General features: G+C 72.8%; 93 protein-coding genes. 67 read left to right on the forward strand and 26 right to left on the reverse strand.

What is annotated here, in order from left to right; all coding sequences use genetic code 11:
- The first annotated feature begins 608 nt into the window (after window positions 1-608).
- Window positions 609-4,241: an ABC transporter ATP-binding protein gene (locus tag AB0K10_RS29470; protein WP_363688871.1), complete on the forward strand. Its 3,633-nt coding sequence runs from the start codon at window positions 609-611 to the stop codon at window positions 4,239-4,241.
- 45 nt (window positions 4,242-4,286) lie between these two features.
- Here AB0K10_RS29470 and AB0K10_RS29475 read toward each other — a convergent pair whose 3' ends face one another.
- The 4 genes from AB0K10_RS29475 to AB0K10_RS29490 all read right to left on the reverse strand — a co-directional run bounded on the left by AB0K10_RS29475 (window position 4,287) and on the right by AB0K10_RS29490 (window position 8,538).
- Window positions 4,287-5,354 (reverse strand): NADH:flavin oxidoreductase/NADH oxidase, encoded by a 1,068-nt coding sequence (locus AB0K10_RS29475; protein WP_363688873.1) that lies wholly within the window; start codon window positions 5,352-5,354, stop codon window positions 4,287-4,289.
- Window positions 5,355-5,421: 67 nt separating this feature from the next.
- Complete coding sequence (locus tag AB0K10_RS29480) at window positions 5,422-6,714, reverse strand: dicarboxylate/amino acid:cation symporter (protein ID WP_363689039.1); 1,293 nt, start codon at window positions 6,712-6,714, stop codon at window positions 5,422-5,424.
- A gap of 197 nt (window positions 6,715-6,911) precedes the next feature.
- Complete coding sequence (locus tag AB0K10_RS29485; RefSeq protein ID WP_363688875.1) at window positions 6,912-7,580, reverse strand: DUF998 domain-containing protein; 669 nt, start codon at window positions 7,578-7,580, stop codon at window positions 6,912-6,914.
- Window positions 7,573-8,538, reverse strand: a complete 966-nt coding sequence (locus AB0K10_RS29490; protein WP_363688877.1) for a glutathione S-transferase C-terminal domain-containing protein — start codon at window positions 8,536-8,538, stop codon at window positions 7,573-7,575. The genes AB0K10_RS29485 and AB0K10_RS29490 overlap by 8 nt, the downstream gene beginning before the upstream one ends.
- Before the next feature lie 107 nt (window positions 8,539-8,645).
- On the opposite strand from AB0K10_RS29490, the gene pcaF reads away from it, so the two are divergent.
- From pcaF to AB0K10_RS29545, 11 genes are all read left to right on the forward strand, one after another.
- Window positions 8,646-9,851 carry a 3-oxoadipyl-CoA thiolase gene (gene pcaF, locus AB0K10_RS29495; RefSeq protein WP_363688879.1) on the forward strand — a complete coding sequence of 402 codons (1,206 nt, stop codon included), beginning with the start codon at window positions 8,646-8,648 and terminating at the stop codon, window positions 9,849-9,851.
- Window positions 9,852-10,006: 155 nt separating this feature from the next.
- Window positions 10,007-10,819, forward strand: a complete 813-nt coding sequence (locus tag AB0K10_RS29500; protein WP_363688881.1) for an SAM-dependent methyltransferase — start codon at window positions 10,007-10,009, stop codon at window positions 10,817-10,819.
- 5 nt (window positions 10,820-10,824) lie between these two features.
- The gene (locus tag AB0K10_RS29505) at window positions 10,825-12,987 is read left to right on the forward strand and encodes an EAL domain-containing protein (protein WP_363688883.1); all 2,163 of its coding nucleotides are present in this window, start codon (window positions 10,825-10,827) and stop codon (window positions 12,985-12,987) included.
- 96 nt (window positions 12,988-13,083) lie between these two features.
- Window positions 13,084-13,584: a DUF456 domain-containing protein gene (locus tag AB0K10_RS29510; RefSeq protein ID WP_363688885.1), complete on the forward strand. Its 501-nt coding sequence runs from the start codon at window positions 13,084-13,086 to the stop codon at window positions 13,582-13,584.
- Window positions 13,585-13,864: 280 nt separating this feature from the next.
- Complete coding sequence (locus tag AB0K10_RS29515) at window positions 13,865-15,451, forward strand: amino acid permease (RefSeq protein WP_363688887.1); 1,587 nt, start codon at window positions 13,865-13,867, stop codon at window positions 15,449-15,451.
- A 115-nt stretch (window positions 15,452-15,566) separates the two neighbouring features.
- The gene (locus tag AB0K10_RS29520) at window positions 15,567-16,931 is read left to right on the forward strand and encodes a glutamine synthetase family protein (RefSeq protein ID WP_363688889.1); all 1,365 of its coding nucleotides are present in this window, start codon (window positions 15,567-15,569) and stop codon (window positions 16,929-16,931) included.
- 18 nt (window positions 16,932-16,949) lie between these two features.
- Window positions 16,950-18,305: an aldehyde dehydrogenase family protein gene (locus AB0K10_RS29525; RefSeq protein WP_363688891.1), complete on the forward strand. Its 1,356-nt coding sequence runs from the start codon at window positions 16,950-16,952 to the stop codon at window positions 18,303-18,305.
- Window positions 18,306-18,310: 5 nt separating this feature from the next.
- Window positions 18,311-19,078: a 3-oxoacyl-ACP reductase gene (locus AB0K10_RS29530; protein ID WP_363688893.1), complete on the forward strand. Its 768-nt coding sequence runs from the start codon at window positions 18,311-18,313 to the stop codon at window positions 19,076-19,078.
- On the forward strand, window positions 19,075-19,830 hold the full coding sequence (locus tag AB0K10_RS29535; protein ID WP_363688895.1) for a gamma-glutamyl-gamma-aminobutyrate hydrolase family protein: 756 nt from the start codon (window positions 19,075-19,077) through the stop codon (window positions 19,828-19,830). Before AB0K10_RS29530 ends, AB0K10_RS29535 begins: the two co-directional genes overlap by 4 nt.
- 47 nt (window positions 19,831-19,877) lie before the next feature.
- On the forward strand, window positions 19,878-20,429 hold the full coding sequence (locus AB0K10_RS29540) for a pyridoxamine 5'-phosphate oxidase family protein (protein WP_363688897.1): 552 nt from the start codon (window positions 19,878-19,880) through the stop codon (window positions 20,427-20,429).
- 194 nt (window positions 20,430-20,623) lie between these two features.
- Window positions 20,624-24,283: a SpoIIE family protein phosphatase gene (locus AB0K10_RS29545; RefSeq protein ID WP_363688899.1), complete on the forward strand. Its 3,660-nt coding sequence runs from the start codon at window positions 20,624-20,626 to the stop codon at window positions 24,281-24,283.
- 46 nt (window positions 24,284-24,329) lie between these two features.
- Here the strand turns inward: AB0K10_RS29545 and AB0K10_RS29550 are convergent, their stop codons facing one another.
- Complete coding sequence (locus AB0K10_RS29550; protein WP_363688901.1) at window positions 24,330-24,644, reverse strand: STAS domain-containing protein; 315 nt, start codon at window positions 24,642-24,644, stop codon at window positions 24,330-24,332.
- 95 nt (window positions 24,645-24,739) lie between these two features.
- Between AB0K10_RS29550 and map the strand changes: the two genes are divergently transcribed.
- Complete coding sequence (gene map / locus AB0K10_RS29555; protein WP_363688903.1) at window positions 24,740-25,597, forward strand: type I methionyl aminopeptidase; 858 nt, start codon at window positions 24,740-24,742, stop codon at window positions 25,595-25,597.
- Window positions 25,594-26,307, forward strand: a complete 714-nt coding sequence (locus tag AB0K10_RS29560; protein ID WP_363688905.1) for a VIT1/CCC1 transporter family protein — start codon at window positions 25,594-25,596, stop codon at window positions 26,305-26,307. Before map ends, AB0K10_RS29560 begins: the two co-directional genes overlap by 4 nt.
- Before the next feature lie 49 nt (window positions 26,308-26,356).
- Here AB0K10_RS29560 and AB0K10_RS29565 read toward each other — a convergent pair whose 3' ends face one another.
- The 6 genes from AB0K10_RS29565 to AB0K10_RS29590 form a co-directional block, all read right to left on the reverse strand.
- Window positions 26,357-26,821 carry a nitroreductase/quinone reductase family protein gene (locus AB0K10_RS29565; protein ID WP_363688907.1) on the reverse strand — a complete coding sequence of 155 codons (465 nt, stop codon included), beginning with the start codon at window positions 26,819-26,821 and terminating at the stop codon, window positions 26,357-26,359.
- A gap of 131 nt (window positions 26,822-26,952) precedes the next feature.
- Window positions 26,953-29,691: an FtsX-like permease family protein gene (locus AB0K10_RS29570; RefSeq protein ID WP_363688909.1), complete on the reverse strand. Its 2,739-nt coding sequence runs from the start codon at window positions 29,689-29,691 to the stop codon at window positions 26,953-26,955.
- A gap of 44 nt (window positions 29,692-29,735) precedes the next feature.
- The gene (locus tag AB0K10_RS29575) at window positions 29,736-30,470 is read right to left on the reverse strand and encodes an ABC transporter ATP-binding protein (RefSeq protein WP_363688911.1); all 735 of its coding nucleotides are present in this window, start codon (window positions 30,468-30,470) and stop codon (window positions 29,736-29,738) included.
- Window positions 30,467-31,069, reverse strand: coding sequence for a PadR family transcriptional regulator (locus AB0K10_RS29580; RefSeq protein WP_363688913.1), 603 nt, complete (start codon window positions 31,067-31,069; stop codon window positions 30,467-30,469). The genes AB0K10_RS29575 and AB0K10_RS29580 overlap by 4 nt, the downstream gene beginning before the upstream one ends.
- Before the next feature lie 52 nt (window positions 31,070-31,121).
- Window positions 31,122-31,559, reverse strand: coding sequence for a ferritin-like domain-containing protein (locus AB0K10_RS29585; RefSeq protein WP_363688915.1), 438 nt, complete (start codon window positions 31,557-31,559; stop codon window positions 31,122-31,124).
- Window positions 31,556-32,083: a hypothetical protein gene (locus tag AB0K10_RS29590; RefSeq protein ID WP_363689041.1), complete on the reverse strand. Its 528-nt coding sequence runs from the start codon at window positions 32,081-32,083 to the stop codon at window positions 31,556-31,558. Before AB0K10_RS29590 ends, AB0K10_RS29585 begins: the two co-directional genes overlap by 4 nt.
- 154 nt (window positions 32,084-32,237) lie before the next feature.
- On the opposite strand from AB0K10_RS29590, the gene rimP reads away from it, so the two are divergent.
- From rimP to AB0K10_RS29675, 17 genes are all read left to right on the forward strand, one after another.
- Entirely contained in the window at window positions 32,238-32,957 is a 720-nt protein-coding gene (gene rimP, locus AB0K10_RS29595) for a ribosome maturation factor RimP (RefSeq protein WP_363688917.1), read from the forward strand.
- A complete protein-coding gene (nusA, locus tag AB0K10_RS29600; protein ID WP_363688921.1) occupies window positions 32,954-33,997 on the forward strand; it encodes a transcription termination factor NusA in 1,044 nt (347 codons plus the stop codon). Before rimP ends, nusA begins: the two co-directional genes overlap by 4 nt.
- Window positions 33,998-34,013: 16 nt before the next feature.
- A complete protein-coding gene (locus tag AB0K10_RS29605; RefSeq protein ID WP_363688923.1) occupies window positions 34,014-34,346 on the forward strand; it encodes a YlxR family protein in 333 nt (110 codons plus the stop codon).
- Window positions 34,347-34,439: 93 nt separating this feature from the next.
- Window positions 34,440-37,454 carry a translation initiation factor IF-2 gene (infB, locus tag AB0K10_RS29610; protein ID WP_363688925.1) on the forward strand — a complete coding sequence of 1,005 codons (3,015 nt, stop codon included), beginning with the start codon at window positions 34,440-34,442 and terminating at the stop codon, window positions 37,452-37,454.
- Window positions 37,455-37,544: 90 nt separating this feature from the next.
- Window positions 37,545-37,841, forward strand: a complete 297-nt coding sequence (locus AB0K10_RS29615; protein ID WP_363688927.1) for a DUF503 domain-containing protein — start codon at window positions 37,545-37,547, stop codon at window positions 37,839-37,841.
- Window positions 37,842-37,968: 127 nt separating this feature from the next.
- Window positions 37,969-38,469 carry a 30S ribosome-binding factor RbfA gene (gene rbfA / locus AB0K10_RS29620; RefSeq protein WP_363688929.1) on the forward strand — a complete coding sequence of 167 codons (501 nt, stop codon included), beginning with the start codon at window positions 37,969-37,971 and terminating at the stop codon, window positions 38,467-38,469.
- A complete protein-coding gene (locus tag AB0K10_RS29625) occupies window positions 38,466-39,524 on the forward strand; it encodes a bifunctional oligoribonuclease/PAP phosphatase NrnA (RefSeq protein WP_363688931.1) in 1,059 nt (352 codons plus the stop codon). The genes rbfA and AB0K10_RS29625 overlap by 4 nt, the downstream gene beginning before the upstream one ends.
- A gap of 111 nt (window positions 39,525-39,635) precedes the next feature.
- On the forward strand, window positions 39,636-40,043 hold the full coding sequence (locus AB0K10_RS29630) for a hypothetical protein (RefSeq protein WP_363688933.1): 408 nt from the start codon (window positions 39,636-39,638) through the stop codon (window positions 40,041-40,043).
- The gene (locus AB0K10_RS29635) at window positions 40,043-40,252 is read left to right on the forward strand and encodes a DUF6186 family protein (protein WP_363689043.1); all 210 of its coding nucleotides are present in this window, start codon (window positions 40,043-40,045) and stop codon (window positions 40,250-40,252) included. The genes AB0K10_RS29630 and AB0K10_RS29635 overlap by 1 nt, the downstream gene beginning before the upstream one ends.
- Before the next feature lie 465 nt (window positions 40,253-40,717).
- Window positions 40,718-42,043: an MATE family efflux transporter gene (locus AB0K10_RS29640; RefSeq protein WP_363688935.1), complete on the forward strand. Its 1,326-nt coding sequence runs from the start codon at window positions 40,718-40,720 to the stop codon at window positions 42,041-42,043.
- Between the two features lie 31 nt (window positions 42,044-42,074).
- The gene (truB, locus tag AB0K10_RS29645; protein WP_363688937.1) at window positions 42,075-42,959 is read left to right on the forward strand and encodes a tRNA pseudouridine(55) synthase TruB; all 885 of its coding nucleotides are present in this window, start codon (window positions 42,075-42,077) and stop codon (window positions 42,957-42,959) included.
- A 78-nt stretch (window positions 42,960-43,037) separates the two neighbouring features.
- The gene (locus AB0K10_RS29650) at window positions 43,038-43,967 is read left to right on the forward strand and encodes a bifunctional riboflavin kinase/FAD synthetase (protein ID WP_363688939.1); all 930 of its coding nucleotides are present in this window, start codon (window positions 43,038-43,040) and stop codon (window positions 43,965-43,967) included.
- A 190-nt stretch (window positions 43,968-44,157) separates the two neighbouring features.
- Window positions 44,158-44,427: a 30S ribosomal protein S15 gene (gene rpsO, locus AB0K10_RS29655; protein ID WP_007456699.1), complete on the forward strand. Its 270-nt coding sequence runs from the start codon at window positions 44,158-44,160 to the stop codon at window positions 44,425-44,427.
- Between the two features lie 226 nt (window positions 44,428-44,653).
- Window positions 44,654-47,050, forward strand: coding sequence for a polyribonucleotide nucleotidyltransferase (locus AB0K10_RS29660; RefSeq protein WP_363688941.1), 2,397 nt, complete (start codon window positions 44,654-44,656; stop codon window positions 47,048-47,050).
- A 47-nt stretch (window positions 47,051-47,097) separates the two neighbouring features.
- Window positions 47,098-48,495, forward strand: coding sequence for a pitrilysin family protein (locus AB0K10_RS29665; protein WP_363688943.1), 1,398 nt, complete (start codon window positions 47,098-47,100; stop codon window positions 48,493-48,495).
- Window positions 48,496-48,592: 97 nt separating this feature from the next.
- Complete coding sequence (gene dapB, locus AB0K10_RS29670) at window positions 48,593-49,345, forward strand: 4-hydroxy-tetrahydrodipicolinate reductase (RefSeq protein WP_363688945.1); 753 nt, start codon at window positions 48,593-48,595, stop codon at window positions 49,343-49,345.
- 124 nt (window positions 49,346-49,469) lie between these two features.
- A complete protein-coding gene (locus AB0K10_RS29675) occupies window positions 49,470-49,940 on the forward strand; it encodes a GNAT family N-acetyltransferase (RefSeq protein ID WP_363688947.1) in 471 nt (156 codons plus the stop codon).
- Between the two features lie 94 nt (window positions 49,941-50,034).
- Here AB0K10_RS29675 and AB0K10_RS29680 read toward each other — a convergent pair whose 3' ends face one another.
- Window positions 50,035-52,140 (reverse strand): glycogen debranching N-terminal domain-containing protein, encoded by a 2,106-nt coding sequence (locus AB0K10_RS29680; protein ID WP_363688949.1) that lies wholly within the window; start codon window positions 52,138-52,140, stop codon window positions 50,035-50,037.
- A gap of 144 nt (window positions 52,141-52,284) precedes the next feature.
- Between AB0K10_RS29680 and AB0K10_RS29685 the strand changes: the two genes are divergently transcribed.
- The 4 genes from AB0K10_RS29685 to AB0K10_RS29700 all read left to right on the forward strand — a co-directional run bounded on the left by AB0K10_RS29685 (window position 52,285) and on the right by AB0K10_RS29700 (window position 56,633).
- The gene (locus tag AB0K10_RS29685) at window positions 52,285-53,274 is read left to right on the forward strand and encodes a LacI family DNA-binding transcriptional regulator (RefSeq protein ID WP_363688951.1); all 990 of its coding nucleotides are present in this window, start codon (window positions 52,285-52,287) and stop codon (window positions 53,272-53,274) included.
- A 24-nt stretch (window positions 53,275-53,298) separates the two neighbouring features.
- Window positions 53,299-54,549 (forward strand): extracellular solute-binding protein, encoded by a 1,251-nt coding sequence (locus AB0K10_RS29690; protein WP_363688953.1) that lies wholly within the window; start codon window positions 53,299-53,301, stop codon window positions 54,547-54,549.
- Window positions 54,550-54,622: 73 nt separating this feature from the next.
- Window positions 54,623-55,744 carry a sugar ABC transporter permease gene (locus tag AB0K10_RS29695; RefSeq protein ID WP_363688955.1) on the forward strand — a complete coding sequence of 374 codons (1,122 nt, stop codon included), beginning with the start codon at window positions 54,623-54,625 and terminating at the stop codon, window positions 55,742-55,744.
- Between the two features lies 1 nt (window position 55,745).
- Window positions 55,746-56,633 (forward strand): carbohydrate ABC transporter permease, encoded by an 888-nt coding sequence (locus tag AB0K10_RS29700; RefSeq protein WP_363688957.1) that lies wholly within the window; start codon window positions 55,746-55,748, stop codon window positions 56,631-56,633.
- Window positions 56,634-56,679: 46 nt separating this feature from the next.
- Here the strand turns inward: AB0K10_RS29700 and AB0K10_RS29705 are convergent, their stop codons facing one another.
- Window positions 56,680-57,261 carry a GNAT family N-acetyltransferase gene (locus tag AB0K10_RS29705; protein WP_363688959.1) on the reverse strand — a complete coding sequence of 194 codons (582 nt, stop codon included), beginning with the start codon at window positions 57,259-57,261 and terminating at the stop codon, window positions 56,680-56,682.
- Between the two features lie 35 nt (window positions 57,262-57,296).
- Here AB0K10_RS29705 and AB0K10_RS29710 point away from each other — a divergent pair, with 35 nt between their 5' ends.
- Entirely contained in the window at window positions 57,297-58,571 is a 1,275-nt protein-coding gene (locus AB0K10_RS29710; protein WP_363688961.1) for a glycosyltransferase 87 family protein, read from the forward strand.
- Here the strand turns inward: AB0K10_RS29710 and AB0K10_RS29715 are convergent.
- On the reverse strand, window positions 58,470-59,021 hold the full coding sequence (locus AB0K10_RS29715; RefSeq protein ID WP_363688963.1) for a GNAT family N-acetyltransferase: 552 nt from the start codon (window positions 59,019-59,021) through the stop codon (window positions 58,470-58,472). The two genes, AB0K10_RS29710 and AB0K10_RS29715, sit on opposite strands and share 102 nt — an antisense overlap.
- Before the next feature lie 80 nt (window positions 59,022-59,101).
- Between AB0K10_RS29715 and AB0K10_RS29720 the strand changes: the two genes are divergently transcribed.
- The 5 genes from AB0K10_RS29720 (at window position 59,102) to AB0K10_RS29740 (ending at window position 64,633) form a co-directional block, all read left to right on the forward strand.
- Entirely contained in the window at window positions 59,102-60,331 is a 1,230-nt protein-coding gene (locus tag AB0K10_RS29720; RefSeq protein ID WP_363688965.1) for a crosslink repair DNA glycosylase YcaQ family protein, read from the forward strand.
- A 4-nt stretch (window positions 60,332-60,335) separates the two neighbouring features.
- Entirely contained in the window at window positions 60,336-60,941 is a 606-nt protein-coding gene (locus AB0K10_RS29725; protein ID WP_363688967.1) for a DUF2752 domain-containing protein, read from the forward strand.
- A gap of 236 nt (window positions 60,942-61,177) precedes the next feature.
- Window positions 61,178-61,918 carry an FAD-dependent thymidylate synthase gene (gene thyX, locus AB0K10_RS29730; protein ID WP_363689045.1) on the forward strand — a complete coding sequence of 247 codons (741 nt, stop codon included), beginning with the start codon at window positions 61,178-61,180 and terminating at the stop codon, window positions 61,916-61,918.
- Between the two features lie 47 nt (window positions 61,919-61,965).
- Window positions 61,966-62,892, forward strand: a complete 927-nt coding sequence (gene dapA, locus AB0K10_RS29735; protein WP_363688969.1) for a 4-hydroxy-tetrahydrodipicolinate synthase — start codon at window positions 61,966-61,968, stop codon at window positions 62,890-62,892.
- A gap of 52 nt (window positions 62,893-62,944) precedes the next feature.
- Window positions 62,945-64,633 carry a ribonuclease J gene (locus tag AB0K10_RS29740; RefSeq protein WP_363688971.1) on the forward strand — a complete coding sequence of 563 codons (1,689 nt, stop codon included), beginning with the start codon at window positions 62,945-62,947 and terminating at the stop codon, window positions 64,631-64,633.
- A gap of 67 nt (window positions 64,634-64,700) precedes the next feature.
- Here the strand turns inward: AB0K10_RS29740 and AB0K10_RS29745 are convergent, their stop codons facing one another.
- Both AB0K10_RS29745 and AB0K10_RS29750 read right to left on the reverse strand, forming a co-directional pair.
- Window positions 64,701-66,308, reverse strand: coding sequence for a YbjN domain-containing protein (locus AB0K10_RS29745; RefSeq protein WP_363689047.1), 1,608 nt, complete (start codon window positions 66,306-66,308; stop codon window positions 64,701-64,703).
- Window positions 66,309-66,397: 89 nt separating this feature from the next.
- Window positions 66,398-66,868, reverse strand: a complete 471-nt coding sequence (locus AB0K10_RS29750) for a YbjN domain-containing protein (protein ID WP_363688973.1) — start codon at window positions 66,866-66,868, stop codon at window positions 66,398-66,400.
- Window positions 66,869-66,981: 113 nt separating this feature from the next.
- On the opposite strand from AB0K10_RS29750, the gene AB0K10_RS29755 reads away from it, so the two are divergent.
- On the forward strand, window positions 66,982-69,444 hold the full coding sequence (locus AB0K10_RS29755; RefSeq protein ID WP_363688975.1) for a DNA translocase FtsK: 2,463 nt from the start codon (window positions 66,982-66,984) through the stop codon (window positions 69,442-69,444).
- Window positions 69,445-69,518: 74 nt separating this feature from the next.
- Here AB0K10_RS29755 and AB0K10_RS29760 read toward each other — a convergent pair whose 3' ends face one another.
- Both AB0K10_RS29760 and AB0K10_RS29765 read right to left on the reverse strand, forming a co-directional pair.
- Window positions 69,519-69,764 carry a hypothetical protein gene (locus tag AB0K10_RS29760; protein WP_363688977.1) on the reverse strand — a complete coding sequence of 82 codons (246 nt, stop codon included), beginning with the start codon at window positions 69,762-69,764 and terminating at the stop codon, window positions 69,519-69,521.
- A 75-nt stretch (window positions 69,765-69,839) separates the two neighbouring features.
- Entirely contained in the window at window positions 69,840-70,154 is a 315-nt protein-coding gene (locus AB0K10_RS29765) for an SMR family transporter (RefSeq protein ID WP_363688979.1), read from the reverse strand.
- A 93-nt stretch (window positions 70,155-70,247) separates the two neighbouring features.
- Here AB0K10_RS29765 and AB0K10_RS29770 point away from each other — a divergent pair, with 93 nt between their 5' ends.
- From AB0K10_RS29770 to AB0K10_RS29800, 7 genes are all read left to right on the forward strand, one after another.
- Window positions 70,248-71,171 carry an ornithine cyclodeaminase family protein gene (locus AB0K10_RS29770; protein ID WP_363689049.1) on the forward strand — a complete coding sequence of 308 codons (924 nt, stop codon included), beginning with the start codon at window positions 70,248-70,250 and terminating at the stop codon, window positions 71,169-71,171.
- 57 nt (window positions 71,172-71,228) lie between these two features.
- Complete coding sequence (gene rimO / locus AB0K10_RS29775; protein WP_363688981.1) at window positions 71,229-72,737, forward strand: 30S ribosomal protein S12 methylthiotransferase RimO; 1,509 nt, start codon at window positions 71,229-71,231, stop codon at window positions 72,735-72,737.
- A 77-nt stretch (window positions 72,738-72,814) separates the two neighbouring features.
- On the forward strand, window positions 72,815-73,411 hold the full coding sequence (gene pgsA / locus AB0K10_RS29780; RefSeq protein WP_363688983.1) for a CDP-diacylglycerol--glycerol-3-phosphate 3-phosphatidyltransferase: 597 nt from the start codon (window positions 72,815-72,817) through the stop codon (window positions 73,409-73,411).
- A gap of 124 nt (window positions 73,412-73,535) precedes the next feature.
- A complete protein-coding gene (locus tag AB0K10_RS29785; RefSeq protein WP_363688985.1) occupies window positions 73,536-74,087 on the forward strand; it encodes a CinA family protein in 552 nt (183 codons plus the stop codon).
- Window positions 74,088-74,239: 152 nt separating this feature from the next.
- Complete coding sequence (locus AB0K10_RS29790; RefSeq protein ID WP_363688987.1) at window positions 74,240-74,701, forward strand: helix-turn-helix transcriptional regulator; 462 nt, start codon at window positions 74,240-74,242, stop codon at window positions 74,699-74,701.
- A gap of 200 nt (window positions 74,702-74,901) precedes the next feature.
- Window positions 74,902-75,774: a PspA/IM30 family protein gene (locus AB0K10_RS29795; protein WP_363688989.1), complete on the forward strand. Its 873-nt coding sequence runs from the start codon at window positions 74,902-74,904 to the stop codon at window positions 75,772-75,774.
- A gap of 23 nt (window positions 75,775-75,797) precedes the next feature.
- A complete protein-coding gene (locus tag AB0K10_RS29800) occupies window positions 75,798-76,583 on the forward strand; it encodes a hypothetical protein (RefSeq protein WP_363688991.1) in 786 nt (261 codons plus the stop codon).
- A gap of 11 nt (window positions 76,584-76,594) precedes the next feature.
- Here AB0K10_RS29800 and AB0K10_RS29805 read toward each other — a convergent pair whose 3' ends face one another.
- Together AB0K10_RS29805 and AB0K10_RS29810 are read right to left on the reverse strand one after the other, a co-directional pair.
- Entirely contained in the window at window positions 76,595-80,269 is a 3,675-nt protein-coding gene (locus tag AB0K10_RS29805) for a hypothetical protein (RefSeq protein ID WP_363688993.1), read from the reverse strand.
- Window positions 80,270-80,434: 165 nt separating this feature from the next.
- Entirely contained in the window at window positions 80,435-81,244 is an 810-nt protein-coding gene (locus AB0K10_RS29810) for a DNA-formamidopyrimidine glycosylase family protein (RefSeq protein WP_363688995.1), read from the reverse strand.
- A 110-nt stretch (window positions 81,245-81,354) separates the two neighbouring features.
- On the opposite strand from AB0K10_RS29810, the gene AB0K10_RS29815 reads away from it, so the two are divergent.
- Complete coding sequence (locus AB0K10_RS29815; protein WP_363688997.1) at window positions 81,355-82,623, forward strand: hypothetical protein; 1,269 nt, start codon at window positions 81,355-81,357, stop codon at window positions 82,621-82,623.
- 24 nt (window positions 82,624-82,647) lie between these two features.
- Here the strand turns inward: AB0K10_RS29815 and AB0K10_RS29820 are convergent, their stop codons facing one another.
- Window positions 82,648-82,890, reverse strand: a complete 243-nt coding sequence (locus AB0K10_RS29820; RefSeq protein WP_354859225.1) for a CPCC family cysteine-rich protein — start codon at window positions 82,888-82,890, stop codon at window positions 82,648-82,650.
- 25 nt (window positions 82,891-82,915) lie between these two features.
- Window positions 82,916-83,716 (reverse strand): SAM-dependent chlorinase/fluorinase, encoded by an 801-nt coding sequence (locus AB0K10_RS29825; protein ID WP_363688999.1) that lies wholly within the window; start codon window positions 83,714-83,716, stop codon window positions 82,916-82,918.
- A gap of 126 nt (window positions 83,717-83,842) precedes the next feature.
- On the opposite strand from AB0K10_RS29825, the gene AB0K10_RS29830 reads away from it, so the two are divergent.
- Window positions 83,843-84,430: a hypothetical protein gene (locus tag AB0K10_RS29830; protein ID WP_363689001.1), complete on the forward strand. Its 588-nt coding sequence runs from the start codon at window positions 83,843-83,845 to the stop codon at window positions 84,428-84,430.
- A gap of 277 nt (window positions 84,431-84,707) precedes the next feature.
- On the opposite strand, the gene AB0K10_RS29835 is transcribed toward AB0K10_RS29830, so the two are convergent.
- Window positions 84,708-89,426 carry a DEAD/DEAH box helicase gene (locus tag AB0K10_RS29835; protein WP_363689003.1) on the reverse strand — a complete coding sequence of 1,573 codons (4,719 nt, stop codon included), beginning with the start codon at window positions 89,424-89,426 and terminating at the stop codon, window positions 84,708-84,710.
- Between the two features lie 178 nt (window positions 89,427-89,604).
- Here AB0K10_RS29835 and AB0K10_RS29840 point away from each other — a divergent pair, with 178 nt between their 5' ends.
- The 11 genes from AB0K10_RS29840 to AB0K10_RS29890 all read left to right on the forward strand — a co-directional run bounded on the left by AB0K10_RS29840 (window position 89,605) and on the right by AB0K10_RS29890 (window position 105,104).
- Entirely contained in the window at window positions 89,605-89,991 is a 387-nt protein-coding gene (locus AB0K10_RS29840) for a hypothetical protein (protein WP_363689005.1), read from the forward strand.
- 191 nt (window positions 89,992-90,182) lie between these two features.
- On the forward strand, window positions 90,183-93,017 hold the full coding sequence (locus AB0K10_RS29845) for a Na+/H+ antiporter subunit A (protein ID WP_363689007.1): 2,835 nt from the start codon (window positions 90,183-90,185) through the stop codon (window positions 93,015-93,017).
- A gap of 25 nt (window positions 93,018-93,042) precedes the next feature.
- A complete protein-coding gene (locus tag AB0K10_RS29850; RefSeq protein WP_363689009.1) occupies window positions 93,043-93,531 on the forward strand; it encodes a Na(+)/H(+) antiporter subunit C in 489 nt (162 codons plus the stop codon).
- Window positions 93,532-93,553: 22 nt separating this feature from the next.
- Window positions 93,554-95,059, forward strand: coding sequence for a Na+/H+ antiporter subunit D (locus AB0K10_RS29855; protein WP_363689011.1), 1,506 nt, complete (start codon window positions 93,554-93,556; stop codon window positions 95,057-95,059).
- Complete coding sequence (locus AB0K10_RS29860) at window positions 95,056-95,655, forward strand: Na+/H+ antiporter subunit E (RefSeq protein WP_363689013.1); 600 nt, start codon at window positions 95,056-95,058, stop codon at window positions 95,653-95,655. Before AB0K10_RS29855 ends, AB0K10_RS29860 begins: the two co-directional genes overlap by 4 nt.
- The gene (locus tag AB0K10_RS29865; protein WP_363689015.1) at window positions 95,652-95,915 is read left to right on the forward strand and encodes a monovalent cation/H+ antiporter complex subunit F; all 264 of its coding nucleotides are present in this window, start codon (window positions 95,652-95,654) and stop codon (window positions 95,913-95,915) included. The genes AB0K10_RS29860 and AB0K10_RS29865 overlap by 4 nt, the downstream gene beginning before the upstream one ends.
- Window positions 95,915-96,244, forward strand: a complete 330-nt coding sequence (mnhG, locus tag AB0K10_RS29870) for a monovalent cation/H(+) antiporter subunit G (protein WP_363689051.1) — start codon at window positions 95,915-95,917, stop codon at window positions 96,242-96,244. Before AB0K10_RS29865 ends, mnhG begins: the two co-directional genes overlap by 1 nt.
- Window positions 96,245-96,425: 181 nt before the next feature.
- Window positions 96,426-101,441 (forward strand): fibronectin type III domain-containing protein, encoded by a 5,016-nt coding sequence (locus AB0K10_RS29875; RefSeq protein WP_363689017.1) that lies wholly within the window; start codon window positions 96,426-96,428, stop codon window positions 101,439-101,441.
- Between the two features lie 199 nt (window positions 101,442-101,640).
- Window positions 101,641-102,996 (forward strand): hemolysin family protein, encoded by a 1,356-nt coding sequence (locus AB0K10_RS29880; RefSeq protein ID WP_363689019.1) that lies wholly within the window; start codon window positions 101,641-101,643, stop codon window positions 102,994-102,996.
- Window positions 102,993-104,057: a hemolysin family protein gene (locus AB0K10_RS29885; RefSeq protein ID WP_363689021.1), complete on the forward strand. Its 1,065-nt coding sequence runs from the start codon at window positions 102,993-102,995 to the stop codon at window positions 104,055-104,057. Before AB0K10_RS29880 ends, AB0K10_RS29885 begins: the two co-directional genes overlap by 4 nt.
- Window positions 104,058-104,171: 114 nt before the next feature.
- Window positions 104,172-105,104 carry a sporulation protein gene (locus tag AB0K10_RS29890; protein WP_363689023.1) on the forward strand — a complete coding sequence of 311 codons (933 nt, stop codon included), beginning with the start codon at window positions 104,172-104,174 and terminating at the stop codon, window positions 105,102-105,104.
- 6 nt (window positions 105,105-105,110) lie between these two features.
- On the opposite strand, the gene leuE is transcribed toward AB0K10_RS29890, so the two are convergent.
- The gene (leuE, locus tag AB0K10_RS29895) at window positions 105,111-105,782 is read right to left on the reverse strand and encodes a leucine efflux protein LeuE (RefSeq protein ID WP_363689025.1); all 672 of its coding nucleotides are present in this window, start codon (window positions 105,780-105,782) and stop codon (window positions 105,111-105,113) included.
- Window positions 105,782-107,023: a bifunctional pyridoxamine 5'-phosphate oxidase family protein/GNAT family N-acetyltransferase gene (locus tag AB0K10_RS29900; RefSeq protein WP_363689027.1), complete on the reverse strand. Its 1,242-nt coding sequence runs from the start codon at window positions 107,021-107,023 to the stop codon at window positions 105,782-105,784. Before AB0K10_RS29900 ends, leuE begins: the two co-directional genes overlap by 1 nt.
- Window positions 107,024-107,057: 34 nt before the next feature.
- Between AB0K10_RS29900 and AB0K10_RS29905 the strand changes: the two genes are divergently transcribed.
- The 3 genes from AB0K10_RS29905 to AB0K10_RS29915 all read left to right on the forward strand — a co-directional run bounded on the left by AB0K10_RS29905 (window position 107,058) and on the right by AB0K10_RS29915 (window position 109,489).
- Window positions 107,058-108,398 (forward strand): aminotransferase class I/II-fold pyridoxal phosphate-dependent enzyme, encoded by a 1,341-nt coding sequence (locus AB0K10_RS29905; protein ID WP_363689029.1) that lies wholly within the window; start codon window positions 107,058-107,060, stop codon window positions 108,396-108,398.
- A gap of 90 nt (window positions 108,399-108,488) precedes the next feature.
- Window positions 108,489-108,611, forward strand: coding sequence for a hypothetical protein (locus tag AB0K10_RS29910; protein ID WP_363689031.1), 123 nt, complete (start codon window positions 108,489-108,491; stop codon window positions 108,609-108,611).
- 173 nt (window positions 108,612-108,784) lie between these two features.
- Complete coding sequence (locus AB0K10_RS29915; RefSeq protein WP_363689033.1) at window positions 108,785-109,489, forward strand: UdgX family uracil-DNA binding protein; 705 nt, start codon at window positions 108,785-108,787, stop codon at window positions 109,487-109,489.
- Between the two features lie 21 nt (window positions 109,490-109,510).
- Here the strand turns inward: AB0K10_RS29915 and AB0K10_RS29920 are convergent, their stop codons facing one another.
- Window positions 109,511-109,741: a hypothetical protein gene (locus AB0K10_RS29920; protein WP_358154954.1), complete on the reverse strand. Its 231-nt coding sequence runs from the start codon at window positions 109,739-109,741 to the stop codon at window positions 109,511-109,513.
- A gap of 87 nt (window positions 109,742-109,828) precedes the next feature.
- Here AB0K10_RS29920 and AB0K10_RS29925 point away from each other — a divergent pair, with 87 nt between their 5' ends.
- Complete coding sequence (locus AB0K10_RS29925; protein ID WP_363689035.1) at window positions 109,829-110,542, forward strand: TetR/AcrR family transcriptional regulator C-terminal domain-containing protein; 714 nt, start codon at window positions 109,829-109,831, stop codon at window positions 110,540-110,542.
- Between the two features lie 143 nt (window positions 110,543-110,685).
- Window positions 110,686-112,290 (forward strand): FAD-dependent oxidoreductase, encoded by a 1,605-nt coding sequence (locus tag AB0K10_RS29930; protein WP_363689037.1) that lies wholly within the window; start codon window positions 110,686-110,688, stop codon window positions 112,288-112,290.
- The last annotated feature ends 134 nt before the right edge of the window (window positions 112,291-112,424 follow it).

Genomic DNA, 112,424 nt, shown 5'->3' on the forward strand with positions numbered 1-112,424 from the left:
GGGGCTTGCGGCACCGGGGGTGGCGGCCTGCGAGCGGGGGCTCGTGGCGCCGGGACCGTGTGTAACGACCGTCGGGCCGGGGTGATTCCCGGGGCGGCCCTGTCGAGGCGGGCTCACCGTCGTTCGGGGATCTGCAACCATCCGACCGGGCTGGCCATTCCCACCCTCACGACGGGGGCGGCGGTGGCCGTGGTCCTGCGATCGTCAGGATGTGTAACGACCCCCGGCCCGCCACGATTCCAGCCCACGGATGCACCCGGTCACACCCGGACGAGACGCGGAACCGGACATTGCGCCCAGACTGACCTTCCGTGCCCACCGAAGCGGGCAGGCGGGCGGTGATCGACACGAGTTCCCTGATATGGGGGTGTCCGGGGCCCCGGGACCCCCCGACATCACCGATCTCGTGTCGATCAAGCTGGCATAGGTCTGGCCCTCGTGGACTCGGCCTTGGCGGTCGCCCAACAGACCGCGCGCCTGCTCGGCAACGGGCGCCGGGTCGCCAACACCTGACCGTAGGCCCTGCTCAGGGAGGGTAAATCGGTTGAGTCGGCGGGGTCGTTGCCGGCACGCTGGGTGTTCCGCCACCCACGTCCGGAGGAACTCCGATGCGCCTGCTCCGTGACCTGTGGGACACCTCGCCGCGTCGTCTGACCTTCGTGGCCGTCCTGATCGTGCTCGGTGCCGCCGGTCAGGCCGGCGCCTCGGCGCTCGCCGGCGCGGTCCTGGTACACCGGTCGACAGGCTCCTTCGCGGTCCTGGCCGCCGCGCTGGCCGCCGTGGTGCTCACCGACCTCGTGGTGAGCCTCTTGATGGCCGGGCTGACCGCCGACTGGTCCGCGGACGTGCGTCGGCGGCTCTGCCGGGTCGCGCTCGGGCAGGATCTGCCGAGCCTGGAGACCACTCCGGTGGGCGAGCTGCTCGACCGCATCGACGGGGACGTCTACCAGGTGGCGTCGGCGGTTCGCAACCAGGGCTCGCGCCTCGCCCAGGGGCTCTGCGTCGGCCTGCTGTCGATGGTGGTGGCGCTGGCCGTGTGGTGGCCGGCCGGGATGGCGATGCTGTTGCTCACTGTGCTGCTCGGGGTGGGGCTGCGCCGGCCCACGGCGCGGATCGGCCCCGCCCGGATGGCCGAGGAGGAGGCCTGGTCGGACCTGGCCGCCGTGATGGAGGAGGCGGTGCACGGCCAGGACGACGTGCGGACGAGCCTGGCCCAGCCGTACGTGCTGCGGCTGTACGCACGGCGGGCCGCCGCCGTGCTGTCCCGCGGCCACCTGGTCTGGGTGCTGTCCGCCCGAGTGGCGACGATCGCCACCGCGACGATCCGGGCCGGCGTCGGCGCCGTGGTGCTCGGCGGGGCCTGGGCACTGGCCAACGACCGGGTCGACGCCGCGCGGCTCACGGCGATCTGGCTGCTCGCCCTGGCCTTCGGGGCCACCGCCGAACACGTCAGCCGGATGGTGCCCGAGCTGCAGGAGGCCCTCGGCGCGTGGGCGCGGGTGCAGTTGCTCCAGAAGTCCCGGCAGGAGCCGGTCGGCGGGGTCAGTCCCGCCGAGGGCGACCTGCGCATCCGGGACCTGACGTTCGGGTACGAGGTGAGCGGCCCGGAGAGCGGGCGGGGGGTGGCCCTGCGCGGAGTCAGCCTGACCTTCGCGCGCGGCCGGTCGTACGCCCTGATCGGGCGGACCGGGTCGGGCAAGTCGACCCTGGCGAAGGTGCTCACGAGGGCCGTGGACGTGCCGCCGGGCGCCGTGTTCCTCGGCGGCACCGACCTGTGTGACCTCGACGTCGAAGAGCTGCGCCGCTGGGTGGCGCTGGTGCCGCAGCGCACCGAGATCCTGGCCGGCACGCTCGCCGAGAACGTCGCGCTCTACGACCCGGAGCTGCTCGACGCCGCCGCCCGGGCGCTCGACGAACTGGGTCTGGCCGGCTGGATCGCCGAGCTGCCCGACGGGTTGGCGACCCGGCTGGGGGAGGGCGGGCACATGCTCTCGGCCGGCCAGGAGCAGTTGGTGGCGTTCGCCCGGATCCTGGTGCGCGACCCGCACGTGGTGATCCTGGACGAGGCCACCGCCCGGCTGGACCCGGTGACCGAGGCGCGGGTGCAGCGGGCCACCGAACGGCTGCTGCGCGACCGGATCGGCATCGTCATCGCCCACCGGCTCTCCTCGGTACGCCGCTGCGACGAGGTGGTGGTGTTGGCCGACGGCGCGGTGGTGGAGGCCGGCCCGCTGGAGACGTCGACACGTTTCGCCGAGCTGCTGGCGACCAGTCACGCCGCCGTGTACGCAGGTGGGACGCCGTCGTTCCGATCCGGCGGCGGCACCGACCTGCTGACCGGCCCGGACACCGCCGGCACCGACCTGTTGACCGACAGCGCCGGCGCCAGCCTGCTGACCGACGTCGCCGGCACCAGCCTGTTGACCGACACCGCCGGCACAAGCCTGTTGACCGACAGCCCCGGCACCGGCCCGGACGTCGCCGGCACTGGCCGGGACGTCGCCGGCACCGGGCCGAGCGCCGGCCCGGCGGTGCGGGCCGATCCGCCGCCGTTGCCACCGAACCCGCCGGCCCGCACGTTCCGGGAGATCATCCGGCTCTGCACCAACGATCCCCGGTACGGGGCGGCGGCGATCGCCCTGTTCCTCGGGCTCAGCCTGCTCGGGCTGGACGGCCCGCTGCTGCCGTGGCTCTGGGCCGACCTGGTGGACGGGACCGGCAGCCCGTACCTGCCGGCGCTGGGCATCGTGGCGGGGCTGCTGGTCACCCTGCCGCTGCCGTTCTACACCCACGTCTGGTTCCCCCACTGGTGGGTGCGGCAGATGCTGCGGATCGGCCTGCGTCTGGTGCACGGCCAGACCGGCCCGCGTCGGGTCAGCTCGCACACCCCGGCCGAGGTCGTGGCGCAGGGCGGTGACACCGAGCGCGTGGTGCAACTCGCCGACAACGTGCTCGACCAGTCGGTCGCGCTGGTCCTGGTGGTCGCCATGACGGCGGTCACCGGCAGCGTCGTACCGGGGCTGTTCTTCCTCGGCACGATGGTCGTCTCCGGGTTGGCCGCGACGCTGTTCGGCCCGAAGCTGGAGCGTGCGGCACGGGCGACCGTGACGGCGCGGGCGGCGTTCGCCACCGCCCTGGTCTCCGCGCTCTCCGCGGCGCGCACGGTGAAGCTCGCCGGCGCGACGGCGGCGGTGTTGCGTCACCTGGCTGACCTGGACGCGCTGCGCAGCGAGCGGCAGCGACGGGAGATCTCGGTGCAGGTGTGGTCCCGGTCGACCCCGTCGGTGGCCAGTGGCCTGCTGCCGATCGGCGCGTGGGCGCTCTACCTGGGCGGCGAGCTGTCGGCCGGTGCGGTGCTGGTGGCCGTCTCCACGCTGGGCGCGGCCCGGTGGTTCGCCTGGACCACCGCGTCGTTGATCTCCCAGCTGCCGTCGGCACGGGTGTGGACCCGCCGGACCGTGGCGATGACGGGCGTGGGCGCGTACACGGCGGCGGTGCCGGCGGTCGACCTGGGCGCCGGCACGGCGCCCGCGCCGACGCCGCCACCCCGGCACCCGCTGCGCCGGTTGGACTTACGCGGCTTCTCGGTGGTGCACTCCGACGGCACGGTCGCCGTCCGGAACGTGGACCTGACGGTGCGACGCGGGCAGTTGGTGCTTGTCGTCGGGCCGGTCGGGTCGGGCAAGTCCTCGCTGCTGCGGGCACTGGCCGGCATCGTGCACCACACCGGTGAGCTGTCCTGGAACGGCGATCCGGTCACCGAGCCCGAGCTGTTCCTGCGCCCCAACCAGGTCGGCTACGTCGGCCAGTTGCCCCGGGTGCTGTCCGGCACGGTGGCCGACAACATCGCGCTCGGCCACCAGGTGGACGCGGCAGGCGCGGTCAGCACCGCCCAGCTCGACCACGACCTGGCCGCCGCCGGCGGGGGACTGGGTCTGCTCATCGGGCACAAGGGCACCCGGCTCTCCGGCGGCCAGCTGCAGCGGCTGGCGCTGGCCCGGGCGCTGGCACCGCGTACCGAACTGCTTGTCGCCGACGATGTGTCGTCGGCGCTGGACGTCACCACCGAGCTGGCGCTGTGGCGGGCGCTGCGGGCGCACGGGGTGACAGTGGTCGGGTCGACCGCGAAGCGTGCCGCGCTGGTCCGCGCCGACCACGTGGTGGTGTTGCACGCCGGGACGGTGGCGGCGCAGGGCACCTGGCGGGAGCTGGAGGGCGACTGGTCGCACCTGGCCGGCTGACGGTCGGGCGGCTGCCGGTGACGGCAGCCGCCCGACCGGCGTAGGTCACCAGGCGCGGGCGTACTGGGCGGGTCCGGTGTACGCGACGCCGAGCTTCGCGGCGGCGCGACGCGGCCAGTACGGGTCGCGCAGCAGCTCCCGGCCGAGCAGCACCAGGTCGGCCTCGCCGCTGGCGACGATCTGCTCGGCGTGCTCCGGCTCGACGATCAGGCCGACCGCGCCGGTCGGCACGCCCGCCTCGCGGCGGATCTGGGCGGCCAGCGGCACCTGGTAGCCGGGGCCGAGCGGGATGCGCTGGTCGGTGCTGACACCGCCGGAGGAGGCGTCGACCAGGTCGACGCCGACGCCGGCCAGCTCGCCGGCGAGCACGACGCTGTCCTCGACCGTCCAGCCGCCCTCGGCCCAGTCGGTCGCGGAGATCCGGGTGAGCACGGGCACGCTCTCGCCGACCGCGGCGCGCACCGCGCGGGCGACCTCCAGGGTGAGCCGCATCCGGGCGGCCCGGTCGCCGCCGTAGGCGTCGGTGCGGTGGTTGGTGAGCGGCGACAGGAACTCGTTGAGCAGGTAGCCGTGCGCGGCGTGGATCTCCACGGCGGCGAAGCCGGCGGCGAGGGCCCGCTCGGCGGCGGTGGCGAACGCGTCGACCACGCCGGCGATGCCCGCCGCGTCGAGGGCGGTAGGCGTCCGGTAGCCGGGGGTGAACGGCTCCGACCCGGGGGCGACAGGCGTCCAGCCGCCCTCGGCGTCCGGCACTCCGCCGCGCGCCGAGGCCCACGGCCGGTAGGTGGAGGCCTTGAAACCGGCGTGCGCGAGCTGGACGGCCGGTACGGCGCCGTGGGCGGCGACGAACGCGGTAACCGGTCGCCAGGCGTCCACGTGCGCGTCGGACCACAGCCCGGTGTCCTGCGGTGAGATCCGGCCCTCGGGGAGTACTGCCGTCGCCTCGGTCAGCACCAACCCGGCCCCGCCGACCGCGCGGGTGCCGAGGTGGGTGAGGTGCCAGTCGGTGGGCAGGCCGTCGGGGCCGGCCGAGTACTGGCACATCGGCGCCATGGCGATCCGGTTGGGCAGGGTGACCCCGCGCAGGGCCAGGGGTGTGAACAGGGAGCTCATGGCGTCATCCTCTCCGAAACGGCGACGGACCCCCGGAGAGGGGTCCGTCGCCGTGCGGGTGAACTGGTCAGGCGGGGACGGGGCTCAGCTCGGGCCGGGTCTCGGCGACCGGCTCCGGCTCGGTCAGGTCCCGCCGGCCTGCGGACTCGTACGCGGCCCTGTCGAGGGTGCCCTCCCGGGCGGCCACCACGGTCGGCACGAGGGCCTGCCCGGCCACGTTGGTGGCGGTGCGGATCATGTCCAGGATCGGGTCGATGGCGAGCAGCAGACCGGCGCCGGCCAGCGGCAGACCCAGCGTGCTGAGGGTCAGGGTGAGCATGACGATCGCGCCGGTCAGACCGGCGGTGGCCGCCGAGCCGACCACCGAGACGAAGGCGATCAGCAGGTAGTCGCCGACGCCCAGGTGCACGCCGAACACCTGCGCCACGAAGATCGCGGCGAGGGCCGGGTAGATCGCGGCGCAGCCGTCCATCTTCGTGGTGGCGCCGAAGGGCACCGCGAACGAGGCGTACTCGCGGGGGACGCCGAGCCGCTCGACGGAGCGCTGGGTCACCGGCATGGTGCCCACCGAGGATCGGGACACGAAGCCCAGCTCGATCGCCGGCCAGGCGCCGGCGAAGAAGCGCAGCGGGTTGAGCCGGCCGGCGAGGATCAGCACCAGCGGGTAGACCACGAACAGCACGATCGCGCAGCCGACGTACACGGCGGTGGTGAACTTCGCGAGAGGGGCCAGCAGGTCCCAGCCGTACGAGGCGACGGCGTTGCCGATGAGGCCGAGGGTGCCGATCGGGGCGAGCCGGATGACCCACCACAGGGCCTTCTGCACGATTTCCAGCAGCGAGCGGTTGAGCGCCACGAACGGTTCGGCGGCCTCGCCGACCAGCAGGGCGGCGGCCCCGATGACCACGGCGAGGAAGACGATCTGCAGGACGTTGCCCTCGACGAACGCGCCGACCGGGTTGGTGGGCACGATGCCGGTGAGGAAGTCGGTCCAGGAGCCGGTCTTCTTGGGCGCCGCAGCGCCGCCCAGGTCGAGGGTCACGCCCTTGCCCGGGTCGACGAGCAGGCCGAGGCCGATGCCGATGCTCACGGCGATCAGCGCGGTGATGCCGAACCACATGAGGGTCTTCAGGGCGAGCCGGGCGGCGTTGGCCACGCCGCGCAGGCTGACCACGCTGACCACGATGGCGGTGAAGACCAGCGGCGGCACGGCCAGCTTGAGCAGCTGGACGAAGAGGGAGCCGATGGTGTGCAGGGTGCTGGTCAGCCAGCTCACGTCGTTGCTGCGGGCAACGAAACCGAGCGCGACGCCGAGCACGAGGCCGAGGAGGATCTGCACGGAGAACGGAATTTTGCGCAGGCCGAAGGGCATGAGATGTCCAATTGTCGGGTTCGGTCGGGGTAGGCGTGTGGAGGACGGCTACGCCGGACAGATGCCGCTGGCCTGCAGTCGGAGATCGACATACAGGCGGACGGTGAGGCCCCAGACATTGGTCATCGCCAGTCGACGATACGCCGATCGGCGTGATCTGCAAGGCACGCGAATCGTGATGCCCCTTACAAGCCCCGGTGGCGGCGGGCCAGGGCCAGTGCCGTTCCGGTGGCCACGCCCCACAGCACCGCGAGCCCGAGAACCAGCCGCTCCACGACGCCGACCAGGGCGCCCCGGCCGACCACGAGCATGGCCACCCCGACCGTCGCGCACAGCGGCAGGGCGAGCGTGGCCGTGCCGGCCGCCAACCGGCGGACCATCGCCCCGGCCGGCCCGGACACGGCCAGCGCGACCATGGCGAGGACCACCGCCGCCGTCGCCGCGATGCTCGCGCCCCCGTGCACGAGGTCGGCCACCGTGGTCCGCTCGAACGGCGGCAGTGGGCAACCGGCGGAGCAGGTCACCGCACCGGACACCGCGGTGAGCACCGCGCCGGTGGCGAGCAGCGCCGGCGCGACCCGCACGCCGGGGGGCAGCGCCGCGGCGATCAGCAGCAACGCGCCGGCCAGGGCGAGAACCCCGATGCGGTACGCCACGGCGTGCGCGCTGCCGGCGATGCCCGCCTCGCTCACGTACCCGGTGAGACCCGGACCGGGACCGGCGACGACCGCGACCGTCACCGCGACCGCGCCGGCCACCGCGCAGCCGGCGGCGGCGGACCCGGCGACCCGGCGGGCGACGTCCCCGCGGGCCGCGGGTGCCGTCGCGGTGCCCGCCCGCCCCCGGTCAGCCACGCCCGTGCGGCGTCGTCCAACCGGACTCGTCGGGCCCCAGCGGCACGATGCCTGTCGGGTTGATCTGCCGGTGGGTGCCGTAGTAGTGCCGCTTGATGTGGTCGAAGTCCACCGTCTCGCCGAAGCCCGGGGTCTGGAACAGGTCCCGGGCGTACGCCCAGAGCACCGGCATCTCGGTCAGCTTGCTGCGGTTGCACTTGAAGTGCCCGTGGTACGCGGCGTCGAAGCGCACAAGCGTGGTGAACAGCCGCACGTCGGCCTCGGTGATCGCGTCGCCCAGCAGGTACCGCTGCCCGGCCAGCCGTTCGGACAGCGCGTCCAGTCGGGCGAAGAGCGCCCGGAACGCCTCGTCGTACGCCTCCTGGGAGGTGGCGAATCCGCACTGGTAGACGCCGTTGTTGACGTCGCGGTGGATCTCGGCCATCAACGCGTCCATCTCCGGGCGCAGCGCGACCGGGTACAGGTCCGGTGCGCCGGGCGCGTGCAGGGACCGCCACTGCGTGGAGAAGTCGAGGGTGAGCTGCGGGTAGTCGTTGGTGACCACCCGGCCGGTGAGCGAGTCGACGAGCGCCGGCACGGTCACCCGGCCGGTGTAGTCCTCATCGGTGGCCAGGTACGCCTCGGAGAGGAAGCTGACACCGAGGACCGGGTCGAAGCCGTCCGGGTCGAGGGCGAACGCCCAGCCCCGCTCGTCCCGGATCGGGTCGACGGTGCCCAGCGAGATCGCGTCGTCCAGCCCGAGCAGGCCACGCACGATCCTCGCCCGGTGCGCCCACGGGCAGGCGCGGCACCAGATCAGCCGGTACCGGCCGGCCTCCAGCGGCCAGCGGCCCTGCTCGTCCGGGCCGCCACCCGGCGGGGAGGTCGAATCGGCGGTGACCCGACCGGTGAACCGGTTGGGCTGGCGGACGAACGCGCCACCACGGCTGGTCTCTGCGCTGAACTGGGCCCGGGACATGCCGCCAACCTATCCGCTGCGCGCGCGGATATCCTGGCCGCCGGGGAGTCCTCCGCGACCCGGTGGACGCCCCCACCCCCGCCCTTCCCACCCCCGAAGGACTCGCGATGACCGTGGCATACCTGGTGGCCGGTGTCCGTACCCCCATCGGCCGGTACGCCGGCGCGTTGGCCGGCGTCCGTCCCGACGACCTGGCCGCGCACGTGATCCGCGAGCTGGTCGCCCGGCACCCGTCGGTGGACTGGGCCCGCGTCGACGACGTCGTGCTCGGCTGCGCCAACCAGGCCGGCGAGGACAACCGCAACGTGGCCCGGATGGCGGCGCTGCTCGCCGGCCTGCCCGAGGAGGTGCCGGGCAGCACCGTCAACAGGCTCTGCGGCTCCGGCCTGGACGCCCTCGCCACCGCCGCCCGCTCCATCGTGGCCGGCGAGGCGGACCTGGTGGTCGCCGGTGGGGTGGAGAGCATGAGCCGGGCGCCGTTCGTCGTGCCGAAGGCGACCTCGGCATACTCCCGCGCTGCCGAGATGTACGACACGACCCTCGGCTGGCGGCTGGTCAACCCGCTCATGCGCGACGGGTGGGGGGTCGACTCGATGCCGGAGACGGCGGAGAACGTGGCCGCCGAGTACGGCGTCGACCGGGCCGAGCAGGACGCCTTCGCGTACCGCTCGCAGCAGCGCGCCGCCAAGGCGCAGGCCGACGGCCGGTTCGCCGAGGAGATCGTGGCCGTGTCCGTGCCGGCCGGTCGGCGGGAGACCCGACTGGTCGAGGTCGACGAGCACCCTCGGGAGACGTCGCTTGCGAAGCTGGCCGCGCTGCCCACCCCGTTTCGCGACGGCGGCACGGTGACCGCCGGCAACTCCTCGGGCGTCAACGACGGCGCGGTCGCGTTGCTGGTGGCCAGCGAGGCGGCGGTGCAGCGGTACGGCCTCACCCCGCTGGCCCGCGTCCGTGGCGCGGCGACGGCAGGCGTACCGCCGCGGATCATGGGCATCGGCCCGGTGCCGGCCACCCGCAAGCTGCTCGACCGGGTCGGCGTCGAGCTGGGCGCTGTGGACGTGATCGAGCTGAACGAGGCGTTCGCCGCGCAGTCCGTGGCGGTGCTGCGCGAGCTGGGGATGCCTGTCGACGCCGAACACGTCAACCCGAACGGTGGCGCGATCGCGCTCGGGCACCCGCTGGGCGCCAGCGGCGCGCGGCTGGCGCTGACCGCCGCCCTCGAGTTGCGCCGCCGCGGCGGTCGTCGGGCTCTCGCCACCATGTGCATCGGCGTCGGGCAGGGCATCTCGCTGCTGCTGGAGTCGGCCGCCTGAGCGCGGAAAGTTGCATGAAGGAATCTCCCGTCCGTGGGAGTCGGCGGCCTAGAGTGGTCCACACCACACGACCCGCGGGGTCGGCCGGCGGTCGTGCGCGCCCGTCGACGCCGGTGCCGCCTCGCGCGACGGCGACGAACTGGGGGAGCACACCGATGCCGGACGCATTGCCGACCGAGATTGATCTGACCAGGCCGAGCGCGGCCCGGGTGTACGACTACTTCCTGGGCGGGGCGCACAACTTCGAGGTCGACAGGCAGTTGGCCGAGCAGATCGCCAGCATGACCCCGAATCTCGCCGCCACCATGCGCTCCGGCCGGGAGTTCCTGCGCCGGGCCGTCCGGGTGCTGCTCGACGCCGGCATCGACCAGTTCCTCGACATCGGCTCCGGCATCCCGACAGTGGGCAACGTGCACGAGGTGGCCCAGGCGGCGAACCCGAAGGCGCGGGTGGTCTACGTCGACATCGACCCGGTGGCCGTCGCGCACAGCCGGGAACTGCTCGCCGGCAACGACCTGACCGGGGTGATCCACGCAGACCTGCGCGAACCGGAGCGGATCCTGCGGGAGACCCGGCGGCTCGGGCTGATCGACTTCGGTCGGCCGATGGGCATCCTGCTGGCCGGGGTCGTGCACTTCATCCCGGACGCCGACGGTCCCGAGGAGATCCTGTCCACCCTGCGGGCCGCCGCCGCGCCGGGCAGCTTCCTGGTCATCTCGCACTCGACCTTCGAGGACCAGCCGCAGGAGATGCTGGACGCCCAGCGCCTCTCCGCCCGGACCGCCACCGAGATCACCCTGCGCTCCCGCGCGCAGGTCACCGGCTTCTTCGGTGACTGGACCGTTCTCGAACCGGGCGTGGTGCACATGCCGCTGTGGCGTCCCGACTCGCGTGCCGACGTGGATGAGCACCCCGAGCGGTTCGGCGCCTTTGGGGGCGTGGCCCGGTACGACCAGCCCGCCGGCTGATCGCGGTGGCCGCCGTCCCGGACCCCACCGGGGTCGACGTCCGCCGGGGCGGCGCCCAGGTCTACGCCGCCGACTGGGCCCGCGCCGTACGCCGCATCGGGTTCGTGCCGCTCAGCGCGGCCGAGACGGAGCGGCTGTTGCTGCTGCACACCGTCCGGCTGGCCCAGGCGGTACGAGCCGAGCCGTTCAGCGCCCGTCCCGCCGAGGAGGTCGGACGGGCGCTGGTGGAGGCGCACCTGACCGACCCTCGGGCGCTGGAGTGGTCGCTGCGCGCGCTCGGCGACGAGTTCCCCGCTCGGGTCCTGGCGACCGGCGACCGGCCGGCCGACGTGGCCGAGCGGATCGCCGCGGTGCAGGGCGGGTTGGCCGCCGGGTTCGCCCGTGCGCTGCGCGACCGCACCTTCAGCCAGCAGGAGCGCATCGCCCGCTCGGCCTGGCAGGCGCGCGACGAGGTCGAGCAGGCGCTGCGCGACAGTGAGGCGCGGTTCCGGGCGGTCTTCACGGGCGCGGCGATCGGGATCGGCATCGCCGGGGTGGACGGTCAGATCATCGACGTCAACGCGGCGTTCGCCGACATGCTCGGCTACTCGATCGAGGAGCTGTGCGAGATGAACGTGGCGGCGCTGTTCCACGTCGATGACGCCGCCGGCATGTGGGAGCTGTACCAGGAGCTGATTGAGGGCAAGCAGGACTCGACCCGGGTGGAGAAGCGCTACCACCGCAAGGACGGCAGCGTCGTCTGGACGGACCTGGCCGTCTCGTTGATCCGGTACGACGACGGACGACCCCGGTTCACCGTCGCCATGATCGAGGACATCACCGAGCGGTACGAACTCCAGCAGCGGCTGCGCTTCCAGGCTCTGCACGACCCGCTGACCGGGCTGCCCAACCGGACGTTGTTCTTCGAGACGCTGGGCCGGCTCTTCGACACCGCAGGGCCCGGTCAGCGGGTGGGGGTGTGCTTCCTCGACCTGGACGGCTTCAAGGCGATCAACGACAGCCTCGGCCACGACCTCGGCGACCGGCTGTTGGTGGCGATCGGCCGGCGGCTCGCCGAGTGCGTGGCCGACCACGGCCACCTGGTCGCCCGGATGGGCGGCGACGAGTTCGTCATCCTCGTCGACGGCGGCGACGACGTCGACGACGCGGTGGCCGTGGCGGAGGCCGCGCTGGCCGCCGTCGCCGCGCCGGTGCACCTCGGCGACCAGCAGTTGGCGGTGTCCGCCAGCGTGGGCATCGTGGACTGTCCGGCCGCGGAGACCACCGCGTCGGAGCTGATGAAGGCCGCCGACACGACGCTCTACTGGGCAAAGGCGGCGGGCCGTGGCCGATGGGCGGTGTACGACCCGGAGCGCAGCGCCCGCGACATCGCCCGGTCGGCGCTGGTCGCCGGGCTGCCGGCCGCTCTGGACCGGGGCGAGTTCGTGCTGCACTACCAGCCGATCGTGTCGCTGCTGGAGGGCACGATGCTCGCGGTGGAGGCGCTGGTCCGCTGGGAGCACCCGGAGCTGGGTCTGATCGGCCCGGACCGGTTCATCGGCCTCGCCGAGGAGACCGGCCTGATCGTCCGGCTCGGCGAGTGGGTGTTGCGGCGGGCCTGCCACGACGCCGAACGCTGGCGGCGGGAGTTCCCCGAGGCCCGCCTGGTGGTGAGCGTCAACATGGCCGCCCGGCAGGCCGACGACCCGGCGATCGTCGCGACGGTGGCCGACGCGCTGGCCACCAGCGGCCTGCCGGCGGAGCTGTTGCAACTGGAGCTGACCGAGAGCGCCGTGATGGGCAGCGCGGGGGAGCCGCTGCGTAGTCTGCACCGGCTCGCGGCGCTGGGCGTCCGGCTGGCGGTCGACGACTTCGGCACCGGGTACTCCAACCTCGCGTACCTGCGGCGGCTGCCGATCCACTGCCTGAAGCTGGCCGGCCCGTTCGTCGAGGGCATCCGCGCCGACGGGACGGACTCGGTGGCGGACCACCGCGACGAGCGGATCGTCGACGCGTTGGTCCGGTTGGCGCACGCGCTGGAGCTGTGGGTCACCGCCGAGGCGGTGGAGACCCCGGTGCAGGCCGAGCGGCTGCGGGCGCTGCGCTGCGACACCGGGCAGGGGCGGTACTTCGGCGCACCCGCGCCGGTCGAGGAGATCACCGCCCGGCTGCGGCGGACGACGGCCTGATGCGCGCACAGGTGGCTGCCGCTCGGTGGCGCGGCGGGGTGGTGGCGTGAGCGGTGGATCGAACCGGTCCGAGTGGTGGCGACGGAGGGCGGCGGCGTGAGCGTGGACGACTCGCAGACGGTGGTGACCGTGGTGGCCGCGCTGGCCATCCTGGCCGGGTTGGCCGGCGTGGTCGTACCCGGCCTGCCGGCGCTGCCGCTGTGCTGGGGCGGCGTACTGGTCTGGGCGATCTTCGGCGGCGCCGGCCCGGGCGGCTGGGCGGTGTTCGCCGCCGCCACGCTGGTCGCGGTCGGAGGCATCGTCGTGAAGTACCTCTGGCCGGGGAGGAACCTCAAGCGCACAGGTGTGCCGACGTCGTCGCTGCTGGCCGGGGGCGCGCTCGGCCTGGTCGGGTTCTTCGTGATCCCCGTGATCGGTCTGCTGCTGGGCTTCGTCGCGGGAGTGTGGGCGGCGGAGCGGCTGCGGCTGGGCAGCAACCGGCTCGCCTGGCCGTCCACCGTGCAGGCGCTGAAGGCGGCCGGCCTGTCCATGCTTGTGGAGTTCCTGGCCGGCCTGACCATCGGCGCCCTCTGGGTAGGCGGCCTCCTTCTCACCTGACGCGGAGGGCGTGAGTGGGCGGCGCGGGGCTTTGTGGGGTACGGCGGGGCACGCCGTACGTGAGAGAGAGGTTGCCCCGCGCCGCCGCGGTGCCGGGCGGTCCGAGTGCCCGGCGTCGGCCCGTCGCGATCGGGCCTGGCCACGGGATACAGCATGCGTTCGCAGGGCGTGGTGCGGCAATGGGATTTGCGCCCCGGAGCCTCGGACGTATTGACCGCCCTGATCGACCGGGACGACACTTTGCGCACTCGCCAGCGGAACCACCTCAGGGAGGTGTGCAGTGGCCACGACGCCCGTGCCGACCGCAGAGCAACCGATCGACGACGACGCCCGACGACTCGCCGAACTCGGCTACAAGCAGGAGCTGCGCCGCAAGTGGAGCGGCTTCTCCAACTTCGCCATCTCGTTCTCCATCATCTCGATCCTGGCCGGCTGCTTCACCACCTTCGGCCAGGCGTGGAACAACGGCGGGCCGGTCGCCATCTCCTGGGGCTGGCCGCTGATCTCACTGTTCATCCTGATCATCGGGTTCTGCATGGCCGAACTGGTGTCGGCGTACCCCACGGCGGGTGGGATCTACTGGTGGGCGGCGACGATGGGCCGCCCGGTGCACGGCTGGTTCACCGGCTGGTTGAACCTGATCGGCCTGGTCGCGGTCACCGCCTCGGTCGACTACGGCTGCGCGACATTCCTCAACCTCACCCTGTCGGCGCTCTTCGACGGCTGGGCCGGGACGCTCCGTCAGGCGTTCGTGCTCTTCGTGATCATTCTGGCGCTGCACGGGCTCATCAACATCTTCGGGCACCGGATCATCGACGTACTCCAGAACGTCTCGGTCTGGTGGCACGTGGCCGGCGCGGCCGTCGTGGTGGCCATCCTGGTGTTCGTGCCGGACGACCACCAGAGCTTCCAGTTCGTGTTCACCGAGCGGTTCAACAACTCGGGCTTCGGCGACGGGGACACCGGCGGGCTGACGTTCTGGTTCTACGTGCTGCCGCTGGGTTTCCTGCTCACCCAGTACACGATCACCGGCTTCGACGCCTGCGCGCACGTCTCCGAGGAGACCCGGGGCGCCTCGCAGGCCGCCGCGCGCGGGCTCTGGCAGTCGATCTTCTACTCGGCGATCGGCGGTTGGATCCTGCTGCTGGCGTTCCTGTTCGCGGCCACCGACGTCGAGGCGGTCAACGCCGCCGGCGGCTTCTCCGGCGCCATCTTCGAGTCCGCGCTGACCCCGGTCTTCTTCAAGGTCGTCATCATCATCTCCACGATCGGGCAGTTCTTCTGCGGGATGAGCTGCATCACCTCGATGAGCCGAATGGCGTACGCCTTCAGCCGGGATCGCGCCGTGCCGGGCTGGCGGCTCTGGTCGAGGGTGAACCGCAACGGCACCCCGGTCAATGCGATCATCGGCACCACGATCGCCGGGCTGGTGCTGACCCTGCCGGCGCTCTACGAGAGTTCGGCGGGCATCCCGGTCGCCTTCTACGCGGTGGTCTCCGTCGCGGTCATCGGCCTCTACCTGTCCTTCCTCATCCCGATCGCGCTGCGGCTGCGCCTCGGCGACCGGTTCGTGCCCGGCCCGTGGACGCTGGGCCGGAAGTACAGGCTGCTCGGCTGGATCGCGGTCATCGAGATCGCGGTCATCACGGTGTACTTCGTCCTGCCGATCGTGCCGGCCGGGGTGCCCGGCAACGACGACTTCACCTGGTCGGCGGTGAACTACGCGCCGCTCGCCGTGGGCGGGGTGCTGCTGGTGGTCGCCGTCTGGTGGTACGCCTCGGCACGGAAGTGGTTCGCCGGCCCCGTCCGTACCGTCGAGGAACCCGCGCCTGCGGCCGACCCGGCACCTGTCGACGGTCCGGCCTGACGCCGACCCGGTGGGGCGGGCGCCGCGCCCGTCCCGCCGGGTTTGCCACCGTCTCCATCGGGGGCATTGACGGTGATCCGGTTTGCCAGTAGACCTTGGTGATGGAGGCCCGCGAATGACGAAAGCTCCGCTCACGCTGGAACAACTGCGGGTCGCCATCAACGACGGCGAGATCGACACCGTCGTGCTGGCCCTTGTCGACATGCAGGGCCGCCTGCAGGGCAAACGGTTCCACGCACCGTTCTTCCTCGACCAGGTGGTGGCCAACGGCAGCGAGGGTTGCAACTACCTGCTGGCCGTGGACGTCGACATGAACACCGTCGACGGGTATGCGATGTCGAGCTGGGAGCGCGGCTACGGCGACTTCGCGATGGTCCCGGACTTCGCCACGCTGCGCCGGGTGCCCTGGCAGCCCGGCTCGGCGCTGCTGCTGGCCGACCTGACCTGGCTGGACGGCTCCGGCGACGTGGTCGCCTCACCCCGGCAGATCCTGCGCCGGCAACTGGACCGGCTGGCCGAACACGGGCTGACCGCGTACGCGGGCACCGAGCTGGAGTTCGTGCTGTTCCGCGACTCGTACGAGGATGCCTGGCGGCGCGGCTACCGCGACCTCACTCCGGCAAATCAGTACAACGTGGACTACTCGCTGCTCGGCACCGCCCGGGTGGAGCCGCTGCTGCGCCGGATCCGCACCGAGATGGCCGGCGCGGGGCTCACGCCGGAGAGCGCCAAGGGTGAGTGCAACCTCGGCCAGCACGAGATCGCCTTCCGCTACGACGAGGCCGTCGCCTGCGCCGACCACCACGTGATCTACAAGAACGGGGCCAAGGAGATCGCCGCCCAGGAGGGCATGGCGATCACCTTCATGGCCAAGCCGAACGAGCGGGAGGGCAACTCCTGCCACATCCACTTCTCGCTGCGGGGCCCCGACGGTCGCTCGGCGATGCTGGGCGACGGGCCGGCGCACCTGTCGGAGACCGGGCAGCGGGTGCTCGCCGGGCTGCTCGCCACCATGCGTGAGTTCAGTCTGCTCTTCGCGCCGAACATCAACTCGTACAAGCGCTACCAGCCGGGCTCGTTCGCGCCGACGGCGCTGCGCTGGGGGGTGGACAACCGCACCTGCGCCCTGCGGGTGGTGGGCCACGGGCAGGGCATGCGGGTGGAGAACCGGGTGCCCGGGGCCGACGTCAACCCGTACCTGGCGATCGCCGGGCTGGTCGCGGGCGCGCTGCACGGCATCGACAAGGGCTTGGAGTTGGGCGGCGAGTGCACAGGCAACGCGTACGACGACCCGGAGGCCGAGCGCGTACCCGGCACGCTGCGGGACGCCCTGGCCCTCTGGGAGGGCTCCACGGTGGCCCGCGAGGCGTTCGGCGACGAGGTGGTGGCCCACTACGCCAACCAGGCGAGGGTGGAGTTGGCGGCCTTCGACGCCGCGGTGACGGACTGGGAGCTGACCCGTGGCTTCGAACGCCTCTGACGGGCTGGGGTGGTGGGCGTGACTCTCGTCGTGGACCCGGCGTCCGGGGAGGGGTTCCGGGACGTGCCGGGTGCCTCGGTGGCCGATGTCGACGCGGCGGTCTCCCGGGCCGCCTCCGCCAACGAGTCGTGGCGGGCCCTGGCGCCGGGGGACCGGGGCCGGCTGCTGCGGCGGTTCGCCGCCGTCGTCGACGCGCACCTCGACGAGTTGGCAGCGCTGGAGGTGCGCAACTCCGGGCACACCATCGGCAACGCCCGCTGGGAGGCCGGCAACGTCCGTGACGTCCTGGACTACTACGCCGGAGCGCCGGAGCGGTTGACCGGGCGGCAGATCCCCGTGCCCGGCGGCCTGGATGTCACCTTCCACGAGCCGCTCGGCGTGGTAGGCGTGATCGTGCCGTGGAACTTCCCGATGCCGATCGCCGCCTGGGGTTTCGCCCCGGCCCTCGCCGCCGGCAACACAGTGGTGCTCAAGCCCGCCGAGCTGACCCCGCTCACCGCGCTGCGCCTGGCCGAGCTGGCCCGCGAGGCCGGTCTGCCCGACGGCGTGTTCACAGTGCTTCCGGGCGAGGGCGCGGTGGTGGGGGAGCGGTTCGTCAGCCACCCGGCGGTCCGCAAGATCTGCTTCACCGGCTCCACCGAGGTCGGCACGCGCATCGCCGCCGGCTGCGCCGCCCAGGTGAAGCGCCTCACCCTGGAGCTGGGCGGCAAGAGCGCCAACATCGTGTTCGCCGACGCCGACCTGGAACGCGCCGCCGCGACCGCGCCCGGCGCGGTCTTCGACAACGCCGGCCAGGACTGCTGCGCACGGTCGCGGATCCTGGTCCAACGCCAGGTGTACGACAGGTTCCTGGAACTGCTCGAACCGGCCGTTCGCGCGGTACGTGTGGAGGACCCCTCCCGGGACACCGCGGAGATGGGTCCGCTGATCTCGGCGGCCCAGCGGGAGCGGGTCGCCGGCTACCTGGCCGGGGCGACGGTCGCGTTCACCGGCTCGTGCCCCGACGGCCCCGGCTTCTGGCACGCCCCGACCGTGCTGCTGGCCGACTCGCCGGCGGACCGGCACTGGCGGGAGGAGATCTTCGGCCCGGTCGTGTCGGTGCTGCCGTTCGACGACGAGGCCGACGCGGTGCGTCTCGCCAACGACACCGAGTACGGCCTCTCCGGCTCGATCTGGACCCGCGACGTCGGCCGCGCGCTGCGGATGGCCCGCGCCGTCGACGCGGGCAACCTCAGCGTCAACTCGCACTCCTCGGTGCGCTACTGGACCCCGTTCGGTGGGATGAAGCGCTCCGGGCTCGGCCGCGAGCTGGGCCCGGACGCGCTGCACTCCTTCACCGACGTCAAGAACGTGTTCATCGCGACAGAGGAGTGACGCCAGTGCAGGGTCGGTTGCAGGACCGGGTGGCGGTGGTCACCGGAGCGGGCAGCGGGATCGGATTGGCAACGGTCCGGCGGTTCGCCGCCGAGGGGGCCCGGGTGGTCTGCGTGGACATCGACGCGCAGGCCGGCACGAAGGCGGCCGAGGAGTGCGGCGGCGAGTTCGTGGCCACCGACGTGGCCGACGAGTCGGCGGTCCGCGACCTGTTCGACGGGGTGGCCGAGCGGCACGGCCGGGTCGACATCGCGTTCAACAACGCGGGCATCTCCCCGCCGGACGACGACTCCATCCTGGACACCGGCCTGGACGCCTGGGAGCGGGTGCTGCGGGTCAACACCACGAGCGTCTACCTGTGCTGCAAGTACGCGATTCCGCACATGCGCCGCCAGGGCAAGGGGTCGATCATCAACACCGCCTCGTTCGTGGCGCTGATGGGCGCGGCGACGTCGCAGATCGCGTACACGGCGAGCAAGGGCGGCGTGCTGGCGATGACCCGGGAGCTGGGCGTGCAGTTCGCCCGCGAGGGCATCCGGGTCAACGCGCTGTGTCCCGGCCCGGTGGCCACCCCGCTGCTGCTGGAGCTGTTCGCCGCCGACCCGGAGCGGGCCGCCCGCCGGCTCGTGCACGTGCCGATGGGCCGATTCGGGCAGCCCGAGGAGATCGCCGCCGCGGTGGCGTTCCTGGCCAGCGACGACGCCTCGTTCATGACCGCCGCGCAGTTCGTGGTCGACGGGGGCATCACCGGCGCGTACGTCACCCCTCTATGAGTCGGCCGCTGATCGGGATCAGCGCGTACGTCGAGCCCGCCGACTGGGCCGTCTGGCGCGGCGTGCGGGCGGTGCTGGTGCCCGAGGCGTACGTGCGGGCGGTCACCGCCGCCGGTGGCCGGGCGGTCGTGCTGCCCCCGGACGACTCCGACGGCGACGTGCTCGCGGTCCTCGACGGGCTTCTGCTGGCCGGGGGCGCCGACGTCGGTCCGGGCCGGTACGGCCAGCGGCCGCACCCGCGGACCGAGGACCGGCCGGACCGGGACGCCGGTGAGCTGACCCTGCTGACGGCGGCGCTCGCCGTCGACCTGCCGGTGCTGGGTGTCTGTCGGGGAATGCAGCTGCTCGCCGTGGCCTGTGGAGGCACCCTGCACCAGCACCTGCCCGACGTGATCGGAACGGATGCGCACCGTCCGGCCCCGGGGGTCTACGGCACCCATCAGGTGCGGTTCGCGCCGGGGAGCCTGGCGGCGCGGACGCTGGCCGGGGTGGATCGGGTCAACTCGTACCACCATCAGGCGGTCGCCACCCCGGGGCGGCTCGCGGTCACCGGCTGGGCGGCGGACGGCGTGATCGAGGCGATCGAGGACCCGGGCCGGTCGTTCGTGCTCGGGGTGCAGTGGCATCCGGAGAACGAGCCGGATCCGCGCCCGATCGCGGCGCTGGTCGCGGCCGCCCGCCGGCGAGCGTCCGGCCCGCCGGTCGATGCCGGCCGCGAGGGCGTACGTGTGGCGGGGCCGCCGGCTGTGTGACGCAGGTCGCTCCCGTCGGGCGCCGGGTGCGGTGGGAGAATCGCCGCATGGGCAAGGTCTATCCGGAGATCGACGGTCGCCTACGGGAGTTCATCGCCGCCCAGCCGGTCTTCTTCGTGGCCACCGCGCCGTCCGGTTCCGAGGGGCACGTCAATGTCTCGCCGAAGGGTATGACCGGCACCTTCGTGATCCTCGGCCCGCATCGGGTGGCCTATCTGGATTACCACGGCAGCGGCGCGGAGACCATCGCCCACCTGCGCGACAACGGCCGCATCACGCTGATGTTCTGCGCGTTCGACGGGCCGCCGAAGATCGTGCGCCTGCACGGCCGGGGCAGCAGCGTCGCGGTGACCGAGGCGGCCTTCGCCGACCGGCTCGCCGAGTTCCCCGCGCCGCCGGACGTGCACGCCGTACGGGCCGTGATCACCGTCGAGGTCGAGCGGGTCAGCGACTCCTGCGGTTATGCGGTGCCGCTGATGGACTACCGCGCGGAGCGTGACCTGTTGGTTACCTCACACTCCCGTCGTACGGCCGATGATCTGGTGACCTACCGGGCCACCAGGAACGCCGCGAGCATCGACGGACTGCCGGTCTTCTGACAGGTCAGAGCGCCCCTCGGCGGCTGCCCGGGCCGGCGTCCACCCCCGCGCCGTCGGGTCCGCGACGAGTGCGGCACAGGTAACCAGCGTCCACGGGTCGTCATGCGTTACGTTGCTGGTCCGCCGGGGTACAAGTCGGAGCACGGCGCGCGAAGATCAACGGCTGCGGGGTACAGCCGAAGCGGGGAGGCTGCATGAGCTCGGCCCAGGGGGGTGCGGACGCGGGGTATCCCAACGCGTACGTCCACGAGATCCCCCCACACCTGGCCGCCGCCTTCGCCGGCGGCGGTGAGCTGGGCGAGCGGCTCCGCGCCTTCGACTGGTCCACCGCACCGCTGGGCGGGCCGTCCGGCTGGCCGGTGGCGCTCTCCAGCGCGATCGCCATGATGCTCTCCTCCAGCTCGCAGATCGTCATGTTCTGGGGCGACGACCAGCTCGCCTTCTACAACGACGCCTACCGGCCGACCATCGGCAGCAAGCACCCGCAGGTGCTCGGCCAGCCGGCCCGACACCACTGGGCCGAGACCTGGGACGTCCTCGGCCCGCTGCTCGACGGGGTCCGGCGCACCGGGCTCTCCTACCGTGGCGAGAACCACCCCTTCCTGCTGGACCGTTCCGGTTTCGTCGAGCAGACCTACTTCGACGTCTCCTACGACCCCATCCGGGGTGCCGACGGCTCGGTCAGCGGCGTCTACTGCATCGTCAACGAGACCACCGGGCGGGTGGTCGGTGAACGCCGGCTGCGGGCGTTGTCGGAACTGGGCGCCGAGCTGGCCGACATGAGCACCGCGGGCGAGCTGGGTCGCACCGCCGCCGACGTGCTCGCCCGGCACTCCGCCGACGTGCCGTTCGCGCTGATCTACCTGGCCGACTCCGCCGGGCGGCTCGCCCTGACCGGCGCCAGCGGCGTCGACCCGACGGCTGTCGGAGTCTCGCCCGACACGTTCGCCGAGCTGGTCGCCGAGGGCTCACCCGCCACCATCGAGGTGAGCCGACTGCTCGCCCAGCGCCCGGCCGACGCCGCCGACGTGGCGCTCGTGCTGCCCGTCAAGGCCGCCAACGACACGGTCGGCGCGCTCGTCGTCGGCGTGGCCCGCCTGCTGCCGCTCGGCGACGAGTACCGCGACTTCCTCGACCTGGTGGCCGCGCAGATCTCCCGCGCGGTGGGCACCCAGCGGGCGTACGAGCAGGAGCGCGCCCGGGCCGCCGAGTTGGCCGCGCTGGACCGGGCGAAGACCAACTTCTTCGCCAACGTCAGCCACGAGTTCCGAACCCCGTTGACCCTGGTGCTCGGCCCTCTGGAGGACATGCTGGCCGACCCGGAGCTGCCCCCCTCCTACACCGACCGGCTCGTCGTGATGCACCGCAACGCGTTGCGCCTGCTCAAGCTGGTCAACACCGTGCTCGACTTCTCCCGGCTGGAATCCGGCCGGCTGGCCGCCCGCTACCAGCCCACCGACCTGGCCGGCTACACCGCCCGGCTGGCCAGTACCTTCCGCTCCGCCACCGAGCGTGCCGGGTTGCGGCTGGTGGTGGACTGCCCGCCGCTGCCGGCGCCGGTAGTCGTCGACCGGGACATGTGGGAGAAGATCGTCCTCAACCTGGTGTCGAACGCGGTGAAGTTCACCTTCGACGGTGAGATCCGCGTGCGGATCCGGGCCGGCGACGGCGTCGCCCGACTGGAGGTCATCGACACCGGCGTGGGCATCGTGCCGACGGAGTTGCCGCACGTCTTCGAACGGTTCCACCGGGTGCCCGGTGGGCGCGCCCGTACGCACGAGGGCACCGGGATCGGGCTCGCGCTGGTCCGGGAACTGGTCGAGATGCACGGCGGCGACGTCGGTGTGACAAGCCAGATCGACGAGGGCAGCACCTTCACGGTGACCGTTCCGTTCGGCTCGGCGCATTTGCCCGCCGACCAGGTCGCCGCGTTCGCCCCCCTGCCCACTGGCGAACCCGAGCAGGCCCGGCTCTTCGTCGCCGAGACCGCCCTGTGGGGCGACGAGGACATGCCCGCGCAGGCCGACCGCCGGCCGACCGACGGGCCCCCCGCGGGCCGGATCCTTGTCGTCGACGACAACGTCGACCTGCGTGAGCACGTCACCCGGTTGCTCTCCCCGACCTGGGAGGTGGTCACCGCGAGCGACGGCCTGGCGGCCCTGACGCTGGCCCGCGAGGGCGGCTTCGACCTCGTGCTCACCGACGTGATGATGCCCCGGTTGGACGGGTTCGGCCTGGTCGGCGCGCTGCGCACGGACCCCCGCACCCGCGACGTGCCTATCGTCCTGCTCTCTGCCCGCGCCGGTTCCGCGGAGGCGGTCGCCGGCCTCTCCGTCGGCGCCGACGACTACCTGACCAAGCCGTTCTCCGGGCAGGAGCTGATCGCCCGGGTCCGGGCCAACGTCGAGCTGGGCCAGCTGCGCGGCCAGATCATCCGTCGGCTCCGGGCGCTGGCCGACGCGGCGGTGGCGGTCAACACCGCCCGTTCCACAGCCGACGTGCTGCAGGTCGCCGCCCGGCACGCGCTCAGTCTCGCCGAGGCGGCCCGGGTCGTGGTCACCGCGGCCGGTGCCCGCTCCGAGGCCGACGGCGGTGGCGTCACCGCCACCGACCCGTCCTTCGTGGCCGCGTTGACCGGCACCACCCGCGAGCAGCTCGGCGAGCTGCAGGTCTGGCGGGCCGACGGCGACGACGCGCAGGCCGACGAGGCCGCGCTCACCCAGCTCGCCCGCCTGGTCGGGGTCCGGCTGGAGAACGCCCAGCTCTACGAGGCCGAACACCGCATCGCCACCACGTTGCAGCACAGCCTGCTGCCGAGAACGCTGCCCCAGCTGCCGGGCGCGGTCGTGGCGAGCCGCTACCTGCCGGGCAGCGCCGACGTCGAGGTCGGTGGCGACTGGTACGACGCGCTCGCGCTCGAAGGCGACGACCTGGTGCTGGTGATCGGCGACGTCGTCGGTAAGGGCGTTCAGGCCGCCGCGGCGATGGGGCAACTGCGCAACGCGCTGCGGGCGTACCTGCTGGAGGGTTTCGACCCGGGTGAGTCGCTGAGCCGGCTCAACCGGCTGGTCGGGTCCACCGAGGGGCGCTCGTTCGCGACCGTGGTCTGCCTGCTGTTCAGCCCCCGTACCGGTCGGCTGCGCTACGCCAGCGCCGGCCACCCGTCCCCCCTGCTGATTCGAGGAGACGACGTGGCGTTCCTGCACGACCGCGCGCTCGGCCCGCCGGTCGGCGCCATCCCCGACACGACGTACCGGACGGTCGAGGGGGAGCTGCCCGCGGGCAGCCGGCTGCTGCTCTACACCGACGGGCTGATCGAGGACCGTCAGCTCGGCATCGACGCCGCGCTGGCGCAGTTGCGCGCCGACGCGGCGACCCCCGGCGAGCACGTGGCGGATCTGATCGACACGGTGGTCGAGCGGGTGACCGGCCGACCCCGCCGCGACGACGTGGCGGTGCTCGCCCTGGAGGCGGCCGAGCTGAACCGCTTCGCGCTGCGGCTGCCGGCGGACCCGACCCGGTTGAGCGTGCTGCGCAAGCGCCTGGAGGACTTCCTCGTGGCGCACGACGTCGGCGAGACCGACCTGTTCGACCTGACCGTGGCGGTCTCGGAGGCCGCCGCGAACGCCATCGAGCACCCCGTCCAACCCGCCGAGGCGGTGATCAGCGTCGAGGTGGCCATCGAGGACCGGACGGTGATCGCCACCGTCCGCGACACGGGGCAGTGGCGGGAGTCGAGCGGCTCCGGGTTCCGGGGGCGTGGCCTGTCACTGATCAAGGCGCTGGGTGATCTGATGGTGCGGCGTACCGACGAGGGCACCGAGGTGACGCTGCGCCGGGAGTTGCGGGGCTGAGCCCGCGCCGAGCCGCAATCGGCAGAGGTGTCGGCGGCCGGCCGTCTCAGACCGGGTCGAGCCAGCTCTGGTCGCCCAGGCCGGAGATCTCCAGCACCCGACGGACCTGTCGGGACGGCAGCACGGTGAGCGTGCCGGAGAACCCCTGGGCGAGCCGGACCAGAGCGTGAATGGCCGCCGAGTCGAAGAAGGTCACCGCCCGCAGGTCGAGCGTGATCTGACGGGCGGGCTCGCGCAGGGCGGTCTGCAGCATCGTGTCGGCGGTCGCCATGTCGACCTCGCCGGTCACCACCACGTGGAGGTGCTCGCCGTCGATCTCCGCGCTGGCGGAGAAGACAGGTGGTGCTCCCCCTTGATCCACGCTGACACCATGGCACAGCCGACCTGGCAGGGCAACAACCGGCCCCGACCGGCCGTGGCACGAGTCACCACCGCCTCCGGCGATAGGCTTGCGGCATGACCGTCCGCCCGCCGCTGACCCCAGGCACGCTCTCCCCGACGCGACAGGTGCCCGCCCACATTCCCCGCCCGGAGTACGTGGGTAAGAAGAGCCCGCAGCAGTGGCGCGGCTCGCACGTGCAGACACCGGAGACCATCGAGAAGATGCGGATCGCCAGCCGGCTCGCCGCTCAGGCGACCCAGCTCGCCGGTGAGCACTGCAAGCCCGGCGTGACCACCGACGAGATCGACCGGTTGGTGCACGAGTTCCTGTGTGACCACGACGCGTACCCGTCGACGCTCGGCTACCGGGGCTACCCCAAGTCCTGCTGCACGAGCGTCAACGAGGTCATCTGCCACGGCATCCCGGACTCCACGGTCCTGACCGACGGCGACATCATCAACGTCGACGTGACCGCGTACATCGGCGGTGTGCACGGTGACACCGACGCCACCTTCTGCGTCGGCGAGGTCAGCGAGGAGGCCCGGCTGCTCGTCGAACGCACCCACGAGGCGATGATGCGCGGCATCCGCGCGGTCGCCCCGGGCCGCCAGATCAACGTCGTGGGCAGGGTCATCGAGTCGTACGCCAAGCGGTTCGGCTACGGCGTGGTCCGCGACTTCACCGGCCACGGCATCGGCGAGACCTTCCACAGCGGCCTCTACGTGCCGCACTACGACAGCCCCCGGCCCACCGACATCATGGAGCCGGGGATGACGTTCACCATCGAGCCGATGATCACCCTCGGCACCTACCAGTACGACATGTGGGACGACGGGTGGACGGTGGTCACCAAGGACCGCAAGTGGACCGCCCAGTTCGAGCACACGATCGTCGTCACCGACGACGGCCACGAGATCCTGACCCTCCCGTGACCGACACTCCCGCGGCTCTGCGTGAGGCACACCACGCGGACGTCTCCGGCGGCTGGCTGCGCCCGGCCGTCTTCGGCGCGATGGACGGGCTGGTCACCAACATCGCCCTCATCGCCGGTGTCGGCGGCGGTGGCGTGTCACCGCGCAGCATCGTGCTGACCGGGTCCGCCGGCCTGGTGGCCGGTGCGATCTCGATGGGGCTCGGCGAGTACACGAGCGTGCGCTCGGCCAACGAGCAGGTCGCCGCCGAGGTGGCCAAGGAGCGGCGCGAGCTGGAACGGCACCCCGAGGCGGAGGCCCGCGAGTTGGCCGACGCCTGGGTGGCCCGCGGCCTGCCCCGCGACCTCGCCACCCAGGTCGCCGAGGCCGTACGGCGGGACCCGGAGGAGGCGCTGCGGGTGCACGTCCGCGAGGAGTTGGGCGTCGACCCCGACGACCAGCCGAGCCCCTGGGCGGCGGCGATCTCCTCGTTCCTGTTCTTCTCGCTGGGCGCGTTGTTTCCGCTGCTGCCGTACCTGCTGGGCGCCACCGCGCTCTGGCTGGCGCTCGCCGTCGGCGGGCTCGGCCTGTTCGCCGCCGGCGCCGTGGTGGCCCGGTTCACCAACCGCCCCTGGTGGACCAGCGGTCTGCGCCAGCTTCTGTTGGGCGCGGCCGCGGCCGGCGCCACCTATCTGATCGGTTCGCTGATCGGAGTGCAGGGCGGGCTGTGACGCCGGCGTCGGCCCAGCCGCCCGGCCGAGGGTCGGCCGGCTGTCCGCTTCAGGCCGGCACCAGCCGGAAGATGCGAATCTCCCGGCCGCCGGCCCGCTCGACGTACGTGCGGTACGCCGGCCACGCGGCCACGAGAAGCTCCCACAGCCGGTCCCGTTCGGCGCCGGTGGCCGGTTCGGCGCGCACCGGGAACCGGCGACCCTTCACGTCCACCTCGGCGGCCGGGTCGGCGAGGAGGTTCATCGCCCAACCGGGCTGGTGGGTCTGCCCCCAGTTGGAACCGATCACGACGTACGCGTCGCCGTCGGGCACGTAGAGCAGGGGATTGCTGCGCGGCTTGCCGGAGCGGCGGCCGGTCGTGGTGATCACGAGGGACGGGAGCACACCGAGCGCGACCACCCGGCCCCGGGTGAGCCGGCCGACGATCCGGTCGGCGGGGACCAGCAGGCGGGCGGCGGCTCCGAACCAGCGGTGGTGGCCGAGCCGACGGGTGAGGGTTGCGATCGCTGACACGCCGATCAGTCTGCCGGCCGTCGTGCCCCGGCGGCACCCCCGGGCGGCGTCGACTCGTGATCGCGCGACGATCGGTGGCCGCTCAGCGGCGCGGTGTGCGGCGGCTCGACCGCCCTTGTGAAACAGGTGCCCTAGTCCAGGCGACGTTCGATCGGCAGCCGGGCCCGCGTGAACAGGCCCGCGCCGAGCATCGCCACCACCGGCACCAGCACCAGGACGCCGAGCGCCGGCCACGGCACCAGGTACGGAAAGGGCTCCTGCACCGGCCAGGCCGTGGCGTACTCCCGGTTGGCCGAGAACAGCACGATCGCCGCGGTACCGAGCCCGGCCACGATGCCGAGCACCGAACCGAGACCGGCGATCACCCCGGCCTGACAGATCGCCAGCAGTCGGCGTACGGCAGGGGCCGCGCCGACCGCCGCGAGGGTGGACAGTTCGGCGCGGCCCTCGGCGGCGGCGAGCGCCGTGGCGATCCCGGCCGCGCCCACCGTGATCACGCCGGCCGCCGCGGCGAGCAGCAGCAACAGCGGTGAGTCGTCGCGCGGGGCGGTGCCCTGGGCCACGTTGAGGGAGAACGTGCCGAAGGCCCGCAGGTCGGCGGTGAACCGCTCCTGCTGGCGCAGGCCGGGCGGGGCCGGGGTGGCGACCACCCAACCGATCTCGACAGGTTTCAGGGCGAGACGTCGAGTGGCGGACGGGGACAGCAGCAGGCGCGGCGAGCCGACCGCCGCAGGCAGCGCGTACCCGGGCAGTTCGATCGTGCTGGTGGTCGGCTCGTCGGACCCGCCCACCGCCTCGTACACCTGCACAGTCACGTGGCCGTCGTGCAGGTAGCGCGGGTCGGTGACCACCACGCCCCCGGAGCGCAGCACCGTCGCGGCATCGGCCGTGACGGTCGGGTCCGCGCCGGTGAGCAGCGGCAGCGCGCTGCCGTCGTCCACAAGCGCCTCCACGTAGTTCCCGTAGTAGTCCACGTCGCGGCCCTGGCAGCGCGGATCGGCCCGGGCCTGCCGGCGCTGCGCCGCCGACAGGTCGTCGCCGGGCTGCCAGGGGCAGACCCGGTCGGGCGGCAACTCGGGCGCCACGTAGCAGTAGCCGCTCGGCCCCACGGCCGACGCGCAGTCGACCGTCCGTACCGGGGCGACGGCGGTGGCACCGAGGTGTGCCCGCGCGGCGGCGTCGACCTGGGCCAGCCTGGGGCCGGGCTGCCGGGTCGACCGGTCCGGGGCGACCAGGACGTGGCCGGGAGGCAGCCCCGGCCGGTAGGAGCGGGCGTCGCGGGCCCCGTCGCTGGCCACGAATCCGCCGAGCGCGACGCTGCTGGCCACCGCCGCCATGACGGCGCAGATGGCGGGCGCCGCGGCGGCCCGGTTGCGGCTGGCGTCGCGCAGCGCGATCCGGGGCGCCAGCGGCAGGATCCGGCCGAGCCGGGCGAGCGCGCCGATCAACGTGGGCGTGCAAGAGACCAGGCCCAGCTCACCGAGGATCAGGCCGGTCAGGATCACCGCCGGCGACGTCCGGGTGGCTCCGAACGCCGCGATCGCCGCCCCACCGACCACAAGCGTCAACCCGAGGGTGAGGGCGCGGGCCCGGGGCGGGGGCGGGGTCCGTCGCCCGGCGAGCCCGGCGAGGACGTCCTGGCGGGCGGCCGTCCAGGCCGGCGCCAGCGCGGCCAGCACCCCGGCCAGCACCGCGACCCCGCCGAGCACGACCAGGGCCAAGGGCCAGCAGCGGTACCCGCCGAAGCGCGCGCCGAAGACGTACTGCTCCACGAGTGGACGACCGGCGAACGCCGCGCCGACACCGACCAGCAGGCCGACGGCGGCCCCCAGCACGCCCAGCACGACACCGTCGGCGAGCACGACCCGACGCAGTTGGGCGGGGTCCCCGCCGGCCACCGCGACAAGCGCCAGGTCCCGGCGTCGACGGTGGACCCCCACCGCGAACGCCGGCCCGACGAGCAGCACGACCTCCAGCAACCCGAGGCCGGCGATCAGCACCCCGGTGCTCAGGTCGCTGGTGTCGGCGTGGCCGAGTCGGGTCGGGGACGGCGCTGACGCGGGCAGCTGGCGGGGCGCGACCAGCACCCCGTGGTCGTTGAGCCGCGACATCATCGCCGCGTCGACGACGCCGGGCACGTCGACCAGCCAGCGGCTGTCCGCCTGCGGATCGGCCCGCCCGACGGCCGCCGGGTGCAGTGCCACCACCGGGCCGAGGTCGTCGGGGAACTCGACCACCCCGACCACCGTGTACGCCCTCGTCCCGTCTGCGGTGGCCACGGCCTCGCCCAGGCGTACGTCCAGGCGGCGCAGCGCTGCCGGGCTCACCGCGACCTCGCCGGGTTGCCGCGGCGCCCGCCCCGACCGGAACCGCACCAGGCTCCGGGCCAGCGGGTCGCTGAGGTCGAGAGCCCGCCCCTGGAGGGTCTCGTCTCCTCCCGGCCCCCGCAGCGTCACCGGGCTTGCGGCGCGGATCTCGGTCGCCCGGCTGCCGGGGCCGAGCAGGGTGCTCACCTCGTCGGCGGTGGCCGGCCGGCCGGCCACCGACTGGCTGCCGTCCCGGGAATACCAGCTGTCGCCCCACTCGTCCTGGACGATCGGGGTCTCGGCGATCCACCGCAGCTCCGCGTCGGCGACGCCGAGGCGGCGGTCGACACGCTCCTGCGGGGTCAGCTCGGCCATGTCGTAGCTCGCGGCCAGGAAGGCCAGCACCAGCACCGGCAGGGCGATCATCGCGAGCACCAGCGCCGTACGCCTCGGCGCCCGGCGCGACTCCCGTCGGGCGATTCGCAGCGCCGCCCGCCAGGAACCGGCCAGTTCGGCGAACCGGCGCCGGCCGGGCGGGGTGGGCGGCGCATTCGGACGCTCCACCGGGGCGCCCTGGCGTCCGCGTGCCCGCAACGTCCGAAGGAGGGTCAACGGTCGCTTCCGGACAGCAGCTGCTCGACGCTGCCCAGCGGAGCCGTCGTGTCGACCAGCACTCCGTCGCGAAGGAACACCACCCGGTCGGCCCAGCCCGCGTACCGCGCCTCGTGGGTGACGAGAATGCCGGCGGCCCCCGCGTCGACCCGCCGGCGCAGCAGGTGCAGCACGGCCTCGCCGGTCTGCGAGTCCAGCGCACCGGTGGGTTCGTCGGCGAGCACCAGCCGCCGCTCGCCGACAAGCGCGCGGGCGATCGCCACCCGCTGCTGCTGACCACCGGAGAGCTGGTCCGGGAAGCGGTCGCCCAGCGCCGGCAGACCCACCTCGGTCAGCGCGGCCAGTGCCGCCGCACGGGCCCGCCGGCCACCGACACCGTCGAGCTCCAGCGGGAGCGCCACGTTCTCCACCGCGCTCAGGCTGCCCAGCAGGTTGAGCTGCTGGAAGATGTAACCGATGCGGCGGCGGCGCAGTTGGGCAAGCCCGCGGCGATCCAACGCCCCGAGCGGTTGGCCCTCGACCCGGACGTCACCGCGGGTGGGGCGGTCCAGCCCGCCGGCGAGGGCCAGCAGGGTCGACTTGCCCGAGCCGGACGGGCCCATCACGGCGACCAGCTCGCCAGGCCGGACGACCAGGCTGACACCGCGCAGCGCGTGCACCACCGCCGGACCGGCCCCGTGGGTGCGGTGGACGGCGCGCAGCTCCAGCACCGCGTCGTCCGGTCCGCTCACCGTCGCGCCTCCTCATCGGCCCACCGCGCGACGTCGGAGGCCCCACCGGTGGGCGGCCGGGGCGGGGTCGGCATCGGCCCGTTGGGCTGATGCCGGACCAGACTGCTCTCGCAGTGGTCGAGCCACCGCACCTCGGCCTCGGCCTGGAACACCATCGAGTCCAGCACCAGCCGCCACGGCAGGTCCTCCGGGCGATCGCTGCCGTACTTCAACCGGGTCAACTCCTGCAACGTACGCATGGTCGCGCTGCGCTGCGCCTGCACCACCGAGCGGACGTCCACGCCGGGGGTGGTGAGCGCCAGGGCCAGTTTGATCGCCAGCTCGTCGCGGGGCCGGTCGGCTCGGCTGATCGGGGTGGCGAACCACAGCGCGAGGTCCGCCCGGCCGGCGTCGGTGATCTCGTACGGGCGCTGCCCGGCCTCGCTCTCCGGCAGCGGGCGCACCAGACCGTCCCGTTCCAGACGGGACAGCGTGGTGTAGACCTGCCCGATGTTCAGCGGCCAGGTCGAGCCGGTCGACTCCTCGAATGCGGCGCGCAGCTGGTAGCCGTACATCTGGCCGCGTTCGAGGAGGGCGAGCAGCCCGTGACGGATGGACATGGCAACGGAGTATGCATACCTGGTATGCGCTCCGCAACCGCTGCGGAGCGGTTCAGCTCGGGCGGCCGGGAAATGCGACAGTCGGCGGTGTCACCCCGGCGGTCTTGCGCCACCGGGTGGCCCGCACGGCGTACTCGACAAGGGCGGCCAGCGCCTGGTCGCGATCGGGGCCGGTGGTGGATGCCAGCGCGGCCCGCCAGTGCGCCGCGGTGCGCTCCTCCACCTCGACGGCCAGCCGCAACGCGCTCGCCCGGTCGGTGACGGGAAACGGCAGCGCGTACCCGGCCCGGCCCGGCGGAACGGTGCCTCCCGTGGTGCTGAGCTGCACCACCAACGCGTCGCGCCGACGTCGGTGCGCGGCCTCCGCCTGGTGTGCGGATTCGCGCGCCGCCCCGGTGAGTCGGACGCCGATGCGCCCGTAGGCGTAGATGGCCGCGTACTCGGCGGAGAGGACGGCGGCGAGCGCCTCCCCGGCGGTCGGCTGCCTCACTTGAGTGCCTCCTGATGGGTGGCCCGCGCGGCGGCGATCGACCCGAGCAGCGCCGCCCGCTCGGCGGGCGCGGCGGCGCAGGCGGCGGTGGCGGACCGCTGTGCGGTTTTTTCCCGCGCGCGCAGGGCGGCCAGCGCGCCGGCCGGCTCGGTCGCCGCGGTGGCGCTCGGGTCGGCGGCGGGTGCGGACGGGAGAGCGACGCCGATGACCCGGGCGAGTTCGGTGGCGTGCGCGGTGTGTGTCTCGGCGATGGGCCCGAGGCGTTCGGCCAGCTCCGGGTGGGCGGTGGCGTTCGTCCGGTACGCGGCTGCCAGGCCCAGCGCCTCGTCGAGCATCGGGCGCAGCGGGTCCGGCGGTGGTGCCGGCTCGACGTCGCGGTCGAAAAGATCACAGCCGGTCAGCGGCGCCGCCGCACCGCCGAGCGCCAGCAGCGCTCCGGTGCGGAGGAGCTTTCGCCGGTTATGCCCGGATACTTGGTCACGCGGTGTCGTTCTGCCGATCCCCACCGGGCAAGTGAACACCATCCGCGCCGGTCCGGGGGCCACCGCCGTCGGTGCGCCGCCCGGTCCGCCGACGGGCAGGCGCGTTACGCTCTGCGCAGCCACCGGCGCGTCCGCTCCGGTGGCGTGCCGGCATGGCGGGACGATCGTCCCGGTCGACCAGGGAAAGGGTGCGCAGATGACGCAGCGTGGCCGTGCCACCAGGTCGACGGGTCGACCCCGCGACGGCGCGAGTTCCCGCGCTCCGCGCGACGGCGCCGGTCCGCGTGGCGGCGGTGGTGATCTCGCGGCACGGCGTACCCGCCTACGGGGCGTGATCGAGCCGGTGGTCAACGGCGTGGGCTACGACCTGGAGGACCTGTCGGTCTCCCGTGCCGGCCGCCGGCACGTGGTGCGGGTGATCGTGGACCGCGACGGCGGGATCGACCTGGACGCCGTCGCCGACGTCTCCCGCGCGGTCTCCAACGCCCTGGACGCCGCCGAGGAGACCGACGGCGACATTCTCGCCGGGGAATACCAGCTCGAAGTCAGCTCACCGGGTGTGGACCGGCCGCTCACCCTGCCCCGGCACTGGCGGCGCAACGTGGGCCGGATGGTCAAGGTCACCGCCCGGGGCGCGGCCGCGCTGCCGGGCCAGCGCGGCGAGCAGCCCTCCGGGGACCGCCAGCTGACCGGCCGGGTGGTCGGGGCCGACGACGAGGGCGTCCGGCTGGAGACCGACGACGGTCAGACCCTGTGGACGTACGACCAGCTGGGCCCGGGCCGGGTGCAGGTCGAGTTCACCCGCCTCGCCGAGCTGGGTGAGCCGGACGAGTTCGACGACGCGGACGACAGCGACGAGCACGACGATTCAGACGACATCGACGACGAAGATGATGTGGAGGACGAGGAGAGGTGAACATCGACCTCGCGGCGCTGCGCGCACTCGAGCGCGAGCGGGAGATCCCGTTCGACACGATTCTCGCGGCGATCGAGACCGCGTTGCTGACCGCCTACCGGCACACCGACGGCGCCGAGCCGCACGCCCGGGTGGAGATCGACCGCAAGTCCGGCGCGGCCCTGGTGTACGCGCAGGAGATGGACGACGACGGTTCCCTGGTGCGCGAGTGGGACGACACGCCGCACGACTTCGGCCGGATCGCCGCCATGACCGCCAAGCAGGTGATCCTCCAGCGTCTGCGGGAGGCCACCGACGAGGTGCACTTCGGCGAGTACGTGGGCCGGGAGGGTGACCTGGTCACCGGCGTGGTGCAGGCGCACGAGACCCGTACCGAGAAGGGCATCGTCAGCGTCGACCTCGGCAAGCTGGAGGGCGTGCTGCCGCAGTCCGAGCAGGTGCCCGGCGAGCGGTACGCGCACGGCGAGCGGATCCGCTGCGTGGTGGTGCACGTGGCCAAGGGCATGCGCGGGCCGCAGATCACCCTGTCCCGGTCGCATCCGGCGCTGGTCAAGAAGCTGTTCGCGCTGGAGGTCCCGGAGATCGCCGACGGCACGGTGGAGATCGGCGCGATCGCCCGTGAGGCAGGTCACCGTACGAAGATCGCCGTCCGCTCCACCACTCCCGGCGTGAACGCCAAGGGCGCCTGCATCGGCCCGATGGGTCAGCGGGTACGGGCAGTGATGAGCGAACTGCACGGTGAAAAGATCGACATCATCGACTGGTCGGACGACCCGGGCACCTTCGTCGGCAACGCGTTGTCGCCGGCCAAGGCGCTGCGCGTCGAGGTGGTCGACCTGGCCGGTCGGGCCGCCCGGGTGACCGTCCCGGATTTCCAGCTCTCGCTCGCCATCGGCCGCGAGGGGCAGAATGCCCGGCTGGCTGCCCGGTTGACCGGTTGGCGGATCGACATCCGGTCCGACGCGGAGCAGACCGCACCGGCCGCGCGCGGCGCGGCAGAGTCTGTGCGGGAGCCGGGCGGAGCGATCTCGGGCAGCTAGGGGTAGACTTCCTCCAGTGGTACGACGCGCAACGCCGGAACGCACCTGTGTGGGTTGCCGGCAACGTGCGCCGGCCAGCGAATTGCTGCGGATCATCGCGGTTCCGGCCGAGGCTGGTCACAGCCTCCGGCCTGATCCACGCCGCAGGCTGCCGGGTCGGGGAGCGAACATGCACCCGGATCCGGCCTGCTTCGCGCTGGCGGTGCGACGCCGAGCCTTCGGGCGAGCGTTGCGCATCACCGAGGTCCTCGACCACGGTGTGCTGGCAGAGCACGTCGATGCGCCAACCACTACGTCCGGTCAGCCCGACCGGGCGAGGGTCGCTAGCAGGGTAGGACGACCGACATGAGCACACGATGAAGTCCCTGAAATGACCAGGCTTCAAGTGCACGAGTGAGGTCGCTGCGGGTGCTGCCCGCACGACCTCGGAGTGAGGAGTGCAGTGGCAGGCAAGGCCCGCGTACACGAGCTTGCAAAAGAGCTCGGGGTCGAGAGTAAGACCGTTCTCGCCAAGCTGAAGGAAATGGGCGAGTTCGTCAAGTCCGCGTCCAGCACGGTCGAGGCGCCCGTCGCCCGACGGCTGCGGAACGCATTCGTCGCGTCCTCCGGTGCTCCGGCGCCGGCCGCCCCGTCGGCGCCCGCGCCGACGGCGGCTTCGACGCCGACCCCGACACCAACCCCGACCCCGGGCGCCCCCCGGGTCTCGGCGAAGCCAATGCCGCCTCGGCGGCCGGCCGCGCCGGCACCCGGTCCGAAGCCCAAGGGTCCGGTGCCCGGTGCGCCGCAGTCGGCGGCCCCGGTCGCCAAGCCGGCGAGTGCCCACGACATCGAGGTGGCGGCCGCGGAGGCGCGTGCCGCCGCGTTGAAGGCTGAGCAGGAGGCCGCGGTCAAGGCCGCGCAGGCCGCCCGCCAGCAGCAGCGCGACAACCCCGTTCGCCGGGAGCCTCCGGCCGACGGCAACCGCCCCGGTCCTCGGCCGGGTCCGGCAGCGATGCCGCCCCGTCCCGGTTCGCCGGCCGCTCGGCCGAGCACGCCGGCGCCGGGTCCCGGTGCCCGACCGGGCGGTCGTCCGCCGGCGCGCGGCGCCGGTAACAACCCGTTCGGTATCCAGGGTGGCCAGCAGCAGCGGCCGCCGGCCGCGGGTGCGGGTGGCCCCCGGCCCAACAGCCCGGCGGGCATGCCGCCGCGGCCGAGCCCGAACTCCATGCCGCCGCGGCCCAGCCCGGCGTCCATGCCGAGTCAGCGTCCGGCTGCCGGTCGTCCCGGCCCGGGTGGCGCAGGTCGTCCCGGTGGCGGCGCAGGTCGTCCCGGTGGCGGTGGCGGCGGCTTCCGTGGTGGTCCCGGCGGCGGCGCCGGTGGTGGCGGCGGTTACCGCGGCGGCCCCGGTGGCGGCGCGGGTGCCGGTGGTGGCGGTGGCTACCGTGGCGGTCCCGGCGGCGGTGGCGGTGCTCCCGGTGGCGGTTTCCGTCCGGGTGCTCCCTCCGGTGGCGGCGGTCGTCCGGGTGCCGGTGGTCGTGGCCGTGGCGGTGGCGCCGCGGGTGCCTTCGGGCGTCCGGGTGGCCGGCCGACGCGTGGCCGCAAGTCCAAGAAGCAGCGCAGACAGGAGTTCGACAACCTGTCGGCTCCGACCATGAGCTCGGGTGCTCCCCGGGGTCAGGGTCAGGTCGTCCGGCTCTCCCGTGGCGCCTCGCTGTCGGACTTCGCCGACAAGATCAACGCCAACCCGGGTTCGCTGGTCCAGGAGATGTTCAACCTGGGCGAGATGGTCACCGCGACCCAGTCCTGCTCTGACGACACCCTGCAGCTGCTGGGTGAGCACCTCGGCTTCGAGGTGCAGATCGTCAGCCCGGAGGACGAGGACCGCGAGCTGCTCGCGCAGTTCAACATCGACCTCGACGCGGAGGTGGCCGAGGAGCGTCTGGTCAGTCGTGCGCCGGTCGTGACCGTCATGGGTCACGTCGACCACGGTAAGACCAAGCTGCTCGACGCCATCCGTAAGGCGAACGTCGTGGCCGGTGAGGCGGGTGGCATCACCCAGCACATCGGTGCCTACCAGGTGCACGTCCCGCATGAGGGCGAGGACCGCGCGGTCACGTTCATCGACACCCCGGGTCACGAGGCGTTCACCGCCATGCGTGCTCGTGGTGCCCAGGTGACGGACGTCGTGATCCTGGTCGTCGCGGCCGACGACGGCGTGATGCCGCAGACCATCGAGGCGTTGAACCACGCCAAGGCGGCCGACGTGCCGATCGTGGTCGCGGTCAACAAGGTCGACAAGCCGGAGGCCAACCCGGACAAGGTCCGCCAGCAGCTGACCGAGTACGGCCTGGTCGCCGAGGAGTACGGCGGCGACACCATGTTCGTCAACGTGGCCGCGAAGCCGGGCATCGGCATCGAGGAACTGCTCGAGGCTGTCCTGCTGACCGCCGACGCGTCGCTGGAGCTGACCGCTCCGATCGACGGGCCGGCGCAGGGTGTGGCCATCGAGGCGCACCTGGACAAGGGTCGCGGTGCGGTGGCGACGGTGCTGGTGCAGAAGGGCACCCTGCGGGCGGGCGACTCGATCGTCGCCGGTGGGGCGCACGGCCGGGTCCGGGCCATGCTCGACGAGAACGGCAACCAGCTCACCGAGGCTGGTCCGGCGCGTCCGGTCATGGTGCTGGGTCTGACCGCGCCGCCCGGCGCGGGCGACACGTTCCTCGCCGCGGCGGACGACCGCACGGTGCGGCAGATCGCCGAGCAGCGGCAGGCACGGCGGCGGGCGGCGTCCTTCGCCAACTCCCGCGGTCGGGCCACCCTCGAGACGCTCATGGAGCAGCTCAAGGAGGGCGAGAAGACCTCGCTCAACCTCATCCTCAAGGGCGATGTCTCCGGTTCGGTGGAGGCTCTGGAGGACGCGCTGTTCAACCTCGACATCCCCGAGGAGGTCCAGCTCAAGGTCCTCGACCGGGGTGTCGGCGCGATCACCGAGAGCAACGTCATGCTCGCGAGTGCGTCGTCGGAGCCGGTCACGATCATCGGCTTCAACGTGCGGGCCTCGAACAAGGTCCGCGAGATGGCCGACCGCGAGGGCGTGGAGATTCGGTACTACACGATCATCTACCAGGCCATCGAGGAGATCGAGGCAGCGCTCAAGGGCCTGCTCAAGCCGGAGTACGAGGAGGTCGAGCTGGGCAGCGCGGAGATCCGCGACGTCTTCCGCTCGTCCAAGATCGGCAACATCTCCGGTTGTATCGTCCGGTCGGGCATCATCCGACGCAACGCGAAGGCTCGACTGCTGCGGGACGGGGCGGTGGTGGCGGACAACCTCACGATCACCTCGCTCAAGCGGTTCAAGGACGACGCCACCGAGGTCCGCGAGGGCTTCGAGTGTGGTCTGACCCTGGGTGGTTACAACAACGTCCAGGTCGGCGACGTCATCGAGACCTTCGAGATGCGGGAGAAGGCTCGCGCCTGATCCGGCGGTGACACGCTGATCAAGGGGTTTACGCCGGTTGGCGTAAACCCCTTGATCATGCGAGGTGGGTTGGCGGTATCGTCCGGGGCGATGTTTACCGGAACCGCGGTCTTCGACCTGCTGCTGCCGGGTGATTCCCGGTCGCTCAAAGCCAAGAGATCATATGTACGGCCGATCGTGGCGGCGCTGCGCCGCTTCGAGGTTTCGGCCGCCGAGGTGGGTGCGCTCGACCTGCATGGTCGAGCGGAGCTGGCGGTGGCCGTGGTGGCCGCCGAAGCGGCGCACGTCCGTGAGGTGCTCGACTCCTGCGAGCACCTGGTGGCCGCGCGCCCCGAGGTCGAGTTGTTGTCGGTCCGGCGCCGGCTGTACGGCGGGGACGACGACTGACCCAGGGTGCCGGCGGTGCCGGGCGACCGGTGCCGCCGCGCAGGTAGTGTTCGAGATGTTGGCCGGTCGGCCGGCGGCCCCTGGGCCGCCGGGTCGGCCGGGAGCGGGACGCCGTGGAGGTGGCGAGATGTCTGATCCGGCCAAGGTACGCCGGCACGCGGAACGGGTGCGTGAGCTGGTCGCGTCGGTGGTGCGGAGCCAGATCAAGGACCCGCGGCTCGGGATGATCACCATCACCGACGCTCGGATCACCGCCGATCTGCGGGAAGCGACGGTCTTCTACACAGTGCTCGGCGACGCGGTGGCCCAGGCGGACACCGCGGCGGCCCTGGAGAGCGCCAAGGGCCTGCTGCGCAGCACTGTCGGCAAGGCCCTTGGGCTGCGGCACTCGCCGACGCTCGCCTTCGTCCTGGACGACGTTCAGGACCAGGTCAAGCACATCGACGATCTGCTCGCCGCCGCCCGTAACGCCGACGCCGAGGTGCAGCGGCTCGCCGCCCGAGCGGAGTACGCGGGCGAGCCGCAGCCGTACCGCGTCGACGAGGACGAGACCGACGACGACGAGACCGACGAGGCCGATGTGGCCGCCGACGTCACGGAGAACCCCCGGGGTGGGGCAGCGCGGTGACCGCCGCCGCCGGTGCCCAACTCGCCGCCGCGGTCGACGCCGGTCCGGCCGAGGCGGACTGGGCCGCGGCGGAGGCGCTGATCCGCGCACTCCCGTCGACCAGCCGGGTGCTGTTGATCTGTCACGTCAACCCGGACGGCGACGCGCTGGGCAGCATGCTCGGCTTCGCTCTGGGCCTGCGCCAGTTCGGCCTACACCGTCTGCAGGCGACCTTCCCGGGGCCACCGGAGGTGCCCGACCCGTTCCGCGGGCTGCCCGGCCTGGAGCTGCTGGTCCCGGCGAGCGCGGCCGACCCGGCTCCGGATCTGGTGATCTGCTTCGACGCGGCCAGCGAGTCGCGCCTCGGTGAGCTGGCCGGTCGGTTGTCGACGGCGCCTGCCGCCCTGGTGCTCGACCACCACGCCTCGAACCCGGGTTTCGGCACCGTCAACCTGGTCGACCCGCGGGCCGCCGCCACGTCGGTGGTGGCCGAGCAGCTGTTGGCGCGACTGGGCGTACCACTGGATCGGGCCATCGCCGAGTGCCTGTACGTGGCCCTGACCACGGACACCGGCTCGTTCCGGTTCGAGGCCACCACTCCGGCGGTGCACCAGCTGGCGGCCCGACTGCTGGCCACCGGCATCTCGCCCGGCGACATCTCCCGGCGGGTTTTCGACACCCGACCCTTCGGCGCGGTCCGCCTCTTCGGGGAGGTGCTCGGCCGTGCCCGGCTGGAGCCGGCCGCCGCCGACGGCCGAGGGCTGGTGTGGACCTTCGCCACCCTCGACGACCTGGCCCGCCACGACCAGCGCCCGTACGTGCTGGAGGCGCTTATCGACTCGGTACGCTGCACCGCCGAGGCGGACGTGAGCTGCGTGTTGAAGCAGACCGCCTCCGACGAGTGGGCGGTGTCGATGCGGAGCAAGGGCGCGGTGAACGTCAGCCTCGTGGCCGTGGCGCTGGGCGGGGGCGGCCACACGTTCGCGGCCGGGTTCACCGGTCGGGGGACGGCCGAGCAGGTCGTCGAGGCCATCCGTGGCGAGCTGACCGGGGCGCTGCTCACCGGCGACGCCTGACCGCCTGCGGGCCGCCCGGCGTACCTGCGGCGCCGACCGGCGCGAAGTTCAGGGTCAGCTCCGGGGAGTGTCGGTCTTCCCGCGTTCGGTGAGAACGGGAAGAATTGCGGGATGGAGCAGCCGCACGATCTCACCGTGGAGGCCCCCCGAGCCTGGGACCGGCCCGCCGTCTCCGTTCCGGTTCTCCTCTGCCTGTCCCTCGTCGGTGGCCGGTTCGCGTCCTTCTCCACCGAGGCGAATCTCTACACGCTGGGCACCGGCGGCGTGTTGATCTGGCTCGGTCTGAGCAACCGGGTGCCTCGACGCCCCGCGCCGCGCCGACTGGGCGCGGGAGCCGCCTGGTGGGCGCTGCCGGTGGTGGTCTTCGGGGTCTTCGAGGGTGCGACCTTCGTGCTGGCGGTGGGCGATGACTTCCCCACCTTCTCCCGGCTGGCCGACCCCCTGCTGGAGGACCATCTGACCCGGTCGGCGGCCTGGTTCGCCTGGCTGGCCGCGTTCTGGGGGTTGGTACGGCGATGATGCGGGCACTCGCGATCGGCGGTTTCCTCACCGCGCTGGTCCTGTTCGTCGGGGTCGAGTGGCTGGCCCGGCGGGAGGGTTCCCGCATCCCGACGCTGGGCGAGGTCTGCGCGTACGTGATGCGCTACGAGGTGGGTTGGGTGCCCGTGGGCAGGATCGGTCTGTTCGGGTTCTGGTGGTGGCTCGGCTGGCACTTCCTGGCCCGTTGAGGCGGGTGCCGGACCGTCCAAATGGCGGGAACCGGGAGCAGCATGTGGACCTGAACGATAACTTGGGAAGCGACCCGCGCCACGTTGTGGTGCAGGTCGTGGGCGGTGGTGCCACACCTCGCGCTGCCTCCCTCCAGGGTCGGACCGACCCGGGCTCACGCTGCCCAGCCGGCTGCTCCGGTAACCCCGGACCGCCGTGGGGCGCTCAGCACGACCGCCCGTGAGGGCCGCCGCGTGCCGGTGGCTCGCACCCTGGAAGGAGCGCCACCATGCCGAACAAGCCCAAGCCCGAGACCGCCACCGACGACGCCCGCGAGCAGGCCCGCCGCGCGCTGCAGACGTCGATGGACACCCGTCAGTGAGCCGACCCGCAGTGAGCCGAGCCGCCCAGCGGTGACGCCACCGGTGGAGTAAGTCCTCGACGGGATTGCGATCCTTACCGTCGCCGTGCCAGGATCGGCGGCGATGAGCCAGACCGCCACCACCAGCCACCGATCCGCCTCGCCTCGGCGGATCGCCGGCCTCGCCCTACCGGCCCTCGTCGTCCTCGCCGCCGAACCGCTCTACGTGCTTGTCGACACGGCGGTGGTCGGCCACCTCGGTCGGGTGCCGCTCGCCGCGCTCGCCGTCGGCGGCACGGTGCTGACGCTCACCGCCTGGGTCGGCACCGTGGTCGCGTACGGCACCACCGGGCGCGCGGCCCGTCGCTTCGGCGCGGGTGAGCGAGCAGCCGCGGTGGCCGAGGGAGTCCAGTCGTCCTGGCTCGCGCTCGGCGTCGGGCTGCTGATCGCGGTCGGCATGCAGTTCGGCGGCGGCGCGCTCGCGCGTACCCTCGCCGGGGGTGGCGGCGACGTGGCCGACGCCGCCGCGCACTGGCTGCGCATCGCGGCCCTCGGCGCCCCCGGCCTGCTGCTCGCTGCCGCCGGCAACGGCTGGCTACGCGGTGTGCAGGACACTCGCCGACCGTTGTTCTTCGTGCTCGGCCCCAACCTGCTCTCCGCGCTGCTCTGCCCGCTGCTGGTCTATCCCGGCGGGCTCGGCCTGGTCGGCTCGGCGGTGGCGAACGTCGTCGCGCAGACGCTCTGCGGGGTGCTCTTCGCCGCGGCGCTGGTCGCCGAACGGGTGTCGCTGCGGCCCCGACCCCGGGTGATCCGCCAGCAACTCGTGCTCAGCCGGGACCTGCTGATCCGGGGCGTGGCGTTCCAGGCCAGCTTCCTCTCCGCGACGGCCGTCGCGGCCCGCTTCGGCGCCGCCGCCGTCGGCGCACACCAGATCGCCCTGCAACTCTGGTTCTTCACGGCGCTGGTGCTCGATGCCCTCGCCATCGCCGCGCAGTCCCTGGTCGGTGCGGCGCTCGGGGCCGGCGACGCGGCGGACGCCCGCGCGCTGGCCCGCCGGATCGGTCTGCTCGGCGGCGTCTGCGGTGTCGCCTTCGCGCTGCTCATCGCCGCCGGCGCCGGTGTCGTGCCGTCCTGGTTCAGCTCCGATGAGCAGGTACGCGAGCAGGCCATGATCGCCTGGCCGTGGTTCGTCGCCATGCAGCCACTGGCCGGGGTGGTGTTCGCGCTCGACGGCGTGCTGATCGGCGCCGGCGACGTGCGTTACCTGCGCAACCTCACCATCGTGGCGGCGCTCGGCGGTTTCCTGCCGGCCATCTGGCTGGCGTACGGGCTCGACCTGGGGTTGGGCGGCATCTGGGCCGGGCTCACCCTCTTCGTGGCGATCCGCCTCGTGGCGCTGCTACTGCGGCTGCGCAACGGCGGCTGGGCGGTGGTCGGGGCCGTCCGCTGACCGGCACCCGCGTCTGGCAGGCTTGGGCGACGTGAGCACCGATGGTCTGATCGTGGTCGACAAGCCCGGCGGCATGACGTCGCACGACGTGGTGGCGCGGATCCGCCGACTGGCCAAGACCCGACGGGTCGGGCACGGCGGCACCCTCGACCCGATGGCCACCGGTGTGCTGGTGATCGGTGTGGGGCGGGCCACCCGACTGCTGACCTACGTGATCGGCGCGGGCAAGAGCTACACCGGCACCATCCGGCTCGGCCAGGCGACCGTCACCGACGACGCCGAGGGCGACGTGATCGCCAGCACCCCGGCCGGTCAGGTCACCGACGACGCGATCCGGTCGGCGTTGAGCGCGTTGAGCGGCGAGGTGGACCAGGTGCCGAGCGCGGTCAGCGCCATCAAGATCGACGGGCAGCGCGCGTACAAGCGGGTGCGCGACGGCGAGAGCGTCGAGCTTCCGGCCCGGCGGGTCACCATCTCCCGGCTGGAGGTGCTGGCGATCCGCCGCACCGCGCCGGACGTGGTGGACGTGGACGTGGACGTCACCTGCTCCTCGGGGACGTACATCCGGGCCATCGCCCGGGACGCGGGCCTGGCGCTCGGGGTCGGTGGGCACCTCACCGCGCTGCGCCGCACCGCGGTGGGTGGCTTCACCCTCGCCGAGGCGGCCACGCTCGACGAGCTCGAGGAGCGCGCCCCGGCCGTGGTCAACCTGCCGCTGGACGCGGCGGCCGACCGGTTCTTTCCGCGCCGGGAGGCGACACCCGACGAGGCGAAGGTGCTCGGCCACGGCGGTCCGCTGGACCCGGCCGGCATCGCCGGGCCGTACGCCGTCTTCGGACCGGCCGGCGGCCTGATCGCTATCGTCAGCGAGCGGGACGGGCGGGCCCGTGCAGAGATCGTGCTCGCCCCCGCCTGACGGCGGGACGCAGGTCCGCCGGCTTCGCTGCCGGCGGTGTCGAGCCGCCGACGGGCGGGACAGCAGGAGAGGAACGGCATGCAGCGGTGGCGGGGGTACGACGCGGCGCCCGGTGGGTGGGGGCGCTCGGTCGTCACCATCGGCGTCTTCGACGGCGTGCACAAGGGGCACCAGGCGACCATCGGGCACGCCGTGGCCCGGGCGCGGGAGTTGGGCGTGCAGTCGGTGGTGGTCACGTTCGACCCGCACCCGGCCGAGGTGGTCCGTCCCGGTTCGCACCCGGCCGTGCTCACCGAACCGGCCCGCAAGGCAGAACTGATCGAGGCGCTCGGCGTGGACGTGCTCTGCGTGGTGCCCTTCACCCCGGAGTTCTCCCGGCTGTCGCCCGAGCAGTTCGTGCACGACATCCTGGTCGAGCACCTGCACGCGGCGCTTGTGGTGGTCGGCGGCAACTTCCGCTTCGGGCACCGGGCGGCGGGCGACGTGGCGCTGCTGGAGCGGCTCGGCAAGACCTTCGGCTTCGGGGTGGAGGGCGCCCCGCTGGTCGCCGGGGGCGGCACCGTCTTCTCCTCCACGTACATCCGCTCCTGCGTCGACGCGGGCGACGTGGGCGCCGCGGCGGCCGCGCTGGGCCGCCCGCACCGGGTGGAGGGCGTGGTGGTCCGCGGTGACCAGCGTGGCCGCGTGCTGGGGTTCCCCACCGCGAACCTGCTCTGCCACCGGTACGCGGCGGTGCCCGCCGACGGGGTGTACGCCGCCCGGCTGATCCGCCGTGGCCAGCCCGAGCCGCTGATGTCCGCGGTGTCGGTGGGCACCAACCCCACCTTCTCCGGCCGGGAGCGGCGGGTGGAGGCGTACGCGCTGGACTTCGACGGCGACCTCTACGGTGAGCGGCTGGCCCTGGACTTCGTGGCGCACCTGCGCGGCCAGGTCCGCTACGACTCGATCGAGCCGCTGATCGCCCAGATCGAACAGGACGTCGCACGCACCCGGAGCGCCCTGAGCTGATCATCCACCGGGCCGCGCAGGCCCTTGGCCGGGTGTTACCCGTGGGTGCTGGTAGTCTTGCGGGGACGTCGGGTGACCGGCGTGGGGCCTCGCGTGCCTGCTCGACGCCGCGGGTGCGAGGTACCGGTCCGTTCCCGGTCCATCGGGACGACGGACACCTACTTGATCAACCCATCGAAACAGGGAGAACATGGCGCTCGACCAGGAAGCCAAGGCCAGCATCCGCGCGGAGTACGCGACCGCCGAGGGCGACACCGGTTCGCCGGAGGTCCAGGTCGCGGTCCTCACCAAGCGGATCGCCGAGCTGACCGAGCACCTGAAGGTGCACAAGCACGACCACCACAGCCGCCGTGGGCTGCTGCTGCTGGTCGGCCGTCGCCGTCGGCTGCTCAACTACGTCCAGAAGAAGGACATTGCCCGCTACCGGACGCTCATCGAGCGGCTCGGCCTGCGCCGGTGACGTGACGGGGGAGCGGCCGTACGGCTGCTCCCCCGATCGGCGTCCCACCTGAAGAACACGGGCCGCGCGACCAACCCGAGAGGGAGCCGGTCAGCGTACCGGTCTCCGGTAGTGGCCCCCGGGAACCCGGCAGCACGCCGGCCACCCGGGCGCTTCGATCGAAGACCGGCCGGCTGAGCAGCTCCCCGACGTCGCGGGCCCACGACGCGAAGGAGCACGACAGCACATGACCGAGACCAAACTCGGCACCGAATCCCGCACCGCCGTGATCGACAACGGGTCCTTCGGCACCCGCGAGATCACCTTCTCCACCGGTCGGCTGGCTCGCCAGGCCGCCGGTTCCGTCATCGCCCAGCTGGGCGAGACGGTGGTTCTCTCCGCCACGACCGCCGGTAAGCACCCGAAGGAGCAGTTCGACTTCTTCCCGCTGACCGTCGACGTCGAGGAGCGGATGTACGCCGCGGGCCGCATCCCCGGCTCGTTCTTCCGCCGTGAGGGTCGGCCCAGCGAGGACGCGATCCTCACCTGCCGGTTGATCGACCGGCCGCTGCGCCCGTCCTTCGTCAAGGGCCTGCGCAACGAGGTCCAGGTCGTCGAGACGATCCTCGCGCTCGACCCGCAGCACCCGTACGACGTGGTGGCCATCAACGCCGCCTCGATGTCGACCAAGCTGTCCGGTCTGCCGTTCTCCGGCCCGATCGGCGCGACCCGGGTCGCCCACATCGACGGCCAGTGGGTCGCGTTCCCGACCCTGGAGGAGCTGGCTCGCGCCACCTTCGACATGGTCGTGGCCGGCCGCACCCTCGACGACGGCGATGTCGCGATCATGATGGTCGAGGCCGAGGCCACCCCGAACGCCGTCGCTCTCATCTCGGCCGGTGCCACCGCCCCGACCGAGGAGATCGTCGCCAGCGGCCTGGAGGCCGCCAAGCCGGCGATCCGTGAGCTGTGCCGCGCGCAGAGCGAGCTGGCCGAGGTCGCCGCCAAGCCGGTCACCGAGTTCCCGGTCTTCCTGGACTACCAGGACGACGTCTACGACGCCGTCTCCGAGCTGGCCCGCACCGAGGTGGCCGAAGCGATCACCATCGCCGGCAAGGCCGACCGCGAGGAGGCCCTGGACCGGGTCAAGGCCCGGGTCGCCGAGGAGTTGGGCGCTCGGTTCGAGGGTCGCGAGAAGGAGCTCAGCGCAGCCTTCCGGTCGCTCACCAAGTCCGAGGTGCGCAACCGCGTGCTGCGCGAGCAGGTCCGCATGGACGGCCGTGGCCCGCGTGACATCCGGCCGCTGACCGCCGAGGTCGGCGTCCTGCCCCGGGTGCACGGTTCGGCGCTGTTCGAGCGCGGCGAGACCCAGATCCTGGGTGTCACCACGCTGAACATGCTCCGGATGGAGCAGATGGTGGACACGCTGTCCCCGGAGAACCGCAAGCGCTACATGCACAACTACAACTTCCCGCCGTACTCGACTGGTGAGACCGGCCGGGTCGGCTCGCCGAAGCGGCGCGAGATCGGCCACGGCGCGCTCGCCGAGCGGGCGCTGATTCCGGTGCTGCCGTCGCGCGAGGAGTTCCCGTACGCCATCCGGCAGGTCTCCGAGGCGCTCGGCTCCAACGGCTCCACCTCGATGGGCTCGGTCTGCGCCTCGACGCTGGGCCTGCTCTCCGCGGGTGTGCCGCTGAAGGCGCCGGTCGCCGGCATCGCCATGGGGCTCATCTCCGACGAGGTGGACGGCAAGACCCAGTACGTAACGCTCACCGACATCCTCGGCGCCGAGGACGCGTTCGGTGACATGGACTTCAAGGTCGCCGGCACGCCGGAGTTCGTCACCGCGCTGCAGCTCGACACCAAGCTCAACGGCATCCCGTCGGACGTGCTGGCTGCCGCACTGCAGCAGGCCAACGAGGCCCGGCAGGTCATCCTCGGGGTCATGAAGGCGGCGATCGAGGCTCCGGCCGAGATGTCCGACTACGCGCCGCGGGTCACCACGGTCAAGATCCCGGTGGACAAGATCGGCATGGTGATCGGCCCGAAGGGCCAGACCATCAACGCGATCCAGGACGAGACCGGCGCCGAGATCTCCATCGAGGACGACGGCACGATCTACGTCGGCGCCACCAACGGCCCGTCGGCCCAGGCGGCCGTCGACCGGATCAACGGGATCGCCAACCCGACGCTGCCCAAGCAGGGCGAGCGCTTCCTGGGCACGGTGGTCAAGACCGCCGCGTTCGGCGCGTTCATCTCGCTGCTGCCGGGCCGCGACGGTCTGCTGCACATCTCCAAGGTGGGCGACGGCAAGCGGGTCGAGCGCGTTGAGGACTTCCTCAACGTCGGTGACCGGGTCGAGGTCGAGATCGCGGACATCGACGCCCGCGGCAAGATCTACCTGGACAAGGTCCGTCCGGAGGGCGCCGAGGCGCCGGCCGCCGGTGAGGCCGCCGGCGGCGACCGTCCGTCCGGCCGGGACCGGGGCGACCGGGGTCCGCGTGACCGGGGCGACCGCGAGCGTGGCGGCGACCGGGGCGGGCGTGGTCCGGAGCGCGGCACCGGTGGCGAGGGCGGCAACGGCGGCGGCGAGGGTGGTGGCGAGGGCGGCGAGCGTCCGCGCCGCCGGACCCGGCACAGCTGACCACCAGCATCTGCTACACCCACCCCTCGTCGAACCGGGAGCAACACGTGAGTCGGGCCTTCAGTGCGCCGTTTCCACCGGATCGACGGGGGGTGGCTCCGTCTCGGGACACCGGGGCGGGCCGCTCCGGCGGCGCCGCCCGCGCGGTGACCCGGACGCTCAGCGACGACCCGCTGGGCGGCACGGTACGACGTACCGTGCTGCCCAGCGGCCTGCGCGTGCTCACCGAGGCGATCCCGGCGATGCGCAGCGTGTCCTTCGGTGTCTGGGTGGCGGTGGGCTCGCGGGACGAGACCCGTCCGCAGGCAGGCGCCGCGCACTTCCTGGAGCACCTGCTCTTCAAGGGCACCCACAAGCGCACCGCGCTGGAGATCTCCTCCCAGATCGAGGCGGTGGGCGGCGAGACCAACGCCTTCACCACGAAGGAATACACCTGCTACTACGCCCGCGTGCTGGACGAGGACCTGCCGCTGGCGATCGACGTGATGTGCGACCTGGTCGCCGACTCGCTGCTGGAGCCGGCCGACGTGGAGACCGAGCGTGGCGTGATCCTGGAGGAGATCGCCATGCACGACGACGAACCCGGTGACGAGGTGCACGACCTCTTCGCCCGGGCCGTCTACGGCGACCACCCGTTGGGTCGACTGATCTCCGGCACCGAGGAGACCGTCACGCCGATGACCCGCAGGCAGATCCAGACGTTCTACCGGAACCGCTACATCGCGCCGCAGATCGTCATCGCCGCCGCCGGTAACCTCGACCACGCCGCGGTGGTCAAGCTGGTCCGGCAGGCCGTGCGCGGCACGCCGCTGGACAGCGACCCGGCCGCGCCGGCCGCACACCGCGCGGCCGCCCCGGCGGTACGCACCAAGCCGGCCGCCACCCTTGTCGAGCCGAAGGAGACCGAGCAGGCGCACGTCCTGCTGGGCTGCCCGGGCATCGATCGCACCGACGACAGGCGCTTCGCCCTCGGGGTGCTCAACAACGTCCTCGGCGGCGGCATGTCCAGCCGCCTGTTCCAGGAGATCCGCGAGCAGCGCGGCCTGGCGTACTCGGTCTACTCCTATGCCAGCCAGTACGCCGACAGCGGCCTGTTCGCCGTCTACGCCGGCTGCGCGCCCGGCAAGGTGGACGAGGTGCTGGCCCTGACCCGTGCCGAGCTGGCCCGGGTGGCCGCCGACGGGTTGACCGAGGCCGAGGTGGCCCGGGGCAAGGGGATGAGCAAGGGCTCGTTCGTGCTCGGCCTGGAGGACACCGGTTCCCGGATGAGCAGGCTGGCAAAGGGTGAGCTGCTCTACGGCGACCTGATGCCGGTCGACGAGCTGCTCCGCCGGGTCGACGAGGTGAGCGTCGCGGACGTGAACACTCTCGCCGCCGAGCTGCTCGGCCGGCCAATGTCGTTGGCTGTCGTCGGCCCGTTCGGCGAGGGCGACTTCTCCGCCTGAGTGCCAGTGGTCCGCGCGGGCTGGGGCGTGTCCCGGCCGGTGGAGCGGACCGGATCCGGCGAGGAGGGCGCGTCCCGATTGGGATAGGTTGTGCCCCGTGACTGACGAGCAGGGGAAGACCCGGGTTGGCGTGTTCGGTGCCCGGGGTCGGATGGGCATCGAGGTCTGCAAGGCGGTCGACGCCGCCGACGACCTTGAGCTGGTGGCGTCGATCGACCAGGGCGACAGCCGTTCCGCCGTCACCGGCGCCCAGGTCGTCGTGGACTTCACCACGCCGGACGTGGTCATGGACAACCTGCGGTGGGCCGTCGAGCAGGGCATCAGCGCGGTAGTCGGCACCACCGGCTTCACCGAGCAGCGGCTGGAGCAGGTGCGCGGCTGGCTGGCCGACAAGCCCGAGGTGGGCGTCGTGATCGCCCCGAACTTCGGTATCGGCGCGGTGCTGATGATGCAGTTCGCCGCGCGGGCCGCCCGGCACTTCGAGTCCGTCGAGATCATCGAGCAGCACCACCCGCGCAAGCTGGACGCCCCGAGCGGCACCGCCACGCACACCGCCCGGCAGATCGCCCGCGCCCGCGCCGAGGCAGGTCTCGGCCCGGTGCCGGACGCCACGAAGGACGAGGTGCCGGGCGCGCGGGGCGCCGAGATCGACGGGGTACGCGTCCACGCGGTGCGCGCCACCGGTCTGGTCGCCCATCAGGAGGTGCTGTTCGGCGGCACCGGGGAGACGTTGACCATCCGGCACGACTCGTACGACCGGGTGTCGTTCATGCCCGGCGTGCTGCTTGCCGTCCGCGCGGTACGCACCCGCCCCGGCCTCACGATCGGCCTGGACGCCCTCCTCGATTGAGTGGTCCGGCCCTCCCGCCGGCCAGGCCCACAACGCCGCACAGCGTAGATCTTGGACAGTTTCCGTTCTGCGCTGACGGAAAGTGTCCAAGATCTACGGGCGCGGGCCGGGTAGCATCCGGCGGATGATCAATGGGGGACACCTGGACCGGCTCGGAAGGCAAGTCACGCTCCGGCAGGTCGACGACGACAACTGGCGTGCGGTGGCTGATGTCGCCCCAACTGACGACCAGCGTCGGTTCGTGGCCGCGTTGGGCGCGCGATATCTGCTGCTGAGCACCCGCTCCGAGGTGTGGACCTCACTCGCCGTGTACGCCGACGAGGCCGTCGTCGGCCACGTCATGTGGGGCGTGGACGACGACGGCTCGCACTGGATCGGCGGAATGCTTATCGACGCCGCCGAACAGGGCCGAGGTGTCGGCCGGGCGACGGTGCAGACCCTGGCCCCCTGGCTGGCGGCCCGGGACGGCAAGCCCTCAGTCCGCCTGTCGTACCACCCCGACAACACCCCGGCCGCGACCCTCTACGAGTCCCTTGGCTTCCACCCCACGGGTGCGGTGGACGACGACGAGTTGATCGCCGAACGAATGCCCTGAGCCCTGCGATCTTGCATTTTCTGTCGCGACAGAAGGTGCATCTCCCGCATCTCGACAACCCAAACTGCAAGATCGCCGGGGTGGCCGGCCCGGCCTAGCGGGGGAGGGACGGGGTCGTGGGGCGGCGTTGGGTGGGGAGGGTCGGGGTCAGTGGGGTGGGGAGGCCGGTGACTGTGGCTTCGCCGGTGCGGTCGACAGTGACGTGCACGGGGGTGTCGGCCACGCGAAGGCCGTCGACCGCCACGGCACCGAGTTCCGCTCCCGCCAGGGGTGCCAGTCGGATGGTGCCGCCCGGCACGTCCGGGTAGAGGCCTGCCGCGGCCTGGAGCAGCAGCACCGCGCCCGCCGCGGCCCACGCCTGGGGTCGGCACGCCGCCGGGTACGGCACCGGTCGGTCGAGCAACGCCCGGTCGTCACCGCCGTACAGCTCCGGCATGCGGTAGTCGAACGCTTCGGCGGCGGCGAGCAGCCCCTCGGCCAGGCCGAGCGCGGCGTCGCGGTGCCCGGCGCGGGCCAGCCCGGCGAGCACGATCGCCGTGTCGTGCGTCCAGATCGAACCGCAGTGGTACGACAGCGGGCTGAAGCCGGCGTCGTCAGTGGACATGGTCCGTAGCCCGAAGCCACCGGCGAGCGTGTCGGTGGTGAGCAGGCGGGCGACCTGGTCCTCCTCGTCAACGGTGAGCAGGCCGGTGCCGAGCAGGTGACCGATGTTGCTGGTCAGCGAGTCGACGGGCCGCTTGTCCCGGTCGAGGGCCAGGGCGGGCTGCGGGCCGTACCGGCCGTCGACCCAGAAGCTCTCCCGGAACCGGCGGGCCAGCGTGGCGGCGTGGTCGCGCCAGCGGTCGCCGCCGGGGTGGCCGAAGGCGTCCAGCAGGGCGGCGCCGTTCACCGCCGCCTCGTGGGCGTACCCCTGCACCTCGGCCAGCACGATCGGCGCGGTGGCCAGGGAGCCGTCGCGGAACCGGACGGCGTCGCCGGAGTCCTTCCAGCCCTGATTGGACAGCCCGTGGCCGGTGGTGTCGATGTACTCGACGAGGCCGTCGCCGTCCGGGTCGGCGTGCTCGCCGAGCCAGCGCAGCGCGGCCTCCAGGTGTGGCAGCAGCGGCACGATCTGGTCGGCCGGCAGGCCCCACCGCCACGCGTCGTGCAGCAGGTTGATCCAGAGCATGGTGGCGTCGACGGTGCCGTAGTAGGCCGGCGGGAGGCGCAGCCCGTTCCCGGGCAGCGCGACCTCGTGCCCGCGCAGCTCGTGCAGGATCTTCCCGGGGGATTCCCCGGTGGCCGGGTCGACCCGGGTGCCCTGTCGGCGGGCGAGCACGCGCAGGGTGCCGGCCGCCAGGTCGGTGCCGAGCGGCAGCATCATCCGGGCCGCCCAGAGGCTGTCCCGGCCGAACAGGGTGAGGAACCAGGGCACGCCGGCGCCGAGGAAGACGTCTCCGGGTGCGCCGGTCTCGGCCAGGCGTAGCCCGCGCAGGTCGTCCAGGCTGCGGTCGAGGAGGCGGACGAGCCGCCTGTCGTCCGCGGTCACCTCGGGTCGGGCCCACTCCGGCTCCCCGGTCGGGCCGACCACCACGGCACGCGGGTCCTCGACCCTCACCTGCCAGCGCAGCACCGTCTCGCCTCCGGGGGGCAGGTCGATCGGCCAGGCCAGCCGGGGCGCGGCGGCCCGCTCGTCGGCGGCGAGCACGTCGGCGTCCGGCGCGGTGACCGTGACGCTGATCCCGTCGGCCGACCAGGTGAGCACGCCCGGCTGGCCGGTCTTGGCCTCCAGCGGTTCGACGGCGCCACCGGACTTGACCACCTCGATGGGTGCTAGGTCGCAGCCGAGGTCGACGCTCACGGTGGCCCGTACGCCGACCGTGGCGGTGGAGACGATCCGCAGCTCCTCGGTGAGGCCGTCGCGTGTCGCGTGACGGACTCGGTCGACGCGGACGGTGGGGTCGGGCGTGGGATCGCCGAGCCAGCGTGCCAGGCCCACGAAGCGAGTGCCGTGCGGGCCGTCCGCACCGCGGGTCAGCCCCTCCAGCTCCTGGTCGTCGACCCGCAGCTCGGCCCGGGAGAGCACCCGGGTGTCGGCGTGGAAGACGCCCTGGACGCCCGTCGGGCGGATCTGCCCGGTCGCGTCCCCCAGCGCACTGGTCGGGGCGAGCACCACCCCCACCAACTCGTGCAGGAGGGGTTGCAGCTGGCGTTCGATCACGGTGCGGCTCCAGATCTCGGGGTGCGGGGCGGACATCTTGACAACGCGCCCCTGGCGGTGCAAAGTGCGAAACATTCCAGAAACTTGAACGATCTAATCCTGCACTATCCGAATTGGATCGTTCAAGACGGCGAGAGGGATTAAGTGCCCGACAAGGTAACCATTGCGACGGTGGCCCGGCACGCCCGAGTGAGCCGGCAGACGGTTTCCAACGTGCTCAACGCCCCACACATCGTGCGGCAGGAGACCCGCCAGCGGGTCGAGGACGCCATCGCCGCACTCGGTTACCGGGCCAATCAGGCGGCCCGACAGATGCGTACCGGTCGGTCCCGACTCATCGCCGCCCGGATCGAACCGACCCGCGACGGCATCAACGGCTCCGTGCTCGACCGCTTCCTGCACGGCCTCACCGAGACCGCCGACGCCGCTGGCTACCGGGTGCTGCTCTACACCGCCCCCGACGACGAGCGGGAGATCGCCACCTACGACGACCTGCTCGGCACGTACGAGCTCGACGCCTTCGTGCTCGTCGGCACCAAGTACGGCGACCCGCGTACCGCCTGGCTCGCCGACCGGGACGTGCCGTTCGTGACCTTCGGCCGCCCGTGGGACGCGCTCGACGCGCACCCCTGGGTCGACGTGGACGGCGCGGCCGGCACCGGCGCGGCCACTCGGCACCTGCTGGCCGCCGGGCACCGACGGATCGCGTTCATCGGATGGCCGCTCGGGTCCGGTGTCGGCGACGACCGGCGGGCCGGTTGGCACGACGCGCTGCGCAACGCCGGTGTCGACCCGACCGGGCTGCACCGCGAGACCGAGGACGGCATCGCCGAGGGCGAACGGCTGACACGTGACCTGCTCGCCGCCGTGGCGCCGACCGCCGTGCTCTGTGCCAGCGACTCGCTCGCCCTCGGCGCGCTCCAGGCGATCCGGGGTACCGACCCGCCGGTGTCGGTGATCGGCTTCGACGACACGCCGGTCGCCGCGGCGGTGGGGCTGGCCAGCGTCAGCCAACCGCTGGGCGAGGCCGCCGCCCGCTGCGTGGACCTGCTCACCGGGGTCCTCGACGGCAATCACGAGACCCCCACCCACGTGCTGCTCCAGCCCTCGCTGGCACTGCGGCACACCGCGTAGTCCCATCCCCCACCAGGAGAGAACATGGCACCCAGAACCCTTACCCGGGCCGCGGTGGCCGGCCTCGCCACCGTCGCCCTTCTCGCGTCGGCGGCCTGCGGCAGCGGCTTCGACGACTCGTCCGGCGACGCCAAGCAGTCCAGCGGCCCGGCCAGCCTGCAGATCCTGATCGGATCCTCCGGCGAGGCCGAGACCAAGGCAGTGCAGGAGGCGGCGGCGACGTGGGCCAGCAGCTCCGGCAACACCGCCACCGTCACCCCGGCGCAGGACCTCACCCAGCAGCTCGGCCAGGCTCTCGCCGGTGGCGCCCCGCCGGACGTCTTCTACGTCGACGCGGCCCGTTTCGCCGACTACGCGAGCGTCGGCGCGCTCGAGCCGTACGGCGACAAGATCTCGAATCCGGACGACTTCTACGAGAGCCTGCGCACCACCTTCACCTACGACGGCAAGCTCTACTGCGCGCCCAAGGATTTCTCCACCCTGGCCCTGCAGATCAACACGGACCTGTGGGCGAAGGCCGGACTGACCGACGCCGACGTGCCGACCACCTGGGACCAGCTCACCGCGACCGCCCAGAAGATCAAGGCGAAGGGGCAGGTCGCCCTGGCGCTCGGCGACACCCGGGACCGGATCGGCGCCTTCATGGTGCAGAACGGTGGCTGGCTGCTGAGCAAGGACGGCAAGCAGCCGACCGCCGACACCCCGGAGAACCTGGCCGCCCTCCAGTACGTCAAGACCCTGCTCACCTCCGGTCTGGCCAAGTACCCGAAGCAGCTCGACGCGGGCTGGTCCGGCGAGGCGTTCGGCAAGGGCAAGGCCGTGATGACCATCGAGGGCAACTGGATCAAGGGCGCCCTGCAGAACGACTTCCCCAACGTGAAGTACAGGGTGGTGGCACTGCCGGCCGGCCCGAAGGGTCAGGGCACGCTCTCCTTCACCCAGTGCTGGGGCATCGCGGCGAAGTCGAAGTACAAGGACCAGGCGATCAAGTTCGTCGAGGCGATGACGAGCGGTGAGCAGCAGCTGACGTTCGCCAAGGCGGTCGGTGTCATGCCGTCCCGGCAGTCGGTGCGCGATCAGTACACGGCCGCCTCGCCGGCCGACAAGGTGTTCATCGACGGCGCCGCGTACGCCCAGGGCCCGGTGAACGCGCCGAAGATGGACAGCGTCCTCAAGGACCTGGACACCGGTCTGCAGGGCCTGACGAACGGCGACCCGAAGACCGTGCTGCAGAACTTCGACAAGAACGCCAAGGCGGCGCTCGGCGGTAGCTGAGGCGACGACAGGGGCCCGGCGACACGCGGGGCCCCTGTCCGCGCTTCCGGCCCGAGAGAGGGGAGGAGGGGATATGACAGCCGAGACACTGACCGCCGCGCCCACCGCGCCCGAGGCGAGCCCTCGGCGACGCCGTGGTGGCGTCCGCGGCAACGAGAACCTCGCCGGCTGGCTCTTCGTCACGCCGGTGATCGTCATCCTGGGGCTGTTCCTGCTGCTGCCGATCCTGATGGCGCTCTGGGTCAGCCTGACCGACTGGAACGGGCAGGGCAGCCCGTTCACCGGCGACGTCCCGTTCGTCGGCGCGCACAACTACACGCAGTTGTTCACCGAGGACGGGCTGGCCCGCCGCGACTTCATGACGAGCATCCGCAACAACATCTACTACGTGGCGATCGTGGTGCCGGCGCAGACCGTGCTGGCGCTCGGGCTGGCGCTTGTCGTCAACAACCGGATGCTCAAGGGCAAGAGCTTCTTTCGCAGCGCGTTCTACTTCCCCTCGGTCACCAGCTCGGTCGCGATCAGCGTCGTGTTCCTGTTCCTGTTCGCCAACTCCGGCGCGGTGAACGCGCTGCTCGGCCTCCTCGGTATCGACGGACCGGAGTGGTTCGCCGACTCCCGTGGCGTGCTGCACCTCCTGTTCGGCGCGCTCGGCGTCGACACGCCCCCGGCGGCGCTTACCGACGGTGGCCCGTTCGGGCTGACCTGGTGGGACTGGCTGTCCGGCCCCAGCGTGGCGATGATCTCGATCATCACGCTTGTCGTCTGGACCACCTCCGGCACGTTCATGCTGATGTTCCTCGCCGGCCTGCAGAACGTGCCCGTGACGCTGGACGAGGCCAGCACCCTCGACGGCGCCTCCCGCTGGCAGCGCTTCCGCTACGTCACCCTGCCGATGATCAGGCCGACCACCTTCCTGGTGCTCACCCTCGGCACGATCGGCTCCTGGCAGGTCTTCGACCAGGTGTACGTCATGAGCCAGGGCGACCCGGCCAAGACCACCCTCACCCCGGCCTACCTGTCGTACCGGACCGCCTTCCGGGACTTCGACTACGGCTCCGGCGCGGCGATCTCGTTCGTGCTGTTCCTCATCATCATCGTGCTCACGCTGATCCAGCGCCGGGCGCTCGCCGAGCGGGACACCGACCGGCCGCGCCGCGGCTGGTGGCGTCGACGCGTACCGGAGAGGTCCTGACATGGCCGTGCTCACCGACCGCCCGGCGGCCGCGCCCGCGCGCGGCGACCAGCGCGCGGCCCGCACCCTGGCCACCCGCTTCCTGGGGTACGCCACGCTTGTCTTCTTCGGGTTGGTGTTCCTCTATCCGTTCGTCATCCAGATCTCCAGCTCGTTCAAGACCGAGCCCGACGCGGCGGCGAACCCGCTCTCCCCGATCCCGGACCCGCTCACCCTGGCGGGTTTCGAGCGGATCTTCGCGGGCACCAACTTCCCACTCTGGCTGGGCAACTCGCTGCTGGTGACAGTGCTGGTGACCCTCGGCCGGGTGTTCTTCGACTCGCTCGCCGGCTACGCCCTCGCCCGGCTGCGGTTCGCCGGTCGCGGCGGACTGTTCGCCGCGGTCATCGCGGTCATGGCGGTGCCCGGCGTGGTGCTGCTGATCCCGAAGTTCCTGGTGCTCAACCAACTCGGCATCTACAACAGCTACGCCGGTCTGGTGGTGCCGCTGCTGGCCGACGCGGCGGGCGTGTTCATCATGAAGCAGTTCTTCGAGTCGATCCCGGTGAGCGTCGAGGAGGCCGCCCGCATCGACGGGGCGAGCGTCTTTCGCACCTTCTGGTCGGTGGTGCTGCCGATGGCGAAGCCGGCGCTGATCACCCTCACCATCCTGTCGTTCCAGGGCTCCTGGAACGAGTTCCCGCACAGCCTCGTGTCAGTGCAGGACCCCGACCTGTTCACCCTGCCGCGCGGCCTCGCCGACCTGGTCAGCGGCTCGCTCGGCAGCGGCACCCAGTACCCGCTCAAGCTGGGCGCGGCGCTGCTCGCCACCATCCCGGTGGCGATCATCTTCGTGGTGTTCCAGCGCTACTTCGTCCGCGACGCCAACGACGGCTCGGACAAGGGCTGACCCCGGACCGACAGTGGCGGCTCCGCGTCCGGGCCGCCGCTGTCGGTCACTCGGCCGGTACCTTCTCGGTCGGGACGGCCACGTGCAGGCGCACCTGGGGCACCAGCATGTCGTCGACGTCCAGCGCCCGGGCCGCGCCGTCGGGCTCCCAGCCGGTGCTGGTGAGGAACTTCCGGGTCGCCTCGTCACCGTCGAACGCCCAGGCCACCGCCCGATTCAGCCCGTCTTCCCGCCACAGGTCGACAGCTGCGGCGAGCAGGCGACTGCCGTGCCCCCGCCGGCCCCAGCGCGGCTCCACCAGCAGGTCGGTCACGGCGGCCACGTCCGGCCCGAGCGCATCGGCCGGCTCACCCGGGGCGAGCGCCTCGCCGTCGGCCGGGCCGGAGGCGGCGAACCCCACCAGATACGATTGCTCGGCCTGTTCGACGGCGACCAGCACCCGGTGCGCGCCCGAGGGCGGCTCCAGCACCGCGGCGCTCCACCGCCGGGCGAGGAACCCCTCGTCCAGGTTGTCGAGCACGTGCCGAGGCAGAATGCGGCGGTACGCGACGCGCCAGGTCGCGAGCTGGATGCGTGCGATCTCGCCGGCGTCCTCGGGACGCGCCGGGCGGACGTACCCGAGAGCCATGGGACGGAAGCCTACGCAGGGCGAGGGAGGCGACGGTGGCGCAGGGTGCCAACAGGACGACCGCGCAGGTCGTCGGGGTGGTGGTGCTCGCCGCGGCGGTCACCGCGTTCCTCGCCGTCGCTGCCGTCCGGCACGGTTTCTTCGACCTGAAGGTCTACTACGGCGCGTTGACGTGGTGGGTGCACGACGGCGGGGAGATCTACGACTACCTCAAACCGGGCACCCAGTACGGCTTCACGTACCCGCCGTTCGCGGCGCTGGTCATGCTGCCAATGGCGTACCTGCCGTGGTCGGCCGCGATCGTGGTGAGTGTGCTCGCCAGCGTGTCCACCACCACGGTCTTGATCTGGTGGCTGGTCGACCCGATCGCCCGCCGGGCCGGCTGGACCCGCTGGTTCGCGCTCGCCGTCGCGCTCTGCCTGGCCGCCGCGTTCGAGCCGATGCGGGAGACGGTGAACTTCGGCCAGGTCAACATGCTGCTGCTCTTCCTGGTGGCGGTGGACCTGCTGCGGCTGCTGCCGGCCGGCAACCGATGGGCCGGGGTGGGCATCGGCCTGGCCACCGCGATCAAGCTGACCCCCGGCATCTTCATCGTCTATCTGCTGGTCACCGGGCGGTGGCGGGCGGCGCTCACCGCCAGCGGCGCGGCCGCCGGGGTGTCGCTGCTGGCCGGCGCGCTCTTCCCGGACGCCTCCCGGGAATTCTGGACCGAGGCCCTGTGGAACACCGGGCGGGTCGGCGAGCTGGCGTTCGTCTCCAACCAGTCGCTGCGCGGGGTGGTCGCCCGGCTCGACCCGCAGCACCCGAGCACCCTGCTCTGGCTGCTGCTCGTGCTCGGCACCCTGGCGCTCTGGGCCTGGCGGTCCCGGGCCGCCGTCGCGGCCGGCGACGAGGCCACCGGCCTGGCGCTCACCGGCGCGGTGATGTGCCTGGTCAGCCCGGTCACCTGGGTCCACCACCTGGTCTGGCTGCTGCCCGGGCTGATCCTGCTTGTCGACAACGCGATGGCCGCGCCGGCCGGTCGCCGCCGCCGCGTCCTGCTGGCCGCCGCGACCATCGGGTACGTGCTGCTGATCAGCCGGACCGTCTGGTTCTGGGAGAAGGACTTCACAGGCGTCGACGGCTTCGTCGGCAGCAACGCGTACGTCTGGATCAGCCTGGCCCTGCTGGCCTTCCTGCCGGTGCGCCGGTGGCTGGCACCGGGCGGGTCAGTCGTCGAGGCGGCCGGCGTACCGCAGCTCGACAAGCCCGACCGGCCCGCGCCCGCCGGCGAGCGGCACCTGGTAGGTCGACTGCTCACCGTCCGCTGACAGCCCGGCCCGCTCGTAGAACCGGCGGGCCCGCCCGTTGTCCGCCAGCACCCACAGCCGGTAGCCGGTCCAGCCCCGCTCGCTGAGCCCGGCGCGGGCGGCGGCGAGCAGCGCGGTGGCCGTCCCGTCGCCCCAGAACGCCGGCTCGACGTAGAGCGCCAGCACCTCGCCGACCGTCGCGTCCAGGTCGTCGCGGTCCTGGTTGCGGCGGTACGGCCCGAACGTGGTGAAGCCGACGACCAGCCCGTCCACCTCGCCGAGCAGGGTGCTGAACGGGTGCTCCGGGTCGGCGGTCCCCACGTCACGGCGGCGCTGCGCCCAGGCCCCCACGTTGAGTCGCCCGAGCACCTCGTCCGGCATGACACCGGCGTACCCCGACTGCCAGCCGTGCACGTGCACCCGGGCGACAGCCTCGGCGTCGTCCGGCTCCTCCCGGCGGATGGTCAGCATTGCACCGTTCTATGCCCCCGTGGCGGTCGGAGTCCAGCTTCCCGCACCGACGTCGTACCGATGATTTATCGTCGCCGACGATGGCCGCACCGGAATCACTCTCGCTCGCCCAGGCCCGTCGGGTGGCGCTCGCCGCCCAGGGCTTCGTCGACCCGCCGCCGGTCGGGGTGCCCACGCGTCGACATCTGCGCCGGGTCCTCGACCGGGTCGGGTTGATCCAGATGGACTCGGTAAACGTGCTGCAACGCGCGCACTACCTGCCGCTCTACAGCCGGCTCGGTCCGTACCCCACCACGCTGCTCGACCAGGCCGCCTACCGGCGTCCCCGCGAGCTGTTCGAGTACTGGGGCCACGAGGCGTCCCTGGTGCCGGTGGAGATGCACCCGCTGCTGCGCTGGCGGATGGCCCGCGCGCACAGTGAATCCTGGGGCGGCATGCGGCGCATCGCCCAGGAGCAGCCGGAGCTGGTCGCCTGGGTCCGGGACGAGGTGGCCGCGCGGGGCCCGTTGACCGCCGCCGAGATCGAGCACGACGCCCCCCGGGAGACCGGCAACTGGGGGTGGAACTGGTCGGCGGTGAAGCGGGCGCTGGAGTTCCTGTTCTGGGCCGGCGAGGTGACCGCCGCCGAGCGCAGCACCTCCTTCGCCCGCCGCTACGACCTGCCCGAGCGGGTGCTCCCGCCGGCCGTGCTGGCCGCGCCCACCCCGACCGACGCCGAGGCGTACCGCGCTCTGGTGGCCCTGGCGGCACGGTCGCTCGGGGTGGCCGCCGAGCCGGAGCTGCGCGACTACTTCCGGCTGCCACTGGCCGGCGCCCGGCAGGCCGTCGCGGAGCTGGCCGAGGCCGGCGAACTGGTGCCGGTCACCGTGGCGGGCTGGCGGCAGCCCGCCTGGCTGCACGCGTCCGCCCGGCTGCCCCGGTGGGTTCGCGGCAACACGCTGGTCAGCCCGTTCGACCCGCTGATCTGGGAACGTGCCCGCACCGAGCGACTGTTCGACTTCAGCTACCGGATCGAGATCTACGTCCCGGCGCCGCAGCGCGCGTACGGCTACTACGTGCTGCCGTTCCTGCAGGGCGACCGGTTCACCGCCCGCGTCGATCTGAAGGCCGACCGCAAGGCCGGAGTGCTGCTGGTGCCGGCCGCCTGGATCGAGCCCGGCGCCGACCCGGGGGAGACGGCGGTCGCCCTCGCCGCCGAGCTGTACCGGCTCGCCGGCTGGCTCGGGCTGGACGCGGTGGCGCCCCCCGCGGCCGGCGACCTGGCCGGTCCGCTCACCGCCGCGTTGGCCGGCGTGTCCGGTGTACCGTGAGCGCGTGACGAGCGTTCCCGGACCTGTCGACCAGCCGCAGCCCACCGCCGGCGCGGTCCACACGGTGCCCGACGACGCGGTCGGCACTGCGGTCCCCGCGAGCGTTGCGCCGACCGGTTGGCCGGCGAGTCCGGCGGGTGGTTACGGCTATCCGGCGCCCGAGCCCGACCGGCTCACCCGGGTCGTGCTGCGGCTCTACGAGCGTTCGCCGCGCTGGGCGGTGCCGCTCGCCGCGGTCGGCTGCGTGGGCCTCGGCATGGCCTACGCGCTGCTGAGCAACCCGACCGAGGCCGACCCGGATGCCGCGCCCACCTGTCTGCTCAAGCTGACCACCGGGCTGGACTGCCCAGGCTGCGGCGGCACCCGTGCGCTCTGGTACGTGCTGCACGCCGACCTCCCGGCCGCGGCCCGCCACCACTTCCTCTTCGTCTTCGCGCTGCCCTTCCTGGCGTACCTCTTCGTCGCCTGGGCGGCCAACCAGGCGTTCGGCTGGCGGCTGCCCGAGCTGCGGATCAGCTCCAGGGTCATCGTCGGGTTCCTGGGCGCGTGGCTGGCGTTCTCGGTGCTGCGCAACCTGCCCTGGGCGCCGTTCACCTCGCTCTACGTCTGATCGCGCCGCGGTCTGGGCCGGCAGATCGACTCGGTTTCCAGGAAACCGGGCCATCCACCCGACTCGAATACCCCGACTTTCAGGAACGCGAGTCGATCACCCAGTGCGTAGCCGCACCCCGGGCCGATGTCGTGAACGATCCAGCTTCGCCGCAGGCTGAGTGATCGACATTGCACGGGGCGCGCCTGAGTTGGGCCGGGCGGCACCCCACCACTACAGTCCCAGGAATGCCGGACATGGTGCAGCCCCAGGTCAAGTTGATCGCGTGGACCCAGTTCGCGGCCCCGGACGATGTGCCGTGGTCGACCGATGCCGAGGGTGGCCAGGCGCTCGCCGAGTTCGCCGGACGGGCCTGCTACCAGTCGTGGAAGAAGCCGAACCCGGCCACCGCCACCAACGCCGGCTACCTCGCGCACATCCTCGACGTCGGCCACCTGAGCGTGCTGGAGCACGGCTCGGTGACCTTCTACTTCACCGGGGTCTCCCGCTCCCTCACCCACGAGCTGATCCGGCATCGGCACTTCTCGTACTCCCAGCTCTCGCAGCGCTACGTCCCCGAGCGGGACGCGGCCATGGTCGAGCCGGCCGTCATCGCCGACGACCCCGAGCTGCACAAGAAGTTCGTCGAGGCCGCCGAGGCGAGCGTGCGGGCGTACACCGAGTTGTTGGAGGGCCTTGAGCAGCGCTTCTCCGACGAGCCGAACCCGACGCTGCGCCGCAAGCAGGCCCGACAGGCCGCCCGCGCGGTGCTGCCCAACGCCACCGAGACGCGGATCGTGGTCACCGGCAACTACCGGGCGTGGCGGCACTTCATCGCCATGCGAGCCACCGAGCACGCCGACGTGGAGATCCGTGAGCTGGCCGTGGAGTGCCTGCGCCAGCTCCAGACGGTGGCGCCGAACGTCTTCGCCGACTTCGTGATCTCCACGCTGCCGGACGGCACCGAGGTTGCGGCCAGCCCGCACGAGGCGTCCTGAGCCCTTCCCCGGCGGGCTCCGGCTGGTCGTCCGCTAGGTTGGAGGGTATGACGCACGACCACCCCGACACCGCGGCCCGACCGGTGTCCCGCCCGTTCGGCCGGGTGCTCACGGCCATGGTGAGCCCGTTCACGTCCGACGGCACGCTCGACCTCGACGGTGCCGCCCGGCTGGCGAGCCACCTGGTCGACGAGCAGGGCAACGACGCGCTGGTGGTCAACGGCACCACCGGCGAGTCGCCGACCACCACCGACGCGGAGAAGGAACGCCTGATCCGGGCAGTGGTGGAGGCCGTCGGTGACCGGGCCAGGGTCGTCGCCGGGGTCGGCACCAACGACACCCGGCACACCATCGAGCTTGCCGCCGCCGCCGAGAAGGCCGGCGCACACGGGCTGCTCGTGGTCACTCCGTACTACAACAAGCCGCCGCAGAGCGGGCTGCTGCGGCACTTCACCGCCGTGGCCGACGCCAGCGGACTGCCGGTGATGCTGTACGACATCCCGCACCGCTCCGGCGTGCCGATCGACACCGAGACGCTGGTCCGGCTCGCCGACCATGGCCGGATCGTCGCGGTCAAGGACGCCAAGGGCGACCTGACCGCCACCAGTTGGGTGACCAGCCGGACCGGCCTCGCCTTCTACAGCGGCGAGGACGCGCTCACCCTGCCGGCGCTGGCCGTCGGATGCGTGGGCGTGGTCGGCACCTCGACGCACTTCACCGGGGCGCTGACCGCAGAAATGATCGAGGCGTACGACGCGGGGGACATGCCGGCCGCGCTTGCCCTGCACCGGCGGCTGCTGCCGCTGTTCACCGGCATCTTCCGCACGCAGGGCACCATCCTGGTGAAGGCGGGCCTGGCGTCGCTTGGCCTGCCGGCCGGCCCGGTGCGACCCCCGCTCGTGGACGCCACCGACGACGAGATCGCCCAGCTGCGCGCGGACTTCGCGGCAGCGGGCCTGGAGCTGCCCGAATGATCGAACGACACGATGGGCGCCGAGTGACGGCGTCGCAGAATGAGGTGGACGCGTGACCGAGGCGCACATCGAGGCGGAACTACCCCCGCCGCTGCCGGAAGGTGGCCTGCGGATCATCCCGCTCGGCGGGCTCGGCGCCATCGGTCGGAACATGACCGTCTTCGAGTACGACGGCAAGTTGCTGATCGTCGACTGCGGTGTCCTGTTCCCCGACGTCGAGCAGCCGGGTGTGGACCTGATCCTGCCCGACTTCGGTCCGATCCTGGACCGGCTGGCCGACGTCCAGGCGATCGTGCTGACCCACGGTCACGAGGACCACATCGGCGCGGTGCCGTACCTGCTCGCCCACAAGCCCGACATCCCGCTGGTCGGTTCACAGTTCACCCTCGCTCTGGTCGAGGCGAAGCTGGCCGAGCGGCGGATCCAGCCGTACACGCTCACCGTGCGCGAGGGCGGCCGGGAACGCCTCGGCCCGTTCGAGTGCGAGTTCTTCGCGGTCAACCACTCCATCCCGGACGCGCTCGCGGTGGCCATCCGTACCCCGGCCGGCCTGGTGCTGCACACCGGCGACTTCAAGATGGACCAGCTCCCGCTGGACGGCCGGATCACCGACCTGGCCGGTTTCGCGCGGCTCGGCGCCGAGGGTGTCGACCTGCTGCTGTCCGACTCCACCAACGCGGAGATTCCCGGCTTCGTCACCCCGGAGCGGGAGATCGGGCCGGTGCTCGACTCGATCTTCGCGAAGGCAAAGGGCCGGATCATCGTGGCCTCGTTCGCCTCGCACGTGCACCGGGTGCAGCAGGTGTTCGACTCCGCAGCCGAGCACGGCCGCAAGGTCGCGCTGATCGGGCGGTCCATGGTGCGCAACATGGGCATCGCGCGGGACCTCGGCCTGCTCAACATCCCGGCCGGCCTGGTCGTCGGCATCGAGGAGGCGACCACGCTGCCGCCGGAGCAGATCGTGCTGATGTCCACGGGTTCGCAGGGCGAGCCGATGAGCGCTCTGGGCCGGATGGCCAGCGGCGACCACCGCCACATCACCATCGCCCCCGGTGACACAGTCGTCCTCGCGTCCTCGCTGGTGCCGGGCAACGAGACCTCGGTGTACCGGGTCATCAACCGGCTCGCCCGGGCCGGCGCGGTGGTCGTGCACAAGGACGTGGCGAAGGTGCACGTCTCCGGGCACGCCCCGGCCGGCGAACTGCTCTACCTGCTCAACGTGGTCCGGCCCAGCAACCTGATGCCCGTACACGGGGAGTGGCGGCACCTGCGCGCCCACGCCCGCCTCGGCATCGAGTCCGGGGTCGCCGCCGACCGCGTGGTGCTCTGCGAGGACGGCGACGTCGTCGACCTCGTCGAGGGCCGGGCCAGCCTCGTCGGGCACGTGAAGAGCCGGTACGTCTACGTCGACGGTCTCGCCGTCGGCGACGTCAGCGAGTCGCTGCTCACCGAACGGCGGATCCTCGGCGACGGCGGTTTCATCGCCACGACAGTGGTCGTCGACTCGGTCACCGGCAAGGTCGTTGCCGGCCCGACGCTGTCCGCGAAGGGCTTCTCCGAGGACCCGGAGGCGTTCAACCCGGTGGTTCCGCTGGTCACCGAGGCGCTCAACCGGGCCGCCGCGGACGGCATCACCGACCCGCACCAGCTCCAGCAGATCGTCCGGCGGACCGTGGGGCGGTGGGTCAACGACAAGTACCGGCGGCGGCCCATGATCGTGCCCACAGTCGTCGAGGTCTGAGCACGTCGCGCTGACGCCGGTCCACCCGCTCGGGTGGACCGGCGTCGCCGTGTCCACCGCCGGACGGTCAGGGCAGGTCAGCCACCGCTTCGGCGTACGCGACCCCGGTGGCGATCGCGGCGTCCACCAGCACCAGCAGTTGCGCCGGCGCCACCCCGTGGGTCAGGTCGGTCGCCATGTCCCCGGCGAGCACGATCTCCGTGTCGAGGTCGTGGGCGTACGCCTTGGGCAGCAGCCGGTCATGGTTCCAGGCGTTGCAGAAGGCGTACGCCTCGGCGCGGCGCGCTGTCGGCAGCCGACGGGCGGCCATCGCCCGGGTGTGCAGCACCTCGCCGCGTTCGCCGGCCCGACGGAACTGGATCACCGCAGCACCCCACCGGCCGACCACGGTGCCCCCGTCGTCGACCAGGTACCTGTCGCCGCGCCGGTCCAGCGTCGAGGTGATCATGTCGGTGGTGAGTGCCATCACCTCCCGCTCGGAGGCTGCGTCCGCCTCAGCGTCGGGCTCGGTGCCGGCGTCCGCAGCGCCCGGCTCGATGCCGGCCTCGTCCGCGCCGGGCCTGTCGTCGGAGTCGTTCTCGGCCGGCGCGGGCAGCGGTACGGTCGCCACCGATGGGCGCTCGGCCAGCCAGGCCGCCATCCGACCGGACTGGTGACCGGTGCCGTTGCGGGCGTCGAAGCTGCCCGCCAGGTCGGTGGCGATGCCGAGCAGCAGCGAACCGAGGGTGGTCACGTCCAGCTCGGCGGCCGGGCGCTCGCCGTACGCCGGGCGGTGCACCGTCCGGTCACCCAGGCCCGCCTCGTCGGCCAGCGCGCAGACCAGCGCCCCGGCGGCGGCGAACTCCATCGCGGCGAGGTCGTCGGTGGGCCGGTCCAGTCGGGGCAACTGCTCGGTCAGGATTGCCAGCCCGCGGTCCAGGTGCCCGCCGAGCGCGCAGAACCGCAGGTGCGTGGCGAGGTACGGGAAGGCGGAACGCTCCCGCCGGTGCCGTCGGTACGCCCGCACGTGCGCCGCCGCGGCCTGCTCGGGCTCGCCGACCCGCGACAGCGGCAGCAGCCCGGCGACAAGCGCCCGCTCGGGCTGGTCGGTGCACTCCTGAGCACCGGCGCTGGAAGCCTCCAGCTCGGTGTGGGCGGCCTGCCACTCACCCCAACCGGCGAGCAGCTCCGCCCGCCGGGCCGGGGCGCAGCCCGGGCACCCACCGGCCGGCCCGGAACGCGTGCCCGCCCACCCCTGGAAGAAGTGGCGGGCGGTGGGCTCGTCGCCGAGGTGGTCGGCGACCCGGCAGCGCAGCTCGGCGACCATCGGCGCGTCGGGTCCGTCGGCCCCCAGCCGGTGGGCCAGGTCGTCCAGCAGAAGTCGGGTCTGGTCCAGCCCGACCCGGGGAGTGCCGAGCAGCGCCTCCACCGCGTACCGCTGGTAGCGCGGCAGCAGCTCGGCCTCGGCGTCGGTGAGCAGCGCGGGCCACCTGTCGACGGCGGCCAGACAGCGTCGCAGCGGTTCGATCAGCCGCCACCGCTCGCCGTGCAGCAGGTACGCCTCGATCAGGGCGAACCGGGCGTCCAACCCGGACCGGACGTCCTCGGCGGCGTCGGCCCGCTCGGCGACGCGTTCGAGGGCGACCAGCCGACCGGGCCCGTCCGGCAGGTCCCGGGCGTCGGCGAGCGCGGCCACCAGCGCGGTGACCCGGTGACCTGCGGCCCGGGCGTCGGAGGGCGCCTCGACCCGGTCGGTGCGGCTGCCCGTCGTCTCCTCGCGGCCGGTCACGCCGACACCGCGCCGGGCAGCCGGCCGACGGCGACGGCGAGCTGGCAGCCGGTCGTGATGCCACAGTCGAGCAGTTGGTCGAGCTGGTGCGGTGTGACCCCGCGTTCCAGGTCGGTGATCACCTCACCGTAGATCCGGGCCTGACCGCCGTCGTCGACGTGCACGAACGCCTTCGGCCAGAGCCGGTCGTGGTTCCACGCGTTGCAGAAGGCGTGCAGGGCGGGCACCTGCTCGATCCCGAAGGCGGGCGCGACCATCGTGCGGACCTGGAGCACCTCGCCGGCAGCGCCGAGACACAGGAACCAGATCAGGTTGTCGTCGAAGCGGCCCACGAGGTCACCGTTCACGGCGCGACCGACCCGCCGGCCACGCGCGGCGAGCACCGCGGCGACCAGCTCGCCGGTCAGCGGGCGCAACCTGTCGGGGTGCCCGGCCAGCGGATCGTCCTCGAGTCTCGGCGACGCCATCGGGCATCCCTTCTGAGGCGGATATCACGACCGGCGGCGGGGTCCGTGTTGCGACGCGCGGACACGACCCGGAAAAGCGGGGATCTGCCCGCCCCCACCGTTACCGTGACTCTATGGCGGGCCGTACCTCTCAGGCGAGCCGGCGACGCGGCGCGTCGCCGCGCGGTGGCACCAACAGCCGTGCCCGTCAACCGGCGAAGAAGACCCGGGCACCCGTACGCCGGCGCACCACACCCGCCCGCCCGGGGCCGGCCGTCTACGTTGGCCGCGCGGTCGGCGCACTGTGGATGGGGCTGGCCCACGGGATGGGTTGGGCGGTGCGGGCCGCCGGCCGACAGGCAGCCTCCGCCCGCGACCTCGACCCCGAGCACCGTCGCGACGGCGGCGGGTTGCTGCTGTTCGGGCTGGCTCTGCTCAGCGCCGTCGCGCTCTGGTTCTCCGGCGCGGGCCCGGTGGGCGCGCGTCTGGCCGACACGATCCGGCTGTTCCTGGGCGCGATCTCCGTGGTGGTTCCGGTGCTGTTGATGATCGGCGCCTGGCGGCTGATGCGTCAGCCGGCCGATCCGGAGCACCGGGGTCGCGGGTTGATCGGGTGGGGCTCGCTGCTCGTGTCGACCGCCGCGTTGCTCCAGATCGGTCAGGACCCGACGGACACGGTGCAGCGTGACTACGCCGGTGGCCTGGTCGGCGCCGGCGTGGGCGGGTTGCTGGAGCGGGCGGTCACCGCCTGGGTGGCCGTACCGTTGCTGATCCTGCTGCTGCTCTTCGGCCTGCTCGTGGTGACCGCGACGCCGATCAACAAGATCCCCGAGCGGCTGGGCCTGCTCGCCGGCAGCCTGGTGGCGACACCGGAGGCGGTCGTCGGCGAAGAGACCGACGAGACGGTCCTCAACCGACCGGCCCGCAAGCGGCCGGCGAAGCGGATGCCCCCACCACTGGACCCGGACGACTTCGACGACCTGGAGGGCGCCGACCTCCAGGAGACGATGGTCCTGCCGCGCAAGGCCCCGGCGAAGGTGCCGGCCAGCCGCAAACCGGCCGAGCCGCCGGAGCACTCGCCCGCGCCCACCCGCGCCGAGCAGCTCGCGTTGACAGGCCTGTCCGGCGACTACACCCTGCCGCCGGCGAACATGCTCAGCGCCGGCGCGGCCGCGAAGACCCGCAGCAAGGCCAACGACGAGGTGATCGCCGCGCTGACCGGCGTCTTCGACCAGTTCGACGTGGACGCCGCCGTCACCGGCTTCACCCGCGGCCCGACGGTCACCCGCTACGAGGTGGAGCTGGGGCACGGGGTCAAGGTCGAACGGATCACCCAGCTCTCCCGCAACATCGCGTACGCCGTGAAGTCACCGGACGTGCGGATCCTCAGCCCGATCCCGGGCAAGAGCGCGGTCGGCGTGGAGATCCCGAACACCGACCCGGAGAACGTGGCGCTCGGCGACGTGCTGCGCTCGCGGGCGGCGACAAGCGACCACCACCCGATGGTGGTGGCGCTCGGCAAGGACATCGAGGGCGGCTACGTGGTGGCCAACCTCGCGAAGATGCCGCACATTCTGATCGCCGGGGCCACCGGCGCGGGCAAGAGTTCGTGCCTGAACACTCTTCTTGTCTCCATCCTCACCCGGGCCACCCCGGACGAGGTGCGGCTGCTGCTGATCGACCCGAAGCGGGTCGAGATGACCGGCTACGAGGGCATCCCGCACCTGGTCACCCCGATCGTCACGAACGCCAAGAAGGCGGCCGACTCGCTGGACTGGGTCGTGCGCGAGATGGACATGCGCTACGACGACCTCGCCGCCAACGGGGTCCGGCACATCGACGACTTCAACCGCAAGGTCCGCAACGGCGAGATCAAGGCCCCACCGGGCAGCGAACGGGAGATGCGCCCGTACCCGTACCTGCTGGTGATCGTGGACGAGTTGGCGGACCTCATGATGGTCGCGCCACGCGACGTGGAGGACTCGGTCGTCCGGATCACCCAGCTCGCCCGTGCCGCCGGCATCCACCTGGTACTGGCCACCCAGCGCCCCTCGGTCGACGTGGTGACCGGCCTGATCAAGGCGAACGTGCCGTCCCGGCTGGCGTTCGCCACCTCGTCCCTCGCGGACTCGCGGGTCATTCTGGACCAGCCCGGCGCGGAGAAGCTGCTCGGCCGCGGTGACGGCCTCTTCCTGCCGATGGGCGCCTCGAAGCCGGTCCGGATCCAGGGCGCCTGGGTGACCGAGCGCGAGATCGCCGACGTGGTGAAGTTCTGCAAGGACCAGCGGGAGCCGGAGTTCCGCAAGGACGTGCTGGCCCCCGCGCAGGACAACAAGAAGAAGATCGACGAGGACATCGGCGACGACCTCGACCTGCTGGTGCAGGCGGTGGAGCTGGTGGTCACCTCACAGTTCGGCTCCACCTCGATGCTCCAGCGCAAGCTGCGGGTCGGTTTCGCGAAGGCGGGCCGTCTCATGGACCTCATGGAGACCCGTGGTGTGGTCGGGCCGTCGGAGGGGTCGAAGGCGCGCGACGTGCTGGTCAAGCCGGACGAGTTGGCGGACGTCCTGTCCGGCCTGCGCGGCGACGTGGACTGACCGGGCGGGGCAAGACCGACCTGGAGTACGCGACGGGCCCGCCGGAAGCCGGCGGGCCCGTGGAAGAAGAGCGCTCAGTTGTTGATCAGCGCGCCGATGATCACCAGGCTGATGATCGCGGCGACGACGCTTGCCACGGCGGCGTACCAGCCCAGCGGCTTGTCGCCCAGGACGGCGCCGACGACGCCGGCGATCACGCCGAGCACACCGAAGATGATCGGGTTGAGCAGCAGCGCGAGCACCGCGAACACGAAACCCACGATGGTGAGGATCCGAGCGGCGCTGGTGCGCTGGCGGGCGGTGCCGGGGACGTCGGCCATGTCTTCCTCCGGTGTGAGAGCCTGTGGTGACGGATCGATCACTACCCACTGTGGGCGCTGGTCACGCGTCCCTCTTCAGTGGAAGATCTTCAGCCCGACCACGCCGGCGACCACCAGCGACAGGCAGAGGATCCGGGGCAGGCTTGTCGACTCGCCGAGCGCAAGCATCCCGACCAGCGCCGTGCCCACCGCGCCGATGCCGACCCAGACCGCGTAACCGGTGCCGACCGGGATGTCGCGCAGCGCGTACGCCAGCCCGGCCATGCTCAGCACCAGGGTCAGCGCGAACACCACCGACGGGATCGGCCGACTGAAGCCGGCGCTGCGGTCCAGGGCGATCGCCCAGGCCGTCTCCAACAGTCCAGAGATCACCAACACCAGCCAGGCCATCGGCCGACGCTAGCACCGGGCCGGCGGCCGGGGTGGTGACTCCCGCCACCACGCGTTGACCTCTACCTCACTTCAACTTGCAGTATGGCGAACATGGCCCTGCTCTATGCCGATCCCGAGGTCGCCGCCGTCCTGGACGCCACCACCACCGTCGCCGCCATGCGGGTCGCCCTGGTGGCCGCCCACGAGGGGCGGCTTGTGGCCCCACCCCGGGCCGCCGCCCCGCTCGGCGGGGGACGGATGGTCCTCACCGCCGGGCACCTGGTCGGCGAGTGGTACGGCTACCGCTCGTACGACACGTTCGGCCACCCGCGGGGCGAGCAGCTGGTGGTGCTGCACGACGCCCGCACCGGCGCGGTCCGGGCGGTCGCCGTCGGCGAGGAGCTGGGCTCCCGGCGTACCGGTGGGCTGGGTGGCGTGGCTGTCGACGTGCTGGCCCGTCCGGACGCGGCGACCCTCGGCGTGATCGGTTCCGGGCGGCAGGCGTGGACCCAGGTGTGGGCCGCGGCGGCCGTCCGCCCGCTGCGCGAGGTGGTGGTGCACAGCCGCTCGGCGGCGCGACGGGACGCCTTCGCCGCCCGGGTACGCGCCGAGCTGAGCGTGCCGGCCCGCGCCGTCGCCGACCCGGGTGCGGCGGTGACCGGGCGGGACATCGTGGTGCTCGCCACCACCAGCCCCACCCCGGTGCTGCACGCCTCCGATGTGAGCCCCGGCACACACGTCAACGCGGTGGGTTTCAAGCAGCACGACCGCAGCGAGTTCGGCACCGACCTGCTGGACGTCGCCGACCTGCTGGTCACCGACTCGCCGGCCCAGGCGGCCGACTACCAGCCGCCGATGCTCGCGGCCCTGCCCCCGTACGCCGGACGGTTGCGTGACCTGGGCGGCATCCTGGCGGGCGCGGTCCCCGGCCGGACCACGGCGGACCAGCTCTCCGTCTTCTGCTCCACGGGCCTGGCCGGCACGGAGGTCTTCCTGCTCGACGCGCTGACCCGGGTGGGCGCGGCACGGGGTTGACCGGAGGACCGTGCGGCCCGCGTGCGCGGGCTTCTCCGGGCGGCCCGGTACCCTCGGATGGTGTCTGCCACCTCTCCTTCTCCTTCCGACCACGCCGAGGGCCGCCGCGTCGCCCTGCTCACCCTGGGCTGCGCCCGCAACGAGGTCGACTCGGAGGAGCTGGCCGCCCGGCTGCACGCCGACGGCTGGCAGGTGACCACCGACGGCGAGGGCGCCGACGTGGTGGTCGTCAACACCTGCGGCTTCGTGGAGAAGGCCAAGCAGGACTCCATCCAGACCCTGCTCGCCGCCGCCGGCACCGGCGCCAAGGTCGTCGCCGCCGGCTGCATGGCCGAGCGGTACGGCCGGGAGCTGGCCGACAGCCTGCCCGAGGCGCAGGCGGTGCTGAGCTTCGACGACTACCCGGACATCGCCGCCCGGCTGAACGCCGTCGTCGCCGGGGAGCAGATCACCGCGCACACCCCCCGGGACCGCCGCGAGCTGCTGCCGCTCACCCCGGTGCAGCGCCAGTCGGCCACCGTGTCCCTGCCCGGGCACGGCACCGTGACCCGCACCGCCGTCGACACGGACGAGCACACCCCGGCGCACCTGCGCCAGGTGCTGCGCCGTCGGCTGGACACCGGCCCGGTCGCCTCGCTGAAGCTCGCCAGCGGCTGTGACCGGCGCTGCGCGTTCTGTGCCATTCCCGCGTTCCGTGGGGCGTTCGTCTCGCGTACGCCCGACGAGCTGCTCGCCGAGGCGGAGTGGCTGGCCAAGACCGGCGTACGGGAGCTGGTGCTGGTCAGCGAGAACTCCACCTCGTACGGCAAGGACCTCGGCGACCCGCGCGCGCTGGAGAAGCTGCTGCCGCAGCTCGCCGCCGTGTCCGGCATCGTGCGGGTGCGGGTGAGCTACCTCCAGCCGGCCGAGACCCGGCCCGGGCTGGTCGAGGCGATCGCCGGCACGCCGGGGGTCGCCCCGTACTTCGACCTGTCGTTCCAGCACTCCAGCGAGCCGGTGCTGCGCCGGATGCGGCGTTTCGGCTCCACCGACCGGTTCCTGGAGCTGCTGGCCAGTGCCCGCGCGCTGGCCCCGGAGGCGGGCGCGCGGAGCAACTTCATCGTGGGCTTCCCCGGTGAGACCCGCGCCGACATCGACGAGCTGACCCGGTTCCTGACCGAGGCCCGGCTGGACGCGATAGGCATGTTCGACTACAGCGACGAGGACGGCACCGAGGCGGCCGGCCTGCCCGGCAAGGTCTCCGCCGCGACAATCAAGCGGCGCTACGACCGGCTCAGCGCCCTCGCCGACGAGCTCTGCTCGCAGCGCGCCGAGGACCGGCTCGGCTCGACGGTCGAGGTGCTCGTCGACGCGATCGTCGACGGCGTGGTGGAGGGCCGGGCGGCCCACCAGGCGCCGGAGGTGGACGGTTCCACCACCCTTGTCGCACCTGCCGACGGCGGCGTCGACCTGGCCGCGTTGCGACCGGGTGACCTGGTGCGGGCCACCGTGACCGGCACCGAAGGGGTGGATCTGCTCGCGGTGCCGGATGAGATGATCTCGGCGGCGCCCGGCGCGGCACGGTGACGGCGGGCCCGGACGGAGCGGGGGAGCCAGGTGGTGCGGTGCCGGAAACGCCATGGCGACCCGAGCGGAGCGAGACGGTGACCGGGGCGACCGAGTCGACGCCGGCCCGGGTGGTCGCGCGGGTGCCCGTGCTCAACGCGGCCAACGCGCTGACCGCCCTGCGGCTGGTGCTGGTGCCGGTCTTCGCCGCGTCGGTGGTCGTGTCGGGGATGACCCACGCGGGCTGGCGGATGGCGGCCTGCCTGATCTTCGCGGTGGCCTCGGCGACCGACCTGGTGGACGGCTGGATCGCCCGCCGGTTCGGGCTGGTCACGTCGGTCGGCAAGGTCGCCGACCCGATCGCCGACAAGGCGCTCACCGGCGCGGCCCTGGTGCTGCTGTCCTGGTACGACCGGCTGCCCTGGTGGGTGACCGCGCTGATCCTCGCCCGTGAGCTGGGCATCACCGGCCTGCGGTTCTGGGTGATCCGACACGGAGTGATCGCGGCCAGCCGCGGCGGCAAGATCAAGACTGCGCTGCAGATCCTTGCCATCGCCTGGTACCTCTGGCCGATGCCGGCCGCCCTCGTCGCCGTCGGCCCCTGGATCATGGGCGCCGCCGTCCTGGTCACCGTGGCGACGGGCTTCGACTACATCACCCAGGCCCTCCGCCTCCGCCGCCCCCACCAACCCTGACCCACCCTCTCCGCGGCGATCATGACGTTGGTGCCGTCCGGGCCGACGTGTCGGGGCGACAACTTCATGATCGACGGTTTCGGCCGGGAGGGTTGGGCCTCCTTGGGCGGGGAAGGACGAGCTCATGGCGCGGGAAGAGCGGGAAGAGAACGCGGAGGGCAGCGCGGCGGCGGGCGCGGTGCACAGCCTGGTGCAGCGACACGAGACCCTGGCCACTGTCGAGTCGCTCACCGGTGGCCTGCTCTCGGCGTCGATCGTGGAGATCGCCGGGGTCAGTGGGATCTACCGGGGCGGGCTGGTCGTCTACGCCACCGAGCTGAAGGCCACGCTTGCCGGCGTACCGGCCGATCTGCTGGCCGAGCGCGGCCCGGTCGACCCGGACGTGGCGTTGGCGCTCGCCGAGGGCGGCCGGAAGCGCTGCGGCGCGGACTGGGGGCTCGCGACCACCGGGGTCGCCGGCCCGGAGCCGCAGGACGGCAAGCCCGTCGGTCTCGTCTACGTCGCGGTCGCCGGCCCGACGGGCGGCGAGGTCCGGCAGCTCGACCTGGACGGCGGGCGGGACCACGTGCGCTCGGCCGCCGTCATCGAGGCGTTACGGCTGCTCACCGAACGGATCCACGCCGCCGACGAGGCCGCCCGCGACGGCGTGGGAACCGCCGGCGCGGGGCGCCGATGAGCCGCCCCGGGCGAACCGACGGGCGGGGCGGGATGTCGCCGGGCCCCGCAGCGGGTACGGTTGCGGGAAGGCTCCGACGCTCGGGGCCGGCGCGATCCGCTGCGGCCGGCTGCCCGACGCCGGGCGAGAGGTATCCCTCAGGGGGAGGTGCGATGGTCCTGCTACGCCGGGTGATCGGTGACGCACTGCGGGCGCGCCGGCAGGGACAGCAGCGCACACTGCGTGAGGTGTCCACCGCCGCCAACGTCAGCCTCGGCTACCTCTCCGAGATCGAGCGGGGGCACAAGGAGCCGTCCAGCGAGCTGCTCGCCGCGATCTGCGACGCGCTCGGCGCCCGCCTGTCCGAGTTGCTGCGCGAGGTGAGCGACACCGTGGCGCTCGCCGAGCAGATGCCCGCCGGGGTGCTCGTCGGCATGCAGGACGAGCCGGCCGAGGCCGCGCCGGTCGGCGCGACGGCCGCCGTCCGCAAGGGCGCCAACCGGGGTGTCCGTCAGGTCACCTCCGACGGCAAGGTCGCCGTGTCGGTCCGACAGGACTCGCCGCTGCGCGCAACCCTGCGCAGCAGCCGCGTCCGCCCTACCGAGCGCGACCGGGACGTGGTCTGCGCCGCCTGAGCCGTCCTTCCGGTTGACCATGGGCGAGGTGGCCCCGGCCGCGTAGGGTGGCCCGCAGGAGCCGACGGCGCCCGTCGAGCACCCGGTACGGATGCCCCGTTGGCGTTCGGCTGGGACGATGGAGACCGGCCGGTTCGCGGTCGGTCGGTCAACCCGGTCCGATCGCGGTGGAGCGACGCTACTGAGGGGATACCGCGGAGATGGCGAACCCGTTCGTCAAGGGCTGGAACTACCTGATGGCGCTCTTCGGTGCCAAGATCGACGAGCATGCCGATCCCAAGGTGCAGATCCAGCAGGCCATCGAGGATGCCCAGCGGCAGCACCAGGCGCTGGTCCAGCAGGCTGCGGCGGTGATCGGCAACCAGCGTCAGCTGGAGATGAAGCTGTCCCGGCAGATGACCGAGGTCGAGCGGTTGCAGGGCAACGCCCGGCAGGCCCTGGTGCTGTCCGACCAGGCCCGCGCCAAGGGCGACGAGGCCGAGGCGGTGCGGTTCGAGCAGTCCGCCCAGGCCCTGGCCACTCAGCTCGTCTCGGCCGAGCAGGCCACCGAGGACCTGAAGACCCTGCACGACCAGGCGCTCGGCGCCGCCGCGCAGGCCCGCCGCGCCGTCGAGAACAACTCGATGATCCTTCAGCAAAAGCTCGCCGAGCGCACCAAGCTGCTCAGCCAGCTGGAGCAGGCCAAGATGCAGGAGACGGTGGCCCGCTCGCTGGAGTCGATGTCGTCGCTGACCGCGCCGACCAACACCCCGTCCCTGGACGAGGTGCGTGACCGCATCGAGCGCCGATACGCCAACGCGATGGGCCGCGCCGAGCTGGCCGGCAACTCCGTCGAGGGCCGGATGCTGGAGATCCAGAAGGCGACCATCGACTCGGCGGGCTCGGCCCGACTCGAGCAGATCCGGTCCAGCATGGCGGGGGAGCAGCTCGGCGGCACAGCCCAGCGCCCGGCGGTGCCGCAGGGTGAGACGGCGGGTCCGGGCAGCGACCCGACCGCCGCAGCCCGGCTGGACGAGCTGCGCGCCAGCATGGCCCGCGAACGGGGCACCGGCGACCCGACCGCCGCCGGCTGAACGACCGGTCCGAGGAGGTCACGGTGGCAGACGAGCGGACGCGGTACTTCCGTCGGCTGGGTCGGTTGCGCCGGTCCGCCCGGCGGTGGAGCGTACTGGCCGGTGGGCTCGGCGGCGCCGCGGCGGTGCTGACTCCGTACGCCGGCCTCGGTCTGCCGGACGCGGCCTGGGCCGGCGCCGCGGGCAGCGCGGTGGCGTTGGCCGCCTGGCGCTGGATCGACCTGCGAGCGCTTGCCGCCCGCCCGGCCCCGCCCGCGTTGGATCCGGCCGAGGCCGCCGCCCGGTCCCGGGCCCGGCTGGTGGCGGCCGTCGAGCGACTGCCGGTCGGCTCGGGTGTGCTCGCCGAGGTACGCCGGGTCCGCAGCCGTGTCGCGCTGCGCGGCACCACCGCCGGGCAGCAGTGGGCCCGACTGGACCGGGCGTCGCTCACCCTGGCCGGGATGGCGCCCCGGCTCACCGGGTTGGCGGAGCCGGCCGTGCTCGAGGCCGCTGCCGCGGACCGGTCGTTGCGCGACCTCGCCGAGCGGGTGGCCAGCGTGGAACGGGCCCTGCGGCTCGCTCCGCCCGACGCCCGGACGCCGCTGGCCGACGCTCACCGCACGCTGACCGCCCAGCTGGAGGGCGGTGTGGCGGCCTACGAGCGGCTGGTGGTCGCCGCCGCCGGCTACCTCGCCGAGGACGCCCGCCCGGAACCCACCCACCCGGCCGCCGACCGGCTGACCGAGGCGACCGACCTGCTGCACGGGGTCGCCTCGGCCCTCGCCGAGCTGCGTGCCGGCAGCGCCGGCCTGCGCGCGCCCACCCGCTGACGACCCGCCCGTCACGGCGGAGTCGTGACCGGGATTGGGCTCGTGTACGGCGAGCTGCCCACGACGTTGAACGACCGGATCCGGTAGTGGTAGGTGACGCCCCGGGCCAGCCCCGTGTTGGTGAAGCCGCGACCGGTCACCGTGAACGTCGCCACCTCCTGACCGAACGCCGGGTCCAGCGCCCGTTGGACGATGAACCCGGACCCCGGACCGGCGGGCGTGTGCGCCGTCCAGCCCAGCACCACGGTGGCGGTGTCCGGCCCCGGCGTGCTCGCGGCGGCGGTCACCTCGCTCGGGGTGCCCGGCGCGGGAGGGGTGCTCGCCGCGGCCACCGTCGACCAGGCCGAGGCGGCCCCCAGGTACGTGGTGCGGACCCGGTAGTAGTACGTGGTGTCCGCTGCGGCAGTGGTGTCGAGGTGGTTGTCACCGACCCCGATCGCCGTGGTGCCCGGGCCGCTGGTGAAGGTCGGGTTGGTGGCCCGCTGCACGTCGAGGCCTGTGGCGAAGGAGCGGTTCGTCCAGCGCAGGGCCACCCGCAGCGGCGCGGCGGGCGGGATCGCCGCGATCAGCCCACCCGGCGCGGCGAGGTGCACCGAGGCGGGCACGCTGTTCGACCAGGACGAGTAGCTGACGTCGTTCTCCGCCCGGATCCGGTAGTGGTAGGTCAGACCGGGGGTGACAGTCGCGTCGGTGTAGCGGGTGGCGGCGGCCGCGACGGTGATCGTGGTGACGTCGCCCCCGAAGACCGCGTCGGTGGCCCGTTGCAGCAGGTGGCTGGTCGCGGGCGGGCGTCCACCGTTACCGGTCCAGGTCAGGGCGATCGCCGGCAGCGCGGTGGCCGAGCCGGGCACCGGCGTGGCGGTCAGCCCCGTGGGCGCCCGCGGCGTCACCCGCAGCACCAGCGGACGGCTCATGCCCAGGTCGCGGTGGCCGGCGAGCTGGCTGTGCCAGCGGTACTCCCAACCGAGGTTGATGATCTGGTTGACCACCACGGCGGGGCGCCCGTCGGTCGGGCTGACCGGTGTCGACCCGGTCCGCGCACCTGCGGGACGGGCGGGGTCGAGCAACCGGACGCTGTCGCCCAGCTTGAACGGCAGGGCCGGGGCGACCGGGCGGAGCGCCACCACCACGTCCTCGCGGGGGTTGACCCGGACGATCTGCTTCCAGCCCAGCTCCGTCGCGTGCGGGGGGCGCTGCGTCCCGTCCCAGCCGACCCGGTTGACGAGCTGCACGTCGCAGCCGCCGAAGTGCAGCGGCTCCGTCTGCCGGACGTTGCCGCTGATCCGCCAGAGCTGGGTGCCGTCGGTCGGCGCACCGACCGGCATGGCCGGGTCGGCGGCATACAGCACCTCGGTGACCGGGTCGGTCGGGCCGAGGGGCAGGGTCGCCGGGGTGAGCGGCCCGGCGTGCGGGTGGGCCACCCCGAGCCGCCCGGCCAGCCGCCCGTGACCGGGTTCGAAGACCTGCTGTGCGGCCTTGACCTCGAGCGGCAGGGTCACCGGGCCGGCGCCGCCCAGCGGCGTGAACGTCACCGTGTCCGCGTGCGCCGATACCGTCGTCTCGGCCGCCGTCCGGCTGCCGAACGCCACGTCGTACGCCGGCTGCGGCACGATCGGCGGGCGCTGGCTGGCCGCGTACGCCCCGGGTAGGCGCTCCCGCAGCCGGGCCAGGTCGTACGCCGGCTCGGGCGTGCCGCTCACCCGGAACTGGAGCAGGGTACGGGTGTTCGGGCCGTACCCGGGTTCGGTGGGCGGCGGGCCGCCCTCGGCCGTCCGGTCCGGTGCGTCGGTGTGCTGGTCGTAGCGCGGATCGAAGCCGGGCAGCGGGGCCGGGGCGTCGTTGTACAGGATCAACGTGCTGCCCGGAGCCACTGTGGAGAAGTCGACGAGCACGTCGGCGCGCTCACCCGGGGCGAGCAGCAGCGTGTGCCCGTCCACGTTCAGCACGGTCGGGTCGAGCCGGTCGTAGCGGTACCCGATCGGCCGGTTCGGCAGCACCACCGGGGCGGGCAGCAGCCCGGCCTCGTTGCCGACCTGGACGAACTGCGGCCCGGCGGCCCGTGGGTCCGGCACACCGCCGTCGCGCCCGTCGCTCGGCCAGAAGGCGGGCCGGTCCGGCGCCCGTACGGCGGGCACCATCGGCACCTCGCCGGCGTCCGCGTCGGCCAGAGCGCCGCCCGCGGTCCACATCGGGGCGTCCGAGCAGGCCCGGTAGAGCTGGAGGTTGAGGCTGCGATCCAGGCAGGCGTTGAGGATGCGGAACCGGTACACGCGCGGGCGCACCTCCAGGTACGGGTAGGCGACACCGTTGACCAGCGGGGTGTCGCCGTACGCCCCGGGCACCGCGGACGGGTGTGGCACCCCGGGGCGCAGCGGCGGCTCGGCGGGCGCGTCGACGGGGTCGTGGTGCGGGTTCGGCACCGGCCCCGGCCCGGTCGGCGGCGGCCCGCCGGCGATCCGCTCCGCCAACGGCCAGCCGTCCACGGTGGGCCCGCCGTCGCCCCGGCCGCCGTCCGGGGCGGGACTGCGCGACCAGGGGCCGTAGTCCCACCGCCCGGTCGGGTTGCGCCCGCCGGACCGGTAAGGGTTCTGCCGGGGCTGGTAGACGTGGGGGTGCCACAGGCTGCCCCGGGCGCCCCACCGCTCCCGGTCCCACGTCGGGTCCTCGGCGGCGAGCTGGGTGTCGTCCGGCACGAACGTCTTGTCCTCGATCACCAGGGGCAGCTGATCGGCCGGCAGCACCCCGTCGGCGACGAGCTGGTCCTCGACCGGGTCGGTGAGCAGGTAGGGCGCGAGCTGCCCGCCGTAGACGGTCAGCCGGGCCAGGCCGAGGGTGTTGTCGTGGAACCAGAGCAGCCGCCCGCTCTGCTCGTTCGGAAAGTAGAGGGTGGTGGCGCCGGCCCCGGGCGACGGCATGTCCGGCACGGGCGTCAGCCCCGTTCCGGTCGGGTACGGAGTGATCTCCCCGGCCGGGGTGATCCACTGCCCGGGGTTTCCCGCGCTGGTCCAGCCGGTCTGCGCCCCGGCCAGGTGCAGCACCGCCCGGTTCTGCGGGTACGGCGCGGGGCCGTCCAACGGGCCGATGCCGGCCCCCTCGACGGTCTCGTCGACAGGCAGGAACAGCTCGCCGGCGCGGCCGGTGGGGAGCTGGTTGATGAACTTCACCCGGACCGGCCGGCCCCGCCGGGCGTGGATCATCGGGCCGAGGTGCCAGGGCCGCTCCGGGGGCGCCACCGTGTTGTGGCCGGACGCGTCGGTGCCCAGGTTGAGCTGCCGGTAGCCGCGCAGCCGGGTGGCCGGCAGGTCCCGGTGCAGGCGTTGCGCGTACTCCTGGAGCCCGATCTCGTAGTAGTCGCAGCCCGGGTAGCTGATCGTGTCGGGCACCGCCACCGGCAACCGCCCGACGAGGCCGGCGCCGCCCGCCCGGCCCGGGGTCGGCAGCGCGTCGACGAATTTCCGCAGTCCGGTGCCCGGCACCGGTCGGCCGTCGGCGGCGCGCGTCGGGCGGGGACTGTACGCGACGTTCGGCACCGGCCCGAAACAGCGCGGCACGGCGGCCGGATCCAGGCTCGCCGTGGGGGCGGCCTCCTCGGCGGTACGCGCGGACGGGACGGACACCGTCGCGCCGAGGCTGTCGGGAGTGGGCCGGTAGAAGAAGGTGGAGCGGAGTCTGCGGAAGATCGCCATGACTCTCCCCGAGGTTGGGGCAGGAGGATCGCCACCCCGGCGTGGCGGCCCCCGGCACTCTGCTGACGGGCGGTGAGCACTCAACCGCAGCATGCGACGTCGGAGGCCGGATAGGAATTACCCAATCGTCCGTTTCTGGGCCGACAGGGGTAGACGAGGGCCTCGTCAGGCGGGCGGCGGGGTGCCCGGTTGCTCCGGCTGGCAGACCGGGCACCAGTAGGTGACCCGTTCGCCGAGCTCCTCCTTGCGGATGGCGGTGCCGCAGCGGCGGCACGGCTGGGCGCGGCGGCCGTACACGTAGCTGGTCTGACCCCGGTGCAGCGAACCGGTGGTGCTCTGCGTCCAGCGGCCCCGGTTGGCGGCCAGCAGCCGCTGCGCGAGCGCCACCGTGCCGGGCAGATCGGGCACCGCGCCGACGGGCGTCCACGGCGACACGCCCCGCAGGAACAGCACCTCGCACTTGTAGAGGTTGCCCACCCCGGCCAGGTTGCGCTGGTCGAGCAGGGCCTCACCGATGGTCTGCTCCGGGTGCGCGGCGAGCCGGTTGACCGCCTCGGCCGGGTCCCAGTCCGCGCCGAGCAGGTCCGGTCCGAGGTGACCCACCAGGGTGTCCTCCTCGGCGGTCGGCACCAGGACCAGCTCGTGCAGGTGGTAGCCGACCGCCACCGCGCCGGGGGTGCGCAGCACCACCCGGATCAGGTGCGCGGGCCTGCCGCTCCACCGTTCCCCCGGCGCGTACGCCCGCCAGGCGCCGTCCATCCGCAGGTGCGAGTGCAGCGTCCACCGCGCCTCGTCCGGGGCGGTGAGGCGGAGCAGCAGGTGCTTGCCCCGGCTGGCCGACTCGCGGATGGTCCACCCGGTCAGGTCGGTGGTGGCGAGCTGCGGCACCCGGAAGTCGCACCCGGTGAGCCGCGCGCCGGCGAGCGCGCGGTGCAGCACGCGGGCCGTGTTCCAGACGGTGTCACCTTCGGGCACCCTGCCATCCTCCCTCTTTCGAGCAAGATTCGCACTTGTCGCTATTTGTACTCAGGTTCCTGGTGATCTACAGACATGGAAGGGTCAGGGGGGTTCTGAGGAGAATGCACATGACGCGACCCCATTGTCGTATCCCATCCGCTACCCTCACCGCCACCCTCGCCCTCCTGCTCGCCGCGGCTGCGGTGCCCACGATCGGCGGTTCCCCGACCACCGCTTCCGCAATCGGCGGCTCGCTCGCCCTGACCGCCGCCGCGGCCGGCGGGGATCGGTGGAGCGCCGACCTCTCGATCGTCGACCGCGACGACGTCAACGTCCGGCGTACCCCCGCCGGGCTGCGGCTGCGCGACGCACGCGCGGCCGGGCGCAGCCCTCGCAGCCCGCACAGCGCGGTCGCCGAGGGCATGCTGCTGACCGCACCGCGCACCCTCACCCGACCGGCCACCCGGGTCCGCGCCGAGATCAGCGCCGACGTCCCGGCCGGCGCCGGCGTGGAGGCTCAGGTTCGCGGCTGGCGGGTCAGCGGCTGGACCGAATGGCGGGCCGCGACCGCCGGCGCGGTCTTCGACCGGCCGGTCAGCCAGGTGCAGACCCGGGTGGTGCTGACCGCGCGGGCCGGCGGCGCGACGGCGACGGTACGCGCCGTCCGGCTCACCGCCGACGCGACGGCAGCCGTCTCCGCCGCCACGCCCGGCCTCACCTACCGGGTGTACGCCACCCGCATCGGCCTGGTCGGCGAACTGACCGCCAACGGCCGCACCATCCAGCCGCGCGACCACTTCGCCGCGCTACCGTCGCGCCGTAGCCTCTCCCCGCTCAACACCGGCGACTACACCGTGCGGGTCTGCACCACCACGGGCGCCCGCTGCGAGTACGCCCCGGTCTGGGACGTGGGGCCGTGGAACACCCGCGACGACTACTGGAACCCGTCCGCCGTTCGGGAGAACTGGAAGAACCTGCCGCAGGGCCGGCCCGAGGCGCAGGCCGCGTACCAGTCCGGCTACAACGGGGGCCGGGACCAGTTCGGGCGTACGGTGCTCAACCCGGCCGGCATCGACCTCGCCGACGGCACCTTCATCGACGGTCTGCGCCTCACCACAAACGCCTGGGTGGACGTCGCCTACCTGTGGACCGGCGGCGGGCCGCGTGGCGTCGTCGGCGACGGGCCACTCAACATCCGCGGCGGGCCCAGCACGTCGTACGCGGTCCGTGGCCTCGCCGCGCGGTTCGCCAACGTGCCGATCCAGTGCTGGGTCACCGGTCAGTCGGTCGCCGGCCCGTACCGCACCACCACCAGGTGGAACCGCCTGGCCACCGGGCAGTACGTCAGCCACGCGTACATCTCGGCCGTCTACGGCGGCGTCGTGCCGGTCTGCTGAGCTACCTCGCCTCGGCGGGCGACCTCAGGGGCGCTCGTCGGGGCGGGCGGGCCGCACCATGTCCTGGTAACGCGGGTGGCTCGCCCCGTACACGGCGTAGTTGAGCCGGGCGTGCGACAGGCTCAGGTCGCCGTTGGCCCCACCGCGCACCGCGTCGGCGTCGACGTCGCTCTGACCGTCGTCGGTCCAGAAGCAGACCGGGCAGGTCCCGCCGCCGGTCCGAGAGGCGCAACAGGGACAGCCCACGGGAACTACGTGTTCACCCACCGGGGCAGCATTCCATAGTCTAATGTCACCCGGCCACCCGCAGGAGGTCGCCCGGACGCACCCCGAGGACGTCCACCGCTCGGCCGCCGTTGACCGCAACCGCCACCAGATCGGCCGAGTCGACGTACACCACCAGGCCGCCCTCCGGCGCGTCGCCGAACGTCCGCCCGCGCACCGCCGCGCGGGCCGGGGCGGGCCCCGGCGGGCCGACCCGGACGGTGGTCGGGAGCGGGCCGAGCGCCTCGGCCGGTGCGGCCAGTTGGACGTTTCCGAAGTGGTCGACGGTCAGCACCTCGGCGGTGAAACCCCCGCCGTCGCGGGCCACGACCGGCGACGGCAGCCGGACCAGCCCGTCCGGGTCGATCGCCGGGCCCGCCTCGGCCAGCGGTACGCCGAGGGCCAGGCGGGCCGCCGCCGGGGCGAAGACGTCGCGGCCGTGGAACGTGCCGGACACCCGGGCCGCCAGCCAGGTCGGCTCGGTCAGTTCCACAGCCGCGGTCACCCCGCCGAGCGCGTCGGCCGCGTCCGGCAACAGCCCGTTGTCCGGGCCGACCAGCAAGCCGCCCGGGGTGGCCAGCGCGACGCCTCGCCGGGCGGTGCCCACCCCGGGGTCGACCACCCCCACGTGAACCCCCAACGGCAGGTACGGCACGGTCTGCGCCAGCACGGCGGCACCGCGCCGGACATCCGCCGGCGGCACCAGATGGGTCACGTCGATGACCCGGGCGGCCGGCGCGATCCGGGCGATCACCCCGTGGCAGGCGGCCACGAAACCGTCGGTGAGGCCGTAGTCGGTGGTCAATGAGACCCAGGGCGTGACAGCCATGCCGGCAGGTTAACCGTCGACGCGCTCCGGTCGCCGCGCGGCCCGATCGGCGGGTGGCGGATATGGGACAGCGCGGTGACCGACCGGCCACTGCCGCCGTCCGGCGTCGCCGGGCAGACTGCCCTGGTGACACATCGGAGCCTGCCCGCCGTCGGGGTCCTCCTGGTCGCCGCCGCCCTCACCGCTGCCTGCGGCAGCGACGACAAGCCCAGCGCGGCGCCGTCCGCCTCGCCGGTCACCGCCCCGGCGGCGAGTGGCCTCGCGAGCGCGCCGACGCAGACCGGCCCCGCCGGTGCCGCTCAGTCGTCGGGCAGCCAGGCACCGTCGGTCCCGCCGTCCGCCCCGCCGCAGGGGCCGGTCGAGCGCCGACCGGCCAGCCCACCGCCGGTGGTGCTGCCGCCGCGTCCGGCCGGCGCTCCGGGCGCTCGGCAGGTGGTCGACGCGTTCCGGGCCGCCGGTCTGCGCGTGACACACCCGAAGGACCGCTCGGTGGACTGTGGACCGGACGGCCTGGGCCTGGGCTGTTCCGAGATCGTCGCCACCGACGGCGTCACGGTCTACGTGTTCCCGGACGAGACCAGTGCCGGCGACATCGCCGAGACGTGGGGTGGTCAGTCGTACCGGCGCGGCGCGGTGGTGCTCAACTACCTCGAGGCGAAGACCCCGGCAGCCGACCGCCCGCGCTACGAGAAGGCCCTCAACAGCCTCCACTGACGCGCAGCAGCCGATTGCCGGCTGCTGGCTGCGTGGCGTCGGTGGTCCGAGGCATGCGTGTCTCGTGACCGGTATACCTGTGAGTCATATTTATGACTCACAGGTATACCGCTCCACGGAACCAGGCCGGCCGACGGCGGTGGCTGCGTGGCGGTGTGGCCCGGGGTGGGTCGTCCAGGTGGCGGCGGCCAGGCGGGAAGCTCGCTCGGCAGGCGGCGGTCGTGGTGGTCTTGCGGTGGCCGGCGGCGGTCCGCCGGCTCGACGCCGCGCGGGTGGGTCAGCCGCGCAGGCGCAGGCCGCGCGGGGTGGCCCGGAAGCCGGCGGCGGTCAACGCCTCACTGAGCGGCGACGAGTGCACCGCCTCGCCGTCGGCACGCTCCACCGACATCGCGCCCAACGCTCCGGAGTGGACGGCGTCGGCGAGCGCCTTGCCGGCCGCCGCGAGGGTCTCGGTGTCGTCGGTGAAGGAGAGCAGGGTCCGGCCGCCGCGTTCCACGTACAGCACCAGGTCACCGCCGACCTGCACCACGAGGGCGCCCGCCTTGCGGCCGGCCCGGTGCCCCGTCGCGGGGGCGGCCCCGTCACCGGAGTCGACGACGCGTTCCGGCCAGGGCAGCGCCGCCCCGTACGGGTTGGCCGGGTCGGTGGCGGCCAGCACCGTGGCGGGGGCGCCCCGGCCACGACCACCGTCGGCCGGGTCGGCGAGCGCGCGGAGCCGGTCCACCGCGCCGGGCACCGCGAACTGCGCCGCGCCGAGACCCTCGACGAAGTAGCCCCGGCGGGCCGCGCCGCGTTCCTCGAGCGCCGACAGCACCGGGTAGACCGCCGCGAACCCGCCGACCACCTGCTCGGCCATGACGGCGCCCCGGGTGACCACCCCGTGCCGCTCCAGCAGCACGTCGGCGAGCGCTGCCGCCCGCCGGGTCGGGTCGAGGTCCCGCTCCGGCAGCCGGGACCAGCGGCCGGCGACGGTCGGTGGCCCGCCCCGGGTCGGCAGCGCCACCCGACCGGGCCGCCGGTAGCGGGTGCGCGGCGCGGAGGGCCGCGACCGGTGCGCGCCACCGGCGCCGAGCACCGCCCGCAGCGGGGCGAGGGTGTCGTTGGTGAGGTGCCCCGCCCAGACCAGATCCCAGATCACCCCGGTCAGGGCGGCGTCGTCGGTGGAGCCGACCCGGTCGGCCAGTGCCCGGAAGAACAGCGCCTGCCCGTCACCGAGCGCGTCGAGCACCGCGTCGTGCAGCGGGGTACGCGTCAGCGCCTCGTCGGGCGGCGGGAGGAGCAGCGGCGCGGCGTCCGCGTACGCCAGGGTGATCCAGCCGTCCCCGCCGGAGATCGCCCCCGACCCGGCCCAGAGCACCTCCCCGCTGGCGCACAGCTCGTCGAGCTGGGCGGGGGAGTAGTCGGCGACCCGACCGGGCAGCACCAGCCGCTCCAGCGCGGACGCCGGCACCGCCGCGCCCTGCAACTGCTCCACCGTGGCGGCGAGCGCCTCCACGCCTCGGGCGGACGAGCCGACCTGCTGCCAGCGGGGCAGGAACGTGGCCAGCGCCCGGGGCGGCACGGGCTCGATCTCCCTCCGCAGCGCGGCGAGCGAACGACGGCGCAGCATCCGCAGCACCTCGGCGTCGCACCACTGGGCGCCTGCCGTGTCCGGCGTGAACTCCCCGGAGACGACGCGGCCGGTGGCCGCGAGGCGGCGCAGCGCCTGCTCGACGACGAACACGCCGAGCCCGAAGCGGGCCGCGCAGCTCGCGGCGGCGAACGGCCCGCGGGTGCGGGCATAGCGGGCCACCAGGTCGCCCAGCGGGTCGGCCACCGGGGCGAGGTACGCCTCGGCCACCCCGACCGGCAGCGCCACGCCGAGCGCGTCCCGCAGCCGGGCCGCGTCCTCGATGCCCACCCAGCGCTGCTCGCCGGCGATCCGGACCCGCAGCACCCGGCGGGTGGCCTCCAACTCGGTCAGCCAGCCCTGCGGCACACCCCGCTCGGTCAACTCGGCGTCGTTCAGGTCGCCGAGCACCCGCAGCAGCTCGACCACGTCCTCCGCGTCACGCGGGCGGCGTTGGTCGGTCAGCCAGCGCAGTTGCCGATCGGTCTCGGCGAGCACCGCCGGATCCAGCAGTTCGCGCAGGTCGACCCGGCCGAGCAGTTCGCCGAGGAGCGTGGAGTCCAGCGCGAGGGCGGCGGCCCGGCGCTCGGCGAGCGGGGCGTCGCCCTCGTAGAGGAACGCGCCGACGTAGCCGAAGAGCAGCGACCGGGCGAACGGGGACGGCGCGCTGGTCTCCACCTCGACCAGCCGGACCTTGCGGGCCGCCAGGTCGCGCATCAGCCCGGCCAGCGCCGGCTGGTCGAAGACGTCCTGGAGGCACTCCCGGGCGGCCTCCAGGGTGACCGGGAAGTCGGCGTACTCGCGGGCGACGTCGAGCAGTTGCGCGGCGCGTTGCCGCTGCTGCCAGAGTGGCTGGCGGCGGCGCGGGTCGCGGCGGGGCAGCAGCAGCGAGCGGGCGGCGCACTCCCGGAAACGGGCGGCGAACAGCGCGCTCGTGCCGACCGACTCCTCCACCAGTTGGGCGATCTCGTCCGGCTCGAAGACCACCACGTCGGCGCCGGGCGGCTCGTCGGCGGTGTCGGGCAGGCGCACCACGATCCCGTCGTCGGAGGGCATCACCTGGGCGTCCACCCCGTACCGCTCGGCGAGTCGGCGGCCCACGGCGAGGGCCCACGGCCCGTTGACCCGCGCGCCGAGGACGCTGTGCACGGCCAGTCGCCAGTCGCCCAGCTCGTCGCGGAACCGCTCGACGACGATGGTGCGGTCGTCGGGCAGCGAGCGCGTGGCCTCCCGCTGGTCGTGCAAATACGCCATCAGGTTGGTGGCGGCCCAGTCGTCCAGCCCGCCGTCGCGCAGCGCGGTCAGCGCCGCCTCGTCGCTCAACCGCAGCAGGGTACGCACCCGCGCGCCGATGGCCCGGCCCAGCTCCACCGGGCGGCCCAGCTGGTCGCCCTTCCAGAACGGCATCCGGGCGGCCTGGCCGGGCGCGGGGGAGACCAGCACCCGGTCGGGAGTGATCTCCTCGATGCGCCAGGACGAGGAGCCGAGCAGGAAGACGTCGCCGACCCGCGACTCGTAGACCATCTCCTCGTCCAGCTCGCCGACCCGGGCGGCCCGCTCGGCGCCGGCCAGGAAGACCCCGAACAGGCCCCGGTCGGGGATGGTGCCGCCGCTGGTCACGGCCAGCCGCTGCGCGCCGGGGCGGCCGGTGAGCAGGTCACTGGCCCGGTCCCAGACCAACCGGGGCCGCAGCTCGGCGAACGCGGTGGACGGATAGCGGCCGGAGAGCATGTCCAGTACGGCGTGCAGCGCGGAGTCGGGCAGCTCGTTGAAGGGCGCGGCCCGGCGGACCAGCACGGCCAGGTCACCGACCCGCCACGGCTCCAGGGCCACCATCGCCACGATCTGCTGCGCCAGCACGTCCAGGGGATTGCGCGGGTAGTGCAGCTCCTCGATCGCGCCGTCGGTCATCCGCTCGGCGACGACCGCGCAGGACAGCAGGTCGCCACGGTGCTTGGGGAAGACCACCCCGCGGGAGACCGCGCCCACCTGGTGCCCGGCCCGGCCGACACGTTGCAGGCCGGCGGCGACGCTCGGTGGGGCCTCGATCTGCACCACCAGGTCGACCGCGCCCATGTCGATGCCCAGCTCCAGGCTGGAGGTGGCCACCACCGCCGGGAGCTGGCCGGACTTGAGCGCCTCCTCGATGTGCTTGCGCTCCTCCCGGGAGACGCTGCCGTGGTGCGCGCGGGCGATCACCGGCGCGGCGCCGGTGGCCGCGCCGGACTGGGCCATCACCTCGGCCGGCGGCCGGTTGCGCAGCGGGCCGGCAGGGCCACCCCACCGTTGCGCGCCGGACGCCGGGCCGCCGTCGGCCGCCGGCTCGTCGCCCCCCGACAACCCCTGCGGTACGCCGAGGGCGCCGTCGCCCGACGTGTCGGCGCCGCCGACTGTGGTGCCGTCGGCGACCGCGCTGGCGGCCGACGCGGCGGCCACCTCCTCGGCGGCCAGCTCGTTGAGGCGGGCGCACAGGCGCTCGGCACTGCGGCGGGAGTTGGTGAAGACGATTGTGGAGCGGTGCTGCCCGATGAGCGTGAAGACCCGCTCCTCGACGGCCGGCCAGATCGAGGCGCGGCGTGGCCCGGGACCGCCGAGGGAATCCTCCGGCGGCTGCTCCTGCTCGTCCAGGCGGGTCATGTCCTCCACGGGGACCTGCACGCTGACCTCGATGGTCTTCGCCGTGGCCGGCTGCACGACGTCGACCGGCCGGGCGCCGCCGAGGAACCGGGCGCAGGCGTCGATCGGCCGGACGGTGGCGGAGAGCCCGATCCGTTGTGCCGGCGCGGGCAGCAGCTCGTCGAGGCGCTCCAGCGAGAGGGCGAGGTGGGCGCCGCGCTTGCTGCCGGCCACCGCGTGCACCTCGTCGACGATCACCGTCTGGACGCCGCGCAGCGAGTCCCGAGCGGCGGAGGTGAGCAGCAGGAACAGGGACTCGGGCGTGGTGATGAGGATGTCCGGTGGGGTGCGGGCGAAGGCACGTCGCTCGTCCGCCGGCGTGTCTCCCGTACGCATGCCGACGGTGATGTCCGGCGGTGCGACACCGAGTCGGGTCGCCGCCTGCCGGATGCCGGCAAGTGGGGCGCGCAGGTTGCGTTCCACGTCGACGGCGAGGGCCTTGAGCGGGCTGACGTAGAGCACCCGGCACCGCTGCCGTGCCTCTGCCGGCGCCGGCTCGCGGGCCAGCCGGTCCAGCGACCAGAGGAAGGCCGCGAGCGTCTTGCCGGAGCCGGTGGGCGCCACGACGAGGGCGTTGCGGCCGGCGGCGACGGACCGCCAGGCGCCCGTCTGGGCGGCGGTGGGCGCGGCGAAGGCGGCGTCGAACCAGGCGCGGGTGGCCGGGCCGAACCCGTCGAGCACCCCGCCTTTGCCCCCCTCTGCCCTGGTCACCGATCCATCCTGCCCCGCCGGTACGACAACCACGAGCGCCGCGCAGCGGAACGTGCCGAGCTGGACGGAAAAAGCGATGGATGCGTCATTAATACGTTAAGTCTCACTTAACTGCTTGCTTGTACGGAGCAACATAAAGTAACTTCACCCGCAACGCGAACCGGGTGGAGGGGATCGGATGACCGGCGAGCCGCGACACGTCGAGCCCGGCACCGATGTGCTGATCCGCAAGGTCGACAGTCACCTCGCCACGCTCCGCGGCGGTCTGCACGGGCCCGAGCTGGAGCTCGCCGAACGCCTCGCTCGCTGCCTGCGGGAGTTGGTCGTCTCCACCGCTCAGGCCAGCGCCGCCGACCGGGGGCAGGTCCGCGTGGCCGTGCACTATTTCGTCCTTCGCCGGGAGAGCCGTGGCCGGCTGCTCTCGATGCGGTCGCTGGCCGTCGCGGAGCGGGTCGTCGCGAAGGTCGCCCGTCAGCTCGGCCGCGTCGATCTGCTGGCCGAACTGCACCTCGATGGCTCCGACCTGGACGACGCGCTGACCCCCGGCGACGCCCTGCTGCGCTGACCGTCGACCGCCCCCCGCCCACGCGCCCCGCACGCAGCCAGCGCAGACGGCACCTGGCACCTGCACACCGCACAGAACCCGCCACAGTGGGCGAATTCCGGCAAAACCGCCCGGTGGACGGGGATCTGGCGTCTGATCGCTGCTAGGCGCCACCGCTGTACGGGCGTCGGCCACCTCGATCGGGAGTGCGGGTGCTGGTACTGCTCATCCTCCACCTCGTGGCGGCCCTCGCCGCGCCGCTGCTCGTCCGGTGGTGGGGTCCGCGCGCGTGCTATCCGCTGGCGCTCGCGCCGGCCGCCACGTTCGGCTGGGCGCTGGCCCGCACCCCGGCCGTCGGCCACGGCGGCGCGGTGGTCGAGACGTACCCGTGGATCGGGCAGTTGGGCCTCGACATCGCGCTGCGCCTCACCACGCTCTCCTGGCTTCTTACCCTGCTGGTGGGCGGCGTCGGCGCGCTGGTGCTGGTCTACAGCGCCCGGTACTTCGAGCCGGGCGCTCCCGGGATGGCGCAACTCGCCGCCGTCCTGGTCGCCTTCGCCGGCGCGATGCTGGTGCTGATCTTCGCCGACGACCTGCTGCTGCTCTATGTCGGCTGGGAGCTGACGACGATCTTCTCGTACCTGCTGATCGGGCACAGCAGCGAACGCCGGTCCAGCCGATGGGCGGCCGCGCAGGCGCTTACCGTCACCACGCTGGGCGGGCTGGCCATGCTGGTCGGGTTCATCCTGCTGGGCGAGCACGCCGGCAGCTACCGCTGGTCGGAGATCGCCACCCATCCGCTGCCCGGCGGCGGCTACCTCATCACGGCGGTGCTGCTGATCCTGGCCGGGGCACTGTCCAAGTCGGCGGTGCTGCCGTTCAGCTCCTGGCTGCCGGTCGCGATGGCGGCGCCCACCCCGGTCAGCGCGTACCTGCACGCCGCCGCCATGGTCAAGGCGGGCGTCTACCTGGTCGGCCTGCTCGCGCCGGTGCTCGCCACTGTCGGCCCCTGGCGGCCCGTGGTGCTCATCGCCGGCGTGGCCACCATGCTCGTCGGCGGCTGGGCGGCGCTGCGGCAGAACGACCTGAAACTGCTGCTGGCGTACGGCACGGTCAGCCAGCTGGGCCTGCTGGTCGCGGTGACCGGCGCGGGCACCCCGGCCGCCGCGCTCGCCGGCACGGCGATGCTGCTGGCGCACGCCCTGTTCAAGGCGGCGCTGTTCCTGGTCGTCGGCGTCATCGACCACGGCGCCGGCACCCGCGACCTGCGCGAGCTGTCCGGGCTGCGGCGCTGGTCCCGACCGTTGTTCGGCGTCGCGGTGCTGGCGGCGGCGTCGATGGCCGGCGTACCGCCGCTGGTCGGGTTCGTCGCCAAGGAGGCGGTGTTCGCGGCGTTCACCGACGACCCGCTGGTCCTCACCGGACTGGTCGCCGGGACGGTGCTCACCGTCGCGTACAGCGCCCGCTTCCTCTGGGGCGCGTTCGCCGACCGGCCGGGCGTCGAACCGGTCCAGCCGACGCCGATCGCCGCGTCGATGCTGGTCCCCCCGGCCGTGCTCGCCGTCGTCGGGCTGCTCGCCGGCCCCGCCGCAGGCGTGCTGAACGGCCTGCTCCACCCGTACGCCGAGTTGCTCGGCTCGGTCGACGCGCACCTGACGCTCTGGCCCGGGCCGACTGCGGCGCTCGGCCTGTCCGGGCTGGCGCTGGTCGGCGGCGGCCTGCTCTTCGCGCTGCGCGGGCCGCTCGCACCGGTGCTGGCCCGGCTCCGCTCGCCGGTGGGCGGCAACCAGGGGTACGAGTGGGTCGTGGACCGGTTCGACCGGATCGCCATCGAGGTGACAGGCGCGACCCAGCGGGGCTCCCTGCCGCAGTACCTCGGCATCATCCTGGTCGCCGTCGTGCTGCTGCCCGGTGGGGCGATGCTCGCCGCCGGGCCGTGGCGGGCCCGGCTCCCGATGTGGGACAACCCGCTGCAACCGGTGGTCGTGGTGGTGATCGCGGTGGCCGCGCTGCTCGCGGTCCGCGCCCGCCGACGGTTGACCGCCATGCTGCTGGTGGGGATGACCGGCTACGGCACGGCCATGCTGTTCATCCTGCACGGCGCACCGGATCTCGCGCTCACCCAGTTCCTGGTGGAGACCGCGACGATCGCGGTGTTCGTGCTGGTGCTGCGCCGCCTGCCAGAGCGCTTCTCGGCCCGTCCGCTGCGGCGCAGTCGATGGGCCCGCCGGGCGATCGGCGTGGCGATGGGCGTGGTGGCGGGCGGGCTCGCGCTCGTCGCGGCCGGCGCCCGGCGCGCGCCGGACATCTCCGCTGCCTTCCCGGACCTGGCGGTGAGCGAGGGGTACGGCCGCAACGTCGTCAACGTGACCCTCGTCGACATCCGGGCCTGGGACACGATGGGGGAGGTGGCGGTGCTGGTGGTGGCCGCGACCGGGGTGGCCAGCCTGATCTTCGAGAGGTCCCGCACCGGGCCGCGACCGCGCCGCCCGGAGTCGGCCGACCGGGCGGTCCGCTCCGACCGGCCGGTCTGGTTGCGGGGCGGCCCGACGCTGTACGAGGAGCGGCGGTCGATAGTGCTGGAGGTGGTCACCCGGCTGATCTTCCATACCGTGGCGCTGTTCTCGCTGTTCCTGCTCTTCTCCGGACACAACGCGCCGGGCGGCGGTTTCGCCGGCGGCCTGGTGGCCGGCCTCGCGCTTGTGGTCCGCTACCTGGCCGGCGGCCGGTACGAGCTGACCGAGGCCGCCCCGGTGGGCGCCGGCCTGATCCTCGGCGCGGGACTGGCACTGGCGGTGGGCACCGGCGCGGTGGCGCTGCTTGTCGGTGGGTCGGTGCTGCAGAGCGCCAAGCTCGACCTGTCGCTGCCGCTGATCGGCGACGTCCACCTCGTCACGGCGCTCTTCTTCGACATCGGCGTGTACCTCATCGTGATCGGGCTGCTGCTGGACATCCTGCGCAGCCTCGGCGCAGAGGTGGACAGGCACATCGAGGCCACCGACACGGCCGACGGCGGTCTGGCCGTCGACAAGGGCGGCGGGCCGTGAGCGCCCCGCGAACGGAGGTCGTTCGGTGACGGCCAGTGACGCCGGCCCCACGATGGTGCTGGTGCTCGCCGTCGCGGTGCTGGTCGGGTGCGGGGTGATCCTGCTCCTGGAGCGCAGCCTCACCCGCATCCTGCTGGGCGTGATCCTGCTCGGCAACGGGGTCAACCTGCTGATCCTGCTGGGCGGCCGGTCCGGTGGCGCGCCGGTCGTGGGCACCGGGCCGGTGGACGAGATGAGTGATCCGCTGCCGCAGGCGATGGTGCTGACCGCCATCGTGATCACGTTCGGGTTGACCGCGTTCCTGCTCGCCGTGGCGTACCGGAGCTGGTATCTCACCGGCGACGACGAGGTGCCCGACGACCTGGAGGACCGGCAGATCATCCGCCGTGCCGGGCGCAACGAGGCGGGTGCCGTCGACCACGGCGGGGAGGGTCCCGACGGTGACCCGGAGCAGGTCGATCCCGAGCCGGCCCGCCGCCGGCTGCGACGCGGCAGAGGGGACGGGCCGCGGTGACCGGGGCGTCGCGGAGATCGTCGTGAGCAGGCTCCTGCCGCTGCCGGTGGTGGTGCCGCTGCTCGGCGCGGCGCTGACCCTGCTGCTGGCCACCCGCCCCCGGGTGCAGCGTGCGGTAAGCGTGCTCTGCCTGACGATCACGTTCACCGTCGCGGTGGTGCTGCTGGTCCAGGCGTACCGGCACGGGCCGGTGGTGCTGGCGATCGGCGGGTGGCCGCCGCCGGTCGGCATCGTGCTGGTGGCCGACCAGTTGGCCGCGCTGATGCTTGTGGTGTCCTCGGCTGTCACCCTCTGCGTGCTGCTCTACTCGATCGGCCAGGGTCGTAGCGAGACGAGCGAGAGCGCGCCGGTGGTCATCTTCCACCCGACGTACCTGGTGCTCACCGCGGGCGTCACCAACGCGTTCCTGGCGGGCGACCTGTTCAATCTGTTCGTCGGCTTCGAGATCCTGCTGGCGGCCAGCTTCGTGCTGATCACGCTGGGCGGCACCGAGACGCGGATCCGCACCGGGTCGACGTACGTGGTGGTCAGCATCCTCTCCTCGATGATCTTCCTGGCCGCGGTGGGGCTGGTGTACGCGGCCACCGGCACGCTCAACCTGGCGCAGCTCGCCCAGCGCCTCGACGACCTGCCGGACAACGTCCGGTTGACCCTGCAACTGACGTTGCTGCTCGCGTTCGCGATCAAGGCGGCGGTCTTCCCGCTGTCGGCCTGGCTGCCGGACAGCTATCCCACGGCCCCGGCCCCGGTCACCGCCGTCTTCGCGGGGCTGCTCACCAAGGTCGGCGTGTACGCGATCATCCGTACCGAGACGTTGCTGTTTCCCGGCGGCCAGGTCGACGGTCTGCTCATGGTCGTCGCCGGGTTGACAATGGTGGTCGGGATCCTCGGCGCGGTGGCGCAGTCGGACATGAAGCGGCTCTTCTCGTTCACGCTGGTCAGCCACATCGGCTACATGATCTTCGGGGTGGCGTTGAGCACCGCCGCCGGACTCGCCGGCGCGATCTTCTACGTGGTGCACCACATCACCATCCAGACCACGCTGTTCCTGGTGGCCGGCCTGGTCGAGGAGCGGGCCGGCAGCACCGACCTGCGCCGACTCGGCGGGCTGGCCCGGATGGCGCCCCTGCTCGGCGTCCTCTTCTTCGTACCGGCGATGAACCTCGCCGGCGTGCCGCCGTTCTCCGGGTTCCTCGGAAAGCTCGGCCTGCTCCAGGCCGGTGTGGCAGCCGGCGGGGCGCTGCCCGCGACGCTTGTGGCGGCCGGCACGCTGACCAGCCTGCTCACCCTGTACGTGGCCTCCCGGGTGTGGAACATCGCGTTCTGGCGGGCGCCCCGGATCGCCACCAGCGAGCCCGCCGTCCGGCTGCCGACCCTCATGGTCGGCGCCACCGCGGCCCTTGTCGCGTTCGGGTTGACGCTCACCGTGCTGGCCGGTCCGCTCTTCGACGTCACCGCCGACGCGGCCACCGACCTGCTCTCGCGAACCCCGTACGTGCGCGCGGTGCTGCCGGGCGGCACGCCGTGACCGAGGCCGGCGCCGCCCCGGGGCCGCCCACGCCACCCCGCGGCCGGTTCGGGCGCTGGCGTGACCAGGCGCTGGCGTTGGGCTGGCTGGTGGTGGTCTGGATCCTGCTCTGGGGCGACGTCAACGTGGCCAACCTGATCGGCGGCCTGCTGGTGGGCAGCGCGGTGCTGCTGTTCTTCCCGTTGCCCGCGGTCACCTTCGGCGGCCGGCTGCGACCCGGCGCGCTGCTGGCGTTCGCGGGCCGATTCGTCGTGGAGCTGGTCAGTGCGAGCCTGCACATCGCCCGGATCGCCGTGCGGCCCGGCTACCGGCCGCGTGGGGCGATCATCGCCGTCCAGTTGCGGGTGTCCACCGACCTGAACCTGGCGCTCACCGCCGAGGCGGTCTCGCTGGTGCCCGGCACGCTGATCCTCGAGGTGGATCGGGACACCGCGACGCTCTACCTGCACGTGCTGGACACCCACGGGCCGGCGGACCTGGACCTCTCCCGGGAACGCACCCTCGACGTCGAGCGACGGATCGTGCGCGCGGTGGGTAGCGCGGCCGAGCTGCGCCGCGTCGAGACCGATTCCGTCGAGAAGGGAAACTCTCAATGATCACGTTCCTGGCCGTCGTCCTCACCGCCCTGCTGTCGGTGACCGCGCTGCTCGCGCTGGCCCGGCTCTACCGGGGCCCGTCACTGCTGGACCGGGTGATCGCCGCGGACATGCTCCTCGCCACGACGGTCGGCGCGGTCGGCTCGGAGGCTGCGGTCAACCGGCATGCCACCACCCTGCCCGTGCTGGTGGTGCTCTCCCTGCTCGGCTTCGTCGGGTCGGTGTCGCTGGTCCGCTTCGCCGTCCGGGAGCAGGCGTGATCGGGGTGGTTGCCGACTGGCTCGGCGCGGTCTGTCTGGTGGCCGGCGCGCTGCTCGCCCTGGCCGCCGGCATAGGTGTGCTGCGCTTCCCGGACGCGCTCTCCCGGATGCACGCGGCCACCAAACCCCAGGTGCTCGGGGTGCTCCTGCTGCTGCTCGGCATCGCGCTGCGGCTGCGGTCCCCGGCCGACCTCGGCATGATCCTGCTGGTGGCGGTCTTCCAGCTGGCCACCGCGCCGGTCGCGGCACAGATGATCGGCCGGGCCGCGTACCGGTCCGGACGGCTCGACCGCGGCCTGCTCGACGCCGACGAGCTGGCCGACCGGTGACAGGGCCCGACCGCCCCCAACCCGGCCCGCGGTGTGGTCACCGGTGCGACCGCGCCCTGCGGTTAGCACACACTCCTGTTCGATCTCTAGATGTACGGGTATCTATCGCCTCGCCCGAACGTCTCTTGCTGCTGTGAATCGACCGCTGTGACGATGTGCGCATCACAACGGGGAGACACAAATGAAGAGACGTTCGCGGGCCCGGACCCGTGTCGCTGTCGCACTCGTCGGTGCGGTGACCCTCGGCCTGCTGGTCGGCGTCGCGCCCCGGCCCGCCGCCGCCGCCCTGCCCACGGGTGGGATGACGGCCGCCGCTCTCAACACCGAGTTCAACTCGTACGGCGACACCGGCGGCAAGTGGACGAGCGGAGACAGCACCGTCTCGATCCCGCTGCCCGACGGCCGCAACGCCTGGCTCTTCTCGGACAGCCTGATCGGCACCGTCAACGCGGACCACACTCTGCCGAAGAACACCCCGATGGTGAACAACTCAATCGTGGTGCAGGACGGATCCGATCTCGTCCAGACCCTGCACGGTGGCTCGGCCACCACGCCCACCTCGCTCGTGCGCCCGACCGATGGCAGCGCCGACAAGTACTGGGTCGGCGACGGCACTGTCGAAAGTGGCGTCCTGCGGGTGGTCTACCAGCGGATGAAGACGACGGGCACCGGGCCGCTGGACTTCGCCCAACTGGACAGCGCCGTGGTCACCTTCGACCTGCCGGCGCTCACGGTGCGCAGCATCGTGGACCGGGGGTACGGCGGCAGGGTCGCCTGGGGCTCGGCGGTGCTCGAGGACGGCGCGTACACCTACATCTACGGGGCGGAGTCCGTCGGCCAGATGCGCTTCGCCCACGTCGCCCGGGTACCGGCCGGCGGGCTCTCCGGTGCCTGGCAGTTCTGGACGGGCAGCGGCTGGTCCACGGTCCAGGGCGATTCCGCTCGGGTGCTGTCCGGCGTCGGCGCCGGTTTCGGCATGCAGAAGGTGGGCAGCACCTACGTGCTGGTCACCCAGGAGAACAACCTGACCTTCTCGGCCGACTTCGTGGCCTACACGGCCAGTTCGCCCACCGGGCCCTTCGCCGGTCCGGTGCCGCTGTTCACCGCCGGGGAACCGGCCGCCGTGCCGGGCAGCATCGTGTACGACTCCCGCGTGCACCCGGAGTTGGCACGCGACGGGAAGCTGTTGGTGTCGTACAACGTCAACAGTCTCGTCGCGGACGCCGTCTACGGCGACGTGAGCACCTACCGGCCCCGGTTCGTCGAGGTCGACTGGCCGCGGCCGACGCCCGATCCGGCGGCGGTGCCCGCCGCGCCCACCGCCCTGACGGCGCGGGCCGACGGCAGCGGCACTGTCAGCCTGGGCTGGCAGGCGCCCGCCGGCACCGGCCTGACCTACGACGTCCACCAGCGGGACGTGACAGCGGGGCAGACCCACTTCGCGCGGGTCTCCACCGGGGTCACCGGGAGTTCCACCGAGCTGAGTGTGTTCTACGAAACCGGCCACACCTACGAGTTCCGGGTCGCGGCCCGCAACAGCGCCGGGGCCGGACCGCTCTCCGCCCCCGTCACGGTGACCGTCACCATCGGAGCACCCGCGTCGCCGACCGGTCTGGTCGCGGCCGCCGCCGACGGGGGTGTCATCACGCTCAACTGGAACACCGTTCCGTACGTCTGGCGGTACGAGGTCTACCGGCGTGACGTCACCGCCGGCGAGTCCGAGGCTTCCCGGCAGTGGGACTCCTCCCCGCAGGACACCACCCTCTCCCTGACCGGCCTGGAGAACGGCCATCAGTACGTGTTCCAGGTGGTGGCCGTGCACGGCGGCGGCGAGTCGCCACGGTCGGCCGAGGCGAGCGCGACGGCGTTCTACAGCAGACCGCCGACGCCCACCGGGCTGACCGCCACCGCCCAGGCCACCGGCGACATCAAGCTCCAGTGGACGCACGCCAACGGCACCGACTGGTTCTACGTCTACCAGCGCGACGTGACCGCCGGCGAGACGGACTTCACCCGGCTGGAGTGGCCTGTCGACACCTGCTGCACGATGACCGCGGGCGGCCTGGCGGACGGGCACACCTACGAGTACAAGGTCACCGCCCTCGGCAAGGGCGGCGAGTCGGCGCAGTCGGCCGCGGCGACGGCGACGGTGCAGCGGCCCCTGCCCGCCGCCCCCACCGGCCTGGCCGCGACCGCACAGCCGGACGGCAGCATCACGCTCACCTGGCAGCAGTCGCAGCCGGACGTCTGGTTCCAGGTGTACCAGCGCGACGCGACGGCCGGTGAGTCGAGCTTCACCAGGCTGGAGTGGCCAGTGACCGCCTGCTGCACGATGACCGCCGGCGGTCTGGTCGACGGGCACACCTACGAGTACAAGGTCAGCACGCTCGGTGCCGCCGGTGAGTCACCGACGTCCGCCGTCGCCTCCGCGACCGCGGACGTTGCGGCGCCCGCCGCCCCGACCAACCTGCGGGCCACGGCCGGAGACGGTCAGGCGGTGTTGACCTGGGACGGTGCCGCCGACAACTGGCACCTGGTGTACCTGCGGGACGTGACCGCCGGCGAGACGGTGTTCAATCCGCTCGACTTTCCGGTCACCACCTGTTGCACGATGACGGCCGGTTATCTCACCAACGGCCACCGCTACGAGTTCAAGGTGGCCGCGAGCGGGTCGGGCGGGGAGAGCGCGGCGAGCAACGTCGTCGCGGTGACGCCGACGGCCCCGTTGCCCGCGGCCCCCAGCGGACTGACCGCGACGGCCCAGGTCGACGGCACCATCAAGCTGGCCTGGACGGCTTCCAGCCCGGACCTGTGGTACCAGGTCTACCAGCGGGACGTGACCGCGGGCGACGCCGCTTTCACCAAGCTCGCCACCCCGGTCACCACCTGCTGCACGATGACCGCCGGCTACCTCGCCAACGGCCACTCGTACGAATTCAAGATCGCCGCGATCAATTCCGGCGGTGAGGGTCCCACAGGCAACGTGGTGTCCGCGACGAGCAGCCAGCCCCGTCCGGCAGCCCCGACCAACCTGCGCGGTCAACCGGCCGGGTCCGGCACCATCGAACTGAACTGGGACGCGCCGGCGCCGGGTCTTCTGTACTGGGTCTACCAGCGCGACGTCACCGCCGGGCAGGCCACCTTCACCAAGTCCTCCCTGCCGAGCAGCACCACCTCGGCGACCCGGGGTTACCTGGCCGACGGCCATGTCTACGAGTTCAAGGTGACAGGTGAGAGTCAGGGCGGGGAGGGAACCGCCTCGGGGACCGTCCGGGTCACCGCCGTGGGCGGGGTGCCTCAGGCGCCGAGTGGGCTGACGGCCACCGCCGGCGACGGCAAGGTGACCCTCACCTGGACCGCCAGCCCGACCGGCGGTTCCTGGTACCAGGTCTATCTGCGCAACGCGAGCGCCGGCCAGTCGTGGCAGAAGCTGGCCACTCCGGTCACCACCTGCTGCACGATGACCGCCGGTTACCTCACCAACGGCGACGTCTACGAGTTCAAGGTCACCACCATCAACGGCGCCGGGGAGTCCACGCCGACATCGGTGGCCAGCGCCAAGCCCCTGCCGCCGGTACCGGCGGCTCCGTCCGGCCTCACCGCCACCTCGGGCGACGGGAAGGTCGTGTTGGGCTGGACGGCGAGCCCGACGGGCGGCGTCTACTACGACGTCTACCTCCGCGACGCGACAGCGGGGCAGTCCTGGCAGAAGGTCGCGCTGCCGGCGACCTGCTGTGGAATGACCGCGGGCTATCTCGCCAACGGCCACCGCTACGAGTTCAAGGTGGCGGCCAGCAACATGGCCGGGCAGTCGGGGACCAGCAACGTCGCGTCGGCGACCCCACTCCCGCCGTTCCCCCAGGCGCCGTCCGGCCTGACCGCCAGCGCCGGCGACGGCAAGGTGACGCTGAGGTGGACGGCCAGCGCCACGGCGAAGGTGTACTACCTCGTGGAGTACCGGGTCTCCGGCGCGGCGAACTGGACCCGCGTGAAGTTGCCTGTCACCCAGTGCTGCACCTTCGTCGCCGGTTACCTCGGCAACGGCACGACCTACGACTTCCGGGTACGCGCCACCAACCTGGCGGGGGACAGTGCCGCGAGCAACACCGCGTCGGCCCGGCCCATGCCGCCGTTCCCGCAGGCGCCGTCGGGGCTGAGTGCGTCGGCCGGGGACGGGAAGGTGACGTTGACGTGGAGCAGGAGCTCGACGCCGAACGTCTACTACCTGGTCGAGTACAAGACCAGCGCCTCGTCGACCTGGACCAGGGTCAAGCTGCCGATCACGTCGTGCTGCACCTTCGTCGCCGGCTACCTGGGCAACGGCACCACGTACAACTTCCGGGTGCGGGCGACGAACCTCTCCGGCGACAGCGCGCCGAGCATCGTCGCCTCGGCCAAACCCATGCCGCCTCTCCCCGCGGGCGTGTCGTACGTCTCAGCCAGCTCACCCGGGGCCAGCCAGATGAACCTGAGCTGGACCAGGAGCAGCACCGCCGGAGTGCTCTACTGGATGGAATACCGCGCTGCCGGGGATTCGCGCTGGATTCGTCTGCCACTGCCGGCCTCGGGCACCTCCGCCTCCCTGAAGTACGGATTCTTCGACGGCGAGCTGCACGAATTCCGGGTGATCGCCTTCAACATGTCCGGGGAGAGCACCAAGTCGCCGAATGCCGAGGCGATCGTCAATCGGTCCGAGTACGCGAGGACCCGCGGCGGAAACGACTTCAACGGCAGCAACTTCATCGCCACCCGGGTGTTGGGCGGCGGAAGCGGGTGTGACCCGGGTCTCGGCTCACGGGTGTGCTACGGCACCTCTCCCGCGGGAGATCAACCTTCGACCGTCGGAGACTACTTCTTCTACGGCGGAAGCGAGAGTGGTTACCGAGGCCGCCTGAGGTGCGAGGCGTACAAGCGGGCGAACATCCGTTATGACAACGGCCGGAGTTATGCCGACAGCAAGGGCCCGGATCTCCCCCGGCACGAGGTGATCCATTCCGACCAGTACGCGAGATATGTGTCCGCCGCCAATTTCCTGGCGGACTACGCGATCCAGTCGGGCTACTCGAAAGTCACGACCGGCAACCCCTGGCAGGCCAACGGCTTCGAGAAACACGCCAATCTCTACTGGGGCGGATACATCCACTTGGAGACGGGTCGTCACTACAGCGGCCCCTCCGGGTGCGACTGGTTGTACTGACCCGCGCGGGTCAGGTGGCCGGCCCCGGACGGAGTCCGGGGCCGGCTGTCCGCGCCACCACCAACTCCCAGCGGGTCTCCAGCCCGGGCGGATAAAATGGCGGCATGATCGACTCTTCTGCCCAGGAGGGCAGCAGTAGCCAGCCGGGTCGTGCCCGGCATATCCCCGCCCCGACGGCCACGGGAGCCCTGAGCGACAGGTGCTGATCGTCGTCGGCCTTCTCTTGATCATCGTGCTCACCGCCGCCACCGGTTACTTCGTGGCGCAGGAGTTCGGCTATGTCGCCGTGGACCGGGGCAAGCTGCGCCAGCTCGCCGACGACGGCGACCAGGCCGCCGCCCGCGCCCTCACCGTCACCAGCCGGCTCTCCTTCGTGCTCTCCGGCGCTCAACTCGGCATCACCGTCACCGCCCTGCTGGTCGGCTACGTCGCCGAGCCGTACCTCGGTGGCGGCCTCGCCGACCTGTTCGGCGTGGCCGGCCTCCGCGAGTCGGTAAGCCTGCCGCTGTCGGTGGCGCTGGCCCTGGTCATCGCCACCGTCGTGCAGATGGTCCTCGGCGAGCTGGCCCCGAAGAACCTCGCCATCGCCCGGGCCGTGCCACTCGCCCGGGCGTTGAGCCGGTCCACCCTTCTCTACCTGGCCGTGGCCGGGCCGGTGATCCGGCTCTTCGACCGCGCGTCGGTACGCCTGCTGCGCCGGGTCGGCATCGAGCCGATCGAGGAGCTGCCCAGCGGCGCCACCCCGGCCGACCTGGAACAGATCATCGCCGAGTCCCGCGAGGAGGGCAGCCTGGACGCCGAGATGTCCACGCTGCTCGACCGGGGGCTCGACTTCCGTGAGCTGACCGCCGGCGAGGCCATGGTGCCGCGCGTCGACGTGCACACCGTCCGGGCGCACGAGCCGGTCAGCCGCGTGGTCGAGCTGCTGGACACCGGCCACTCCCGCTTCCCGGTGCGCGGCGCGGAGGGCGTCGACGACCTGATCGGCATCGTCGGGATCGCCGACGTGCTCGGCGTAGCGCCGGGGGAGCGGGCCACCACCCCGGTGAGCGCGGTGGCGGGGCCGCCGCTGCTCGTACCGGAGACTCTGCCCCTGCCCACGGTGCTGGACCGCCTGCGGTCCGGGCACCGGCAGATGGCCTGCGTGGTGGACGAGTACGGCGGCTTCGCCGGCGTCATCACGCTGGAGGACATCGCGGAGGAGTTGGTCGGTCCGATCCGGGACGAGGACGACCCGCCGGAGCGCGCGCCCGCCCGGCAGGAGGACGGTTCCTGGGTGGTGCCGGCCCGCTGGCGGATCGACGAGGTGGCCGACAGCACCGGCATCGCGCTGCCCGAGGCCCCGGAGTACGACACGCTGTCCGGGTTGGTCATGCGCGAGTTGGGCCGCGTGCCGGAGGTCGGCGATCGGCTGGAGATCAGCCTGCTGCCCGAGGGTGTCGAGGTCGACGACGGCGCGGAGGAGCCGCGGGCCCTGGTCGAGGTGCTCGCAGTGGACCGGCACGTCGCCGACTCGGTACGGCTGCAACTGAGCACGCCGGGGGTGTCCCCGTGAGCCCCGGCATCGCGCTGTTCAGCTCGGGGATCCTGCTGGCGCTGAACGGGTTCTTCGTGGCCGCCGAGTTCGCCCTGGTGGCCAGCAAGCGGTACCGGCTGGAGCAGGCCGCGGCCAGCGGCGGCCGGGCGGCCCGCGCGGCGCTGGACGGTGTCCGTGAGCTGTCGCTGATGCTGGCCGGGGCGCAGTTGGGCATCACGCTGTGCACCCTGGGGCTCGGCGCGCTGGCCGAGCCGGCGATCGAGCATCTGATCAGCCCGTTGCTGCACGCGGTGGGGCTGCCCGACGCGGCCAGTCACGTGGTCGCCCTGGTGTTCGCCCTCGGCTTGGTGACCTTCCTGCACCTGGTGGTGGGGGAGATGGCGCCGAAGTCGTGGGCGATCACCGACGCCGAGCGCTCGGCGACGCTGCTCGCGCTGCCGTTCCGGGCCTTCGCCCGGGTGTCTCGGCCCGTGCTGTCGGCGTTGAACGCGCTTGCCAACGCGGTCCTGCGCCTCGTCGGGGTCAACCAGCAGGATCAGCTGGCCCAGGTGCACGGCCCGGACGAGCTGCGGATGCTGCTGGAGCAGTCCCGCGAGCACGGCCTGCTCGGCGCCGAGCAGCACCAACTGCTCACCAGCATGCTGGAGTTGCAGGGCACATCGGTGGCGCAGGTGATGGAGCCGTTCGCCACCATGGTCACCGTCCGGCGCGACGACCCGGCCGAGCGGATCGAGCAGGTCAGCCGGGACAGCGGCCGGTCGCGGATGGCGGTCCTGGACACCGGTGGTGACGTCTGCGGCCTGGTGCACGTCCGGGAAGCGGTGCGGGTGGTCACCACCGGCCGCGCCGCCACCGCCGGGGAGCTGATGACGCCGGCGTTCACCCTGCCGGCGACGTCCTCGGTCACCGAGGCGGTGGCCGCGATGCGCGCCCGGCAGTCCCAGCTCGCGCTGGTCCGCAACGGCGGTGGTCCGGCCCGCCCGATCGGCTTCGTTGCCCTGGAGGACCTGCTGGAGGAGGTCATCGGCGAGTTCGACGACGAGACCGACACGGTGCCGCGCGGGCGGCGACTGCGGTGAGGCGCACCTCGGCGGGTCGGCTTTCGGTCGGGACGGGGGGCGTGAGGTGACCTCGACGGGGTAGGCGCGGCTGGTCCGGGGCCGGCGGGGCCTCGTCCCGCGAGGGGGCGCGTGGTGCGGTTGACGGGGGTGTCTCGGGAGTCCGGTGGGACCGGACTGTCCGTGCGGACCACGCTGCCGAACCCGAGCACCCGTCCGGGTCTGCGTCTGCCGGGTCGGGTGATCCTCGCCGCCGGGCCGGACGACGTGCTCGTACGCCACATCCGGCTCGGCCTGGTCACCACTGTCGAGCCGGACGACCCGGCCGCCCCCCGGCGGCTCGTGCAGTTTCACCAGGTGCCCATCGCCGGGCGGTTCGTCGTGCCGGCGGGTCGTCGGCGGGCTGTCGATTTCGCGCTGCCACTGCCGTGGGAGACCCCGTTGACCACCTTCGGCGGGGTACCGCTGCTGAGTCTGCGGATGGGTCTGCGGACCGAGGTGTCCGTCGACCCTGACCTGGACCAGGGAGCCATGGTGCCGGTCCTCGTGCACCCGATCCCCACCCAGCAGCACGTGCTGGCGGCGCTGGCCACGCTGGGCTTCCTGATCCGTCAGGCCGGGTTGCAGGAGGGCGGGCTGCCGGGGGTGGAACACACCCTGCCGCTGCACCAGCGGTGGGGCTACTGGGTGGGCCCGCTCTACGCCGGCCCGATCACCGAGCTGGAGCTGATCTTCGTGACGAACTCGGCGGGCCTGGAGGTGATCATCTGGCTGGACCGCCGGTTGTCGCTGGCCGGGATCACCCACCAGAGCATCAGCCGGTTCCGGATCTGGCACGCGGACGCCGGGCAGCGGGACTGGGTCGCCACGGTGGACGGCTGGATACGTCAGGCGATCAACAGGCACGCCGCGGCCGCCGCGCACGCCGACTGGTCCGCGAACATCAGCGGGTCCGCCCATGTCAGCCGCCACCCCGACGAGCCGATCAAGCCCGGCTACGGACTGGGCGGCACCGCCGGAGGCGCCGGCGTCGGCGGCGGCGGCTCCGGCGGAGGCGACGGGACCTGACCGGCGTCAGCCGGCGCTGGCGGTGGCGAGCTTGAGGCTGAAGGCGAGGAAGAGGGCCGCCACGGCGGTGGTGCCGCCCACGGCGAGGCGGCGACGCCTGCGGAACTGGGTGGCCAGGAACGTGCCCGCGAAGATCAGCGCGGTCAGATAGAGCGCGCTGGTTACCTGGGCGATCAGGCCGAGCAGCAGGAACGACAGCGCCGGCCAGGCGTAGTCGGGGTCGACGAACTGGATGAAGAACGAGATGAAGAACAGGATCGCCTTCGGGTTCAGCAGGCTGATCACCAGCGCCTTGCGGAACGGGCTGCGCATCTGCGCCGGCTCCGCGGCGTCGATGAGCCGCGGCGTGCCCGGGTCGTTGCGGTCGCGCCAGCGCCGCGCGGCGCCGAGCAGCATGGTCACCCCGACATAACCGAGGTACGCGGCACCGGCGTACTTGATCACCAGGAACAGCGGGGGGTACGCCTTGAGCAGTGACGCCACCCCGGCGGCGGAGAGGATCATCAGGACCCCGTCGCCGACGAACACCCCGCCCGCGGCCCGATAGCCGACGCCCACACCGCGCTTGGCGGCGGTGGAGAGCACGAAGAGTGAGTTCGGCCCGGGCAGCAGGATGATGGCCACGGTGCCCAGCACGTACGTCCAGATGTCGGTGATCCCCAGCACGCCCGCCATCATCACGCCACCGGTGCCGTCCGCAGAAGTCGTTCTCGCAGCCGGGCCTGTGCGTTCGGCCACTCGTCGACGGTCATCGAGTACTGCACGGTGTCCCGCCACGAGCCGTCGGGGCGTTGCTTGTGCATCCGCAGCACTCCCTCCCGGGTCGCGCCGAGTCGCTCGATGGCGGCCTGGGAGCGAGCGTTGCGGATGTCGGTGTGCCAGACGACCCGCACCGCGCCCAGGTCGTCGAAGGCCCGGCCGAGCAGCAGCAGCTTGGCCTCGGTGTTGATCCCGGTACGCCACCAGGGCCGGCCGAGGAAGGTGTGCCCGATTCCCACTGACCGCCGCTCCGGATCGATCTCGTAGTAGGACGTGGTGCCGACGACGGCCCCGGTCACCGCGCAGCGCTGCACCCAGGGCACCCGCTCGCCGCGCTGCTGGGCGGCCAGCGTGGAGGCGATCACCGCGGCGGTCCCGGCCGGCTCGGTGGGCCGCGGAACGGTGAGGTGCCGCCAGACGTCGTCGTCAGCGGTGGCGGTGTGCAGGTCGTCGGCGTGCGCCAGGTCCAGCGGCTCCAGCAGGACGTGCTCGCCGCGCAGCGGGACCGGGTCGTGCCAGGGCGTGTGCGCCGACCGCAGGTACGCCGGCAGCGGCGCGGTGACCCCGGCGGCGGGTTGCGGCAGGCCGGCGGTCAGCCGCAGCGGCAGTACGCCGGCCCAGTGCGGCAGGTGCAGGTCAGCCTCGTCCTCGCGGACCCCGCCGGTGCGGGACCGGACGGACACCTCCCGCAGCGGCAGCGCCAGCACGGCGGTCTCGGCCAGTTCGCGGCGGTTCGGCGGGCGGCTGTCCGCGCTGCGCCCCGCGCCCACCTTCTCGACGAGCGCGGTGAGCATGGCGCTCTTCTCGCGCTCGTCGGTGACCAGGTGGGCGGTGCCGAGCGCGACCACCGAGCGGTAGTTGGCGCTGTGGTGGAACTGCGAGCGGGCGTAGACCAGCCCGTCGAGCAGTGTCACCGTGACGCAGACTCCCAGCCCGTCGCCCCGGGCGGCGAGCAGCGGCCGGCTGCCGGTGGACCCGTGCAGGTAGAGGGTGTCACCGATGCGGACGTGCAGGGTGGGGAGCACCCGGGGCTCGCCGTCGACGATGAAGCCGAGCGCGCAGTGGTACGCCTCGTCGAGCACGGCGTGTGCCGCCTCGCGGTCGTAACTCATCCGATCGCGCGAGCGGGTGGGGGTGGTCCGGGCGGTGGGTGGGTACATCGACGCCCCTTTGTTCTAGTACAATCTCTGATTTGTGTCAGCACGCTATCAGTTGAGTGGGACGACAGCCGCCACGATTTCGGCCAGCATCGAGTCGGGCATCCGTACCGGCGCGCTGTCGCCCGGCGCCGCCCTGCCGCCGGTGCGGGCCCTCGCCGCCGAGCTGGGCGTCAGCCCTGCCACTGTCGCCCGCGCCTACCAGGAGCTGCGCCAGCGTGGCGTGCTGGCCACCGCCGGCCGGCACGGCACCCGCGTCCGCCCGCGCCCACCGGTGGCCGCCCGCCGCTCCGCACTGCGCCCCGCGCCGCTGCCCGGTGCCCGTGACCTGTCCCGGGGTGAGCCCGACCCCCGGCTGCTGCCCCCGATCGGCAGGCACCTGGCCGCCATGGCCGCCGACACCGGTCCGCCGGTCGGCTACTCACAGGCCGGCGTGCTTCCGGAGCTGGCCGAGGCCGCCCGTGCCCGGTTGAGCGCCGACGGCGTGCCCGTCGGGGACCTCACCCTGACCGGCGGCGCGCTGGACGGCATCGAACGGCTGCTCGGCGCCCACCTGCGTCCCGGCGACGCGGTGGCGGTGGAGGATCCCGGTTGGGCCAACCTGCTCGACCTGGTCGCCACCCTCGGGCTGCGGCCGATCGGCGTTCCGCTGGACGACGACGGTCCCCTGGTGGCCGGCGTGGCGGCCGCGCTGACCGCTGGCGCGCGGGCACTGGTGGTCACCAGCCGGGCGCAGAACCCGACGGGCGCCGCCGTCTCCGCCGCCCGCGCCGAGGAGCTGCGCGCGCTGCTCGCCGGCCGGCGGGACCTGCTGCTCATCGAGGACGACCACGCCGCCGAGTTGGCCCGCGTACCCCTGCACCCGCTGGCCGGCCTGACCGGAAGCTGGGCCTTCGTGCGGTCGGTGAGCAAGCCCTTCGGTCCGGACCTGCGGCTGGCGGTGCTGGCCGGCGACGAGACCACGGTGGCCCGGGTGACCGGCCGGACGCGGGTCGGCGCCGGCTGGGTGTCCACGGTGCTGCAACGGCTGGTGCTCGCCCTCTGGCAGGACCCGGCCGTCGACGAGCTGGTGCGGCGGGCGGCGCAGAGCTACGAGCTGCGGCGCGAGGGCCTGCTCGAGGCCCTCGCCGCGCACGGCCTGACCGCGCACGGCCGCAGCGGCATCAACGTCTGGCTGCCGGTGCCGGACGAGACCAGCGCGGTCACCGCGTTGCGGGACGCCGGCTGGGCGGTGGCGCCCGGCGCCCTCTACCGGATCGCCGCCCCGCCCGCCCTGCGCATCACCGTCAGTTCGCTGGCCGTCGAGGAGTTGACCCCGCTGGCCGCCGCCTTGGCCAGCGCCATCCATCCCTCCCCTCCGTCGGGCTTCGCCACCTGACCTGCCGCGAACCTTCCGTCGGTAAAAGGGGGAATCGCGACGATTCGGAGCGAGTGGGGTGGGTATGCGGGCCGCCGGAGGTGCCTGACCATGGCTGCAAACGGAAACCGTAGGGGACTGTGGATCGCGATCGCGGTCGCCATCATCGTGATCATCATCGTGCTGATCGCCATCGCGTCCTGCGGCGGCGGCGGGGGCGGCAACGGCTACTGACGCGGCCTGCCCGCTTCGAAGTCAAGATCCGCGCAACATCAGCGATGGTGCTGTCTCCCGCGCGTCGGAGGCAGCAACATCCGGGATGCTGTGAAGATCTTGGACGCGGGACGCGGGACGCGGGCCGAGGACGTACCCGGCAGGCGATATCGAACGGGTATATAACAGTCGACATGGCCGAGCAGACCGACAACGCTCCCGGCGCGCAGCGCTTCATCCCGCCCGGTGCCGACACCATCGCCGAGCTACGCACGGCATCGGGCGGCTGTCGGGGCTGCGAGCTGTACCGGGACGCCACGCAGACCGTCTTCGGCCGGGGCGACGAGAGCGCCCGCGTGGTGCTCGTCGGGGAGCAGCCCGGCGACATGGAGGACCAGAAGGGTCTGCCGTTCGTCGGCCCCGCGGGTCGGCTGTTGCGCAAGGCCGTCGACGATGCCGGGCTCGACCCGACGCAGATCTATCTGACCAACGCGGTGAAGCACTTTCGTTTCGAGCTGCGCGGCAAGCGGCGCATCCACCAGACCCCGGACCGGGTGCACATCACCGCCTGCCGGCCCTGGCTGGTCGCCGAGTTCGCCCGGCTCGACCCGGAGATCGTCGTGGTGCTCGGCGCGACCGCCGCGAAGGCGTTGCTCGGCCCGTCCTTCCGGGTGACGAGACAGCGCGGCGAACTGCTGCCCTGGCCCGCGTCCGCCCAGCACCCGGAGGACTTCACCCAGGTGCCGGTGGACAGCGCCGGAGAGCGGGCCGACGCCCCGCCGGCCCGGCTGCTGGCGACCATCCACCCGTCCGCGGTGCTGCGCGCCGATGACCAGGACAAGGCGTACGAGGGCCTCGTCGCCGACCTCACCGTCGCGGCCCGCGCCCTCGCCGGCTGACCGTGCTCGGGGTGGGTGGTCTCACGTGACGGTGTCGGAGTAGACCTCGACGTCGTAGAGCAGTTGCACGTTGCGGCGGCCGTTCGTGATGCCCACGAAGATCGGCTCACCGGCCGGCGTACGCCCCTGACGCCACGCCTGTTCCCGGGCCGCCTCCCGGGACTCGTGATGGCCCTTGCCCTCCTGGTGCAGTTGCAGGACGCGGCGAGCGGTGCTCCGGTCGCTGTCGAGGTGGACTCGTAGCAGAGGCATGACCCGACCTCCCTGCCGAGCGAATGGATATGTGTTCAGCTAGCTTAACGTCGTTAAGCTAGCTGTCCACCGTACTAGAGTGGTGCCATGACCAGCGCGGAGCCCGACGGGCCGACGACATCGCCGGTGTGGCTGCGCACCGAGCAGCCGCGTACGCGGCGCAGGCCGCCGCTGACGGCGCAGCGGATCGTGGACGCGGCGGTGGCCGTGCTGGACGAGCACGGCATCGAGGGCCTCACCATGCGCGGCCTCGCCCAGCGGCTCACCGTGACGGCGACCGCCCTGTACTGGCACGTGCGGACGAAGGACGACGTCCTGGACCTGGCGCTGGACCAGATCTTCGGCGAGGTGCCGATCCCGGCCGTGACCGACGACTGGCCGCACGACGTCCGCGTCCTGGTCCGCGGCTGGCGGGCCGCCATGCTCGCGCACCCCTGGGCGCCCGGCCTGGTCGGGCGTCCGATGCTCGGCCCCAACGTGCTGGCCCGCACCGAGTTCCTGCAGTCGGCCCTGGTGCGCGGCGGCTGTCGCGGAGTTCACCTCGCGGTGGTCACGCGGACGCTCGCCAACTACGTCATCGGCGCGTCGCTCACCGAGGCCACATGGCACCGGACCGCGGACCCGCAGGCGCGGGCTGCCGCTCGTGACCATGTCGCCGCGAGTGCCGACATCTATCCGACCCTCACCGCCTCCGGCCATCTCGACGACTCCCGGTGGGACGACGATCTGCTGTTCGAGGCGGGTCTCGACGGCATTCTCCGATCGGCGGCACAGCACCCTGCCGACGAGGCGCCCCACTGAACCCTGCCGACGAGCGTCGTCCCCGTCGGAAACCGCCGGGAGCGGCGGGCCGGGAGGCGATACCTGCCGGAAACGGCGTTGCGTGATCCGCGTAACAGGTCCTCTGCAGACTCACGTGAGTCGATCTTGTAGGGGAGGCGTTCATGAGCGATCAGACGCAGTCGACGGTGAGCCGGCGCGGGTTCCTGCGCGCGGTCGGGGTCAGCGGCGGTGCCGGTGCGATGCTCGCCACGATGGGAGCAATGGGTCTCGCACCCAGCGCCGCCGCGTCGGTGACACCGGCGTTCCGGGCGCCCGAGCGGTCCGACTTCACCCTGACCGGGCGGCCGGGAGCCAGCGTCGTCGTGCTCGGCGGTGGCATCGCGGGACTCACCACCGCGTACGAGCTGGGCAAGGCGGGCTACCACTGCACGATCCTGGAGGCGCGGCACCGCGTCGGCGGGCGGAACCTGACCATCCGTGGCGGTGACGTCGAGACCGACCTCGACGGACACACCCAGCGGGCCGGCTTCTCCGACGGCGTCTACTTCAACGCCGGCCCGGGCCGGATCGCACAGTGGATGGTCACCATGGACTACTGCCGGGAACTCGGCGTACCCATCGAGGTCTTCACCAACCAGAACGCCGACGCCTGGATCTACAACGAGTCCGCCGGGATGACCGAGCCGATCCGCTACCGCACCGCCAAGGCCGACGTGTACGGCTACGTCTCGGAGCTGCTCGCGAAGGCCACCGACCAGGGCGCGCTGGACGCGCGGCTCACCACCGAGGACCGGGACCGGCTGCTGTCGTTCCTGCAGAGTTTCGGCGCGATCGGCGGGCGTACCAGCGACTGGGCGTACGCCGGGACCAACCGTCGGGGCTTCTCCGCGTACCCCGGCGCCGGCAACGAGGTGGGGACGCTGCTCGGCGCGCCGCCTGCGCTGTCCGACGTCTTCGCCAGCAACGTGGGCCGGTACTTCTCCTTCGAGTTCGGCTACGACCAGGCCATGCTGATGTTCCAGCCGGTCGGGGGGATGGATCAGATCCCTCGCGCCCTCGCCAAGGCCGTGGGCGGGCACCGGATCCGACTCGACGCCGAGGTGACAGGCGTGACCGACCGGGGCAGCCGCGTCGAGGTGACCTACCGGCAGGGCGGCCGGCAGTCGCAGATCACCGCCGACTACTGCGTGGCCGCGCTGCCGCCGCACCTGATGGCCCGGGTGCCGCACAACCTCGGCGCCGGGGTGACCGCCGCCCTGGCCGACTTCCCGGTCACCGCCGCCGGCAAGATCGGCCTGGAGTACCGCAGCCGCTGGTGGGAGACCGACCAGCGGATCTACGGCGGCATCACGGAGACCGATCTGGACCTGTCGCACATCTGGTACCCGTCCTACGGCTTCCACGGCAAGCGCGGCCTGGTCGTCGGCTACTACAACACCGGGGCGAACGCCAGGGCGTACAGCGGGCTCACCCCCGAGCAGCGCCGGGAGCGGGCGGTCAGCCAGGGGGCGAAGATCCACGGCGACAAGTACCGCAGCGAGCTGGTCACCTCGTACTCCCACGCCTGGGATCGCACCCCCTACATCGAGGGCGCCTGGACCTCGCCCCGCTACGGCACGGCCGGATACAACCTGCTGCTCCAGCCGGCCGGACGGGTCTACTTCGCCGGGGACTGGCTGAGCCACGAGGTGGCCTGGCAGCACGGCGCGTTCGTGGCGGCCCGTTCGGCGGTGTCGTCCCTGCACCAGCGGGTGATGGCGGGCTGACCGACCCACCCAGAACCAGATCTTGGACAGTTTCCGTCCTCCGGGCGGGCTCAACTGGTGGTTGCAACACTCAGGAGCTGGGTCATCTTCTCACCTGGGGTGGCCCAGCCCAGGGTCATACGGGGGCGGTCGTT

The sequence above is a fragment of the Micromonospora sp. NPDC049274 genome, from assembly GCF_040678875.1.
In the GTDB taxonomy this organism is placed as follows: domain Bacteria; phylum Actinomycetota; class Actinomycetes; order Mycobacteriales; family Micromonosporaceae; genus Micromonospora.

Coding starts and splice junctions, on each gene's coding strand:
- AB0K10_RS29920 (WP_358154954.1), bottom strand. CDS start 109,741: ATGCCTCTGCTACGAGTCCACCTCGACAGCGACCGGAGCACCGCTCGC.
- rbfA (WP_363688929.1), top strand. CDS start 37,969: ATGTCTGATCCGGCCAAGGTACGCCGGCACGCGGAACGGGTGCGTGAG.
- AB0K10_RS29930 (WP_363689037.1), top strand. CDS start 110,686: ATGAGCGATCAGACGCAGTCGACGGTGAGCCGGCGCGGGTTCCTGCGC.
- map (WP_363688903.1), top strand. CDS start 24,740: ATGACCGTCCGCCCGCCGCTGACCCCAGGCACGCTCTCCCCGACGCGA.
- leuE (WP_363689025.1), bottom strand. CDS start 105,782: ATGATGGCGGGCGTGCTGGGGATCACCGACATCTGGACGTACGTGCTG.
- AB0K10_RS29535 (WP_363688895.1), top strand. CDS start 19,075: ATGAGTCGGCCGCTGATCGGGATCAGCGCGTACGTCGAGCCCGCCGAC.
- AB0K10_RS29765 (WP_363688979.1), bottom strand. CDS start 70,154: ATGGCCTGGCTGGTGTTGGTGATCTCTGGACTGTTGGAGACGGCCTGG.
- AB0K10_RS29755 (WP_363688975.1), top strand. CDS start 66,982: ATGGCGGGCCGTACCTCTCAGGCGAGCCGGCGACGCGGCGCGTCGCCG.
- AB0K10_RS29785 (WP_363688985.1), top strand. CDS start 73,536: ATGGCGCGGGAAGAGCGGGAAGAGAACGCGGAGGGCAGCGCGGCGGCG.
- AB0K10_RS29675 (WP_363688947.1), top strand. CDS start 49,470: ATGATCAATGGGGGACACCTGGACCGGCTCGGAAGGCAAGTCACGCTC.
- AB0K10_RS29475 (WP_363688873.1), bottom strand. CDS start 5,354: ATGAGCTCCCTGTTCACACCCCTGGCCCTGCGCGGGGTCACCCTGCCC.
- AB0K10_RS29795 (WP_363688989.1), top strand. CDS start 74,902: ATGGCGAACCCGTTCGTCAAGGGCTGGAACTACCTGATGGCGCTCTTC.
- AB0K10_RS29490 (WP_363688877.1), bottom strand. CDS start 8,538: ATGTCCCGGGCCCAGTTCAGCGCAGAGACCAGCCGTGGTGGCGCGTTC.
- dapA (WP_363688969.1), top strand. CDS start 61,966: ATGACGCACGACCACCCCGACACCGCGGCCCGACCGGTGTCCCGCCCG.
- AB0K10_RS29470 (WP_363688871.1), top strand. CDS start 609: ATGCGCCTGCTCCGTGACCTGTGGGACACCTCGCCGCGTCGTCTGACC.
- AB0K10_RS29500 (WP_363688881.1), top strand. CDS start 10,007: ATGCCGGACGCATTGCCGACCGAGATTGATCTGACCAGGCCGAGCGCG.
- rpsO (WP_007456699.1), top strand. CDS start 44,158: ATGGCGCTCGACCAGGAAGCCAAGGCCAGCATCCGCGCGGAGTACGCG.
- AB0K10_RS29910 (WP_363689031.1), top strand. CDS start 108,489: ATGGCTGCAAACGGAAACCGTAGGGGACTGTGGATCGCGATCGCGGTC.
- AB0K10_RS29695 (WP_363688955.1), top strand. CDS start 54,623: ATGACAGCCGAGACACTGACCGCCGCGCCCACCGCGCCCGAGGCGAGC.
- AB0K10_RS29815 (WP_363688997.1), top strand. CDS start 81,355: ATGACGCGACCCCATTGTCGTATCCCATCCGCTACCCTCACCGCCACC.
- AB0K10_RS29865 (WP_363689015.1), top strand. CDS start 95,652: ATGATCACGTTCCTGGCCGTCGTCCTCACCGCCCTGCTGTCGGTGACC.
- AB0K10_RS29580 (WP_363688913.1), bottom strand. CDS start 31,069: ATGTCCATCCGTCACGGGCTGCTCGCCCTCCTCGAACGCGGCCAGATG.
- AB0K10_RS29925 (WP_363689035.1), top strand. CDS start 109,829: ATGACCAGCGCGGAGCCCGACGGGCCGACGACATCGCCGGTGTGGCTG.
- AB0K10_RS29825 (WP_363688999.1), bottom strand. CDS start 83,716: ATGGCTGTCACGCCCTGGGTCTCATTGACCACCGACTACGGCCTCACC.
- AB0K10_RS29760 (WP_363688977.1), bottom strand. CDS start 69,764: ATGGCCGACGTCCCCGGCACCGCCCGCCAGCGCACCAGCGCCGCTCGG.
- AB0K10_RS29635 (WP_363689043.1), top strand. CDS start 40,043: ATGCGGGCACTCGCGATCGGCGGTTTCCTCACCGCGCTGGTCCTGTTC.
- pcaF (WP_363688879.1), top strand. CDS start 8,646: ATGACCGTGGCATACCTGGTGGCCGGTGTCCGTACCCCCATCGGCCGG.
- AB0K10_RS29660 (WP_363688941.1), top strand. CDS start 44,654: ATGACCGAGACCAAACTCGGCACCGAATCCCGCACCGCCGTGATCGAC.
- AB0K10_RS29650 (WP_363688939.1), top strand. CDS start 43,038: ATGCAGCGGTGGCGGGGGTACGACGCGGCGCCCGGTGGGTGGGGGCGC.
- AB0K10_RS29805 (WP_363688993.1), bottom strand. CDS start 80,269: ATGGCGATCTTCCGCAGACTCCGCTCCACCTTCTTCTACCGGCCCACT.
- AB0K10_RS29615 (WP_363688927.1), top strand. CDS start 37,545: ATGTTTACCGGAACCGCGGTCTTCGACCTGCTGCTGCCGGGTGATTCC.
- AB0K10_RS29750 (WP_363688973.1), bottom strand. CDS start 66,868: ATGGCGTCGCCGAGACTCGAGGACGATCCGCTGGCCGGGCACCCCGAC.
- AB0K10_RS29720 (WP_363688965.1), top strand. CDS start 59,102: ATGGCCGCACCGGAATCACTCTCGCTCGCCCAGGCCCGTCGGGTGGCG.
- AB0K10_RS29875 (WP_363689017.1), top strand. CDS start 96,426: ATGAAGAGACGTTCGCGGGCCCGGACCCGTGTCGCTGTCGCACTCGTC.
- AB0K10_RS29590 (WP_363689041.1), bottom strand. CDS start 32,083: ATGGTGTTCACTTGCCCGGTGGGGATCGGCAGAACGACACCGCGTGAC.
- AB0K10_RS29545 (WP_363688899.1), top strand. CDS start 20,624: ATGAGCTCGGCCCAGGGGGGTGCGGACGCGGGGTATCCCAACGCGTAC.
- AB0K10_RS29915 (WP_363689033.1), top strand. CDS start 108,785: ATGGCCGAGCAGACCGACAACGCTCCCGGCGCGCAGCGCTTCATCCCG.
- AB0K10_RS29690 (WP_363688953.1), top strand. CDS start 53,299: ATGGCACCCAGAACCCTTACCCGGGCCGCGGTGGCCGGCCTCGCCACC.
- AB0K10_RS29630 (WP_363688933.1), top strand. CDS start 39,636: ATGGAGCAGCCGCACGATCTCACCGTGGAGGCCCCCCGAGCCTGGGAC.
- AB0K10_RS29540 (WP_363688897.1), top strand. CDS start 19,878: ATGGGCAAGGTCTATCCGGAGATCGACGGTCGCCTACGGGAGTTCATC.
- AB0K10_RS29700 (WP_363688957.1), top strand. CDS start 55,746: ATGGCCGTGCTCACCGACCGCCCGGCGGCCGCGCCCGCGCGCGGCGAC.
- AB0K10_RS29770 (WP_363689049.1), top strand. CDS start 70,248: ATGGCCCTGCTCTATGCCGATCCCGAGGTCGCCGCCGTCCTGGACGCC.
- thyX (WP_363689045.1), top strand. CDS start 61,178: ATGGTGCAGCCCCAGGTCAAGTTGATCGCGTGGACCCAGTTCGCGGCC.
- AB0K10_RS29640 (WP_363688935.1), top strand. CDS start 40,718: ATGAGCCAGACCGCCACCACCAGCCACCGATCCGCCTCGCCTCGGCGG.
- AB0K10_RS29840 (WP_363689005.1), top strand. CDS start 89,605: ATGACCGGCGAGCCGCGACACGTCGAGCCCGGCACCGATGTGCTGATC.
- AB0K10_RS29705 (WP_363688959.1), bottom strand. CDS start 57,261: ATGGCTCTCGGGTACGTCCGCCCGGCGCGTCCCGAGGACGCCGGCGAG.
- rimP (WP_363688917.1), top strand. CDS start 32,238: ATGACGCAGCGTGGCCGTGCCACCAGGTCGACGGGTCGACCCCGCGAC.
- AB0K10_RS29790 (WP_363688987.1), top strand. CDS start 74,240: ATGGTCCTGCTACGCCGGGTGATCGGTGACGCACTGCGGGCGCGCCGG.
- rimO (WP_363688981.1), top strand. CDS start 71,229: ATGGTGTCTGCCACCTCTCCTTCTCCTTCCGACCACGCCGAGGGCCGC.
- AB0K10_RS29900 (WP_363689027.1), bottom strand. CDS start 107,023: ATGTACCCACCCACCGCCCGGACCACCCCCACCCGCTCGCGCGATCGG.
- AB0K10_RS29520 (WP_363688889.1), top strand. CDS start 15,567: ATGACGAAAGCTCCGCTCACGCTGGAACAACTGCGGGTCGCCATCAAC.
- AB0K10_RS29715 (WP_363688963.1), bottom strand. CDS start 59,021: ATGCTGACCATCCGCCGGGAGGAGCCGGACGACGCCGAGGCTGTCGCC.